Genomic DNA, 113,908 nt, shown 5'->3' on the forward strand with positions numbered 1-113,908 from the left:
ACATCTCCTGGTACCGCGCCGCATCCACATGCGCCTTCGCCACCATCTCGTCGCTCGGCGCGTAGATCTTCACATCACTCATATCGCCTCCTCCTCCTGCGTGTCTTACCGAAACGCCGCGACCCCTTGGCTGCGTTCCGCCGAATTCATGGGTAGGAAAAAGGCCGGGTGCAGACAGCCCCGACCTTCCGGCACTTCGCGGGTGCCAATTGCAGTATGCGCCGGGGCTCAGATCGCGAGATATTCGTGACGCAGCTCCTCGTTCTCGAGGACCTCGGCGGCGGAGCCGTCATAAACGATGGAGCCGGTGTCGAGGATGATCGCCCGGTCGGCCAGTTGCAACGCGCGGACCGCGTTCTGCTCCACAAGGATCGTGGTCATGCCCTGCTCCTTGACGTGGCGGAGCGTCTTCTCGATCTCGTCGACGATCACCGGGGCGAGACCCTCGTAGGGCTCGTCCAAAAGCAGCACCTTGATGTCGCGCGCAAGCGCCCGGGCAATGGAAAGCATCTGCTGCTCGCCGCCCGACAGGGTCACGCCCTCCTGCTTGCGGCGCTCGCCGAGGCGCGGGAAGAGCTCGTAGAGCCGCTCCAGCGACCAGCCGATCGGCGGCTGGATCTGCGCCAGCTCCAGGTTCTCCTCGACGGTGAGGCCAGGGATGATGCGCCGGTCCTCGGGCACGAGCCCCAGCCCCGCCACCGCCGCCTCGTGCGAGGCCATCCGGTGCAGCGGCTGATGGTCGAGCCAGATCTCGCCCTTGTGAACCTGCGGACTGCCGAGCCGCGCGATCGAGCGCAGCGTCGTCGTCTTGCCCGCGCCGTTGCGGCCGAGAAGGGCCAGGATCTCGCCTTCGTGCACGTTGAAGGAGATTCCCTGCACGATGTAGCTCTCGCCGTAATAGGCGTGCATGTCCCAGACCGAGAGGAAGGCCGGAGCCGTCTCCGCCTGGTTGGCGTTCTTGGAAAAATCGGGACGGACGTTCATGGGTCGGCTCTCCTTTACGCCGCTTCGCCGAGATAGGCTTCCTTCACCTTCGGATGGCCCTTGATGTTCTCGGGCGTGTCCTCGACGAGGGGCGTGCCCTGCGCGAGAACGGTGATCCGGTCGGCGAGGGAGAAGACGACATGCATATCGTGCTCGATGATGCACATGGTGATGTCGCGCTTTTCCTTGATCTCTTTCAGAAGGTCGATCGTGTTGTTGGTGTCCGCCCGGGCCATGCCGGCGGTCGGCTCATCGAGCAAGAGGAGCTTGGGACGCTGGATCAGGCACATTGCCATCTCGAGCCGCCGCTTGTCGCCGCGCGACATCGAGGAGCCGAGCATGTCCTGCTTGTCGAGCAGCTTGACCTCGGTCAGCATGGTCTCCGCCTCGCCGCGAAGGTCCTTTTCATCCTCGACGGACTCATAGGCATGCATGCGGAAGGAGCCGTCGCGCTTGGCCAGGAGCGGGATCATCATGTTTTCCATGACCGTGAGATCGCCGAAGATCTCAGGCGTCTGGAACACGCGGGAGATGCCCATCTGATTGATCTCGTAGGGCTTGCGTCCCAGCACCGACTGACCTGCGAACATCACTGAGCCGGTATCGGGCATCAGCTTGCCGACAAGACAATTGAGGAGCGTGGACTTGCCGGCGCCGTTTGGCCCGATGATCGCATGAACCGTGTTCTCCTTGACCGAGAGGTTCACGTCTCCAAGCGCCTGCAGGCCGCCGAAGCGCTTGTTCACGTCCTTGACTTCAAGAATTCCCATGACGCGCTCTCCTTATTCGGCGGGGGTTCGTTGCTTGGCGGTGTCTTCCTTGCCGGTCCGCTTGCGGCGGAAGGCGTTCCGGATACGGTCGCCGCCTTCGAGAAGCCCGCCGGGCAGGAAGATCACGACGGCCATGAACATGAGCCCCAGCGTGAGGTGCCAGCCCTTGCCGACGAAGGGATAGATCATCGCGACTACGGCATCCTCGAGCCCGTCGGGCAGGAAGGCGAACCAGGTGTGCAGGATCTGATCGTTGATCTTGGAGACGATGTTTTCCATGTACTTGATCATGCCGGCGCCGAGGACCGGTCCGATCAGCGTGCCCGCCCCGCCGAGGATCGTCATCAGCACGACCTCGCCCGAGGCGGTCCAGAACATCCGCTCCGGGCCGACCTGGGTGTCCATCGCGACCATGAGGCCGCCGGCAAGACCGGCATACATGCCAGAGATCACGAAGGCCGCCAGCGTGTAGGGGCGCGCGTTGAGACCGGTGTAATACATGCGGTTCTGGTTCGACTTCACCGCCCGCAGCATCATGCCGAACGGCGAGCGGAAGATGCGGATCGCCATGTAGAAGGCCAGGATCATCGCCATGGCGCAGACGTAGTAGCCGACGTTCAGCGTGAATTCCCAGCCGCCCATGCGGATGATCGAGCTCTGGCTCATCTCGAGGCCGAAGAGGCTGGCGCGGCCGATCTCTCCGGGTTCGAGATTCGCCAGGAGCGGAGTGTCGGTGGGCTTGATCTGCAGGCCGGTCTCGCCGCCGGTGATCGGCGTCAGCACCGAATAGGCCAGCGCGTAGGACATCTGCGCGAAAGCCAGCGTCAGGATCGAGAAGTAGATGCCCGAGCGGCGGAGCGAGATGTAGCCCACCATCACCGCGAAGAGCGCGGCGAAGACGATCGCCATGAAGATGCCCGGCAGGATGTTCAGCGTCAGCAGCTTCATCATCCAGATCGTGGCATAGGATCCGACGCCGAGGAAGGCCGCGTGACCGAAAGAGAGATACCCGGTCAGGCCGAACAGGATGTTGAAGCCGATGGCGAAGATCCCGAAGATCACGAAACGCTGCATCAGGTCGGGATAGCCCGCGTTGAACTGCGCCATGGCGCTGTCGACAGGGAAGGGGTTCAGAAGGACCGGCGCCATGACTGTCAGCACCGTCACGAGAAGCAGGAGGCCAGCGTCCTTTTTGCGAAGACCGAGCATAGGATTATTCCTCCATGACGCCCTTGCGGCCCATGAGGCCACGCGGACGGGTCAGCAGAATGATGATGGCGACGAGGTAGATGATGATCTGGTTGATGCCCGGAATGGCGTCGACCATGAACGGCATCGAGGCGAAGCTCTCGAGGATTCCCAGAAGGAAGCCCGCGAAGACCGCGCCGGGCAGGCTGCCCATGCCGCCGACCACCACGACAACGAAACTGAGGACTAGGAAGTCCATGCCCATGTGGTAGTTCGGCGCGACGATCGGCGCGTACATCACGCCGGCCACGCCTGCGACGCAGGCCGCCAGTGCGAACATCAGCGTGAAGCGCTTGTCGATATCGATGCCGAGAAGGCCCACCGTTTCGCGGTCGGCCATGCCGGCCCGCACCACCATCCCGAAGGTCGTGAATTGCAGGAAGGCGAAGACCGCGCCGATCACGAGCGCCGCGAAGGCAAAATAGACGAGGCGCCAATAGGGATACATGATCGTCAAGGGATCGAAGCCGAGAAGGACGCCGAAGTCGAAGCTGCCGGTGAACGCATCGGGCGCCGGTGTCTGGATCGGGTTCGCGCCGTAGAAATACTTGACGATCTCCTGCAGCACGATGGCGAGGCCGAAGGTCACGAGGATCTGGTCCGCATGGGGGCGCTTGTAGAAGTGCCGGATGAGACCGTGCTCCATCAGGTATCCCACCAGCATCATGATCGGTATGGCGAAGAAGATCGCGAGCGGCACCGACCAGTCGATGATCCCCGCGCCTATGGCTTCGCCGAACCAGGATTCCACGTAAGGTGTCTCGATCTTCATCGGATTGCCGAGGAAGTCGGTGCGGGTGGGGTCTTCGGTGACGGAGCTGAGCGTCAGGATGCGCTGCAACGTCACCGCGCAGAACGCGCCGATCATGAACAGCGCGCCGTGGGCGAAGTTCACAACGCCCAGCGTGCCGAAGATCAGGGTCAGGCCGAGGGCGATCAGCGCATAGGCGGATCCCTTGTCGAGCCCGTTGAGAATTTGAACGATTACCTGGTCCATGGCGAGTGCGACCTTCTTTGGAAAGCGGGGGCTTCAGCGGCAGGCGCCTCGGCGTGCCGGACGGGCCGGAGGGGCGGGGCCGGATGTCCGGGGCGGCCCTTGGAGCCGCCCCGCCGCGAGACGCTTATGCGCCGTTGTTGCAGGAACCGAGCGAGCCGCCCGCGAATTGCGGGTGATCGGGCTCGTAGGTGACCTGGTCGGTCGGCGTGACCTCGACGATCTCCACGAGATCGAACTCGTTCTCGGGATTTTCCTTACCACGCACGACCACGACGTCCTTGAAGCACTGGTGGTCTTCGGCACGGTAAAGCGTCGGGCCGTTGCCCAAACCGTCGAACTCGAAGCCTTCGAGGGCCTCGACCACGGCGCAGGGCTGGAACGAGCCGGCGCGCGCGACCGCATCCGCATAGAGCAGCGTCTGCACGTAGCAGGTATGCGCCGCCTGGCTCGGCGGGAAGCCGTATTTCTCACCGAAGGACTGAACGAAGGCGTTCGTGCCGATGTAGCGCTCACCGAGCTGGTTCTCGAGTTTCCAGTCCCAGTTCTGCGAGCCGAGGATGCCGGCGATGTTCTCGCCCGCACCGCGTGCCATCAGCTCGGAATAGAGCGGCACGACGATCTCGAACTGCTTGCCATTGGCTTCCGCCTCGCGCAGCCCGAACTGAACGGCGTTGGTCAGCGAGTTGACCATGTTGCCGCCGTAGTGGTTGAGCACGAGCACGTCTGCGCCCGAGTTCAGGACCGGCGCGATATAGGACGAGAAGTCGGTCTGGGTGAGCGGGGTCTTGACCGAGTTAACGGTCTCCCAGCCAAGCGCCTCGGTCGAGGACACCATCGCCTCCTCGGTCGTGTAGCCCCAGTTGTAGTCGGCGGTCAGGTGATAGGCTTTGCGGTCAGCGCCATATTGATCGATGAGGATCGGCGCGAGTGCGGCACCCGACATGTACGAGTTGAAGAAGTGACGGAAACCGTTGGCTTTCCGGTCCTTGCCCGTCGTGTCGTTGGAGTGGGTCAGGCCGGCCATGAAGATGATGCCCGCCTCCTGGCAGAGCGCCTGCACAGCCACGGCCACGCCGGAGGACGAACCGCCGGAGACCATGATCGCGCCGTCCTTCTCGATCATCGAGCGGGCGGAGGCACGAGCCGCGTCGGACTTGGTCTGGGTGTCGCCGGTCACGAACTCGACGCGCTTGCCGAGGATGCCGGTGCCCTCGAGCGCCTGGCTCGAGAAGGTCTGCAGCATGCCGCCGTCGCCTTCGCCGTTCAGGTGCTCGACGGCGAGTTCGAATGCGCGCAGCTCGTCGGCGCCCTCATCGGCGTAAGGCCCCGATTGCGGCACGTTGAAGCCGAGCGTCACCGTGTCGCCCGTGGGCGCGTTGGTGAAGCCGCTGTCCTGTGCGCGCAGATATGTCGGCAGCGATAGACCGGCGGCCGCGCCGGCGCTGGTCTTGATCAGGCCGCGACGTGTCAGATTGAATCTGGACATCAATTCCTCCCTTTATGGTTCGTTCAGGCCGGCACTCCTCCTGCCGGACGCGCAAAGGTACCCTTGCGTGCAAACGCAGTATGGGGGGGGATCGGAAAAGTGTTCAACAAATCCTTTTGCTGCAACGCTTTATTTGTGAATTAATCAACTAGATGGTGCTTCGATCTGTAAATTGATTTATGTTGCGCGGCAGAAAGGCGTTGGCTTGGCAGGATAATTCGCGATGGCACGAGACACGTTGACGGGCAGCCGCATCCGCGAGAGGCGCATTATCGCGGGCATGAAACAGGCCGAGCTCGCCAAGGCGTCGGGTATCTCGCCATCCTATCTCAACCTGATCGAGCATAATCGCCGCAGAATCGGCGGAAAGCTTCTTCTAGAGATTGCGCGCATCCTCGAAGTCGAGCCCGCGCTCCTGAGCGAAGGCGCGGAGGCGACGCTGATACAGACCTTGCGCGAGGCTGCGACGGGGGTCTCCGGCTCCGGGGCGGAGCTTGATCGCGTGGACGAATTCGCCGGCCGCTTTCCGGGCTGGGCCGGGCTTCTGGCGGCAATGCAGCGGCGGATCGCGGCGCTCGAGCAGGCGGTAGACACGTTGTCGGACCGCGTCACGCATGACCCTCAACTCGCCGCCTCCCTGCACGAAATGCTGAGCCGGGTGACGGCGATCCGCTCCGCGGCGTCGATCCTCGCCGAACCCGGTGAGATTTCTCCCGAATGGCAGGGACGCTTTCACCGGAATATCTACGAGGATAGCGGCCAGCTTGCCGAGACCTCGCGCGGGCTTGTCGCTTATCTCGAAGCGGCCGACGCGCATTCGGCCGCCCAGGCGACCGCGCCCCAGGAGGAACTCGACAAGGTGCTGGAGGCGGAAAACTACGCCTTTCCGGCGCTCGACCTCGGCCATGCGAGCCCCGAAGAGATGGCGGATCGGCTCGGCGGGGATATCTCGGCCACCGCGCGAACCATGCTGACTGAATATCTTTTGCGTTACGCCGAGGATGCCGCCGCTTTGCCGATGCGCGATCTCGCGCCCGTTTTGTCCGAAACGGGTCCGGACCCTGTCTCGGTGGCTGCCGCGCTCGGTCAGCCCGTGGCGCGCACGATGCGCCGGATCGCGGCGCTCGGGACGGAGGCGAGCAGCGGGCTCGGTCTTGCGATCTGCGATGCTTCGGGGGTGCTGACCTGCCGACAGCCGGTCCCGGTCTTCCCCTTGCCGCGGTTCGGCTCGGGCTGTCCGCTCTGGCCGCTCTATGCCGCGCTGACCCGTCCCGGAGAGCCGATCTCCGCGCGGATCGTGCAGCCGGGGCGGCCGCCGCACCCGGTGCGGGCCTTCGCCATCGCCGAACCGATCGAGCCGCCGCGCCTCGACCGGCCGGCTCTCTGCGAGGCGACGATGCTCATCGTGCCGGGGCGCGACGACGATGGCGGTCCGGCGCTCGAGGTGGGTGTCAACTGCCGGATCTGTCCGCGCGAGGCGTGTCCGGGCAGACGCGAGCCCAGCATTCTCGGGCATGATGTGTCTGCGGCGTTTTGACAGGCGGCCTGCGCTTCTTCATACAGTACGAGCCGCCAGAGAATTCGATGCGGGGTTCCGGTGCAACGGGGGAGGGGAGGCCGCCTTGCATGTCCAAACGACTTCTGCTGATCGAAGATGAGCCCAACATCATCGAGGCGATCAGTTTTATCCTGTCGCGCGATGGCTGGCACGTGGCCTCGCACTCGTCGGGCACCACTGCGATGGAGCGGCTGCGTGCCGAGCCGCCGGATGTGGTGATCCTCGATGTCATGCTGCCGGGCCGCAGCGGCTACGAGGTGCTTCGCGACATTCGCGACGACCCGTCGCTCGCAAAGATCCCCGTGCTCATGCTGACCGCGCGCGGCCAGACCAAGGATCGCGAATTGGCCGAACGGGCCGGCGCGAATCTGTTCATGACCAAGCCGTTCTCCAATACCGAGGTTCTGGAGGCCGTGCGTGCCCTGGTGCCCGCGACATGAGCGAGCCGCGCGAGACGCATAGCGGGCCGCCGGTCTACTTTCTCGAGAGGCAGACCTACCGGCGGCGGCGGCTCGAGGATGCGGCGCGGCTCCTGCCCGTGATCGGGGCCTTTGCCTGGCTGGTGCCGCTCCTCTGGCCGCGTCAGGGCCCGGAGGCGCCGGGCATGGGCAATGCATTGATCTACATCTTCGGCGTATGGATCGTGCTGGCTCTCATCGGCGCGATCCTGTCGCAGCGGCTTGGCCGGCGCGAGCCGCCCGAGCCGGTCCGGAGCGCGGAGGAATGATCTCCTTCAACGGGCTCGTCGTGATCTGCCTGGCCTATGTCGCCATGCTCTTCGCGGTGGCCTTCACCGCCGACCGCTTCGCGCGGAAGGGGCACAGCCGGTGGCTGCGCTCTCCTATCGTCTATACCCTGTCGCTGTCGATCTATGCGACGGCCTGGACGTTCTACGGCGCGGTCGGCTCCGCGGCGCGAAGCGGGCTCGAATACATCACGATCTATCTCGGACCGAGCCTCGTGATGTTCGGCTGGTGGTGGCTATTGCGGAAACTCGTCCGCATCGGCCGCTCGCAACGCATCACCTCCGTGGCGGACCTCATCTCCTCGCGCTTCGGCAAGTCGAACCTTCTGGCGGTGCTCGTCACGATCCTGTCGGTCATCGCAGCGACGCCTTACATTGCTCTCCAGCTGCAATCCGTGACGGTCTCCTTCGAAGTCTTCGCCAATGGCGGCGGCACCGATACCGGCGAGGTTGTCGGGCGAAATACCGCCTTCTGGGTCGCGATCGGTCTGGCGATCTTCACCGTCATCTTCGGCACGCGGAACCTCGATGCCAACGAGCGCCACCACGGTGTCGTCATGGCCATCGCGGTTGAGGCGGTGGTCAAGCTGACCGCGCTTCTGGCCGTGGGCATCTTCGTCGTCTGGGGGCTTGCCGGCGGGGTGTCGCAGACGCTCGAGGTCATCGAGGCCAGCGAGCTCGGCCAGTGGCAAGTGCATGGCGGGCGCTGGGCGGGGCTCATCTTCATCTCGGGCGCGGCCTTTCTTTGCCTGCCGCGCATGTTCCAGGTTCTGGTGGTCGAAGCCGCGGACGAGGATCACCTTCGCACGGCGAGCTGGGCCTTTCCGGCCTACCTGATGGCGATGTCGATCTTCGTCGTGCCGATCGCGGCGGTCGGCCTTGCGGTTCTGCCGTCCGACGCCAATCCCGACCTCTTCGTGCTGACGCTGCCCTTGTCGCAAGGGGCCGAGGGCGTTGCGGTCCTGTCGTTCCTCGGCGGCTTCTCCTCGGCGACCTCGATGGTGATCGTGGCGGCGATCGCGCTTTCGACGATGGTGTCGAACCATATCGTCATGCCGATCTGGCTGCGGCTCGCGGGCGGGCGCGCTACGATCTCGGGCGATGTGCGTAACGTGGTGCTGACGGCGCGCCGGGTATCCATCGTCTCCATCGTGCTGCTTGGCTACATGTACTACGCGGTCTCTGGGGGCGGCTCGGCGCTCGCGGCGATCGGACTTATTTCCTTCGTCGGGGTTGTGCAGGTTCTGCCATCCATGATCGGTGGCATCTTCTGGCGCGGCGCGACCCGCACGGGCGCTGTCGCGGGGTTGGTGATCGGCTCCGTGATCTGGCTCTACACGTTCTTCCTGCCCTCCATCGGGATCGAGGTCTTCTCGGAGCGGACGCTGGCCGAAGGACCGTGGGGCCTTGGATGGCTGCGCCCGCAAGCGCTCTTTGGCATCGCGGGGCTTGATCCGTTTTTGCATGCGCTTCTGTGGTCGCTGGCGCTCAACGCGCTGGCATTCTTCGGCGGCTCGGTCCTGAGCTTCCCCACTCCGGTGGAGCGGCTGCAAGGCGCGCAGTTCGTCAACATCTTCCAGCATTCGGGCGGGCCGCGCAGCTGGTCGTCGGGCGTCGCTCAGACCGAGGATCTGCTCATCATGGCGCAGCGGATTCTCGGGCCGGGAGAGGCAATCGCGCTCTTCCGGCGCGAGGCGGAGCGGCAGGGCGTCCGCGGCGATCTGCCGGAGCCGCGCCCAGACTTCCTCGAAACGCTGGAGCGTGAGCTCGCAGGCTCGGTCGGTGCGGCCACCGCCCATGCGATGGTCGGACAGATCGTGGGCGGCACCTCCGTCTCCGTGCAGGATCTCATCGCGGTCGCCGACGAGTCGGCGCAGCTCATGGAATATTCCGCCCGTCTCGAAGCGCAATCGGCGGAGCTGTCCAGCACCGCGCGGCAGCTTCGCGAGGCCAATGACAAGCTCACGCGCCTCTCGGTGCAGAAGGACGCTTTTCTCAGCCAGATCAGCCATGAGCTTCGGACGCCGATGTCGTCGATCCGCGCCTTCTCGGAAATCCTGCGCGATTCGGGCGGGCTTTCTGCCGAAGAGCAGTCGAAATTCGCCTCTATCATCCATGATGAGACGATCCGCCTGACCCGGCTTCTCGACGATATCCTCGACTTGTCGGTGATGGAGAACGGGCGCGTCTCGTTGAACATGCGAGAGGGTCGGCTCTGCGATGTGCTCGACCGCGCGGTCGCGGCCGGATCGGTCGGAGAGAGCGACGAGGTCTCGCTCGAGGTGCGGCGCGACCGCTCGACGGAGGACATTGTCCTCTACACCGATCTCGACCGGCTTTCGCAGGTGTTCATCAACATCATCTCGAACGCGCGGAAATATTGCGAGGCCGCCAAACCGCGCCTGACCATTCGTGTTCGGGAACAGAACCGGGCGCTCGCCATCGACTTCATCGACAACGGACAGGGCATTCCGCGCGACTCCCGTGATGTGATCTTCGAGAAATTCGCCCGGATCTCGGACCAGCGTGCCGGGGGTGCAGGGCTCGGGCTCGCGATCTGCCGGCAGGTGATGGAGCGACTGGGCGGCACGATCACCTACCTGCCAGGACAAGGTGGCGCGGGCTTCCGCGTTCTCTTGCCCCGCAAGGCGGCGCTCGCGGCGGAATAGTCTGCGCCTCAACGGAATGGTAACCATCGCCTTTCATACCCGTTCGCGAGGTGCGGGCCCCGGGGAACGGAATGAACGCGCAGAATGCGGCGAACAGCGATGTACTCAGACGCAAGGTAGAGGCCGGACGCCGCGCCGCCGCCTCTGCAGGCATGCCGCCTGAAAAGGCGCTGGCGCGCGCCTTTGCCCGCGCGGCCGAGACGCAATGGAACCTCGCGCTCGTCTGCAGGGACGTGCGGAAGGTGCGGCTTGATCAGGCCGGGGCGGAAGAACTTATGGAGGAGGGCGGGCTCATTCTCGGGATGGACGGGCCCGAGGGCGAGCTTGGTTTCGCATTGTTCGACCGCGCCCTTGTCGCGGGCCTGACGGAGATTCAGACGTTCGGGATCGTCACGCCCCAATCGCCCGAAGAGCGGGCCTTTACCGATACCGACGCGGCCATGACGGCGGCGCTTCTCGACCCCGCCATGATGCGGATGGAAGCAATGCTGGAAGGGCAGAAGATGGGTGCGGCGCTGCGCGGATTTCGATACGCCGCGCGGATCGAGACGGCGCGCATCGCGGGCACGCTTCTCGATGCGGAGAGCTACGTGGTGCTGCGCGCGCAGGTGGAACTGGCCGGCGGGCGACGCATCGGCCGGCTCGCACTCATTCTTCCTGAAGCCGCGAATGGCGCGGCGGCGGCAGCGCCGGATCTGGCTATGAAAGGGCCTCTCGGGGCGCACGCGCATCTGCTGCACGCGCCGCTCGAGGCGGTGCTCTGCCGGTTGAATATCTCGCTTGCGTCTCTTCAGAGCCTCAAACCCGGCGATACCCTGCCACTGCCGGTCACGGCGCTTGGCGCGGCGGAGCTGCGTAGTCCGGGCGGGGCGCTGGTGGCACGCGGGAGTCTTGGCCGTCTCAATGGTCAACGCGCCTTTCGGGTCGGCGGATCGGACGAGCCGGGGAACCGCGCATCCGCTGAGGCGCCAGTGGCCAGCCAGCCGGGGCGTGTCGAAGATACCGACCTTCCTACGCCGGGAGATCCGGGTCGCGCCGATCCTCTCGCGGAGTTACCGCCTCTGGATTTCGGAGCGGCGATGGCGGAATTGCCGAACCTATCGTGAGACGTGGCGCGCGTCAGCGCTGGGCGGCGAGCGCTTCGAGCGTCGGGGCGAGCCCGCCGAGATCGTATCCGGCCTCGGCAGCGCGGGACAGGATGTCGCCGACCGGCTCTTGGCCTGCGCGGGACAGGGCCCAGACCACCGTGCAGCGCGTGCCCGAGGCGCAATAGGCCAAGACTTTCTCGCCGCCATCTTCCACGAGGGTCGATTGCCGCGCAACGTTCTCGGGCGTCATCGTCTGATGCGTCAGCGGCAGCACCTCGAAGTCGACACCCGCCGCCTTGGCCGCCTCGGCGATAGACGCCGCCTGGTGCGACGGCGGCACTTCGGCGTCTGGGCGATTGCAGATCACGCGGGTGAAGCCAGCCTCCGCGATGCCCGGCAAGTCCTCCGGATCGATCTGCGGAGAGACGAAATAGCGGTCGGTGATGCGTCTTGCGTCCATGTCCCGGCCTTACTCCGCAGGAACGGCGCTGTCCAGACGGCGCGACAGGGCAGGGGCCGCGCCCATGCCTACCAGCATCGCCGCCGCGAAGATCCACACCCCCGGATCGCCATAGCCCAACGAGGCGATAACCGGCCCGGGGCAGAGCCCGACAAGACCCCAGCCCATCCCGAAAAGGACCGACCCGATCACGAGCTTGCGCCCGACTTCGGCTTTGGGCGGGACGGGAAAGCTGCCGCCCGCAAGCGGGGCCGCTCGGCGCGCGCTGACCTGCCAGGCGATGGCCATCGGGATCATCGCACCGCCCATCACGAAGGCAAGGGTCGGATCCCAGTCGCCGAAGACATCGAGCCACCCTTGGACTTTCGCCGTGTCCGTCATGCCCGAAAGGTAAAGACCGCCGCCGAACAGCGCGCCTGCGAGGAAAGCCAGAGCGTTACGCATCACACGACCCCCAGAACGTGCCGGAACAGCGTGATCGTCAGACCACCTGCCAGGATGTAGAAACAGGTCGCCACGATCCCGCGCAGCGACAGCCGCGAGATCCCGCAGACGCCGTGCCCCGAGGTGCAGCCGTTTGCGATCCGCGTGCCGATCCCGACGAGAAGCCCGCCGGCGATCAGCAGAACCAGGTTCCCTGTCAGGTGATTGTCCACAGGCCCGAGCGTCAGGACCAAAAGCAGCGGCAGCAGCGCTGTCCCGGCGAGGAACGCGATCCGCTCTCCGGCATTGCCACGGCCCGTGCCGTCGACAAGCCCTCCGATCAGGCCGGATGCGCCCATGATCCGTCCGTTTCCAAGCAGGAACACCGCCCCGCCCGTGCCGATCAGCAGCCCGCCGATCAGTCCCATGATCCAGTCTGTTGGCATGTCGCCCTCGCTCTGCCCGTTTCGGAAAGACACATGCGTATTTTCGAATGTATTGCAAGGGGGACTCGCTGCGACCTGCTGTCCGGTGCGCTGCTTGCAGGGGGCGGGGGCTTTCCGCCATATTGTGGATAAGTCCTGCTTCAGACAGGATTTCAGGCCCTTGCGCGAGGAACGACCTCGGCGCTGTCAAAGGAAGTCGTCATGGCGGACCTCGTCGAGCGCAGCCAACGCGAAGACGTCGCGATCCTGCAGATCGCGCATCCTCCGGTCAACGCGTTGACGGGGCCGGTTCGCCTTGCCCTCGCAGCGGCGCTCGATGCCGCGATCGCCGATCCCGCCGTGGCGAAGATCGTGATCGCGGGGCGCGGACAGATGTTCTGCGGCGGCATGGACCTGACGGAAATCGAGGGCAAGGATGCCGGCCTGCCTCTAGCCGGTCTCGCGGCGCGGATCGAGGACAGCCCCAAGCCAGTCATCGCCGCCCTCCACGGGTTGGTTCTGGCTGGAGGGGCAGAGATCGCGCTCGCCGCCCATCATCGCGTTGCCCATGCCGAGGCACGGCTCGCCTTCCCGGAAATCCAGCTCGGTCTCGTGCCGCGTGGCGGCGCGACCCAGCGTCTGCCGCGTCTCGTCGGGGCAGGCCCGGCGCTCGAACTGCTCCTGTCGGGGCGGCCGGTATCCTTTTCCGATCCGCGTCTGCGCGGCGTCGCGGACCGGATCGTCGACGGCGATCTGCCGCGCGCGGCCTTGGTTCTCGCGAGCGAGCTTGGCGATACCCCGCAGCCGCGCGCGACCGCCGCCATGACCCAAGGCTTCCGAGATCCCATGGCCTACCAGGCCGCCATCGCAAAGGCCCGGAGCGAGACCCGCGCGGGGCCTGACCCGGCCGCGGAGGAGATCATCGCCTGTGTCGAGGCGGCGCAGCTCTTGCCCTTCGAGGCCGGGATCGCGCGCGAGGGCGACGCCTTTGCCGAGCTGGCCGCCTCCGATCGCTCGCGCGCGCTTCGGCATCTCTACAATGCCGAGCGCCGTGTCGGCCGCCTGACGCCCGAGGAACGCGCTCAGCCCGCCGAGATCGACCGCGTCGCGGTTCTGGGCGGCGGCCCGCTTGCCACGCAGCTCGTCGTCGCACTCCTGGAGCGCAACATCGGGGTCAACTGGGGGACGCGCGATCCGGGCATGCTCCGCGATGGGATGGGGGAGGTCACGCGTCTCATGCGCGCGGCCAAGGAACGGCTGCGCCTCGACGAGGCGACGCTGACACAAAGGCTCGACAAGCTCGATCTCGGTGAGAGCAGGGCGATGGCGCAGGGCGTGGACATCGCGCTCATCGCCGCGCGCGGGCAGGGCGCGATCGAGCTCCCGGACGGCGTGCCGCGCGTCAAGGTCTTTCCCGACGCCGTCGACGGGCTCGGTATACGCTTCGGCGCGCCGCTCTCGACCTCGCCGCTTGCGGAGATCCTCACCGGACCGGCCGCCGGACCCGGCGATGTCGCCCGCGCTGCCGCGCTTCTGCGCCGTATGGGAAAACGGTTCCTGCGTGCGAGCTCGACCGGGCCGAGCGTCGGTGGCCGGATCATGGCGGCGCTGCACCGCGCAGCCGATGCGCTCGTCGATATGGGAGAGGATCCGTTCGACATCGATGCCGCGGTCCGCGACTGGGGCTGGCCACGCCCGCCATTCGAGCTGCGCGACGTGCGCGGTCTTGCCGAATTCGCGGGTGCCGAGCGCGGCGATGGCGCGCGCAACTGGTCGGCGGCGTTGGTCCAGTCGGGCCGGACCGGGCGCAATTGCGGGCGCGGCTTCTACCTTCATGGCACAAGCGGGCCGCGGCCCGACGCCGCCGTCACCGCGCTCATCGACGATCACAGGCCCCGCGCCGATCCGCCGCGCGATGCCGAGAAGCTTCGTGTGCTGCTGCTGGCGGCACTCGCCAACGAGGGCGCACGGATGCTGCAAGAGGGCATGGTCGCGCGTCCCGAGGCGATCGATGTCGCGCTGGTTCTCGGACAGGCTTTCCCGCGCGCCCTCGGAGGTCCGATGCAGGCCGCCGATACGGCGGGCCTTTTCCGGCTGAAGCAGGCGCTGGATGCGGTCGACTATCCTGACCGCGCTTTCTGGACACCTGATCCCCTTTGGGCGGATCTGGTCAAGAACGGCCGGCGTTTCGCAGATCTGAACGGCTGAGCCGCGGCGGCAGGACGTCGCGTCATCCACCTCGTGCCGCTGCGTCCGGACGCTTGCATGGGCGCGGAAAGCCAAACACACTTTGCACCGGGAGAATTGGGAGGACGACCATGACCTTTGCATCCTTTGCGGATCGCGATGCGATAGAAAACGAGATGCCGTGGGCAGACCGGGATCTGCCGGAGACGCTGTACGGACTTCTGTCGCGCACCGCGGGGAAGTTCCCGGATCGTCCGGCGGTCAGCTACCAGATCTTTTCGGGCCCGACCGACAAGGCGGAAACCGTCAGCTGGCGCGAGCTTCGCGAGAAGACGGCGCAATCGGCGAACCTCTTCCGCTCGCTCGGTGTCGGCGAGAACGATGTCGTCGCCTACATTCTGCCCAATGCGAACGAGACGATCTATGCGCTGCTCGGCGGTGCGGTGGCCGGGATCGTCAACCCGATCAATCCCTTGCTCGAGCCCGAGCAGATCGCCGCGATCCTCCGCGAGACGGGCGCCAAGGTCGTCGTCACACTGAAGCCCTTCCCCAAGACCGATGTCGCCCAGAAGGTGCACGAAGCGGTGCGCCATGCGCCCAAGGTCTCCACGGTGCTCGAGGTCGACCTGAACCGCTACCTCACGCCGCCCAAGAGCTGGATCGTCCCGCTCGTGCGCCCGAAACTGGCGGGCAAGACCCATGCGGATGTCAAAAGCTTCACCAAGGAGATGGCCAAGCAATCGACTGAGCTGACCTTCAAGGACAGCGATGGCGACCGCGTGGCGGCCTATTTCCACACCGGCGGCACGACCGGCATGCCGAAAGTCGCGCAGCACCTTTATTCGGGCATGATCTATAACGGCTGGCTCGGGCACCGGCTCCTCTTCACCGAGGAGGACAACATCATCTGCCCGCTGCCCTTGTTCCACGTTTTCGCCTGTCACGTGATCCTTATGGCGGCGGTGGCCTCGGGCGCGCATGTGGTCTTCCCGACGCCGCAGGGCTATCGCGGCGAAGGCGTCTTCGACAATTTCTGGAAGCTGGTGGAGCGCTGGAAGATCTCCTTCGTCATCACCGTTCCGACCGCCGTCTCAGCACTGATGCAGCGCAAGGTCGATGCGGATGTCTCCACCGTGAAAACCGCCTTCTCGGGCTCGGCGCCGATGCCGCTGGAATTGTTCAAGCGGTTCGAAGCGGCCTCCGGCGTGACCGTCGTCGAAGGCTACGGGTTGACCGAGGCGACCTGCCTCGTCTCCTGCAATCCGCCCGACGGCGAGAAGAAGGTCGGCTCGATCGGCATTCCCTTCCCCTATACGGAAGTGAAGATCGTCAAGCAGACCGGCGACGGGCCGGCGCAATGCGCCACCGACGAGATCGGCGAGATCTGCATCTCCAGCCCCGGCGTCTATGCCGGCTCGACCTATACCGAGGAAGACAAGAACCGCGATCTCTTCCACGAGGGCCGATACCTGCGTACCGGCGATCTCGGCCGGATCGACGCGGACGGCTATCTCTGGATCACCGGCCGTGCCAAGGATCTCATCATTCGCGGCGGCCACAATATCGACCCCGCCGATATCGAGGAGGCGCTGCTCACCCATCCCGCCGTGGCGTTCGCCGGCGCGATCGGTCAGCCCGACGCGCATTCGGGCGAGGTGCCTTGCGCCTATGTCGAACTCGTCGATGGCGGCGAGGTAACCGAGGACGCGCTCATCGAGCATTGCAAGACGCATGTGCATGAACGCGCCGCGCAGCCGAAATATCTCGGCATCCTCGACGAGCTGCCGAAAACGGCGGTCGGCAAGGTCTTCAAGCCCGACCTGCGAAAGCGTGCGATCTCCCGGGTCTACAACGCCGCGCTCGAGGAGAAGGGCGTGCCGGCGCGCGTGACATCGGTGATCGACGACAAGAAGCGCGGCCTCGTCGCGCAGGTTACCGCCAACGGCGCGTCCGAGGCGGATGTGAATGGCGCGCTCGCAGCCTTCACGCGCCCCTGGGAATGGACCGAGGAAGCCAGCGTCGCCGCAGAGTGATCGCTCCGTCTTTTGGGTTGGCGGAAATACCGCGGGAGCGCGAGGGCAGAGCCCTCGCCGCCGCGCCCCTCTGAGGGGCGCGGCGCTTTTTTACATCACGATGACGTTGCGCCGCGCCGCGCCGCTGCGCGTGTCGGCGATCGCCTCGTTGATCTGACCGAGCTCCCACCGGCCCGAGATCAGCTCCTCGAGCTTCAGCCGTCCCTGCGCCCAGAGATCCGCCATCCAGGGGATGTCCCGCGCGATCACCACGTCTCCCATCTTGGAGCCGAGGAAACTTTGCCCGGTATACGCGGTCTTGAACGGCTCGTAGCTGGCGCTCTGGCCCACATGCGGCAAGCCCAGCATGACGATCCGCCCGCCCCAGCCGAGATATCTCGGCGCGGCCTCGTAAGCGGCGGCGGCTCCGACCGCGACGGCGACGAGGTCGGCACCCTTGCCGAGCGTGCGCATCGCCTCGCGCCAGGGCTTGCCGCCCGAGGCGAGCACCCCGTCCGTCGCGCCGAATTCCCGGGCGATCTCGAGCTTTTCCTCGTTCATGTCGACCGCCACGATCCGCCGGGCGCCTGCGAGCCGCGCGCCCTGGATCGCGTTGAGGCCGACGCCGCCCGCGCCGATCACCACGACGTCCTCGCCGGGGCGAAGCGCGCCTGCATTGACCACGCCGCCGACCCCGGTGATGACCCCGCAGCCCAGAAGCGCCGCGACCTCCCCGGGCATCGCCTCGGGCACCGCCACGCATTGGTTGCGCTGGATCACCACCTGGCTTGCAAAGGCGCCGCAATCCATCTCGGCAGAGACAGGCGTGCCGTCGGCGCGCGCCAGCGGGGTCGGATGCACGGGTCGCGACTGGCACAGCGTCGGCTTGCCGCCCGTACACGTGGCGCAGGCGCCGCAGGACCGGATCAGAGTCATCACCACGCGCTGCCCGATCTCGAGATCCGCAACGCCCGACCCGAGCGCCGTCACGCGGCCGGCCGCTTCGTGGCCCAGCACCAGCGGCACCTTGCCGCCGAACCCGCCATCGGCATAGGCGATGTCCGAATGGCAGACCGCGACGGCCTTCACCTCGACAGCGATTTCGCCTGAGCGGGGCTCCACGATCTTCAGCGTTTCGATCTGCATCGGCTGGCCGAATTCGGTCAGTACGGCGGCGGTGATGGCACTCATGCGAGGCTCCTTGATGGTTTTCCCACGCCGCCCGGTCCGAGCATCAGCGCAAGCGCAATGCCGAGGAGGCCGACGGAGAGCAGAAACGGCGCACCGGCAAAGCCGTCTTCGCCTCGGGTGAACCAGAAAAACGTGGTCGTCATTACGGGCGGCGACAGGATCGCCGCCATCGCGCCGGTCGCGCTGAAGAGACCCTGCAGCGCGCCTTGTTCGTCATCCGGGACCACGCGGGCGACAAGACCCTGGATCGCCGGGCTCGTGACCGCGGCAAAGCCCGCAAGCGGCACGAGGATCAGCACCAGCGTGCCCGATTGCAGGAAGGCCAGAAGGATGAAGACGAGCGAATTCATCGTGAGGCCATAGATCACCGTGCCGCGCTCGCCGAGATGGCGCAGGAAGACCCGGATGAGACCGCCCTGCATGATCGCGGCGGTGATGCCGAATATGCCGAGTGAAAAGCCGATCAAGCCGGGGTCCCAGCCGAAGCGGGCGACCCCGTAATAGGACCAGATCGAGGGATAGACGAAGAATGCCATCTGCAGGAGGAAGAACACCGCCAGCGCCCGCGACGTTCCGGGTATGCGCCGCAACGCACGGAACGCGCCAAGCGGGTCGAGGCGGCGCACATCCACGGGGCGGCGGCGCTCCTCGGTGACGGTCTCGGGCAGGGCGAGATAGCCGATCAGGAGGTTCAGCGCGGCAAGCGCGGCGGCAGCGAAGAAAGGTGCGCGGGTGCCAAATTCGCCCAGGAGACCGCCCAGAAGCGGGCCGATCACGAAGCCGATGCCGAAACCCGCGCCGATCAGTCCGAAATTCTGCGCCTTCTCTTCGGGACGCGAGAGGTCGGACATCGCCGCCGAGGCGACCGCCTGCGTCGCCGCCGTGATCCCGGCGACGATGCGGCCAAGAAGCAGAAGCCAGATCGTGCCCGCAAAGCCCATGACCACGTAGTCGACCGCCATCCCGCCGAGCGCGCCGAAAAGAACCGGGCGCCGCCCGAAGCGGTCCGATAGCGCGCCGAGCGCCGGCGCGCAGAGGAACTGCATCAACGCGAAGGCGGTCGCCAGGAGCCCGCCCCAGAGCGCCGCGTTGCCAATATCGCTCCCGGTGATCTCGCGCAGAAGGTCCGGCATCACCGGCATGATGAGCCCGATGCCCATCGCGTCGATCACCACGGTCGAGACCAGAAAGAGCTTGGCCGCGCGCATCGCGGCTCAGGCCTGCATCCGGACGGCGCGCGCGAAGTCGCGGGCTTCGGCCGGGGCCGTGCCCAGAAGACGCGGTGGAGCAAAGTCGACGGGTGCAATCCTCGGGTGCCGCTCGGCGGCCAGCGCGATGAGATCGGTGCCGGTCTCGGCGCTTTCGCGGGCGAGCGCTTTCATTGCATTTTGCGCCTCGGGGCGCGGCATCTCGCGGGCGAGCGCGAAGGACAGCGCTTCGGCGGCAAGCGCACCGCTCATGTTGCGCGCCATCGCCTCGGGACGGGGGGCGAGGCCGTCCAGAAGCGGCGCGCATGTCTCTATCGCGGCGGCGCCGGTCAGGCAGAGTTGCGGCAGCACCATCCATTCGGTGAACCAGGTCGCGCCGTCGCGCTGGTGGCGGTGACGCGCGGCCTGCATCAGCGTCGTCTGAAGCCCCGCGCCGTGATGGGCCAGCATCGACAGGACCGAGGGTGCGACCGGGTTCTGCTTCTGCGGCATGGTCGAGGAGGCGCCCGCTTCCCCGAGCGTGACCTCGGCGACCTCGGTCGCGGCGAGCGCGGTCAGATCCTCGCCGATCTTGCCCATTGCCGTCACGAGCCGCGCGACCCAGCCGGCAATCTTCGTCACGGGGGCGCGGTCGGTGTGCCAGCTCCGCTTGGGGTCAACGAGGCCGAGCGCCTCGGAAAGCTCGGCCCGGAGGGCCTCCGGATCGGGCCCCAGCATCGAGGCCGTGCCCGCCGCCCCCGAGAGCGACACGCAGAGGCGGTCGCGCAAGCCGGCCGTCTCGGCGCGCAGGTCCAGAAGCGGCCAGCCCCAGCTCGCGACAACCGCTCCGAAGCTCGTCGGCGTTGCCTGCTGACCGTAGGTGCGCGCGGCCATCGGAAGCTCTGCATGGGCCTCGGCCAGATCGGCAAGCCGCGTCAGAACGCGGTCGAGACCGGCCTCGTAATGGCTCAGCACCTGCCGCAGCCGCAGCATCAGACCGGTGTCCATGATGTCCTGCGACGTCGCGCCCCAATGGATATATTGCGCGTGTTCGGGCGCCTGCATCAGATCGCGGAAGGCCGCGACGAGGGCCGGGACCGGTACGCCGTTCGCGCCCGTCGCCTCCGCGAGGCCGCCAGGATCGACCTGCAGCTCCAGTGACGCGCGGTGGATCGCCTTGGCGCTGATCTCGGGGATGATCCCTGCCGCGCCCTCCGCCTTTGCCAGAGCACCGAGCACGATCAGCATGGCGCGGATCTCGGCGCTATCGGTGAAAAGCCGCGCGACTTCCCCGGTGGGGACGAGCTTGCCGTAGAGCTGGCTGCCGAACAGGGTCGCGCTCATGCCGCCGCGATCCTGTCCAGATGACGGGCGAGCCCCTCGGGCTCCGAGAAGAAGGGCGAATGGGATGTGTTCATGCGGATGACGTCCTCGGGCGGGAAATCGGCGGCCATCTCCTCCTGGAATTCTGGCGGAATGGCGCTGTCCTGTTGGCAAAGGATGTAGGAGCGCGGCACCGAGCGATAGCGTTCCCCCAGCGTCACTTTCGTCGCTTGCGGCAGGATCGCCTGAGGGCAGAGATTCTCGAGCGCGAAGTCCACGGCCTCGTCAGGGCAGTCATGATAGAAAACCTCCCGCGCGTGCTCCGGGATCACCGAGAAGGTCACGCCATCCTCAGCCTTGGCAATTGCCTTCATGATCGGCTGGCGGGGAGCGCGCAGGCGCATGTCCACGAGCGAATGATCGTCCCAGGGCACGTAGGCGCAGAGATAGACGAGCCGCTCGATGTTCGTCGGATCAAGGTCGGCAGCGCGGCTGATCGGGTAGCCGCCCATCGAGTGGCCGACAACGAAGGAGGGCCGGTCGAGCGCGGTGTGGATCGCGGCGGCGTAGCCGTCGAGCGTGACATCTTCGGGCGCGGTCGGGTCTATCCCGTGCGAGGGCAGATCGATGGCCGTGGCGCTATGACCCATCGCGGCAAGCGCGGGAATGACATCGCGCCAGCACCAGGCCCCATGGCAGGAGCCGTGAACGAGCAGGAAATGCGCCATCTCAGCCCCGGACCTCGTGCAGGAATTCCGACAGGATGGCGGCGTATTCCTCGGGCTTTTCGACGCAAGGCAAATGACCCGCACCGCGGATCAGCTTGAACTTGGAGCCCGCGATCAGATCCACCGTCTCTCGCACGAGATCGGGCGGTGTGGAGCCGTCCTCGGAGCCCGCGATCCCGAGCGCGGGCAGCGTGATCGCCGCGGTCGTCGTGTAGAAATCCGTGCCCGCGATGGCTGCCGAACAGCCGACATACCCGTCCTGCGGCTGGCGGACGAGCATGTTGCGCCAGGCCAGAAAGGGCGGCGTCTGCCGGAAGGTCTCAGAGAACCAGCGCTGCATCGTGGCATCGGCGAGCGCCTCGATGCCTCCCGCCTCGACGCCCGCGATCCGCTCGTCCCACATCTCGCGCGTGCCGATCTTCGCGCCGGTATTGGACAGCACGATCCCGCGCAGTAGCTCGGGCCGTTTCGCAGCGAGGCCTTGCGCGATGAGGCCGCCGATGGAGAGACCGACGAAGATCACGCCGGTGCGTTCCAGGTGGTCGATCAGCATTTCCGCGTCCCGCACCAGCGTGCCCATCGGGTAAGGCGGCTTGGTGCATTGCGACAGGCCGTGTCCGCGCTTGTCATAGCGGATGTAGCGAAAACCTGCAGGCAGGAGCGGCAGAACCTGATCCCAGAGCCTCAGGTCGGTGCCGAGCGAATTGCCGAAGACGACCGGCACGCCGCCTGGATCGCCGTCTTCGCGGTAATGCAGCCGGATGCCGTCGAGCTCTGCGATCTTCATTTGCCCCTCCCAAGGCCGTTTGCCCGGAGCCTAGCGCGGCGCGCGCCGAATGGGAACGCCCCGGCCGCAGCCAAGTGCGACCTCTTGCCATTGATTTGGCTCGGACATTGTGGGCGGATGGCGGTCTTGGTAGTTCAGGACAGCTTCAGGCCGAGGAGGAGCCCATGCCCGTCATCACCGAGATCGAGGATCTGCGCCGCATCTACCGCCGGCGCGTCCCCAAGATGTTCTACGACTATACCGAGTCGGGCAGCTGGAGCGAGCAGACCTTTCGCGAGAACTCCTCGGATTTCGACGATCTCTACTTCCGCCAGCGCGTGGCCGTGGACATGGCGGATCGGTCGCTGAACTCGCAGATGATCGGGCAGGATGTCTCCATGCCGGTCGCGCTCGCGCCTGTCGGGCTGACGGGGATGCAGCATTGGGACGGAGAGATCAAAGCGGCCAAGGCGGCCGAAAAATTCGGTGTGCCCTACAGCCTTTCGACCATGTCGATCTGCTCCATCGAGGATGTGGCGGCCAACACCTCGAAGCCGTTCTGGATGCAGGTCTACACGCTCAAGGACGACGATTTCATGCAGCGGCTCTTCGATCGCGCGAAGGAGGCCAAGTGTTCGGCTGCGATCATCACCGTCGATCTGCAGCTTCTGGGCCAGCGGCACCGCGATTTGAAGAACGGGCTCTCCGCGCCGCCGAAACTCACACCGAAATCGGTCGCCAACATGATGACGAAGGTGCAGTGGGGCATGGGAATGCTGTCCACGAAGCGACGCTTCTTCGGCAATATCGTCGGCCATGCGAAGGGCGTCTCCGACCCATCCTCGCTTTCGACCTGGACGGCGCAGGCCTTCGATCAGTCGCTCGACTGGGACCGGATCCGCGAGTTCCGCAAGATGTGGGACGGCCCGCTCATCATCAAGGGGATCATGGATCCGCGCGATGCGCGGAAGGCGCTGAACGTCGGCGCGGATGCCATCGTCGTGTCGAACCACGGCGGGCGGCAGCTCGACGGGGCGCTTTCGGCGATCCGCGCGCTCGAGCCCATCGTGGAGGCGGTGGGCGACAAGATCGAGGTGCATTTTGACAGTGGCATCCGGTCGGGTCAGGACGTGCTGAAGGCGCTCGCCCTCGGGGCGAAGGGCACCTATATCGGTCGCGCCTATGTCTACGGCCTGGGCGCGATGGGGCAGGAGGGCGTGACCCGCTCGCTTCAGGTGATCGAAAAGGAACTCGACATGTCGATGGCGCTCTGCGGGCACCGCGACATCAAGGGCGTGGACCGCGACATCCTGATGGTGCCCAAGGGCTTCAGCGACGGATGGGATCAGGAGCCGCCCGCCGCATGACCGGAAGGAGCACGAGCGGGATCGCAAGGATCAGAAGCGCCAGCGCGCTGAAAGAGACTTGCAGCCCGTAGGCTTGCGCCAGGAACCCCATGAGCGGCGGGCCCGCAAAGAACCCGGCATAGCCGACGACCGACAGGCGCGAGACCATGAGTGCCCGGTCGCGCGCCCGGATGCGCCGCCCTGCCCAGGCGAAAACGGTCGGCACGATAAGCGACAGGCCAAGCCCCATCGCGGTGAAGCCGACATAAGAGAGCGCAAGGCTCGGCGCGTTCGCAGCGAGAGCCGCACCCAGGGCCGCGAGAATGGCGGCGGCGCGAATGAGGACAGCCTCGCGGACAAAGCGCGTCGCCGCCTGCCCGAAGAGCCGCCCGATCCCCATCGTCAACCCGAGAAGCGCGGGGCCGAGCGCGCCCGCAGCCGCACCTGCGCCGTGGCTGCGCTCAAGATGCAGGGCGGACCAGCCTTCGGTGCCTTGCTCGGCCAGGAACGCAAGGCAGATGATCGCGCCGCCCGTGAGGATGAGGGGCAGGGGCAGCGCACTTTCATTGCCGGTCTCGCCGGTGTCTTCAGCCGGTGCGGGCGCCGGCTGACGCGTGACATAGATCGCGGCAAGAAGGGTCAGCACCGCGACGGTGGCGAAGATCGCGAAGGGCTCGGCCCCGGCCTGCCGCGCGATCCCTGCCGCAATGGCCGCGCAGGCATAGATCAGCGAATAGCTCGCATGGGCCAGGTTCATCAGCGAGCGGTCCGCATCGGCCTCGAGCGCGCTGACCCGTGCATTCATCGCGACATCCAGAAGCCCGTAGCCCGCGCAGGCCGCGACCATCGCCGCGGTGAAGGCGAGCGGCGAGCCCGCAAGCCCCGGCAATAGCGCGCCGAGGGCGGCGATCCCGGTGATGACGCCAAGCGCCTTCGCGCCGAGACGCCGCTCCAGCACCGGCGCAAGCCACATCGCCGCGACCGCGCCCAGCGTCGCACAAAGCAGCGCCAGCCCCAGACCGGCATCCGTCAGCCCGGCCGTCGCCTTGACGTCCGGAACGGAGGCCGCGAAGGAGCCCCAGAACAGGCCGAGCGCCATGAACGATGCCGCGGGCGCGCGGGCGATGCGAAGATCGGCGAGAAATCCCATGACGCCGACCAATCATGGCCGCGGAGAAAAGGCCAGATGCCGACGTGCGCGTATTTCCACGCTGCCCGCGCGGCTTTGCCCTTGTCAAAGCGGGGTATCCCTTGTAACGGCCACGCTTCATGCGGGGATACAGCCTTGGAGGATCCCCGTTCACACTTTGGAGTATGAGAGACATGGCTGGAGAAATTCCTGATCTTCACGCCCAGGAACGGACGGGGACAGGCAAGGGCGCCGCTCGTCAGGCACGCCGCGATGGCATGGTTCCGGGTATCGTTTTTGGTGGCGACGTCGATCCGCTGCCGATCCAGATCAAGTTCAACGATCTGCTGAAGCGCCTGCACAAGGGCCGGTTCAAGTCGACGCTGTTCAACCTCAAGGTTGACGGCCACGACGATGTCCGGGTCATCTGCCGCGATGTTCAGCGCGATGTCGTGAAGGATCTGCCGACCCATTTCGACCTGATGCGTCTGCGCCGCACGTCGAAGATCAACATCTTCATTCCCGTCGAATTCGTCGGTGAGGAAGACTCCCCCGGCCTTGATCGTGGCGGCGTTCTGACCGTGATCCGCCCCGAGATCGAACTGATCGTGACCGCGGGCGATATCCCTGAGAAGGTCACCGTCGATCTGTCGAAGCTCGACATCGGCGAAGGCGTGTCCATCTCGGACGTGACGCTGCCCGCCGGCGCGAAGCCGACCATCGACCGCGATTTCGCGATCTGCTCGATCTCCGCACCCTCGGCCCTGGCCTCTGCGGAAGACGAGATGGACGGCGACGAGGTCGAAGAGACCGAGGTCATCGAGCAGAACGCCGAGACCGTCGAAGGCGAGAAGGAACACGCCGAAGAGTGATCTTTGGCTCGTGTCGCAAAGCGGCCTCGCCTTCGGGCGGGGCCGTTTTCGTCTGCGGGTTTGTAAGGTGCGCGAGGCTGGTCTATCTCTCGAACGATAGAAAGTGCGAAGGAGCCGCGGCATGAAACTCTTCGTCGGTCTTGGAAATCCCGGCCGCGACTATGCGGGTCACCGGCACAATATCGGGTTCATGGCGCTCGATGCGATCGCTGCCGATCACGGGCTCGGCCCGTGGAAACAGAAGTTCCAGGGCGAGGCCGCGGAGGGGCGTCTCGGCAGCGAGAAAGTGCTTCTGCTAAAGCCCGGAACCTACATGAACAGATCCGGTCAAGCCGTTGGTGAAGCTTTGCGTTTCTACAAGCTCGAGCCTGCCGACGTGATCGTCTTCCACGATGAGCTCGACCTCGCGCCGGGCAAGCTCAAGGTCAAGGATGGCGGCGGGCATGCGGGCCATAACGGGCTGCGCTCGATCCACGGGCATATCGGTGAGGCCTACCGCCGCGTGCGCCTCGGTATCGGGCATCCTGGCCACAAGGACTTGGTCTCGCATTACGTGCTGCACGATTTCGCCAAGGCCGATCAGGACTGGCTCGACGACATGATGCGCGGGATCGCCGACGGCGCGCCGGCACTGGCCGAAGGCGACAAGGCCGCGTTCATGAACAAGGTTGCGCTGCGTCTTAATCCACCTCGCAGTGGCGGGGGCAGCGAGGGAACCAATGCTAAACCCGCGCCGGAACCAGCAAAGACCGAACGGTCCGAGCCGGAACAAGCCGCCGAGGACGACCGTTCGCCGCTACAGAAGCTAGTGGACAGATTCCGCTGATCGAAGGGAGCCCGCGAGATGCAGAAAGATCCTGAAATCAATGTGCTCGGAGAAGATCTTCAACCGTGCTCGAACGATCCCTTGACCGGGTTCTTCCGGGATGGCTCGTGCAATACATGCGCCGAGGACCGGGGCAGCCACACGGTCTGCGCGGTGATGACCGACGAATTCCTGGCGTTCTCCAAATATGTCGGCAACGACCTCTCGACGCCCCGCCCGGAGTTTCACTTCCCCGGTCTCAAGCCGGGCGACAAGTGGTGCCTCTGCGCCAGCCGCTTCCTGCAGGCCCATCAGGAGGGCTGCGCGCCCAAGGTTTCGCTCGCCGCGACGCATCAAAAGGCGCTTGAGATCGTGCCGATGGATGTTCTGGAACTATGCAAAATCGAACATCATTGAGCTGGGATATGCCTGTCCGGGGTGTCTGGATTGCTATTTTCGATCAATTTTGGCGTAGGTGATACCGCCGCGACACCGGGAAGCCCATCGCCCATCAACTCATCGATAAAGAGCGACATGAGCTGACTTCGCCCTGACACCTGGGCCTTGCGATAGATGGCGTTCGTCTGTGACTTGATCGTGCCTTCCGACGCGCCACGCAGCGCCGCCATCTCGGCGGTCGTGAGGCCCTTGATCGAGAACAGAGCGACATCCCTCTCCGCAGGCGTCAGCTTCCATTCATCGAAGCGCTCTTCGAGCACCTTGTGAAAAGCGCCCGAGGCAAGACGCAGGTTCGCCTCAGCCGCGGCGCGGGCTTTTTGACTTCGATACAGCAGGATAGCCGTGACGCAGACCCCCGCCAAAAGTCCGAGAGCAGCGGCAACCTCGATCAGTTCGTACAGCGCCCAGGCGATCGGTTGCTGGCTGAAGCCAAAGACCGAGCCGAGGAGTTCCCACTGGAAAAAGATCGCCGTGACGAGCTGAAAGCCCAAAAGTAGGGCGAGGGATATGCGCGTACGCAGCCGCATCAGCGCGTCGGCTGTCCCGGACGGTCAGTCGTCGTCATCGTCATCATCATCGTCATCGTCCCGGTCGTCATCCCGGTCGTCCCGATCATCGTCCCGGTCGTCATCGCGGTCATCCCGATCATCGTCCCGGTCATCCCGATCATCGTCCCGGTCGTCGTCGCGATCGTCATCGCGATCGTCATCGTCGTCATCACGGTCGATATAGTCGCGCAGGATCACGCCGTTTGACGGATTGAGGATGATTTCTCGTGTCCCGGCAGGACCTTCCGCAACGATCCTAAGCCGTCCGAGCCAGGTTTCGTTGACTCTGAAGCGGCGGTAGCCCTGACGTCTGAGCTGATCGATCACCTGGTCGCGTGCGGTTTGGGCGCGGGTAAGGCTCGGAAAGAGCACCATCGCCCCTGCGGATAGCAGAAAGCTACGACGGCGCATCATGGCCGTCCATTGCCCCGACGCCGTAGCGTCGAGGCCGCATGTGGACGCAACGCGTCAGTCGTCGTCATCGCGGTCGTCATCCCTGTCATCGCGGTCATCGTCCCGATCATCGCGGTCATCGTCCCGGTCGTCGTCCCGGTCATCATCCCTGTCGTCGTCCCGATCATCTCTGTCATCGTCCCGATCATCGTCGCGGTCGTCTCTGTCGTCATCGCGGTCATCATCCCGGTCGTCGCTATCATCATACCGGTCATCGTCGTCGTCATCATAATCGTCATCGTCGTCGTAGCGCCCGTCGACGAAGTCGTCATCCTCGATGTCTATGCTGACGCCTTGCGAGATCCGTTCGCCCGCTGCGCTTTCGGTCTCCTGCTTGAGGATCTGGCCGGTCGCGCTGTCATAGACAACTTCAAGCTTCGTGTCGCCACGCACGGCCTCGGCCTTGATCTGGCTGGGGCCGGTCTTGATCTCGATGGCGGTGAAGCCCTGCGATTGCAGGTCTGCAATGATCTGGTCGGTCGCGGATTGCGCCTGCGCGGACGCGACGCTCAGCGCGAGCGCGCCCACGGTTCCGAGCAAGATGGTGCGAATGGTCATGGCAAGTCTCCTTTTTTCGATTGCGAGACCCGGTGGGCCTCGCCTCGATCAAGGAAGGGATCTTGGCCATTCCGCCATTCAACCGGGGTTTATGGCAAGCGGCATAATCCCCGGTTCTATGCGTATAAACCCAAGTTTATGAGATATCGCGGCCCAGAGCCTTGGCGACGGTGAAGATATCCTTGTCGCCCCGTCCGCACATGTTCATGCAGATGATGTGATCTTCCGGCAGGTCAGGCGCGATCTTGGTGACATGGGCCAGCGCGTGGCTCGGCTCGAGCGCGGGAATGATGCCTTCGGTCTCACAGCAGAGCTGGAACGCCTCCAGCGCCTCCTTGTCGGTGATCGAGACATATTGCGCACGCCCGACATCGTGCAGCCAGGAATGCTCGGGCCCGATGCCGGGATAGTCGAGCCCGGCCGAGATCGAGAAGCCCTCGAGGATCTGCCCGTCATCGTCCTGGAGCAGATAGGTGCGATTACCGTGCAGGACGCCCGGACGGCCGCCTGTGAGGGAGGCGCAATGCTCCATCTTCGCGTTCACGCCCTTGCCGCCGGCCTCGACGCCGATGATCGCGACCTCCTTGTCGTCGAGGAACGGATAGAAGAGGCCCATTGCGTTCGAGCCGCCGCCGATGGCCGCGATGATCGTATCCGGCAGACGTCCTTCGGCCTCGTGCATCTGCTCGCGCACTTCCTTGCCGATGATCGATTGGAAGTCGCGCACCATCGCCGGGTAGGGGTGCGGGCCCGCCACGGTGCCGATGCAATAGAACGTATCGCGCACATTGGTCACCCAATCCCGCAGCGCGTCGTTCATCGCGTCCTTGAGCGTGCCGCGCCCGGATGTGACGGGGACGACTTCCGCGCCCAATAGCTTCATACGGAAGACGTTGGGCTGCTGACGCTCCACGTCATGCGCGCCCATATAGACGACGCATTTCAGCCCGAACTTGGCGCAGACGGTCGCGGTGGCCACGCCGTGCTGGCCCGCGCCCGTCTCGGCGATGATGCGGGACTTGCCCATGCGGCGGGCGAGGATGATCTGGCCGAGCACGTTGTTGATCTTGTGCGCGCCGGTATGGTTCAGCTCGTCGCGCTTCATGTAGACCTTGGCGCCGCCCAGCCGCTCGGTCAGCCGTTCGGCGAAGTAGAGCGGGGAGGGGCGGCCGACATAATGCTTCCAGAGAAAGTCCATCTCGTCCCAGAAGCTCTGGTCGGTCTTGGCGTGCTCGTATTGCTCCTCGAGTTCGAGGATCAGCGGCATCAGCGTCTCGGAGACGAAACGCCCGCCGAAATCGCCGAAACGGCCCTTCTCGTCGGGGCCGGTCATGAAGGAATTGACCAGTTCGTTCATCTTGCGGCTCCTCTTGGCGCGGGGTCTGACCGCATGTCCTAAAAGACCGCCGCGCGCGATACCAGCGGAATCAGTGCAGTTTCAGCTTCGGACGCAGCACCTTGTTGACGCGTCCGGCCGCAATCATGAACGTGCCCTGCAGCCAGCCATGCACGGCCAGAAGGTGCATCCGGTAGAGGGAATTGTAGGCGAACCGCGCGATCCGGCCCTCGACCGCCATCGAGCCGCCCATCAGGTTGCCCATAAGCGATCCGATCGTGTCGAAGCGGCTCAGGTTCACCAGCGCTCCGTGGTCCTGATAGACGAAATCCCTGGGGGCTTGGCCGTCCATCAGCCGCCCGAGATTGTGGAAGGTGCAGGTCGCCATCTGGTGCGCGGCTTGCGCGCGAGGCGGAACCGGCCCGTCGCGGCCGGGCAATTCGCAATGCGCGCAATCGCCGATCGCGAAGATTCTTTCGTCGGTCGTTGTCTGCAGGGTGGGGCGCACAACGATGCGGTCGATCTTGTCGAGCTCGAGATCGCTCATCTCCGCGACGCCATGATCGCCGCGCACGCCGGCGGCCCAAAGGATCATGTCGGCATGGATCGTCTCGTCGTCCTTCACGTGGACATGGCCCGCCTCGATACTGGACACCATCGCGCCTGTCTCGACCCGAATGCCGAGCGCGCGCAGCTCCTTGAGCGCGGTGTCAGAGAGATCCTCGCGCAGCGCGGGCAGGATGCGCGGACCCGCCTCGAGAAGCGTCACGTTCAGGGCGGCCTCGTCGAAAACCTCAAGACCGTAGTCACGCAGACCCTTTGCGGCGTTGAAAAGCTCCGCTGCGAGTTCCACACCCGTCGCGCCGCCGCCGACGATGCAGATATCGAGCTGTGCCTCTTCGCCCCGATGGCGACGTTCGTTCACGCGCAGGCAGGCATTGAGGAGCCGCTTGCGGAAATCGTCGGCCTGCCGGCGATGTTCGAGAAAGAGCGCGTGTTCGCGCACGCCTGGGATGCCGAAATCGTTCGACACGCCGCCGAAGGCGAGAACGAGGTAGTCGTAGCGGATCTCGTGACGGTCGATGATAACCTCGCCATCCTCGTCGAGAAGCGGTGCCGTGATGATCTTCTGCCGCTCGCGGTCGATCCGTTCGAGCGCGCCGTTGAAGAAGCGATAACCCCAGCGCGCAGCGTGCCCGCCATAGCCGACCTCGTCCATGTTGGGATCGAGCGAGCCTGCCGCGACCTCGTGCAGGAGCGGCTTCCAGACATGGGTGCGGTCGCGGTCGACAAGGATGATGTCGTGCTTCTCGCGTCCGTATTTCGCACCGAGCTTGCGGACGAGTTCGAGCCCCGCCGCGCCGCCTCCGACGACGACGATCTGCGTCTTGCGTTCTGACATATCGGTTCCGGTTCGTTGCGTTGAACTCGGATCACAATGTCGGGCGGAACGCGCGCGAGGCAAGCTTTCGCGGCGGGCCGGCGGCCCGGAGCGCGGCTCTCAAGCCCTGTGGGCGCCGTCCGACAGCGTCTTCACGAAGGCCAGCACATCCTCGACCTTCCGGCCCGAGGCCAGCTCGCCCACGATCGCCGAGCCAACGACGCAGCCATCGGCGATGCCCGCGATGCTTTCAGCGCTCTCGGGCGTGCGGATGCCGAAGCCGACGATGACCGGCAGATCGGTCTGCGACTTGATCCGCTTGACCTCGGGCGCGACCTCCTGCGCCTCGGCGGCCGCCGCGCCGGTGATGCCGGTGATCGAGACGTAATACACGAAGCCGGACGTGTTCTCGAGCACCTTGGGCAGGCGCTTGTCGTCGGTCGTGGGGGTGGCGAGCCGTATGAAGTTCAGCCCGGCTTTCTGCGCGGGGATGCAGAGCTCGTCATCTTCCTCGGGGGGCAGATCGACGATGATGAGCCCGTCGATCCCGGCTTCCTTGGCTTCGTTGAGGAACCGGGAGACGCCGCGCGAATAGATCGGGTTGTAATAGCCCATGAGCACGATCGGCGTCTCGGCGTCGTCCTTGCGGAACTCGCGCACCATATCCAGCGTCTTGTCGAGCGTCATGCCGCCCGCGAGCGCGCGCTGCCCGGCTTCCTGGATGGTCGGTCCGTCCGCCATCGGGTCGGTGAAGGGCAGGCCCAGCTCGATCACGTCGACGCCTGCGCCCGGCAGGCCCTTCATCAGCTCCAGCGAGGTTTCAACCGAGGGATCGCCTGCCATGATATAGGCGACGAAGGCCTTCTTGCCGTCATCCTTCAGCGCGCTGAACTTGGCGTCGATCCGTGTCATCCTACACCTTCCCCTGATATGTTCCGGCGTGAAGTGCCGGAAGGCATCGAGAAAATCAATGGCCCGCGTTCCGGGCCTTGCACGGCAAGAGCTCAAGAAGAGCGTGACAGAGGAGAGAGCGGATGCGGATCGTCTTTACCGGAGGCAGCGGCAAGGCCGGGCGGCATGTGCTGCCCTTTCTCAGGGACCAGGGGCACGAGATCCTCAATCTCGATCGGGTGCCCCTCGGAGCCGAGGGCATCAACGATCTCGATGTCGATCTGACCGACAGTGGGCAGGTCTGGAACGCGATGACGCAAATCTTCGATCTGTCCGAGCTCGACGGCACCGCGCCAGGCCGTCCGGACGCGGTTGTGCATTTCGCCGCCGTGCCCCGGATCGGGCTGACTGCAGATAACGTGACCTTCGAGAACAACGTGATCTCGACCTACAACGTGATCGAAGCCGCCGTGAAGCTCGGCATTCCGAAGATCCTCTTCGCCTCGTCCGAGACGACCTACGGCATCTGCTTCGCGCAAGGCGAGGTGCTGCCGGACTACGTGCCGGTGGACGAGGATCATCCGACCATGCCGCATGACAGCTACGCGATGGCCAAGGTCGCGAACGAGGTCACGGCACGCAGCTTCCAGGTGCGCTCGGGGCTCGACATCTACGGCCTCAGGATCAACAACGTGATCGAGCCGCATGAATACGCGGAGCTTTTCCCCGCCTTCGTGAAGAACCCCGATCTGCGCCGCCGGAATATCTTTGCCTATATCGACGCGCGCGATCTGGGGCTGATGGTCGAACGCTGCTTGCAGACGGACGGTCTTGGCTACGAGGTCTTCAATGTCGCGAACCCCGACACCTCGGTCGATCTGCCTTCGGCAAAGGTCGCCGAGCGCTTCTATCCGGGCGTCGAGATGCGCGGCGAGATGGGCGAATACGAGACGTTCTACTCGATCGAGAAGGCGCGCCGACTTCTGGGCTTCGAGCCGCCGGAGCGGTGGCGGGACGAAATCGGCACGTCTTGACCTTGGTCAAGGCGCGTCTTTGCGCGGCGCGGTAGCGTTCCTCGACTGACGGAGGGACGATCATGAACGACCAGACGCCGCTTGCCGGATCCGCCACCGAAATCGCGCCGGCCGTGCCCGACCCGGTGCGCGGCTTCGAGACCGGGACATACCCGTATCAGGTGCGGCTCTCGCGCCGAAGCTACGAGCGCGAGAAAGCGCGGCTCCAGGCCGAACTTCTCAAGGTGCAGCTTTGGGCGCAGGAAACCGGGCAGAAATTCGTGCTGCTCTTCGAAGGTCGCGACGCGGCCGGGAAGGGCGGCACGATCAAGCGCTTCACAGAGCATCTCAATCCGCGCGGCGCGCGCGTCGTCGCGCTCAACAAGCCGACCGAAGAGGAGCGCGGGCAATGGTATTTCCAGCGATATGTCGAGCATCTGCCGACCTCGGGCGAGATCGTCCTCTACGACCGCTCCTGGTACAACCGCGCCGGTGTCGAGCGGGTGATGGGCTTCTGCGCGCCGAACGAATATCTCGAATTCATGCGTCAGACACCCGAGCTGGAGCGAATGCTCGTGCGCTCGGGGATACGGCTCTACAAGTACTGGTTTTCGGTCACGCAGGATGAACAGAAGACCCGGTTCGCAAGCCGCGCCACCGATCCTCTGAAGCAATGGAAGCTCTCGCCCATCGACAAGGCGAGTCTCGACCGCTGGTCCGACTACACCGAGGCGAAGGAAGCGATGTTCTTCTACACCGATACCGCAGATGCGCCTTGGACGGTCATTAAGTCCGACGACAAGAAGCGTGCGCGGCTCGACTGCATGCGCCATTTCCTGTCGACGCTCGATTATCCGGGCAAGGACCGCCGTGTTGCAAAGGCGCCGGATCCGCTGATCGTCGGTCATGCGGGCCATGTGATCCATCGGGCCGACCATATCCTGGGGGCGGCGCTACATCCCGACACCCGCAAGGGTGACGCTTAGTCCGTGCAATAACGCCCCTGCCGTGATGCGGGGGCTGCGCCTCTTGCCTGCCTGAACGGAGCGGCCTAGAGCGGGGTCATGGCATCGGCTCCGCTCTCATATCCCCAGCATCTGCGCGCGGTGATCGTGCTTGGCCTGCCGCTTGTCGGAGGGCATCTGGCGCAGTTTGCCATCGGGCTCACCGACACGGTCATGGTCGGCTGGTACGGGGTGGCGGAACTCGCGGCGCTGACGCTCGCTCATACGGTCTTCATGGTCTTCTTCCTCTTCGGCTCGGGCTTTGCCTTTGCCGTGATGCCGATGGTGGCGAGCTACGCCGCACAGGGCGATGAGACGCGCATCCGCCGGGTGACCCGGATGGGGCTCTGGCTCTCCATCGGCTTTTTCGCGCTGTCGATGCCTGTCTTCTGGTTCTCCGGCCCGATCTTGCGCGCGCTTGGGCAGGATGCGGAGCTTGCGAGAATGGCGCAGACCTATCTCAGGATCGCGGGGCTCGGCCTGCTGCCCGCGCTTGGGGTGATGGTGCTCAAGAGCTATCTCGCCGCGCTGGAGGAGACGCGGGCGGTCTTCCTGCTGACGGCGCTCGCGGCGCTTCTGAACGTGCCGTTCAACTACGTGCTGATCTTCGGCAATTTCGGCTTTCAGGAGCTTGGCATCGCGGGCGCGGCCATCGCGTCGGTGCTGACCCATTGCGTGGCGCTCGCGGGGGCGATGGTCTTCTCGGACCGCAAGCTGCCGCAGCATGACCTTTTCGGCCGGTTCTGGGTTTCCGATCCCGAAAGCCTGCGCGAGGTCTTCCGCCTCGGGTGGCCCATCGGCGTGACGAACCTCTCCGAGGTCGGCCTGTTCGCGGTCTCCTCGATCTTCATGGGCTGGCTCGGCACGGTGCCTCTCGCGGCGCACGGCATCGCGCTGCAACTGGCGACCGCCGCCTTCATGATCCATCTGGGTCTGTCGAACGCGGCCACGGTGCGCGCGGGCAATGCGTTCGGCGCGGGCGATCCGTTGCGGCTCGCGCGCGGGGCCGTGGCGGCGCTGGGCCTGTCAGCGGCGGTCTCGCTCGTTGCGATGGTGGTGATGGTGGCAGCACCCGAGCCCTTGATCTCGCTCTTTCTCGACCCCGCGGAACCCGACCGGGCGGCGATCATCGTGGCGGGTACCGGGCTACTCATCACCGCGGCGCTGTTTCAGCTTGTCGACGGGGCTCAGGTCATCACGCTCGGCCTGTTGCGGGGCGTGCAGGACACGCGCGTTCCGATGTGGATGGCGGCGGTCGCCTATTGGGCGCTCGGCCTCCCGGCGGCCTGGATCGGCGGGTTTGTCCTGGGCTGGGGCGGCGTCGGCGTCTGGCTTGGTCTCGTGACGGGGCTCGGCGCGGCGGCGATCATGCTTCTCTTCCGGTTCTGGGCACGGGCATTGCCGACCTTCGAGGCGACCGGGCAAAGCCTTGCGCCCGCGCCCGCATCTCACTAGACACCGCGCTCGTAATCCAAGGACGGGAACAGGTCTCACATGGGCTTTCGCATGGGTATCGTCGGTCTGCCGAATGTCGGTAAATCGACCCTTTTCAACGCGCTGACGCGGACCGCTTCGGCACAGGCGGAGAATTTTCCCTTCTGCACGATCGAGCCGAATGTCGGTGAGGTCGCCGTGCCCGATCCGCGTCTCTACGCGCTCGCGGACATCGCCAAGTCCAAGCAGATCATTCCGACGCGCATGACCTTCGTGGACATTGCGGGGCTCGTGAAGGGCGCGTCCAAGGGCGAGGGCCTCGGCAACCAGTTCCTAGCCAATATCCGCGAGGTGGACGCCATCGCCCATGTGCTGCGTTGCTTCGAGGACGGGGACGTGGTGCATGTCGATGGCCGGGTCGACCCGGTCTCCGACGCGGAGACCATCGAGACCGAGCTCATCATCTCGGACATGGAAAGCCTCGAGAAGCGGCTCCAGAACATCGTCCGCAAGGTGCGCGGCGGCGACAAGGAGGCGATCCAGCAGGAGCGCCTCATGAAGATGGCGCTCGAAGCGCTGAACGAGGGCAAGCCGGCCCGCGTCGTCGAGGTCGCCGAAGATGATCTCAAGGCCTGGCGGATGCTCCAGCTTCTGACCTCGAAGCCCGTGCTCTACGTCTGCAACGTCGCCGAGGACGAAGCGGCGACCGGCAACGCCCATTCCGAGGCCGTGGCGAAAATGGCCGCCGAGCAGGGCAACGCGCATGTGGTCATCTCCGCCCGGATCGAGGAGGAGATCAGCCAGCTCGACGCCGAGGAAGCCGAGATGTTCCTTTCCGAGATGGGGCTCGACGAGGCCGGGCTCGATCGGCTCATCAAGGCGGGCTACAACCTTCTGAAGCTCGAGACCTATTTCACCGTCGGTCCGAAAGAGGCGCGCGCCTGGACGATTCCCGTGGGCACCTCCGCGCCAAAAGCCGCGGGCGTCATTCACGGTGATTTCGAGAAGGGCTTCATCCGCGCCGAGACCATCGCTTACGACGATTTCGTCGGCCTCGGAGGGGAGCAGGCGGCCAAGGATGCCGGCAAGATGCGTGCCGAAGGCAAGGGCTACGTCGTCAAGGATGGCGACGTGATGCATTTCCTGTTCAACAATTAAGGTTGGTCCGGGGCGCTATCGCCCCGGCAGCCACAGCGCCAGATCCGGGAACAGGATCAGAAGCACGACCAGCAGCAGCGAGCATCCGATAAAGGGGAATGCCGCCGTGTAGATGTCGCGCATGGTCGTGCCCGCAGGCGCCACGCCTTTCATTACGAAGAGCAGAAGTCCGAACGGCGGCGTCGTGAAGCTGATCTCGAGCGCCAGCAACATCACCAGCGCGAACCAGACCGGCTCGAAACCGAGGGTCTGCGCCAGCGGGAAGAAGATCGGAACGGTCAGCAGCATGATGGAGATCTGCTCCATGAACATGCCCAGAAGCAGCAGCACGCCGAACATCACCAGAAGCATGACGAGCGGCGCGAGATCGAACCCCGTTGCCCAGTCGATCAGCCCGCTCGATGCGCCCGAGAAAGCCAGAAGCTGGCTGAACGTCGCGGAGCCGAAGACGATCAGGTAGGCCATCAGTGTCACCTTCAGCGCGCCGACGATAGAGGCCTTGAGGGTGCTCCAGGTCAGCCCGCGATAGAGGATCGCGAGGATCAGGACGCCAAGCGCGCCGAAGGCCGCCGCTTCGGACGGGGTGAACAGCCCGCCGATCATGCCCGCGACGGTCAGCACCATCACGGCGATCATCGGCACCACGTCGCGCAGGAGCAGCCAGGCTTTCTCTCCCGCCGACATGGGGGGCACGTCGTAGGCGGGCGCGGCCTCGGGGTCGATCTTCACCTGCAGCCAGATCGTCGCGATATAGAGACCCGCGAGAATGAGGCCCGGAATGACGCCCGCGATCAGGAGCGCGCCCACGTCGATCCGTGCGAGCGTCGCCAGAAGCACGGCCAGCGCCGAGGGCGGGATGATGATCGCAAGGCCTCCGGTGCCAAGGATCGGTCCGATGGACATGTGCTTCTTGTAGCCGCGCGCATTCATCTCGGGCACCATCAGCGCGCCGAGAAGTGCCGTCGATCCCATCGACGAGCCCGACAGCGTCGAAAACCCCGTCCCGCCGATCACCGTGACATAGGAGAGCCGCCCGGGCACCCGGCCGAGCAGCTTGTCGATGGCCGTGAACATCCGGCTGCCAAGGCCGGTGAAGAAGAAAAGCTCTCCCATCAGAAGAAAGAGCGGGATCGGCACGAGCGCGAAGCTCGTCAACGCGCCGAAGCCATTGTTGAGAAGCTGGGTAATGCCTGCCGGGCCGCCCATGAAGATCCAGGCACCGACGATGTTCGCGGCCAGGAAGGCAAGCGCCACGGGCATTCCGAGCGCCATGAGAAACATGATCGCGCCCAGCAGGACGCCGAGTGCTCCGTACCATTCCATCACTCGTGCAACCCCGCCTCGCCGGAATGCATCAGCTCCGGCCCGAAAACGAAGCGCGCGAATTCCACCGCCATCAGCGTAAAGCTGATCGGAAAGGCGATGGTCAGGATCCATTTCGGGGTGAAATAGGCGCGCACGTCGTAGTCGCCGCGCTCGATATTGGTCAGGAACAACTCGCCGCCTTTCCAGGCCAGGATGACCGACACGATCACGCAGAGCGCCGCGACGAAGCGGCTCATGACGGCCTGTCCGCGCTCGGGCAGGGTGGCGGTCAGAAGCTCGATATGCACATGCCCCTTCTCCCGCACGAGCCAGGGCGCGCCGAGCATCGTCATGTAGAGAAGGGCGTATTCGGAGGAGGTAAAGAGCCAGGCGAAAGGCTGGATGCCGAGATTCCGCATCGTGACCGAGACCACGACGGAGATCATGAGCCAGAGCAGCATCGCGCCCGCGATCACCGCCATCAGCGTGAGAAATCCGTCATAGATGCGCCTGACGCTCTGCATGTCGCTTGCCTGCTCGGAGATAGGGAAGGGCGGCGCGGCGTCCGCACCGCCCCCGGGTGCCATTACTGCGGATCGGCGCTTTCATCGTAGAAGAGCTCGATCAGGCGGTCGTAATTCTCGGTGCCGCCTTGCTCTTCCATGAGACCGCGCATCCGCTCCCAGGTTTTCTCGCGCGCGGCGGCAAGGTAGTCGGCCGCGGCCTGCCCTTCGAGCGTGACGACCTGCATGCCGTCTTCCTCGAGCGCTGCGAAATCCTCGTCGCGCTTTTCCTCTAGCGCGGCCGCAGAGCTTGCCTCGTGCTCGATCGCGACGTCCTGCAGGATCGTCTGCGCCTCTTTGGAAAGACCCTCCCAGCTGTCCTGGTTCACGATCACGCCAAGGTCGGTCGAGAAGAAGCAAGGCTCGATCCGATAGTTCAGGAACTCGTTCCATTTGAGGTCGATGAGGCCGATCTGCGTCCAGCCGGTTGCGTCCACGACGCCGCGCTCGAGCGCGGAATAGACATCGGTCGTCGGCAGATCGATCACCTGCGCGCCAAGATATTCGGTGAAGAAGGCGTTGTAGACGGCGTTGCCGCGCAGCTTGAGGCCCGAGACGTCGAGATTGCCGTTCTCGTCAAGCTCCGGCTCATTCCGTGTCCAGAGGTTGTAGCAAACGCCGCTGTCGAACCAGCCGAGATATTTCACGCCCATCTTTTCCTGGTGGATCTGGTCGATGAGCTCGATCCCGCCATTCTCGCGGGTCTCGACGGCGGTGAGGTTGGACGCGACGAGCGCATCCTTCTCTGGCAGGGCGCCCGCGTAGAAGGAGCCGGGTGTATAGACCATGTCCACCACGCCGTTGCGCACGGCGTCGGGCTGCTGGAACATGCCGATGGCCTCGGGGCCGCCGCGCACTTCGATCTGGATCACGCCTTCGCCGCGCGCGTTCACCTTGTCGACGAATTCGAGGAAGCTCTGCGTGTAGATCAGCGTCTCGGGGAAAGCATGAACCGCTGTCAGCGTGTCTTGCGCCTGCGCCGTTCCTGCGAGGGCGAGGAGGCTCGCGAAGGCGCCTCCGTAGGTCGTCATCTTCATCTTCTCTCTCCTTGTCATGCGCCATGCGTGTTCCGCACGGTCGTTCACCTTGGTTTTCCCGTGTCGCCCGGCGGGTTCAGCCCGCCGTGGCCTGCTCGTCATCCTGTTCGGCCCAGACCCAGGGGGCGTTTGCGTGTCGCGCATCGCGGAAGGCCGCGATTTCATCCAGATGCGCGCGAGTGAGGTCGATATCGTCCCATCCGTTCGTGAGCTTGTGCCGCCAGACATCCGGCAGGCGGAACTCGTGGCTTTGCCCCGCAATCGTCAGCGTCGCGGTTTCGAGGTCGATCCTGGCCTCCGCCGCGTTCGCGCCCAGCTCGTCCATCAGCGCCTCTGCGTCCGGCAGCGCCGCGGGCAAGAGCCCGTTATTCACCGCGTTGCCCGCGAAGATGTCGGCAAAGCTCGGTGCGATGACCGCCCGGATGCCGGCATCGACCAGCGCATAGACCGCGGCTTCCCGCGAGGAGCCGCAGCCGAAATTCGCGCCCGCAATCAGCACGCTCGCGCCCCTGTGCCTGTCCAGCGGGAAGCCGTCGTCGCCTTCGCGCAGATCGGCAAAGAGGTATTGCCCGTAGCCGTCCGCCCGGCTCGCCGACATGAAGCGGGCGGGGATGATCTGGTCGGTATCGACATCTCGCCGGGGCAGGGCGACGGCACGGCCTTCATGTACGCTCCATCCCGCCATCAGGCTTTTGCCTCCATCAGCTCGCGCGCGTCGGTCAGCCGGCCCGTGACGGCCGCGGCGGCGACCATGACGGGCGACATCAGATGCGTGCGCGCGCCCTTCCCCTGGCGTCCCCGGAAGTTGCGGTTGGTCGAGGAGGCGCAGCGCTTGCCCGGTGCGACGATATCGCCATTCATGCCGACGCACATCGAGCAGCCCGCGCCGACCCATTCGAGTCCGGCCTCGGTGAAGACCCGGTCGAGCCCTTCGGCCTCTGCCGCGGCGCGGACCAGCATCGAGCCCGGAGAGACGACGCCCGGCACCCGCGCACGGCGTCCGCGCAGGATGGTGGCGGCGGCGCGCAGATCCTCGATCCGCGCATTGGTGCAGGAGCCAAGAAAGACCTGATCGATGGCCACGTCCTGAAGCGGCTGGCCTGCTGTCAGGCCCATGTAGTCGAGGGCGGAGCGGGCCGCCTCGGCCTTGCCGCCGGGCAGCGCGTCCGGATCGGGTACCGTCCCCGTGATCGGTGCGGCTTGCTCGGGAGTCGTGCCCCATGTGACGGTCGGAGCGATCCTCGCGGCGTCGATCGTCACCTCCTTGTCGAAGGTGGCATCGGGATCGCTTGGCAGCGCGCGCCACGCCGCGACCGCGCGATCCCACGCCGCGCCTTTCGGGGCGAAGGGTCGCCCTTTCACGTAGGCCAGCGTTGTGTCGTCGGGGGCGACCATGCCGAACCGCGCGCCGCCTTCGATGGAGAGATTGCAGAGGGTCATCCGCCCTTCCATCGACAGAGCTTCGATCGCGTCGCCCGCATATTCGACCGCATGTCCCGTCGCCCCGGAGGTGCCAAGCTCTGCGATCCAGTGCAGCGCGATGTCCTTGGCGCTCACCCCTGCGCCGAGCGCTCCTTTCACGAGGATTCGCATGGATTTCGGCTTTTGCGCGCGCACCGTCTGTGTCGCCAGCACGTGGGCCACTTCCGTCGCGCCGATCCCGAAGGCGAGCGCGCCGAACGCGCCGTGCGTCGAGGTGTGGCTGTCGCCGCAATTGATCGAGAGGCCCGGCAGGGTCAGCCCCTGTTCTGGTCCGAGCACATGCACGATACCCTGGCGGGGGTCGTTCAGGCCGAAGAGCCGAATTCCATGCCGCGACGTATTCGTCTCGAGCCGCTCCAGCATCTTGGCAATGGCGGGATCCTCGATCCTGTCGCGCCGCCGGGTCGGAGCGTAGTGATCGGCGACGCCGAAGGTGAGGCCCGGTTCGGCGACATCCAGCCCGCGTTCGGCGAGCTTTGCGAAGGCATGGTGCGAGCCTTCGTGGACGAGATGCCTGTCCACCCAGAGAAGCGAGGTTCCGTCGGGATCGCGGCGGACCTCGTGCGCGTCCCAGAGCTTGTCCAGAAGCGTGCGGCTCATGGGCTTTCCTCGGGCGTCGTGTCGCCGACCACCGGCTCCCAGTGACGCGCGCCGCCTGTTCCGACGCGGGTCAGCGACATTTCCAGCTTGAAACGATCGGGCCGATAGAGCGCGGAGAGGTATTCGACCGCTCGATCTCCTTCGTCCCGAACGATGCGCCTGAGGGCCATCAGGGCGGTGCCGGTCGACACGTCCAGCGCCTCGGCCACGTCCGGGGAGGCGAGGGTAGCGCTGACTTCCTGGTGCGCGGAGGTGATCGTCACGCCGGAGCGTTCGAGAAGCTGATACAGAGGCGTGCTCGCGAGATCGGCTTCGGAATAATGCCGTGCGATATCCTCGGGCACATGGGTCGTCAGGTGCGAGAAAGGCTCTCCGTCTGCGAGGCGCACACGAACCGCCGTCTGGACCCTGGCAGTCTCCGGCAGCGCCATCGCCTTTGCGACAGGGGCCGGGGGCACCTCATATGAGAAGGACAGGAGCCGCGCCGAGTGACGGCCCAATTCGACGATCTGCGGGATCAGGGAGGCGACATCCGCGGCCATCGTCCGGGTCTGGGCCCCTTCGACGATACGCGTGCCGTGACCGGCGCGTCGTTCGATCAGGCCGTTCGCCTCGAGCGCATCGAGCGCGCGGCGAATGGTGACGCGGCTGACGTCGAATTCTTCTGCGAGGCGGTTCTCGCCGGGCAGGCGGTCGCCGGGCGCGCGGAAGCCGGACAGGATGTCGTCGCGCAGAAGCAGATAGACCCTGCGGGCCTTTCCCCCTTCCGGCAGACTTGTCCGCACATGTTCGCGCATGGACCACCCCTTTCGAGATCTGACGCTACAGGCCGCGCGTTGAAATGCAAGATAATTGTACTTTCTAAACCGTAAAATCTGTATTACCAAAGATACAGGTTGCTAAGAGCTGGGCGGAGATGTCGTGCCGATCATCGAAGTGCATCTGCTGGAGGGCTATGATGACGCGGCCCGGACCCGCATGGGCGAGGCGCTGACCGACGCGGTCCGGCTCGTGGTGCCCGCGGAGCCCGACGCGGTCACGGTAATGATCCACGAGCGCAAGCCGACGCAGTACATGCGCGGCCGTCGCCATCGCCAAGGCGCGGCAGCGCTGCCCGATCCGGCCTCGGTCGTGCGAGCCTATCTCGATGCGATGGAGGCGCGCGACCTCGCGGCGGCGCAGGCGTGTCTGGCCGATGGGTTCACGATGACCTTTCCCGGTGCCGCCCCGATGCACCGGCTGCAAGAGCTCATCGACTGGGCGAAGCCGCGCTACCGGTTCGTCCGCAAAAGCTACGAAGGCATGGACACCTGCGCCACGCCCGGCCCGGCAATCGTTTATGCGCGCGGCACGCTGTCGGGCGAATGGCCGGACGGCACGCCCTTCGAGGGCATCCGCTTCATCGACAGGTTCGAAGTCGCGGGCGGCCTCATCGTCCGGCAGGACGTCTGGAACGACATTGCGGAGGTGCGCCCATGAGCGAGATCGACCCGATTACCCTGGCTGTCCTTGCCGGCCGGATGGAGCAGATCGCGGATGAGATGGACGCAACGCTCTTCCGTTCGGCCTTCAATCCGATCATCGCCGAGGCGCACGATGCGAGCCACGGGCTCTACCACGCGGAGACCGGCGACACGCTCGTGCAGGGAAAGTCGGGTCTGCCGATCTTCGTGGGCGTGATGTCCTTCGCCGTGCGCGCGGTGATCGACAAGGTGCGCGAGCGTGGTGAGACACCGCAGCCGGGCGACATCTGGATCTTCAACGATGCCCATCTCGGCGGCACGCATCTGAATGACATGCGCCTCGTGACGCCCTGTTTCCGCGACGGCGCGCTCTTCTGCTGGCTCGCCTCGGTCGGCCATTGGCACGATCTCGGCGGCGGTGCGCCGGGCAATTACAATCCGGCGGCAAAGGATGTCTTCCAGGAAGCCTTCGTTCTGCCGCCCGTGAAGCTCGCCCGCGCGGGCGAGATCGACCAGGGCGTGATCGACATCATCCTTCGCAACACGCGCCTGCCGCAATCGGCGGAAGGGGATCTCAACGGACAGCTCGGCGCGCTCGATCTTGGGCAGAAACGGATGGCGGCCCTGTTCGACGAATACGGGGCGGAAACGGTCGGTGCGGCGCTCGATGCGCTGAGCGGACGGGCCGAGACGCTGATGCGCGCCGAACTCGAGGCGCTGCCGGACGGGCGTTGGGAGGCCGAGGATTTCCTCGACAATGACGGCATCACCGATGTCGACCTTCCGATCCGCGTCGCGCTCGAGATCCGGGGCGACACGGCGGTGCTGGATTTCGAGGGCACCGCGCCGCGTTGCGCTGGGCCGGTGAACATCGCCCTGCCGACCGCCGTCGCGACCGCCTATGTCGTGATCAAGCACATCTTTCCGATGCTGCCCGCCAATGCCGGCGTGATGCGGCCCATCGAGGTAAAGATCCCGGAGGGCTCGCTCCTGGCAGCGGAGTTCCCCGCGCCGGTGGGCGGCTACACCGAGACGATCCTGCGGATGATCGACGTCATCTTCGCCGCCGCCGCGCAGGCCGCGCCCGGCATGGTGGTCGCGAATGCCTACGGGACGATCAACGCGCTTTCCATCGCGGGGCGCAAGTCTGACGGCAGCCCCTGGGTGATGTTCTCCTTCTATGGCGGCGGGCATGGGGGCTCCTCCACCTCGGACGGGCTCAGCCACGGAAGCGCACCGATCTCGACCGCGACGATCCCGCCGATGGAGATCCTCGAAGCCGCGTACCCGGTGATGTTCCGCAGCTGGGCGCTGAGGCCCGGATCGGGCGGCGCGGGCGCGCATCGCGGCGGCATGGGCGCGATCTACGAGATCGAGGTGCTGGAGGAGAACGGAGCCGAGGTGTTCCTCTTCGGCGAGCGCGGCAAGCACGCCCCCAAAGGCGTGAACGGCGGCGGTGAAGGCGCGCGGAACGTGTTCTCTTATGAAACCGGCGAGGGATGGGCCCGTCCGCCGATGGTCTCCAAGATGCGGGGCATCACGCTGGCTCAAGGGCAGGCGGTGCGGCTCGAGACGCCGGGCGGGGGCGGCTACGGCGCACCCGGGGACCGAGCCCGCGAGGCTATCGCACGGGACGTCTCGCGCGGATTGGTCTCGCAGAACGACGCGGCCCGCGACTACGGCTGGCAGGAGACGCGCTCATGAGCGGCAAGCGGATGATCGGCGTCGATGTCGGCGGCACCTTCACGGATGTCTTCTTTCTCGACGAAGCGGCGGGCACGGCGCGCGTCGCAAAGGTGCCGACGACGCGTCCCGACCAGTCTGGTGGCTTCCTGGCCGGCATCCGCGCAGAGGCCGAGGATCTTTCTGGGATCTCGGCGGTCATTCACGGCACGACGGCCGGCACCAACGCGCTTCTGGAACGCAAGGGCGCGCGGATCGGGATCATCACGACCGAGGGTCTGCGCGACGTTCTGGAGATGCGCCGGCGCGACCGGCCCCGGACCTGGGGGCTGCGCGGTGATTTCGAGCCGGTCGTGCCGCGGGATCTGCGCCTCGAGGTGCCGGAGCGCACGCTCGCGGACGGTACGATCCGAACGCCCGTCGATCTCGGCGCGGTCAGGGCGGCGGGACAGGCGCTCCTCGGTGCCGGCTGCGAGGCGGTCGCGGTCCTGTTCGCCAACGCCTATGCCAACCCCGAGAACGAGGCCCAAGCCGTCGCGGCCCTGCGAGAGATGTGGCCGAACGCGCATGTCTCCGCCTCCTCCGAGATCCTGCCCGAGATCCGCGAGTTCGAGCGGTTCTCGACCACCGCGCTCAATGCCTACCTCCAGCCTGAGGTCTCGGGCTACCTGAACCGGCTCGACGCGGCGCTGCGCGACGGCGGCTTCGGGTCGGAATTCATGATCGTGCAGTCGAATGGCGGGGTGATGGCCGTGGAGACGGCCTGCCGTCTGCCTGTGCGTACGGCGCTCTCGGGCCCCGCGGCCGGCGTGATCGCCGCGGCCTATATCGCGGGCGAGGCGGGATACCCGGATGTTATCACCGGCGATATGGGCGGAACGAGCTTCGATGTCTCGCTGGTCTCGGGCGGGCAGTCGATGCTGAGCCCCCAGACCTCCATCGATTTCGGAATGGTCGTCAGAACGCCGATGATCGAGATCACCACGATCGGCGCCGGCGGCGGCTCGATCGCCTGGGTCGACAAGGGCGGTCTTCTGAATATCGGCCCCGAGAGCGCGGGGTCGACACCGGGGCCGGTGGCTTATGGGCAGGGAAACGACCGCCCAACGGTGACGGATGCCAACGTGGTGCTGGGCCGGATCGACGCGGAGAACCCGATCGGCGGCAAGCTCGACCGGCTCGACGTGGCGGCGGCCGAGGCTGCTATAGACGCCCATGTCGGAGCCAAGCTCGGACTGTCGGTCACCGAAGCTGCCGAGGCGATCCTGCGTGTCGCCAACAGCCGCATGGCCGGAGCGATCCGGCTGGTTTCCATCGAGCGCGGCTTTGATCCCAAACGCTTCGCCTTCATGCCCTTCGGCGGGGGCGGCGCGCTGCATACCGGCGCGATGCTGGCCGAGGTCGGGATCGGGCGGGCCATCGTGCCGCGCTATCCGGGCGTCACCTCGGCGATGGGCTGCGTGATCGCGGATATGCGGCAGGATTTCGTGCAGACGATCAACGCTGCGGTCAATGCGCTGGATACAGGCGCGCTGGGCCGGTTCATGCAAGAGCATGTGGATGCAGGGCTTGCCATGCTCGACGCCACCGAGACGCGGTTCGAGGCGCGCGAAACAGTATTCGAGCTCGACATGGCCTATGTCGGCCAGACCCACACGGTCTCCGTTCCGATCCCGGTCACGGTCGAAAGCGGCCGCGTGACGCCGCCGACGCGTGACGCGGTGCGCGAGGCGTTCGATGCGGCCTATCACGCGGCATATGGACGGCTTCTGAAGACCGGCACGCGGCGAGTGATGAACCTGCGCTCGGCGGTGATCGGCAAGCGTCCCAAATTCGATCTCTCGACGCTCGCGCCGAAAGGCGGCAGCGTAGAGGCCGCGCGGAAAGGCACAAGGCGGGTGCATTTCGGAAGCGAGTGGCACGACACCGCGATCTACGACCGCCTGGCCTTGCCGGTTGGTGCGGTGATCGACGGCCCGGCGATCCTGGAACAGGCGGATACGACCGTCCTCGTGGAGCCCGACCTCAGGGCCGAGGTCGATCCTTATGGCAATACCCTCATTACGCGGAGCTCCGATCATGGCTGAGACATTCGATCCCCGGCGCACGGCGCTGCTGACCATCGATCTGCAGAACGACTTCCTGCACCCTGAAGGCGCCTATGGCCGCGCGGGGCAGGGCGCTGAAAGTATCAAGGCTTTGCCAGAGCGTATCGCTCCGTTGCGCGACGCGATGCGTGCGGCGGGCGGCACCTATATCTCGGCGCAATTCACCCTGGTGCCCGGCCCGGGCGGCGAGCCCTTGATCGCGCCGCATCTGAAGAAGCTGCGCCCCTTCCTCGGCAAGGGTGATTTCGCGCCGGGTGCGTTCGGGCACGACCTTGTCGAGACGCTCGCGCCCGCCGATTACACGGTCGAGAAAGTCGCCTATTCCGCTTTCTACCAGACGCGGCTCGAATTCATCCTTCGCAAGCTCGGCATCGATACGCTGGTCATCGGCGGGATCGTGACGAATGGTGGCGTCGCCTCCACCGTGCGGGATGCACACCTGCGCGACATCGACACGGTTCTTCTGTCGGACGGCAGCGCGGCCTTCAAACCGGAGGTGCACGAGGCGACACTCACGTCGCTTGGCTCGCTAGGCACGCAGATGACCTGCGCCGAGGCGATCGCGGTCGCAGAGGAGGCGGCCAGATGAGCCTGCGCGCACGGCTCGCGGCCGATCCGATCCTCGTCGCGCCGGGGGTCTATGACGGGCTGACCGCCGCGCTCGCCGCCGAGGCAGGGTTCGAGGCGTTGTATCTGTCGGGCGCGGCCGTGGCTTATACGCGGCTCGGACGACCGGATATCGGGCTGACCTCCGCGACGGAAATGGCGGACACGATGGCGCTCATCGCGGATCGCGTCGGCCTCCCGGTCATCGTCGATGCCGATACCGGCTTCGGCAACGCGCTCAACGCGCAGCGCACGATGCGGATGTACGAACGTGCAGGCGCGGCGGCGCTTCAGGTCGAGGATCAAAGCTATCCCAAGCGCTGCGGGCACCTTTCGGACAAGTCATTGATCCCGAAGGCCGAGATGGCCGGAAAGATCGCGGCGATGGCCGATACGCGCGCCAGTGACGAAACGCTCATCATCGCGCGTACCGACGCGATCGCGGTCGAGGGGGTCGAAGCCGCGTTCGAGCGGGCGGAGGCGTATCTCGCCGCCGGGGCGGACTCGCTCTTCATCGAAGCGCCGCGCTCGGGCGACGAGCTGACGCGTGTCGCAAAGACCTTCGGTGCGCGTATCCCGCTTCTTGCCAACATGGTCGAAGGGGGCGCGACACCGATTTCCTCGGCGTCCGATCTCGAGGCGATGGGCTTTTCCATCGTGATCTTCCCGGGCGGCATCGTCCGCGCGCTCGCCAAGACCGCGCAGGACTATTACGCGAGCCTCGCCGCGCATGGCTCGAACCGCCCATTCGGGGAGCGGATGTTCGACTTCGGCGGGCTCAACGACGTGATCGGCACCGAGGCGATGCTGCGCGAAGGGCAGCGCTGGGAAGGCGGCGATGGCTGACATCGCCCCCGTGCCCGAGGCGTTCGACTTCGAGGTCGAGACGCTGATCGTCGGCGGCGGTGCCTGCGGCATGATCGCCGCGCTCGCGGCCGCCGAGGCGGGGCAGGAGGTTCTGGTCATCGAAGCCGATCCGGTGCCGCAAGGCTCGACCTCCCTGTCGGCGGGACTGATACCGGCGGCGGGAACGCGGTTTCAGCGAGAGGCTGGAATCGAGGACGATGCCGCGCGGTTCGCAGCCGACATCCAGCGCAAAGCCAAGGGCGAGAACGACGAGGCGCTCGTCGGCGCCTTGGCGGAGGGCTCCGCTCCGGCGATCGAGTGGCTGGCCGACCGCTTCGATCTGCGGTTCTCGGTAGTGACGGATTTCGACTATCCGGGCCATTCGCGCCGCCGGATGCACGGTTTGCCCTCGCGGGCCGGGCGCGAGCTGATCGACCGGCTGCGCGCCACGGTGGAGGCGGAGGGGATCGACGTGGTCTGCGATCGCCGCGCCATCACGATCTTTCACGAAGGCCGACGCATCGCAGGACTTGCGATGGAACGCCCCGACGGGGGCCGGGAAACGGTCGGCTGCCGGAAGCTGATCCTTGCCTGTAACGGGTTTGGCGGCAACCGTGAGATGGTCGCCGCGCACATGCCCGCCATCGGCGATGCGCTCTGGTTCGGGCATGACGGCAATCGCGGCGAGGCCGTGATCTGGGGCGAGGCGCTCGGCGCGGCGACCCGGCATCTCGGAGCCTATCAGGGTCACGGCAATGTCGCGCATCCGCACGGAATCCTCATCACCTGGGCAGTGATTGGCGAAGGCGGCGTGCAGGTCAACCGGGAGGGACGGCGCTTCTGGAACGAGGCGCAGGGCTATTCGGAGGCGGCACGGGCCGTATTGGCCCAGCCGAACGGCGAAGCATTTACCATTTTCGATGAGCGGATCGCGGCAATCGCGCGGCAGTTCGAGGATTTTCGCAATGCCGAGGCACAGGGTGCTGTGAAATCCGCAGGTAGCCTTTCAGAGCTTGCCGCGATTCTCGATCTGCCTGAGGAAGCGATCGAGACCGAACTCGCCGGTATTCCCGAGACGGGTGAGGACGCGTTCGGGCGCACGTGGTCCGGTCAACGGCTCACGGCTCCATTCTGCGGTGTGCGCGTGACGGGCGCGCTGTTCCATACGCAAGGCGGGCTCGCGACAGATGGCGCGGGGCGCGTGCTGGCCGAAGACGGCAGCGTATTCCCGAACCTCTTTGCAGCCGGCGGCGCGGCTTGCGGCGTCTCGGGCTCGGGCGACAGCGGATACCTTTCGGGCAACGGGCTTCTGGCCGCGGTGGTGCTCGGTCGCGCGGCGGGGCAGGCACCGACCTGAGCGCGGGTAGGAGGTCCGGGCGAGCAAATAGCTATCGCGACAAGCATCGCCAAGCTTCTCGATTTCGTGCGCGCATCACTCCGCCGGCTGCGCTGCGCCGCTCTCCGTCGTGTCGCTCTCCTTCTGCCGGTCTGACTGAAGAAGATCATAGAGAACCGGCGTCAGGAACAACGTCAGCGCAGAGGCGACGGCGAAGCCGCCGATGATGACGATACCGATGGAGAACCGGCTCTCCGCCCCCGCCCCCGACGAGAAGACGAGCGGCACCGCGCCCAGGACCGTGGACAGCACGGTCATGAGGATCGGGCGCAGGCGCACGGCGGAGGCTTCGATCACCGCGTCGCGCACGGATCGGCCTTGTTCCCGCAGCTGATTGGCGAACTCGACGATCAGGATGCCGTTCTTGGCCATGAGGCCGATCAGCATGATCATCCCGACCTGGCTGTAGATGTTTATTGCTTCGCCAAGCACGAAGAGTGTCGTCAGTGCCCCGGCGACCGCGAGCGGCACGGACAGCAGAATGATGACCGGCTGCACGAAGCTCTCGAACTGGGCCGAGAGAACGAGGAAGACCACCAGCAAAGCCAGCGCGAAGGTGACGAGGACGCCGCCCGAGGTTTCCTGGAATTGCTCGGCCTGACCGGAGAAGGCGATGGACATCTGCGACGGAAGTTCGTCGGCCATTGCCTCGACCTTCGAGACAGCCGCGCCAAGATCGACGCCCTCCGCGAGCGAGGCACTGATTTCCACCGAAGGCTGGCGGTTGAAGCGGTTGAAGGCCGCCACCGAGGCACGGCGTTCAAGCTCCACGAGGCCGTCGAGAGGCACGAGGTCGCCCGCAGCGGTGCGGATGTTGAGCCCGCGCAGGTTGTCGGTTGTCGCGCGCAGCTCTTCGGGCGCTTGCAGGATGACGGGGTATTGCCTGTCCTGCTGGATGTACTCGGTCACGTCCGCTGAGGCGAAAAAGGTCCGCACCGAATCCGAGATGGTGCGCGCGTCGACCCCGATGGAGCGGGCCAGTTCGCGGTTCACGCGGATGTCGAACCCGGGCGTGTTGACCTCGTAGGCCCGGCGCACGCCGACGATGTCGCCATCCTCGCGCATCGCCTGTTCCAGCTGCGCGGAATATTCCGCCGCCTGCTCGAAGCTCGGTGCGGTCACGATGACTTCGAGGCCCGAGCCGGATCCGGCGCTAAGCCCGGAGGGCGCGAAAGAGCGGACGCTGGCCAGGGTGATCTCGCCGAACTTCGGGCGAAGTTCGTTGACGACGTCGCGCGGCCCCATGTCGCGCTCGCCCCACGGGGCCATCGTCGCGACGACGAAAGCCCGGCCCGTCTCGCCGTATTGGCCGACGATCGAGATCGAATCCTCGACAATGCCCTCCTCGCGATAGGGAGCGATCAGATCCTCCACCTGTCGCACCGCCTCGTCGGTCAATCCGAGCGCGGAGCCTGCGGGAGCCGAGATGCTCACGAAGAAGATGCCACGATCCTCTTCCGGCGTAAGCTGCGAGGGAAGGTTTTGATAGAGCGTCCAGGACGCGCCGGTCATCACCGCGGCAATGCCGATGATGAGGAGTGGCGCGCGGATCGCGCGGGTCAGAAGACTTTTGTACCCGTTCGAAAGGCGCGTGTTCGCCGAGTGGACGATCCGGGCGAAGCGGCTCTTGTTCATCCCCGGTTTCAGAACGCGCGCCGCGATCACCGGACACAGTGAGAGCGCCACGAAAGATGACACCGCCACCGCGATGGCGAGGGTGATCCCAAACTCGGAGAAAAGCTTGCCGATTTCGCCCTGCAGGAAAGACAGAGGCACGAAAACGGCGATCAGCGTGGCGGAGGTCGAGACGACCGCGAAGAAGACCTGGTTCGCACCCTCCCGCGCCGCCTCTCCGGGCGGATCGCCTTCCTCGACGCGGCGCTCGATATTCTCGAGCACGACGATGGCGTCGTCGACGACGAGCCCGATGGCGAGGATGAGCGCGAAGAGGGTCAGGATGTTGATCGAGAACCCGGCGATGGCGATGCCCGCGCAAGCGCCCAAAAGCGCGATCGGGATGGTTACGGCCGGCACGATGGTCGCGCGGATGGAGGTCAGGAAGACGTAGATCACAGCGACCACGACACCGACCGCGATGGCGAGCGTCGAGAGCACCTGCCGGATCGAGTTGTTGATGAAATCCGCATCGTCGCTCGAGATCTCGAGCGACGTGCCGTTCGGAAGGTCGGGCTGGATGGCCTCGACCTCTGCGTTGATCGCCTGCGAGATCGAGAGCGTGTTGGCCGAGGATTGCCGCAGAACGCCGAGGCCGATGGCCGTCTCGCCATTCGCGCGGAAGTAGGAATCGTCGCTCTCCGTGCCGATCTCGACGCGGGCCACGTCGCCGAGCCGGGTCTGGAAGCCCTCCGTCTCGCGTACGATGAGATCCTCGAAATCCTCGACGCTCGCGAGGCGCGTCTGAGTGCGGAGAAGATAGGTCCGCGAGGCGCTTTCGATCTGCCCCGCAGGCAATTCGAGATTGTTGTTCCGAAGGGCCTCGCTGATCTCGTTCACGGTGATGCCGCGCGCAGCCATGCCGTTGGGATCGAGCCAGACGCGCATCGCGTAAGGGCGATCGCCGTAGATGTTGACGGCAGCGACGCCCGACAATGTCTCCAGCCGGTCGGTGATGAAGCGGTCCGCGTAATCGGTCAGCTCCGTCGCATCCATCCGGTCCGATGTCATCGTCATCCAGATGATCGGATCGCCCTGGCTGTCATTCTTCTCGATCTCGGGTTCGTTGGCCTCTTCGGGCAGATCGCCGGACACCGCTTGCACAGCCGCCCGAACATCCGATGCCGCCTGGTCGATGTCGCGGCCTTGCCGGAAGGTGATGACCGTGCGCGAGCCGCCGAGTTCCGCGTTGGTGGAGATCCGGTCGATCCCCGCGACCGTCGAGATCGCGCCTTCGACGACCGAGGTGATCTCGGAATCGACAACGCCGGGGCTCGCGCCCGTATATTGCACGCTGACCGTGACCTGCGCGGTGGACGTGTCCGGCAATTCGCGGACCGGCATCCGCGTCAGGCCCGCGATGCCCAGCACGATGATGAGGATCGACATCACCGTGGCGAGCACGGGACGGCGCAGGCAGAGATCGGGCAGCGTCATTCGAGCGCCTCCTCGGGTACGTCCTCCGAGATGGTCACCGAGGCCCCGTCGCGCAGGTTGCCCCAACCGGCCACCACGACCTGATCGTTTTCCTCGATGCCGTCGGTCACTTCGGTGAGTGAACCGACCGAGCCTCCGAGCGAGATATCGGTGCGCGTTGCGGTGCTGTCCGCGACGGTGAAGACGTATGTGGACGATCCCTCGCTGATGATCGCATCGTCGGGCAAGGCGAGACCCTCGTAGGTGTCGAAAACGAGCCGGGTCTCGGCGAACATGCCACCCACGAGCCGGCGGTCAGTATTCGTAATCTCGGCGCGCACATCGAAGCTGCGCGAGCCGGGCTGAACAGTGCTGTCGCGCACCACGACCTCGCCCTCAAAGACGGAATCGGGATAGGCGGGAACCGTCGCCTCGATCATCTGGCCCGGCGCGACACGCTCGAAGTACCGTTCGGGAAGAGATATATCGACCTGAACGACCGACAGGTCCGAAAGCCGCGCGACGACCGACGAGGTCGACAGGTATGCGCCCTCATCCACATCCATGAGGCCGAGCGTTCCCGAGAACGGCGCGGTGATACGGCGATCCTCGAGCGCGGCACGGGCCGACATGAGCTCGCCCTCGGCGCGGGCGAACGTGGCGCGCGCCTGTTCGAGCTGCCGTTCGGCGGCGGTATTGGCTTCTGCCAGCTCCTCGACGCGGGCGAGGTTTTGACTGGCCTCGTCGAAGGTTGCCTCGGCGCTGCTGACCGCGGCCTGTTGGGCGCGATCATCGAGTTGCAGAACCAGTTCCCCTTCCTGAAGCTGCGCGCCCGAGCCGGCGGCGACTTCCGTCACGCGTCCCGCGGCAGCTGGGGTCAGTTCGACGTCACGCAGCGGCATGATCGTGCCAACCGCAGAGACCGCCGTTTCAAGCTCGCGCCGCTCGGGCTGCGCGACGCCGACCGGTGTCGCGCTCTGGCCGCCTTGCTGAGAGGACTGGCTGGCGGAGCTCTGCGAGGACAGGAAATATTCCGTTCCGAAGATACCCGCCGCCGCGCATAGGCCTGCCACGCACAAACCTCCGATTATCTTGAACAGCCGTTTCACGATCCGGCCTCCTTGATTTGTTCAGGCGGAAATCCGCCGCGTTGATCGTGTAAGGTGAGGCGAGGGCGTGTCCGATCAAACGATTGGCCTTGATCTGGCGTAAACGTGAGGAGGCCGCCCGGAGAAGGAACTTTTTCGCGCCTTGCGGTATTGCACCTCCCCGCGCGCCCGATTTCTCTCGTGGTGACTATGAAACAGACGCACGACATCCGAACGTCCGAGCTTCGTGTCGCTGGATGGAATATCCATCGCGGTCGCGGTCAGGATCGCGTGGTCGACGCGGAACGAACCTTGCGTGTCTTGTGCGACGAGGTCTGCGCGCAATGCCCGGACGTTCTCGTGCTGGAGGAAGCCGATGAAGAGGCGCGGCCGCATCGCGGCATTCTCGACATGGCCCGGCTGGAACAGGAAACGGGCCTTCGGAGCGTGCACACCTTGCCTGTGCGGCGCTGGAGCGGGGAAAGTCACGGGTTTCTAGGTGTGATTGTCCTGATGGCCCCGGATTTCGAGGTCGAAGGGGTGACGCTTCTCGATCTGCCGGGGCAGTGTCATCGCGGCGCGGTGATCGTCGATGCAAGGCGCGGCGGCGTGGCGCTGCGCCTTGTCGGAACGCATCTGTCGCTGTCCCAGCCGTTGCGGATCGTTCAGATGCGAACGCTTGGGCAGCATCTCGCGCGCCGGCAGAGCCGGCCTCTCATTGTGTGCGGGGATCTGAATGAGTGGCGGCCCTGGGGCGGGATGGCGTTTTCGCATACGGTATTGGGGCTTTCGCTCCGCGGACCTGCCGTCCGGACTTTTCCGGTCGGCTGGCCGGTCCTGCCGCTTGATCGAATTCTTGCGGGCGAGGGTGCACGCGTGGCGGACGCGCGGGCGCTCGACGGGCCCGGCATTCGCATCGCCTCCGATCACCGCCCCCTGCTGGGACAGGTCGTCATCGGCGGCTGACGGCCGGAGCGGCTTTTCATGCACAATCACGCAGACTTGCGCGGCGAAGGTGGCAGCTGGCACGCATCCCGCTTGACGCAAGTACTGATGCACTAATTCATGCCAACATGGTCGACGTTCATCAGACTGTTACACAAGACCCGAGGCCGCTTCGCGCACCGAGCGGACCGGGTGCCGCGTTCATCGCCACCGCGCTTCTTGGCGCGGGCGGCGTCGCTGCGGTGTCAAGCTTCGTTCTGGACTCGGGTTCCGCCGCGTCGGGCGCGGCCGTTCTGGCCTATCTCCTCGCGGCCGCGATCGTCTTTCGCGCATTGATGCGGAGTTATCCTCACTCGCAACTCGGAATCTGCAACTTCGTGACGCTCGTCCGTCTGGTGCTCGTTGCCGCGCTGGTTTCGGTCGTCCTCGCGGGGGGCGCGATCTCTTGGACGCTGTTTGCCACCGCCTGCGTCGCGCTGGCGCTCGACGGCGTGGATGGCTGGGCCGCACGGCGTCAGGGCCTGAGTTCAGCTTTCGGCGCCCGGTTCGACATGGAGGTCGATTCCGCGCTGGGGCTGGTGCTCGCGTTCAACGCGGCGATGACCGGTCCTGCTGCGGCGATCATCCTCGGCCTTCCAAGATATGCCTTCCTCATCGCAGGCTATTTCTACCCTTGGCTGATGCGCAATCTGCCTGACCGGTTCAGCCGCAAAGCCGTCTGCGTTCTTCAACTCGGCGCGCTCATCGCGTTGCAGGCTCCGATCCTGCCGGATGTGCTTGCCGCGCCGCTGGTCGGCTTTGCGCTCTTGGCGCTGGCACTGTCCTTCGGTCGCGACATCATTTGGCTTTGGCGGACGCAACGGTGAGCGGACGGATTTTGCGCGCGGGGCTCGCGGCGCTCCTCATTCACCTTGCGCTGATCCTGCCGAGCCATCCTGCCGGGCTGAGCTGGGTCGCGCTGTTGCGCGCGCCGCTCGAACTTCCGGTCATCCTGGCGGCGCTCCTCTTCGTTCCGCCCGGTCGGGCAGCATGGGCTCTGCGCGGTGCGATCGTTCTCGCCTCGACGCTGCTTGTGCTCCTCAAGATCGGCAATATCGCAATGGTTTCAGCCTTGGGGCGCGGCTTCAATCTCGTCGCGGACTTCCCGCTGATTGAAGCGGGGTTCCGGCTCTTGGTTGGAGCGATCGGTCCCATTCTCGCGACACTCAGCGCATTTGGAGCGTTCGTCGCCATGATCCTCGCCGCGATGGGTCTTTGGTGGGCAAGCGGGGTCTGGTCCCGGATCAAGGCGAAACGCCCCGTGACGCTTGGCGCGGCCTGCCTGTCGATTGTCGGCGCGGCTCTGATCGTGGCGGATGCCGGTCAAGCACTCGGCAGGTGGAGCCTTCCGTGGCAGATGCCCGGCTCCTCCACGCGGAACGCGGAATTCGCGGTCAAGCAGACGGAACTCGCGAGCCGCACGATCCGCGAATTGCGCGGGTTTGCGCGGCTGGCCGCCGAGGATGCTTTCGCCGACCGGCACGGACTTCTGGATGCCATCGACCGTGACGTCTTGATCGTTTTCGTCGAAAGCTACGGCCGGGCGAGTTTCGACACCGAACTCTATGCCGCAACGCATGTTCCCACGCTTCGGGCCGCGCAGGAGACGCTCGGGCAAGAAGGGCTGGCGATGCGTTCAGGCTGGCTCGAGGCGCCGACGCGTGGCGGGCAGAGCTGGCTTTCGCATGCGACCTTCGCCAACGGTTTGCGCGTCGCCGACCAGATCAGCTACCGTGCGATGCTGGCGAGCCCGCGCGAGACGCTCTTTCACATCGCCGGGCGGTCGGGATTCCACACCGCCGCCGTTATGCCGCAGATCACGCTCGATTGGCCCGAATCCTCGCGCATGGGCTTCGAGACCGTGCTGGCCTCGTCCGATCTTGGCTATAAGGGTCTGCCCTTCAACTGGGTGACGATGCCCGACCAGTATACGTACTCCGCGCTCGACCGGATGCTGCGGAACGATACGTCCGACCGTCCGGTCTTCGCACAGTTTGCGACCGGCACATCCCATGCGCCCTGGGTGCCGATCCCGGATCTCATCGGCTGGGACGAGGTCGGGGACGGACAGGTTTTCAACGAGATGGCCTTGTCCGGCGATACGCCGAAAGAGGTCTGGCTCGACCGGGACCGCGTGCGCGATCAGTACCGCAAGGCAATCGACTACGCGCTGCGTGTCACCTTCGACTATGCCGCCCTCCATGCCGATGATCCGCCGCTGATCCTCGTGATCGGGGACCATCAGGCGGCGGGGTTTGTCGCGCTCGACGAAAGCTACGACGTGCCGATGCACGTCGTCGGCCCGCCGGAGCTTGTCGCGCGGATTGAGAGCTGGGGCTTTTCGGATGGCCTCGTTCCCGATGCCGCGTTGCCCGTACGGCCGATGGGCGAGATGCGTAATCTGATCCTCGAAGCCTTCACCAACGGTGCGGATGCGGGGACGGGCTCATGAGGCGCGTGACCGAAAAGATGCCGTCTTGGCTGCCGCGCGCGATGCAGATCGCGATAGGCGGCGCGCTGCTGGTGCTTCTTTGGCAATCTGCCGATGGGCGCGCGGCACTGGAAAGCCTTGCCGGGGCTGATCCGGTCTGGCTGATCGCCGCTTTCGCCGCGCTCTCGGTTCAAACCATCCTGTCGGCCTTGCGCTGGCGCCTGACCGCCGCGCAACTGGGGATACGGCTGGGACGGCTGCATGCGCTTGGCGAATATTACATGGCGCAGCTTGTGAACCAGTCGCTGCCGGGCGGCATGATCGGCGATGCCGGCCGGGCAGTGCGCGCGCGAGGACAGGCCGGACTTTGGGCGTCGGGCCAGGCGGTGATCTTCGAACGGCTCGCCGGGCAGGTCGCGATGGTCTTCTTTCTGGCGCTGGGCGTTCTGGCAACGCTTGCCGTTCCGGGCGGTCTCGACTGGCCGGCATGGCTCCTCTGGCCGACGCTGACGGCGTTGGCGCTCGCCTTGCTTTCGCCGCTGGCGCTTTTGGGCGCGCGTCGGTTGCCCGGCTCGGCGGGGCAGGGCGCGCGCGTTTTCGCCGGCTCGGTGCACCGGGCGCTGCTGGACCGCGACATCCTGCCGGCCCAGATCGGCCTCAGTCTGGGAACGGCGCTATTCAATCTCGCCGGCTTCGCCTTTGCGGCGAAGGCGGTCGGTATCACGCTCGGCCTCGGAGCGGTCGCGGCACTGGTGCCGCTGATCCTTCTGTCGATGCTGATCCCGCTGTCCGTGAGCGGCTGGGGCGTTCGCGAAGGCACGGCCGCGGTGCTTCTGCCGCTTGCGGGCGTAGCGACAAGCGCCGCGCTCGCCGCCTCCGTCGCCTTTGGTCTTGTTTTCATCGCGACCGCGTTGCCGGGTCTCGCCGTGCTGTGGCTCAGCCCCTCGCGGACCGGCCAAAAGCCCGCCGAGGCAGAGACAGGACCAAGGGACGCAGCTTCGGGTCTTGCCAGACGCGGCTCCCGGCCTAGGCTCGGACCACCAACGGAGAGAGTATCATGACCTCATTTCCTCTGACACGAAGACGTCTTCTCGGCACCGGTGCGGCTGCACTCGGGGCAGCATCCGTCTTCGCACCCTCGCGCCTCTGGGCGCAATCGGCGGTGAGCCTGCAACTGTCCTGGCTGCATTCGGTGCAGTTCGGCGGCAGTTACATCGCGCAGAACCGGGGATTCTGGTCGGATAACGGGCTCGAGGTCTCGCTCCTGCCGGGAGGCCCCAACGCACCGGTGGAGCCGCCGGTCGTTTCGGGCACGGCGCTCGTCGGGATTTCGGCGGCGGACTACACCGCAGCCGCCGTCGAGGAGGGCGCGCCCTTCAAGATCCTCGGCGTCGCGATGCAGAAGAATCCGTTCGTCGTCGCCTCGCTCCCCGAGAATCCCGTGAACGAGCCGGCCGATCTCGTCGGCAAGCGGATCGGCATGGCGCTGGCCAATACCCCGATCCTCGAGGCGCTCTGCACGCTCAACGACGTCGACATCAACGATATCGAGATCGTGCCGACGCAATATTCCGCCCAGCCGCTTCTGGCGGGAGAGGTCGACTGCCTTCTGTGCTGGGAGACCGATCTGCCTGTCGCGATGGCTGTAGAGGGCGTCGAGAGCATCACCATGCTGCTCGCCGATTACGGATATGCCGTGCACTCGCAGACCTACATCGCGACAGAGGACAGCCTTGCCAATCGCCGCGAAGAGCTGGTCGCGCTCATGCGTGGCGAGGTGATGGCCTGGGACGCCTACCGCGCCGATACCGACGCGGCGGCCGAGCTGACCCTCGAGATGTATCCCGATGCCGGGCTCGATATCGAAGCGCAGCGGATGCAGGCCGAACGGCAGGTGCCGCTCATGTTCTCGGAGCTTACGGAAGCCAACGGCTTCGGCTGGTGGACCGACGAGACCGTGGCCGCGAATATCGAGACGCTGGCGCTTTTGGGACGTGACGTGTCACCCGATCTCTGGGATCGCTCCATTCTCGAAGAGGTTCATGGCTCCTGAGACGCCGCCACCCCGCATTGCCTGCGAGGGTGTGACGAAGATCTTCGCAGGCGGCACGGAAGCCGTGCGCGACGTGAATCTGACTTTTGAGCCGGGTCGCACGACCGCGCTTGTCGGGCCGTCGGGCTGCGGGAAGTCGACGCTTCTGCGCCTGATCGCGGGGCTTGAGACGCCAACCTCGGGCCGGATCGACATCGCGGGTGCGCCGCCATCCGAGACCTTGCGCCATGCCGGGCTCTCCGTGGCCTTCCAGGATCCTTCGCTGCTTCCGTGGCGTAGCGTGCGCGGCAATATCGAGCTGGCGCTCCAGCTCGCGCGTCAGAAAGCGGCGGATCGCGAGGTCGAGGACCTCATCGATCTCGTGGGCCTTGGCGGGTTTGCCGAGGCGCGTCCGGCAGCGCTCTCCGGTGGTATGCGCCAACGCGCGGCGATCGCGCGGGCCCTGGCGACGCGGCCGGGTCTTCTGCTCCTCGACGAGCCCTTCGGCGCGGTGGACGAGCTGACCCGGCAGCAGCTTGCGCGCGATCTGCCGAAGCTCTGGGAGGCGCGGGGCACGACCACCCTCCTCGTCACCCATTCGGTGAGTGAGGCGGTGCTGTTATCGGACCGGGTGATCGTGCTCACGCCGCGACCTGCCGAGATCGTTGCCGACATCGCCATCGACCTGCCGCGCCCGCGCGATCCCGACGGGCTGCGTGCCCCCGACGCGGCGGCGCTGATCGACCGGGTCGTCGCGGCCCTCAGCGAAGGGATGGCGCTGCCGGACCGGGGCATCGCGGCGCAATGAGCATGGCGGCAAGCTGGACGGGCACGAGCCTTTGGCGGATACAGGCGAGCCGCGCGCGCGCTTTGCCGGGGCTTGTCGTCCTCTTGATCGGTTGGGAACTTGCCGCCCGGCTTTTGACCGACGCTTTCGTTCTCGCGGGGCCGACCGAGGTTCTGGCCTATCTCGTCGAGGATCGCGCGCTCATGGCCCGCGCGCTTGGCGAGACGCTGACCAATGCCGCGTTCGGGTTTGTCATCGGCAATGTCGCGGCAATCGCGCTCGCCGCCGTCGCGCTCGCCTGGCCGCGCGCGGAACGGGTGGTAACCGGCCTTGCCCTGCTAGTCTTCTGCCTGCCGCTCGTCGCCACCGGCCCCATCCTGCGTGTGCTCTACGGGCCGGGCGCGGGGCCGCAGGTCACGCTCGCCGCGCTTGCGGTCTATTACACGACGCTGATCCCGCTTCTCGTCGGATTGCGGGCCGCGCCGTCAAGTTGGTTCGATCTCGTCCGCAGTTACGGGCGCGGGCGGTTCGCGACGCTGGTGCATGTGCGCGCGATGGCGTCCTTGCCCTACTTTTTCGCCGGTCTGCAGATCGCCGCCCCGGCCGCCTTCCTCGGTGCGATGGTGGGGGAATTCACGGGCGCCGAGCGGGGCATGGGCGTGCTGACCGTCCAGGCGATCCGCGCGCTCGACGTGGAGATGACCTGGGGACTTGCCACCGTCGCGACGGCGGTATCGATCCTCGCCTATATCGCGATCGGAGCGCTTGGACGGCGGGTTCTACTCGACGCGCCGCCGGTGATCCTGGCGGCCCCGGCAGGCGCGAGCCGTGGCCGTCTTGCCGCTTGGGTCGATGCGGGTCTCGTCACGCTCATTGCCGTTGGTGCATGGTGGCTTGCGCTCTTGGCCTTCGGGCTCAACCCGTTCTTCGCCAAGGGGCCGGGCGATGTCTTTGCCGCGCTCGTCCTCGACGATGACGCGGCGGAGACACGCGCGGCGCTTGCCGCCGCGCTGGGCGAGACCGCGCTGTTCCTCATCCCGGGATACCTCGCGGGTCTCCTGGCCGGGGCGGGCCTCGCGGTTCTTCTGATCCTCGTGCCGATGATCGCAAGCTCCGCCATGCCGCTGGCGATCGCGCTCCGCTCCGTGCCCATCGTCACCACCGCGCCGCTTGTCGTGCTGCTTCTCGGACGGGGCGCGGTCGGGACCATCGTTCTGGTCGCAGTTATGGTCTTTTTTCCCACTTTCGTTGCCTCGCTGCATGGGCTGAGACAAGCGCCGGGGCAGATCATGGACGTGTTCGACAGCTATGCGGCGGGGCCGGTGACGCGGCTTTTGCGGGTGCGTATCCCGGCCATGCTGCCGGCCTTCTTCGCCGCCGCGCGCATGGCGGTCCCTGCGTCGGTCCTTGCCGTGACCGTGGTCGAATGGCTTGCCACGGGCAACGGGATCGGCTCGCTCATGGCGATCTCGGCCTCGCTGTCGGATTACGACATGCTCTGGTCTTCGGTGGTGCTGGTCTCTGTCCTGTCCGCGCTCGGATATGCCGCTGTCGGTGCGGTGGAGCGGCGGATCCTCGGGACCTACGCGCCGGAGCAACTGGCATGAGCGCACCCGCAGCTTTTGCCATTCCGGGCGATATCACCACGCTGACGGGCGGCTACATCTACGAGCGCCGCCTTCTCGAGGGATTGCGCGCGCTCGGCCGCGACGTCACGCATATCGAGCTCGGCGCATCCTTCCCCGATCCGAGCGCGCAGGACATGGATGACGCGATCACGCAGCTATGCGGCCTGTCGTCCGAATGCCCGCTGATCCTCGACGGACTTGTCTACGGCTCCATCGCGACGGAGGGGTTGGCGCGGGTGCGCGCGCCGATTGTCGGGATGATCCATCATCCGCTCGCTCATGAGAGCGGGCTCGAGCCGGTGCGGCGGGATCATCTTTTCCAAACCGAGCGGGACAACCTCGCGCTGGCGGCGCATGTGCTCGTCCCGAGCCCTCATACGAAGCGCATCCTGATCGAGGAATATGCCGTCCCGCCCGAGCGCATCACCATCGCGCGGCCCGGGACCGAGCCGCCGAGGCACCCCGCTGCACCCGTCTTTCCGCCACAGATCCTGTCGGTGGGCATCCAGCATGCGCGCAAGGGGCACGACATCCTGCTGCGGGCGCTGGCCGAGGTGACGGATCTCGACTGGCAGGCCATGATCGTGGGCGGCGCGCATGATCCGGCCCATGCCAAATACCTCGCGCAGCTTCACCGAGATATGGGCCTCGATGGACGCGTGCGCCTTGCCGGACGGGTGGAGCAGGAGCCTTTGTCCCGGCTCTATGCTCAGGCGTCGATCTTCGCGCTCGCCACACGGTATGAAGGCTACGGCATCGTCTTCGACGAGGCGCTGGCCCATGGCCTGCCCATTGTCAGCTGCGACACGGGGGCAGTGCCGGACACCGTGCCTTCCGAGGCAGGACGCCTCGTGCCGCCCGACAATCCCGAAGCATTCGCCACGGCGCTGCGCGCGCTTCTCACCGATGCGGCCGAATGCGAGGCTCGTGCCGCCGCCGCCCGACGGTACGGCGCTGCACTGCCCGACTGGACCGAGACCTGCCGGATCGCGTCACGCGTTCTCGACGGTCTGGCACCCTAGGCCGCGCCGTAGCCGCCCGCTGTGGGGGTCACGACGACCACCGCATCTCCTTCCGATACTTCGGTCTGATCGGCGGCGCGCAGCGTCTCGACGCGGCCATCCGCGCAGTGGATCTCCGTCCGCCCCACGCGTCCCGGCTGGCCGCCCGCGATTCCCTGCGGCGGGCGCTCTCGGTGAGACGACAGGATGGCGAGCTCCATATCCTCGAGGAACCGGATGCGACGCGTCGTGCCGTCGCCCGCATTGAACTCTCCCTTGCCGCCCGAGCCTTCGTCGATCCGGAATTCTTCAAGCAGAACGGGGTAGCGCAGCTCGAGAATCTCGGGATCGGTCAGACGCGAATTGGTCATGTGGACATGCACACCGCTCGTCCCGTGAAAGCCGGTGCCGTCGTTGCGCCGACCCGCCGGGCTGCCCGAACAGAGCGTCTCGTAATATTGGTGCCGGTCATTGCCGAAGGTGAGGTTGTTCATCGTGCCTTCGGAGTTGGACATCGCGCCAAGCGCACCGAAGAGCGCGTTGGTGACATGCTGGCTCGTCTCCACGTTGCCCGCGACGACCGCGGCGGGGTAGGCGGGGGAGAGCATGCAGCCCTCGGGGATCACGATCTTCACCGGCCGCAGGCAGCCCGCATTCATCGGGATGGGGCTCTCGACCATCACCCGGAAGACGTAGAGTACCGCCGCCCGTGTGACCGGCTCGGGCGCGTTGAAGTTGTTCTTTCTCGCCTCGGACGTGCCGGTGAAATCGACTGTCGCCTCGCCCTTGTCGCGATCGACGCTGATCTTCACGCGGATCACCTGGCCGGTATCGGTGGGGTATTCGTATTCCCCGTCCGACAGACGCCCGATCACGCGGGCGACTTCCGCCGCGGCGTTGTCCTGGACGTGACCCATATAGGCCTCGACCACGTCGAGCCCGAACTGGTCGATCATCGCGCGCAGCTCTGCCGCGCCACGGGCATTGGCCGCGACCTGCGCCTTGAGATCGGCGACGTTCTGATCGGGGTTGCGCGCGGGGTAGGCGTGGGAGGTCAGCACCTCCCGGATCTCCGCATCGCGGAAGCGCCCGGCTTCCACGAGTCGGAAATTGTCGATCAAGACGCCTTCCTCGTCGACGCTGGTCGCCAGCGGCGTCATCGAGCCGGGCGCGACACCGCCGACATCGGCGTGGTGCCCGCGCGAGGCGACCCAGAACTGGATGTGCTCCCCGGCCTCGTCGAAGACCGGTGTGACGACAGTGATGTCCGGGAGGTGCGTGCCGCCGTTATAGGGCGCGTTGAGCGCGAAAACGTCGCCCGGCCGCACCTTGCCTTCGTTGAGGCGAATGACCGTCTCGACCGAGCGGTCCATCGAGCCCAGATGCACCGGCATGTGCGGCGCATTGGCGACGAGCGCCCCCGAGGCGTCGAAGACCGCGCAGGAAAAGTCGAGCCGTTCCTTGATGTTGACCGATCGCGAGGTCTTTTGCAGCGCGACGCCCATCTGTTCGGCGATGTTCATGAAGAGGTTGTTGAAGACCTCGAGCAACACCGGATCGGCCTCGGTGCCGATGGCGTCCGCGCGATTGGCTTTCTCGCGGCGTGTCATCATCACGTGGTCGCGCGCGGTCACCTCGGCACGCCAGCCGGGCTCCACGACGATGGTCTGGTTCGGCTCGATGATGAGGGCAGGGCCATCGACATGCCGGCCTGGCGTGAGGGCTTCGCGGCGGACGACGCGGGCATCGTGGGTGGTGCCGCCCGAATAGACTGGAACCTCGGTTTCGGATTCCGCTTCGCCGGGGTCCGGAGTGTCCGATGGTTCGGGATCGGCGGCGGGCTCTGCGGCCTGGCCTTCGATCTCAGCGGCCTCGACCACGAGCGTCGCATCGGGGTCGGTGAAGCCGAACTCGGCCTCGTGCGCGGCCTCGAACGCCTGGCGCGCGCGGGTCATGTCGCCATCCCAGGCAATCGGGATCGCCGTATCCGTGCCAGCGTAGCGCAGATGCAGGCGCGGCGTCAGGGTAAGCCCCTCGTCCGGCACGCCCTGCTGGGCAAGCTCGTTCCTGACTTCCCGCTCGAGCCCGCCAAGCGTGTCGGCGATCCGGGCGGCCGCGTCTTCGCCAAGATCGACCTCGAGCGCGCGTTGGCGCTGTTCGGTGACGCGTGCGAGGCCAATTCCGTAGGCGGACAGGAGCCCCGAGAGCGGATGCACCAGAACCTTCGTCATTCCAAGCGCATCGGCCACCAGACAGGCATGTTGCCCGCCGGCGCCGCCGAAGGCGTTGAGCAGATAGCGCGTCACGTCGTAGCCGCGCTGGACCGAGATCTTCTTGATCGCGTTGGCCATGTTCTCGACGGCGATGCGCAGGAAGCCTTCGGCGACCTCTTCGCTGGACTTGCCCTCGGCCTCCGCGATCTCTGCGAATTTCGCGGCGACGGCGTCGCGGTCGAGCGTCTGGTCCTGCCCCTCGCCGAAAATCGCGGGGAAGAAGTCGGGATTGAGCTTGCCGAGCATGACGTTCGCATCCGTGACGGTCAGCGGACCGCCGCGGCGGTAGCAGGCGGGCCCCGGATCTGCGCCCGCGCTGTCGGGGCCGACGCGGAAGCGGCCCGGATCGGCATGAAGAATGGATCCGCCGCCCGCCGCGACGGTATGGACGCGCAGCATCGGCGCGCGCATTCGGACGCCCGCGACCTGCGTCTCGAAGGTGCGTTCGAACGAGCCGTCGAAATGCGCGACATCGGTTGACGTGCCGCCCATATCGAACCCGATCACCCGCTCCTCGCCCGCGATCTGCCCGGTGCGCGCCATGCCGACGACGCCGCCCGCCGGGCCGGACAGGATCGCATCGCGTCCCTTGAAGCGGTCGGCAGCGGTCAATCCGCCCGAGGACATCATGAATTGAAGGGTCGGGCCGTCCTCGTCAGGCGGTGTCGCGCCGAGCGCGTTCGCCACCTGCTCCACGTAGCGTGACAGGATCGGGGTGAGGTAGGCGTCGACGACAGTCGTGTCGCCGCGTCCCACCAGCTTGATGAGCGGGGAAACTTCGTGGCTGACCGAGACCTGGCCCATGCCGGCCTCGCGCGCGGCCTCGGCGAGCTGCTCTTCGTGCTGAGGTGCGGTCCAGGCATGCATCAGCGCGATGGCCACCGCGTCGATACCGTCGGCCTTGGCAGCCGCGAGCGCGTCTTTTGCGCCATCGAGATCGAGTTCCGTCTCGACCGTACCGTCCGCGCGCACGCGCTCCTCGACCTCGACAACGCGGTCGTAGAGCATCTCGGGCAATACGATCTCTTTCGCGAAGATGTCGGGCCGGTCCTGGTAGGCGATGCGGAGCGCGTCGCGAAAGCCCTTGGTGATGAGAAGGAGCGTCCGGTCGCCTTTACGCTCCAGAAGGGCGTTGGTCGCAACGGTCGTGCCCATGCGGACGGTGCCAACACGCTCAGGAGGGATCTGGCCCGGGGCCACGTCGAGGAAGCGCCGAATCCCTTCGATCGCGGCATCCTCGTAGGCCTCTGGGTTCTCGGACAGCAGCTTCAGCGCGGAAAGCTCTCCCGAGGGCGCGCGCCCGATCACATCGGTGAAGGTGCCACCCCGGTCGATCCAGAAATCCCATCTGTTTGCTGCATCCGACGGCATGGCCGATCCCTCTCATCTCCAGTTCAGTGACAAATCGTTGACAAATTATCACTGTCTGGTCAACCTCGACATATCCGGATCCAGGTGCGGCGATCCGGCCGCTCGAACAAAGCCGTGCCGAGACAACAGGGATGATACACATGACCAGCACACTTCTGAGAAGCGTTTCGGCCGCGGTGCTCTCCGCCGGCCTCGCGCTGCCCGCTTTCGCCGCCGAATGGGATATGCCGACGCCCTATGGCGACAGCGTGTTCCATACGCAGAACATCATGCAATTCGCCGAAGATGTGTCCTCGGCTACCGATGGCGGTGTCGAGATCACCGTGCATTCTGCTGGCTCGCTCTTCGCGCATCCCGAGATCAAGGATTCGGTGCGCCGGGGCCTCGCGCCCATCGGCGAGGTGCTGATGTCGCGTCTCGCGAACGAAGATCCGGTCTTCGGCGTCGATTCGATCCCGTTCCTTGCCTCGAGCTACGATGAGGGCCGCGCACTCTGGGAAGCTTCGCGATCCGCCGTCGAAGAAAAACTGGCCGAGCAGGGTCTGACGCTGCTCTTCGCGGTGCCGTGGCCGGGACAGAGCCTTTACACGCAGGAACCCGTGGAAAGCGCTGCCGATCTCGAAGGGGCATCCTTCCGTGCCTACAACGCCGCAACCGAGCGGCTCGCCCAGCTCATGGGCGCGGTGCCGACGCAGATCGAAACGGGTGACATTCCGACCGCTTTTGCGACGGGTCGTGTCGATGCGATGATCACCTCGCCCTCGACCGGAGTGTCGAGCCAGGCGTGGGATTTCACCTCACATTATACCGACACGCAGGCTTGGCTGCCCAAGAACATGGTCATGGTGAACACCGAGGCCTTCGAGGGGCTGCCTGAAGAGCAGCAGACCGCCATCATGGAGGCCGCCGAGGCCGCCAAGACCCGCGGCTGGGAAATGTCCGAAGCCGAGACCGAGAGCGGGATCGCGACCCTCGAGGAGAATGGCATGACGATCTCGCAGCCCTCCGAGACGCTGTCGAACGAGATGTCGGAAATCGGCGAGACCATGACGCAAGAATGGCTCGAAGAGGCCGGCGACGCGGGTCAGGCCGTGATCGACGCCTACCGGAACTCGGGCAGCTGAGCCTGCCCCAGGCGGGGCCCGCGCGGCCCCGCCACCCACTTTCCAACTCAGATCCCGGAGTGCGCCGATGCGCCGTTTTCTCGACCGTCTCTACGATGCCGGCCTCTGGCTGAGTGCGATCACTTTCGGGCTCATCGCCGTGCTCGTCGCCTTGCAGATCGCGGGCCGCCTGCTTGATCGCGCGGCGCGGGCGCTCTCGCTGTCCCCGCCGGGACTGACGATCCCCTCGCTTGCCGAATTCGGCGCGTTCTTCTTCGCCGCCGCGGTATTCCTCGGCCTCGCGGGCACGCTTCAGGCGGGGGGCCATGTGCGCGTCAAGCTTGTCACGCAAGCGCTGCCCGAGCGCGTGGCGCGCTGGCTTGGCGTGCTCGTGGCCCTCGCGGCCGCGGCGCTGGCGGTTTTCGCCACCTGGTCGAGCGCGCTGCAGGCCCTCGACAGCTACCAATTCGATTCCGTCAGCTACGGCGTCATCCCGATCCCGCTCGCCATACCGCAAGGCGTCATGACGCTGGGCCTGGCGCTCTTCGCGGTTGCGCTGGTCGATGCGGCGGTGACCCTGGCACGCGGCGGCACGCCCGGCCATCTCGCGGCGGAAGCCGCCACCGAGGAGGGCAACTGATGGAGATCGCGACCCTTGCTCCGCTTCTCGTGGTCGTCCTGTTCGGTGCGCTGGCGCTTGGCCTCTGGGTCGGCTTCGCTCTGATCGCGGTCGGCATGGTCGCGATGTATGCCGCGGCTCCTGCGCCGCCCGAGCTCGTCTTCGCCACCAAGGTCTGGGGCGGCATGTCGGTCTGGGACCTGACCGCGCTGCCGATGTTCATCTGGATGGGGGAAGTGCTGGTCCGCTCTCGCCTCTCCTCGGACATGTTCTCGGGCCTCGCGCCATTCACCGCGCGGCTGCCGGGGCGGCTTTTGCACGTGAACGTCCTCGGCTGCGCGCTTTTCGCAGCCGTGTCGGGCTCATCGGCGGCAACGACGGCGACGATAGGCCGGATGTCCCTGCCGGAGCTGAAATCGCGCGGCTACGACGACCGCATGGCGATCGGCACGCTGGCCGGGTCGGGCACGTTCGGCTTTCTCATTCCGCCCTCGATTATCCTCATCGTCTATGGCGCGGCGACCGAGCAATCCATTGCGCGGCTGTTTCTGGCGGGCGTGATACCGGGGCTGATGCTAGCGATGCTGTTCGGCGGCTACATCATGCTCTGGTCGCTCATGCATCGAGACCGGATGCCGGAGGCTGAGCCTCGGGTGAGCCGCGGCGAAGCGATGTCGGCAGCGGCGCGGCTTCTGCCGGTCGTCGGTCTGATCGTCACCGTGATCGGCTCGATCTACCTTGGCATCGCGAGCCCGACAGAGGCGGCCGTGATCGGGGTGATCGGCGCGCTGGTGCTGGCGCAGATGACGGGTGCGCTCGGCCTCGCGGGCCTCTTCGACTCGTTGCGCGCCGCCACCGTCACGACCTGCATGATCGCGTTTATCCTCGCGGGCGCGTCGTTCCTGACCGTGGCAATGGGCTATACCGGCATTCCGCGCGATCTTGCGCGGCTCATCGGCGAGATGGGCCTCTCGCCCTATGCGCTTCTGGCTATGCTGACTGTGTTCTTCATCATCATGGGCATGTTCCTCGATGGGATCTCCATCGTCGTCCTGACCGTCTCGATCATCCTGCCGATGGTCACGGCGGCGGGTATCGATCCGATCTGGTTCGGCATTTTCCTCGTCCTCGTGGTGGAGATGAGCCAGATCACGCCGCCCGTCGGCTTCAACCTCTTCGTGATCCAGACCATCACCGGGCGTGACATGTTCACCGTCGCGCGCTATGCCGCACCGTTCTTCGGGCTTCTGGTCCTGGCGGTCGCGATCCTGTCGGTTTTCCCCGAGCTCGCGCTCTGGCTTCCCGGAACGATGTTGTCGCGATGAGTGATCGGCCCGAAAAAACCGGCATCGGCCCGGTCGTCAGCTCCGCGCACCTGGCCGCGTCGGGGCTGCCGGAGCTCTCGGAGGTCGAATACGCCCTCACGATGGCCAACAACGCGTTCCACCGCTGGATCGTGCGCTGCATGGATGCGGCAGGGGCGCCGGGGATGGCCCCGCTCGAGGTGTTGATCCTGCATCTCGTCAACCATCGTGACCGGCCGAAGACCCTGGGGGATATCCGGCTCGTCCTGCATGTCGAGGACGCGCATCTGGTCAGCTACGCCGTGCGCAAGCTGACCGAGGCCGGGTTCGTCACGACCGCGCGCAAGGGCAAGGAAAAATCCGTTACTATCACGGAGGCGGGGGCGGCGCTTTGCACGCGGTACGCCAAGGTCCGCGAGGGGCTCTTGATCGAGCTTGCGCGGGAGATGGGCTTTCCGCCGGAAGACATGTCTCGGCTTGCGGCGCTTCTGCGCGCGATTTCAGGCAGCTACGATCATGCCGCGCGGGCGGCCACCACGTTGTGAGGATGCTCCTTTTCTGCGCGCGGCATGCAAGGTGGCTGTTGGTCTCTGGACTTCTCGTCGGGATCGCGCTGCCGGGGCTTGCCCGCGCCGCCGAGCCACTGATCGTTCCGCTTCTGGGTGTGCTACTTTGCCTTGCCGTTCTGCGCGAAGGGCCTCGCGCGCTTCTGCCGGGTGCGGGCACGGGGCGGCGGGCCGTGCTTCTGACGCTCGCGCTGCAGGCCGCGCCGCCGCTGGTCGCGGGCGCTTTGCTTTGGGCGCTGGGCGGTCTCGAGACGCCGCTCGGCGTGGCGCTGGTCCTGGTGCTCGCGGCCTCGCCGATCACGGGCGCGCCGGGTCTTGCGGTGATGTCTGGTGCGGATGCGGGGCTGGCGCTGCGGCTTCTGACGCTTGGAACGGCCCTCTTGCCGCTGACGGCCGCGCCGGTTTTCGCGCTGTTACCGAGCTTTCCCGGACCTGTCGCCGTCGCGGCCGGGGCGCTGCGGCTTCTGGTGGTGATCGCGGCCGCCGTTGCGCTCGCCGTCCTCTTGCGCCGCGTGTTCCCGCGCCTGCGCGCGCCTCATCACCGGACGGCGTTCGACGGCGCGATGGCCTTGGCGATGGCAGTCATCGTCGTGGCGCTCATGTCGGCGCTGCTTCCCGCGGCGCGCGAGACGCCCGGAGTGCTGATCGCCAGCCTGACCGCCGCGCTCGCGATCTACGCGGTCCAGGTCCGCATCGCGTGGAGCTGTGCGCGTCGGTCGGGGCTGACCGCCGAGAAATCCCGCGCCATCGCGATTGCCGGGGGCAATCGCAACCTCGCGCTCTTCCTTGCGGCGGTGCCCGCGGAGACCACGCTTCCGCTGATGGTGTTCATCGGGTGCTACCAGATCCCGATGTACCTGACCCCACTCGCGCTGCCGTGGCTGACAGACGGCCGCGCCGCGCGCGCCTGAACCGGGGTGACGACCGCATGTTCGGTAGTGTTGGCGATCAATGCATCGTTTCGTGCGGCCGCAAATTCGCGATTATTAAGCCGCCATCGAGTTGCGCTTTTTGTTTTCGCAGCGCTAGACTTGCTGAAGAGCGAGGCATCGCACCTCGCCAAGCGATCACGACGCACGTGTTCGAAAACCATCTGGGAGAAAGATCCATGTCGAAATCAATCATTTGCGCCGCATTCGCCGTGTCCACTGCGCTCGGAGCCTCGGGCGCGATGGCGCAGGAAGAGACGTTCATCTCGATCGGGACGGGCGGCGTGACCGGCGTGTATTACCCGACCGGTGGCGCGATCTGCCGGCTGGTGAACCGCAACCGCGCCGAGCATGGCATCCGCTGCGGCGTCGAATCCACGGGCGGTTCGGTCTACAACATCAACGCGATCCGTTCGGGCGAGCTGGAATTCGGCGTCGCGCAGTCGGACTGGCAGTTCCATGCCTATAACGGCTCCTCGCAGTTCGAAGAGCAGGGCGCGATGGAGAACCTGCGCGCGGTGTTCTCGGTCCATCCCGAGCCCTTCACCGTCGTGGCGCGTGCCGATGCCGGGATCACCTCGTTCGAGGATCTGCAGGGCAAGCGCGTGAATGTCGGCAACCCCGGCTCCGGCCAGCGGGGCACGATGGAAGTGCTGATGGAAGAGATGGGCTGGTCGATGGACGATTTCGCCGTCGCCTCCGAACTGCAGGCGGCAGAGCAGTCCCAAGCGCTTTGCGACAACAACATCGACGCGATGGTCTACACGGTCGGCCACCCGTCCGGCTCCATCCAGGAAGCGACGACGGCCTGCGACTCGGTCCTCGTGAACGTCAACAACGACGCGACCGCAGCGCTGATCGAAGAGAATCCCTATTACCGTCAGGCCACCATTCCGGGCGGCATGTATCGCGGCACCGACGAGGACGTCACGACCTTCGGTGTTGGCGCGACCTTCGTCACCTCGTCGGATGTCTCCGAGGATGTCGTCTACGAGGTCGTGAAGGCGGTCTTCGAGAATATCGACCAGTTCAAGGGTCTGCATCCGGCTTTCGCCAATCTCGACCCTGCCGAGATGGCCAATGACGGTCTGTCGGCACCGCTGCATGCTGGCGCGGAGCGGTATTTCCAGGAAGCCGGCCTGATGGAATGATCCCGGCGCGCGCCGCCTAGGGCGCGCACTGCACAAGATCCCGGGCCGTATGTTCGGCCCGGGATATTCTCGCAAAACCGGCCCGTGCGATGGCTGGATGCGCCTTCGGGACAGGGAAACGCAAATGGCCGACAAGGATCAGGGCGGAAACCGCCAGTTCAGCGACGAAGAGCTTCAGGATCTCGTCGCCAGCTCAGACAGCGGGGCGCGCGCGCCGACCAACCGGAACGTGGCGTTGCTGATTTCCGGTCTGGCGCTGGCCTGGTCTCTGTTCCAGCTCTGGATCGCGCAGCCGATGCTTTGGTTCGCGCAATATGCCCCGGTCTTCAATTCGTCCGAGACGCGGCCCATCCACCTGACCTTCGCCATCGTGCTTGCCTTCCTGGCCTATCCCGCCTTCAAGTCCTCGCCGCGCGGGCACATCCCCTTGGCAGACTGGCTGCTCGCCGGGATCGGCGGCTTCTGCGCCTTCTACATCTTCCTCTTCTCGGACCATCTGGCGACCACAGCGCGGTCGGGTCTGCCAACGACCACGCAGGTCGTGATCGGTGCGACCGGCCTTCTGGTGCTTCTCGAAGCCTCGCGCCGGGCGCTGGGGCCGGCTCTGACGATCGTGGGGTCGCTGTTCCTGCTCTACGCCTATATGGGCACGGGCTGGCTGATCCCGGATCTCATCGAGCATGAGGGCCTCAGCTTCACCGCGCTCATCAACGCGCAATGGCTTGATACGGCCGGTGTCTTCGGTATCCCGCTCGGGGTCTCCACGGCATTCGTGTTCCTGTTCGTGCTGTTCGGCTCGCTCCTCGATAAGGCGGGCGCGGGCAATTATTTCATCAAGCTTGCCTTTGCCGGGCTCGGGCATCTGCGCGGCGGGCCCGCCAAGGCGGCGGTCGTCGGATCGGCGATGACGGGTCTCATCTCGGGCTCCTCCATCGCCAACGTCGTGACGACGGGCACGTTCACCATTCCGCTGATGAAGCGGGTCGGTTTCACCAATGAACAAGCCGGTTCGGTCGAGGTCGCCTCGTCGGTCAACGGGCAGATCATGCCGCCCGTCATGGGGGCCGCGGCCTTCCTGATGGTGGAGTTCATCGGCATTTCCTATGTCGAGGTCATCAAGCACGCCTTCATCCCGGCGGTGATCTCCTACATCGCGCTGATTTACATCGTACATCTCGAGGCGTTGAAGAAGGACATGCCGGCCCTCGGAGAGGCGAAGTCCTTTGTCGGGATGCTGGTCAAGTTCTTCGTGGGCTTCGCCATCGCGGGCGTCGCCTTCACCGCGCTTATCTATATCGTGGGCGGGCTGCGTTCGGTCCTGCCGGGGCTGACCGGGCCGATCATGATGACCGTGCTCGGCCTGGTCTACCTGGGTCTCGTCGCCATCGCCGCGCGGCAGCCCGATCTCAAGGAGGACGATCCCAACGATCCCGAGATCAAGCTGCCCACGGTGGGCGAGGTCTACGCGACCGGTCTGCACTACGTGCTGCCGATCATCGTGCTCGTCTGGTTCCTTATGGTGGAGCGGCAGAGCCCCGCGAAATCGGCCTTCTACGCGACCTCGCTCATGCTCGCGATCATCGTGACGCAGCGGCCGCTGAAGGCGATGTTCCGGGGGCAGGGGGGCGAGCTTGCCGCCCAGTTCAAGGCCGGGCTCGGCGATCTTCGCGAGGGTCTGATCGCGGGCGCGCGCAACATGATCGGCATCGGCGTCGCCACGGCGGCGGCGGGCATCATCGTCGCCACGGTCACGAAAACGCCGATCGGCACCGAGCTTGCGGCGCTTGTCGAACAGCTCTCGGGAGGGGTGCTCATCATCATGCTGGTGCTGGTCGGTCTGTTCTCTCTGATCCTCGGGATGGGGCTGCCGACGACGGCGAACTACATCGTCGTCTCCTCGCTGATGGCGTCGGTCGTCGTCTCGCTCGGCGCGCAGGAGGGGTTGATCGTGCCGCTGATCGCAGCGCACCTCTTCGTCTTCTATTTCGGGATCATGGCGGACGTGACGCCTCCTGTGGGCCTTGCGTCCTTTGCCGCGGCGGCGGTGTCGGGAGGGGATCCGATACGAACGGGTTTCACGGCGTTCTTCTATTCCCTCAGGACCGTCGCGCTGCCATTTCTCTTCATCTTCAATCCGACGCTCATCCTCTACGGAGTCGATCTGGGGACGTGGCAGGGGATCTTCCAGGCGGTCTTCGTCTTCGTGATCGCGACCTTCGCAATGCTGCTTTTCGCGGCGGCGACGCAGGGCTACTTCCTTGCGCGCAGCCGGATCTACGAAAGCGCGGCGCTCCTGCTCGTGGCCTTCACGCTCTTTGTCCCCAATGTCTGGCTGGACATGGTGCAGAGCCCGTTCCGCGAAATCCCGCCCGCGCAGTTCGAGGAGGTGCTCGGCGAGGTCGAGGAGGGCACGCGGATGCGGCTGCGCGTCGAGGGCCCCGACTTCAACACGGGTGACACCGCAGAAACGACGCTCGTGATGAACGCCGAAGGCGCGAGCGCGCAGGAACGGATCCAAAATTCCGGTCTGCTCCTTTTCCCCGAAGGCGACAGCGTCCGGCTCGACGAGCCGATGTTCGGCACTGCGACGGCAGAGAAACTGTCGAGCTTCGACTTCTACGCCGAAGATCCGGTGCGACTGGCCCAGGTGCAGATCCCGCGCGACCGCATCCCGGCGCAGGTGTTCTACATCCCGGCGCTTCTGCTTTTGGGTCTCGTGATCCTGATGCAGCGCCGCCGCCAGACCAAGCCGGCTTTCTGAGGAGCGCGCCCATGTCCCAATCCGTTCTTCTGCCCATCGACCTATCCACCGAAGCCAGTTGGGCCCGCGCCTTGCCAGCCGCGCTGCATCTGGGCGGGCCGGACATGGTTCTGCATGTCCTGACGGTGATCCCCGATTTCGGTATGTCCGTGGTCGGCGGCTTCTTCGACGCCGAGTTCGAAAAGCGCGCCCTGCACGAGGTCGGCGAGAAACTCACGCTGTGGGTGAACACGAACATCCCGCCCGAGATCGAGGTGCATCCGCATGTCACGCATGGTCGGGTCTACGACGAGATCCTGCGCGCCTCCGAGCGGCTCGACGTGAGCGATATCGTCATGGCCGCGCAGACGCCGGATGTCGCCGATTACCTTCTCGGGCCGAACACCGCCCGGGTCGTGCGGCACGCGAAACGGTCGGTCTACGTGGTCAGGGGAAGCTGAGCATGGCCGGTCATGTCTTCGGGCGGTCTTCCGCGGCGATGCCGACGGCTGTCTCGGGCGAAGGGTGCTACATCCGGGATGCCGAGGGACGGAGCTATCTCGACGGATCGGGCGGCGCGGCCGTGTCCTGCCTTGGACATTCCGACCCGGATGTGCGTGCGGCGATCCATGACCAACTCGACCGGATCGCCTTCGCGCATACCGGCTTCTTCACCTCCGAGGCGGCCGAGGGACTTGCCGATCTGCTGATCGCCAACGCGCCCGAGGGGGTCGAAAAGGTCTACCTTCTGTCCGGCGGGTCAGAGGCGGTCGAAGCCGCGATCAAGCTTGCGCGCCAGTATTTTCTGGAAACGGGAGAGCCAGAGCGTCACCGCGTGATCGCGCGAAGGCAAAGCTATCACGGCAATACGCTTGGCGCGCTGGCAGCAGGCGGCAATGCCTGGAGGCGCGAGAAATACGCGCCGCTTTTGGTCGAGACCTCGCATATCGCGCCTTGCTACGAATACCGTTTGCGCGAGGACGGCGAGAGCGCCGAGGACTATGGCTTGCGCGCCGCCAACGAGCTTGAGGACGAGATCGCGCGGCTCGGCCCGGAGACGGTCATGGCCTTCATCGCGGAGCCAGTCGTGGGTGCGACGGCGGGCGCGGTGCCCGCCGTGCGGGGCTATTTCAAGCGCATCCGCGAGATCTGCGACCGCCACGGCATCCTGCTGATCCTCGACGAGGTCATGTGCGGGATGGGGCGCACGGGCACGCTCTTTGCCTGCGAACAGGACGGGATCTCGCCCGATATCGTGACCGTCGCGAAGGGACTCGGGGCCGGTTACATGCCCATCGGTGCAATGCTTTGCTCGGGCCGGATCTTCGGTGCCATCGAGGGCGGCTCGGGCAGCTTTCAGCATGGGCATACCTATCATGGGCACCCGCTGGCGGCGGCGGCCGGGCACGCAGTTCTTTCCGCGATCCTTGGGCGGGAGCTCTTGCCTCAGGTCAGGCAGCGGGGCGAGGCGTTGACGGATCGGTTGCAAGCCACCTTCGGCCAGCACCCGCATGTCGGCGACATCAGGGGGCGGGGCCTCTTTCGGGGGATCGAGCTTGTCGCGGATCGCGGTACGAAAGCGCCCTTCGACCCTGAGCTGAAGCTTCACGCCAAGGTCAAGAAAGCCGCGCTCGCCGAAGGGCTGATCTGCTATCCCGCGGGCGGCACGATCGACGGCAAGCATGGCGATCACATTCTGCTCGCCCCGCCTTTTATCATCTCAGAAGACCAGATCGGCGAGTTGACCGACAAGCTGTCGCGCGCGATCGACGCGGCGCTCGCCGCCTAGGAGCGCCGCTTCTTGCAATAAAGCTCCAGCCGGTGCGCGACGATGTCGTAGCCATATTCCGCCGCGATCCGGCGTTGCAGGCACTCGATCTCGTCCGAGACGAACTCCATGACTTCGCCGCTTTCCACGTCGATCAGATGATCGTGGTGCGGCCGCGTGGCAAGCTCGAACCGGGTCACGCCGCCGTCGAACATGTGGCGATGCAAAAGCCCCTTGTCGGCCAGCGCGCCGAGGGTGCGGTAGGCGGTCGCCTGGCTCACGCTTGCGTCCTTGTCGCGCGCTCGGACGAGAACCTGCTCGGCATCCGGGTGATCTTCGGCCTCGAAGAGCACGCGCACGATGGCTTGCCGCTGGCGCGTCACCCGGAGCCCGGCTTCGCGGAGGACCGCGTCGCCCTCACTGCTGTAGAAATCACCTGCCATGCCCGGACCATGACCCAAGCTGCGATCCGGCTCAAGATTTTATGCGAACGGTTCGCAATTAATTTGACTTTGCGAACCATTTGCATCAACTGAGAGGCAATCGGATTTTTGGATTTCTGAAAGGTGCAACATGCGTAGGACGCTGCTCTTATCCGCTCTCGCTCTGGGGCTTGCCCAAGCGGCTGCCGCACAGGAGCGGCTCAAGGTGGCGACGACGTTCACGGTGCTGGCGGACATGGCCCGGAACGTCGCGGGCGATGCGGCGGAGGTCGTGTCGGTCACGAAGCCCGGTGCGGAAATCCACGGCTACGAGCCGACGCCGCAGGATATCGTGCGGGCCTCCGATGCGGATCTTTTGCTGTGGAACGGCCTCAACCTCGAGCTCTGGTTCGAGCAATTCCTACGCAATCTCGGCGATGTGCCGTCCGTGACCTTGTCCGAAGGCATCGACCCCATTCCGATTGCCAGCGGATCGTATGAGGGTCAGTCCAATCCGCATGCCTGGATGGGGCTCGAAAACGCGATGGTCTATATCGACAACATCCGCGACGCGCTGTCGGAGCAGGATCCAGACAACGCCGAGGACTATGCCGCCAACGCCGACGCATACAAGGCGGAGCTGCGGGACCGGATAGGGCCCTTGCGCGACGCGCTTGCCGATCTGCCGGAGGACGACCGCTGGCTCGTCACCTGCGAGGGCGCGTTCAGCTACCTCGCACGGGATTTCGGCCTGCGGGAGCTTTATCTCTGGCCGATGAACGCCGACCAGGTCGGCACGCCGCAGCAGGTCCGGGCCGTGATCGACGGTGTCCGAGAGAACGATATTCCGGTCGTCTTTTGCGAGAGCACCGTCAGCACACGGCCTGCGGAGCAGGTGGCGCGCGAGACGGGCGCGGAGTTCGGGGGCGTCCTCTACGTGGACTCGCTCTCCGAGGCGGACGGTCCCGTGCCGACCTATCTCGACCTTCTGGAAGTGACGTCGCGCACGATCGTGGACGGGCTGACCGGGGCATCGGAATGAGGCAGTCGCCGGAGCGCTCTGGCAATCTAGATCGATGCCGGAAAGGCGAGCTTTGATGCGAGACGCGACCGAGATCGAAACGACGACCGCCGCGCAGCCAGAAGAGGGGCTGCGCGTGTCGGGTGCGACCGTCACCTATCGGAACGGCCATACCGCGCTCCGCGATGCGAGCTTCGACATCCCGCGCGGCACCATCGCGGCGCTTGTCGGCGTGAACGGTGCGGGCAAATCTACGCTCTTCAAGGCGATCATGGGCTTCGTGCCTGCCTCGGCAGGCGAGATCAGCGTGCTGGGCCGGAATGTGCGCGAGGCTTTGAAACGCAACCTCGTCGCATATGTCCCGCAGGCAGAAGAGGTGGATTGGAGCTTTCCGGTCCTCGTCGAGGATGTCGTGATGATGGGCCGCTACGGGCATATGGGCTTCCTGCGCCGCCCGCGTGCTGCCGACCGACAGGCGGTGGACGACGCGCTTGCTCGCGTGAACCTGACAGACCTGCGCCATCGCCAGATCGGGGAGCTGTCTGGCGGCCAGCGCAAACGTGTCTTCCTGGCGCGTGCGCTGGCACAGGAAGGCCAGGTGATCCTCCTCGACGAGCCGTTCACCGGGGTCGATGTGAAGACCGAGGAGCAGATCGTCGCGCTCCTGCGGGATCTTCGGGACGAGGGCCGGGTGATGCTGGTCTCGACGCACAATCTCGGCTCTGTCCCGGAATTCTGCGACCGCACTGTCTTGGTGAAGGGCACGGTCCTCGCCTACGGGCTGACCGAGGATGTCTTCACGCACGAGAACCTCGAGGCCGCGTTCGGCGGTGTGTTGCGCCACTTCACACTCGGCGGCGATACGCTGCATGACGACGAGGACGCGCGCAGCGTCAGCATCTTCACCGACGACGAACGTCCGCTCGTGCAATACGGCGAGCGCACGCACACGGCGGAGCCGCGAGAATGATCGCGACCCTCGCCGAGCCGTTTTCCTACGGGTACATGACCAACGCGATGTGGGTCTCGGCGCTCGTTGGCGCGGTCTGCGCTTTCCTGTCCTCCTTCCTGATGCTGAAAGGCTGGTCGCTGATCGGCGACGCGCTGTCCCATTCGGTCGTGCCGGGAGTTACCGGGGCTTACATGCTGGGGCTTCCTTTTGCGCTCGGCGCATTCATCGCAGGCGGTCTTGCGGCAAGCGCGATGCTGTTTCTCTCGGATCGCTCGGGCCTCAAGGTCGATGTCATCATCGGGCTGATCTTCACCTCCTTTTTCGGGCTCGGCCTCTTCATGGTGTCGATCAACCCGGTCTCGGTTTCGGTGCAGACCATCACGATGGGCAATATCCTCGCCATCACGCCGTCGGACACGGTGCAGTTGGCGCTTATCGGGATCGTCACGCTGGCGATCCTTCTGGCCAAGTGGAAAGACCTGCTCGTGACCTTCTTCGACGAGACGCATGCCCGGACGATCGGGCTGCCGACCCGCGCGCTCAAGGTCGTGTTCTTCGCGCTTCTCGCCGCATCGGTCGTCGCGGCGATGCAGACGGTCGGTGCGTTCCTCGTCATCGCGCTCGTGGTCACGCCGGGGGCCACCGCTTACCTACTCTGCGACCGCTTTCCGCGGCTCATCGCGACCTCGGTCGCGATCGGCACGGTGACAAGCTTTCTCGGGGCCTATGCCAGTTATTTCCTCGACGGCGCGACGGGCGGCATCATCGTCGTCCTGCAGACGCTCATCTTCCTGACCGCGTTCGTCTTCGCGCCGAAACATGGCCGGCTCGCGGCGCGGGCGAAGGCGCGCGCGGCCCTGCGGGAGGTGGAGGCATGATCGACGAGCTTCTGCTGCCTTTGCAATTTCCATTCATGCAGAACGCGTTCCTGATCGGGGCGCTCGTTGCAGTGCCGACGGCCCTTCTGTCCTGTTTCCTCGTGCTCAAGGGCTGGGCACTGATGGGCGATGCGGTCAGCCACGCTATCCTGCCGGGCATCGTGCTGGCCTACATGATCGGCTTGCCGCTCATCCTCGGTGCCTTCGTCGCGGGCATGATCTGCGCGCTGGCGACCGGGTATCTCTCGGGGAACAGCCGGGTGAAGGAAGACACGGTGATGGGCGTGGTCTTCTCGGGCATGTTCGGGCTCGGGATCGTGCTGTACGTCGCTGTCGACACGAACATGCATCTCGATCACATCCTGTTCGGCAACATGCTCGGGGTGGAGCCCTCGGAGCTCTGGACCGCTGCGATCATCTCGGCAATCGTCTCGGCCGCGCTTCTCTTGCGCTGGAAGGATCTCGTCCTGCACGCCTTCGATCCGGCGCAGGCGCGCGCCTCGGGCCTGCCGGTCGATTTTCTGCATTACGGGCTTTTGGCTGCCTTGTCCTTGACCATTGTTGCAACGCTCTCGGCGGCGGGGCTCATTCTTGCGATCGGCCTTTTGATCGCACCGGGCGCCATCGCGTTCCTTCTGGTGCGGACCTTCCGGGTCATGCTGGCCGTGGCCGTCATCGTCAACGTTTTCTCAATGCTCGCGGGCGCTTATGCGAGCTTCTTTCTTGATAGCGCGCCTGCGCCCACGGTCGTTCTGATCCTGACGGTCTTCTTCATTCTTGCGTTCGTCTATCGCCAAATCGCCACACGGCGGATAACCGGTGCGGCGTAAGGCTCAAGGAGAGGCGTGACGCGTTTCGCCCGAATGGTGTTAACGTCGGCGCGACTCGCGAGTGGTTAATGCAGGGGGATGCGCGATGAGCTGGACACGCTACGCGGTATATTGGGCACCCGAGGGGCACCTGGGCGAACTGGGGGCGTCGTGGCTGGGCTGGGACATCCACAATTCCCGCAGGATCGCCACGCCCGAGATCGAAGCGCCGAAAGCGCGGCGCTACGGTTTTCACGCAACGCTTAAGCCCCCCTTCACGCTTGCCGAAGGGCGCAGCGAGGCGGCGTTGTCGCAGGCGCTGGCCGACATCGCCGCCGGTGCAGAGCCGCAGTTGCTCGGCCGATTGGAGCTGCGGCAGATGGGCAAGATCTGGGTCATGGCGCCAAGCGACACCTCCGGCATTTCGGAGATCGCGGGACGGCTCGTGCGGGAGCTCGATGCCTTCCGCGCGCCGCCCGATGAGGTGGAATTGGCGCGGCGGCGTGGCCGGGGCCTGACGGCGGTGCAGGAAGAGAACCTGAAAACCTGGGGGTATCCCTATGTGCTGTCGGAATTCCATCCGCATCTGACGCTCAGCGATGCGCGGGTGCCCGAGGATGTCGAGGCACAGGCCCGGTCCTTTTTCGCCCCGGTTCTCGACCGGCCGATGGTGATGCAGGACGTGACGCTGATGGGCGAGGATGCCCTCGGGCGGTTTCATGCGATCGAAAGCTTCACGCTTTCTCGGGCACGGATGTCCAAAGCCTGCTGACGCTATCGCTCTCGTGAGCAGGCTGTTCTTGCCAGGGGCTGGGCAGGAACAATATAAGAACATATGGCCAAGCGAACTCTCTCTGAAAAGCTCGCGATCCTGTCGGATGCGGCGAAATACGATGCCTCCTGCGCCTCGTCGGGCGGGGAGCGGCGGGATTCCCGCGACGGCAAGGGGCTTGGCTCTTCGGGGGGCTCGGGCATCTGCCACGCTTATGCGCCGGATGGCCGCTGCATCAGCCTTCTGAAGATCCTGATGACGAACTTCTGCATTTACGATTGCGCCTATTGCATCAACCGCGCCTCGAGCCGGGTGGAGCGGGCGCGTTTCTCGGTCGAGGAGGTCGTGCACCTGACGGTGGAGTTCTATCGCCGCAACTATATCGAAGGGTTGTTCCTGTCCTCGGGCATCATCCGCTCACCGGACGATACGATGGCCGACATGGTGCGGATCGCCAGGAAGCTGCGGCAAGAGGAAGGCTTTCGCGGCTACATTCACCTCAAGACCATTCCCGACGCGAGCCAGGAGCTGATCGACGAGGCGGGCAAATATGCCGACCGGTTGTCGATCAATATCGAGATGCCGACGGAGACGTCGCTGAAAGAACTGGCGCCAGAAAAGAACGCGGTGGGTATCCGCAAGTCGATGGCCGATGTTCGCCTGAGGCGAGAGGAGAGCCGCACCGGCAAAAGCTGGCGAGGCAAACGGCCCGCGCGGTTTGCGCCTGCCGGGCAATCGACGCAGGTGATCGTCGGGGCGGATACGGCCAATGACCGGACGATTCTCACGCAAAGCTCCGATCTGTATGCGAGCTACGGGCTGAGCCGCGTCTATTACTCGGCCTTCTCGCCGATCCCGGACCCCGCGCGCGCGCTGCCGTTGAAGCCCGCGCCTCTCAAGCGTGAGCATCGGCTTTATCAGGCCGACTGGCTTTTGCGCTTCTACGATTTCGGGGTCGAGGAGATTGGCGGCACGAGCGGCATGCTCGATCTCGATGTCGATCCCAAGACGGCCTGGGCGCTGGAGCATCGGGAGTTCTTTCCGGTCGATGTGAACCGCGCGCCGCGCGAGGCATTGCTGCGCGTGCCAGGCTTCGGGACGAAGACTGTAGGCCGGCTTCTCGCGGCGCGTCGGCGTGGGCTGGTGCGCTATGAACATCTCAAGGCGATGGGCGCGGTCATGAAGAACGCGCAGCCCTTCATCGTGGCAGGCGGGTGGAGCCCGCGCGGTATGCTCGAAACCGAACATCTGCGGGCGAGGTTCGCGCCGCCACCCGAGCAGATGGCACTCTTCTGATGCGGGAGGTGGTGCTGCCGCGCGTGGGCACGGTGGCCGCCTGGCGGCGCGAGGCGCGTGCGCTCGCGCAGGACGGCGTGCCCGCAGAGGCGGTGCTCTGGTCGCGCGGGGAGGGCGCGCAGGATCTGTTCGCCGGGGCCAGGCCGGTGGCTGCGCCGCGCGAGGCTCGCCGCCTGTCCTTGCCGAAAGCCGCGATCCAGACCATCGAGACCGCGCTCTGCCATTCCGATCCCGAACGTTTCGCGCGCGCCTACCGGCTGATCCTGCGGCTTTCGGCCCGCGAGGTGATGTGGGGCGACCGCGCGGATCGCGATGTTCGCACGCTACTGGAACAAGCCAAGGCCGTCGGCCGCGACATCCACAAGATGCATGCTTTCGTGCGGTTCCGCGAGGTCGAGGGCGAAGGCGAGCGACGCGCCTTCGCGGCATGGTTCGAGCACGATCACCCCTGCCTCGAGCGCGGCGCGCCGTTCTTCGCCAAACGCTTCGGCGACATGGATTGGGTCATCGCCACCCCGGATCTGACGGCACGGTTCACGGACGGCACGCTTCGTTTCGAGGAGACGAAGGCGCCCGAACGTCCGCCTGAAGACGCGACCGAGGAGCTTTGGCGGACCTATTACGCCTCCATCTTCAATCCCGCGCGGGTCATGGTGAAGGCGATGTGCGCCGAGATGCCGCGGAAGTACTGGAAGAACCTGCCCGAGGCAGAACTGATTCCCTCGCTCATCGACGGGGCGGAGGCGCGGGTGCGCGCAATGGCCGAAGCACAGCCCGCGATGGTGCCGGACCGCCGCGCGCTGGCCTTGCGCGATCACGCCGCGCGGGTGCTTGCGAAACCCGGCGCGGATGGGCCGGTCGCGGCGCTGGCCGCAGATCTGCAGGGTTGCACGCGCTGCGATCTCTGCCGCCATGCGACGCAGGTCGTACCGGGCGAGGGGCCGAAAGAGGCCGCGCTGATGATTGTCGGAGAGCAGCCGGGCGACCACGAGGATCTCAAGGGGCGCCCCTTCGTCGGGCCGGCAGGGCAGGTCTTCGACCGCGCCGCTGCCTTGGCGGGCGTTGAACGGAGCGCGGCTTTCGTGACCAACGCCGTGAAACACTTCAAGTTTTTGGCGCGCGGCCGTCGCCGAATTCACCAGCGCCCCGATGCCGGCGAGGTGGAAGCGTGCCGTTGGTGGCTCGATCTCGAGCGCGAATTGGTGAAGCCCCGCGTCATCCTCGCGATGGGGGCAACGGCGGCGGAGGCGCTGACGGGCTCGGGCAAGCACATTGCGCGCCGGCGCGGGCGGGCTGAGCTGCTCGAGGATGGGACCGAGATGCTCCTGACTTGGCATCCGTCCTATATCCTGCGCCTTCAGGACAAGGCGGCGCAGGCGCGCGCCGAGGCGGAGCTGGTGTCCGACCTTGCGCTCGCCCGGTCGCTCTCCGAGGCGGGGCGGTAGCGCGTTTGGTTCTATCTCTGGAGGCGGCAAACCGCGCCCGGATGTGCCCAAAAGCCTCTCACCCCGTTTAGGGCTGGCCTTTTCGCCGTTCCGGCGATACCCCGCCCGCGACCCAAGACATCGAGAAAGATTCCCTCATGGACCTGCGCAACGTCGCAATCATCGCTCACGTGGACCACGGCAAAACGACGCTGGTGGACGAATTGCTGAAGCAATCGGGCGCGTTCCGCGAAAACCAGCAGGTGGCCGAGCGGGCGATGGATTCCAACGACCTCGAACGCGAGCGGGGGATCACCATTCTCGCCAAGGCGACCTCGGTCGAGTGGAAGAGCACGCGGATCAACATCGTCGACACGCCGGGCCACGCCGATTTCGGCGGCGAGGTGGAGCGTATCCTGTCGATGGTGGACGGTGTCGTTCTGCTCGTGGACGCCGCTGAGGGGCCGATGCCCCAGACGAAGTTCGTGACCTCGAAAGCGCTCGCGCTTGGCCTGCGCCCCATCGTTGTTCTGAACAAGGTCGACAAACCGGATGCCGAGCCCGACCGCGCGCTCGACGAATGCTTCGATCTTTTCGCCAATCTCGGCGCGGACGAGGATCAGCTCGACTTTCCGCATATGTACGCCTCTGGCCGCTCCGGCTGGGCCGATCACGAGCTTGACGGCCCGCGCAAGGATCTCTCGGCGCTCTTCAAGCTGATCGTCGATCACGTGCCCGCGCCGAAGCAGGTGAAGCGCGAAGACGAAGACTTCCGAATGCTCGCAACAACGCTCTCCTCTGACCCGTTCCTCGGCCGCATCCTCACGGGCCGGGTCGAGTCCGGCAAGCTCAAGGTCGGCGCGACGGTGCAGGCGCTCAGCCGCATCGGTCAGAAGATCGAACAATTCCGCGTCAGCCGCATCCAGGCCTTTCGGGGTCTCGCCTATCAGGACATCGAGGAAGCGCGCGCGGGTGACATCGTCACGCTCGCAGGGATGCAGAAGGCGACCGTCGCGGACACGATCTGCGCGCTCGCCGTCGAGGAGCCGCTCGACGCCCAGCCGATCGACCCGCCGACGATCACCGTAACGTTCGGGATCAACGACAGCCCGCTTGCGGGCCGTGACGGCAAGAAGGTTCAGTCGCGCGTGATCCGAGACCGGCTGATGAAGGAGGGCGAGTCCAACATCGCCATCAAGATCGCCGAGACGCCGAGCGGCGATGCCTTCGAGGTCTCGGGCCGGGGCGAGTTGCAGATGGGCGTTCTGATCGAGAACATGCGCCGCGAGGGCTTCGAGCTGTCCATCGCGCGCCCGCAGGTCATCATGCGCGACGGCGAGACCGGCCGCGAGGAGCCGATCGAGGAAGTCACCATCGATGTCGATGACGATTATTCCGGCGCCGTGATCGAGAAGCTGACCGGCGTGCGGAAGGGTGAGCTCGTCGAGATGAAACCCGCTGGCACCGGCAAGACGCGTATCATCGCGCACGTTCCGGCGCGGGGCCTCATCGGCTACCAGGGCGAGTTCCTGACGGATACCCGCGGCACCGGCGTGATGAATCGCGTCTTCCACGGCTGGGCCCCCTACAAGGGCAAGATCGAGGGGCGGCGCGCAGGCGTGCTGATCTCGATGGAATCGGGCGAATCCGTCGCCTTCGCGCTCTGGAATCTCGAAGAGCGCGGCCGGATGTTCATAGGCCCCCAGGCGAAAGTCTACGAGGGCATGATCATCGGCGAGCACAGCCGCGAGAACGACCTTGAGGTCAATCCGCTCAAGGGCAAGAAGCTGACCAACGTGCGCGCCTCCGGCACGGATGACGCTGTGCGCCTGACACCGCCGACGATCATGTCGCTGGAAGAGGCCATCGCCTATATCAACGACGACGAACTCGTCGAGGTCACACCGAACGCGATCCGTCTGCGTAAGCGCTATCTTGATCCGCATGAGCGCAAGCGGATGTCCAAAGCCTCGTGAGCGAGCTGAAGCGCTCTCCGGGCCTGAAGGGCCATGTCACCGGCGCCGATCTCGGCGTCGGCGTGACGGTGCTTTTCGTGACATCCGACACAGTGGGCAGCGGGCCGAAGCTGCACTGGCACCCCTATGACGAGCTTTTCGTGATCCGGCGGGGCCGGGCGCGGTTCTTCGTCGGGGACGAGGTGATCGAAGGCGGCCCCGGCGACGTCATCCGGGGGCCCGCTGAAGTGCCGCACAAGTTCGAGGTGCTCGAGGTTCCGTACGAGGCGCAAGACCTCCATCTTGCGCCCGAATGGATCCAGACGGACCTCGAATAGACCGTTACTCGGTCGTCTCGACGATCAGAAGATCCCGCTCCGACGCGCCGGTCGCATGGCTCAGGGCCTCCTGGTAAGCGTCTGAGCGGTAGCAGGCCTCCGCATCCTCGACCGACGGGAAGCGCGCGACGACGTGGCGCTCGCGCTCGTTTCCGGTCGCGGTCTTGTTTCCTTCAAGCACGACATAGCGGCCGCCGCGGGCGACGAATTCGCCGCCATGCGCGGCAATCGCCGGCCCGGCGAGCTTGGCATACTCGCCATAGGCGTCCGCGTCGGTGACATGGACGTGGGCGATCCAAAGTGCGGGCATGTTATCCTCCGATCACGGCTTCCGCCGCCTTGATGGCTTCTTCCGCGTTCTCGGCCGAGGCTGCGCCGCCTTGCGCCATGTCCGGGCGGCCACCGCCGCCCTTGCCGCCGAGCGCCTCGACCGCGGCTTTCACGATATCGACCGCAGAGACCTTGTCCGTCAGATCGTCGGTGACCCCCGCCGCGACGGCGGCCTTGCCGTCCGCCTCGGCGACCAGAAGGATCACACCAGAGCCGATACGGCGTTTGTGCTCATCGAGAAGCGGGCGCAAATCCTTGCCCGAGACGCCGGTGAGCGTCTGCGCGAGGAAGGGTGTGCCTCCGATATCCTTGGGCTCCGCGCCGCCGGCATCGCCACCGCCCATCGCGATCTCGCGCTTGAGCTGCGCGACCTCGTTCTGCAGCGCGCGGCGCTCATCCATCAGCGCGCGGACGCGTCCGGGCAGGTCGGCGGGAGACGTCTTCAGATCGAGCGCGAGGTTCGCGACGAGGTGATCCTGGCCGCGCAGATAGTCGAGCGCCGCCTGGCCCGTCAGCGCCTCGATACGGCGCACACCGGAGGAGGATGCACTGTCGCCAAGCGTCACGAAAAGCCCGATCTCGCCGGTACGGGTCACATGAGTGCCGCCGCACAGCTCGATGGAATAGGTCGTCCCGTCCGTACCTTTGCCGGAGCCCGGCTGCTGGCCCATCGAGACGACGCGCACTTCGTCACCGTATTTCTCGCCGAAGAGCGCCTGTGCGCCCATCGCGCGGGCATCGTCCGGCGTCATGATCCGGGTCTCGACCGCCGCGTTTTGGCGGATGTAGTGGTTGACCTCGCGTTCGATGGTCTCGATCTCGGTCAGCGACAGACCCTTGGCGTGGCTGAAGTCGAAGCGCAGGCGGTCGGGTGCATTGAGCGAGCCCCGCTGCGCGACGTGATCGCCGAGTGTCCGCCGCAGCGCCTCGTTGAGAAGGTGCGTGGCGGAGTGGTTGGCGCGGATCTTGCGGCGGCGGTCATGGTCGACCTCGAGCCGCGCGGCCTCGCCCTTCGTGATCGTGCCGTCCGTCACCTCGCCGAAATGTATGAAGACGCCCGCCACTTTGCGCGTGTCGGTGATCTTCGCGCGGCCCTGATCGGTCGCGATCTCGCCGGTATCGCCAACTTGGCCGCCAGCCTCCGCGTAGAAGGGGGTCTGGTTGAGCACGAATTGTACCGTCGCGCCCTTCGCGGCGGATCCGGTCGCGGCACCATCCTCGACGATGTCGAGCACGATCGCTTCGGCGGTTTCGGTGTCGTAGCCGAGGAAGTCGGTCGCCCCATGCGTGTCGGCCAGATCGTACCAGATCGCAGCATCGGCGGCTTCCCCCGAGCCCGACCATGCGGCGCGCGCCTTGGCCTTCTGCTCGGCCATTGCCGCGTCGAAGCCTTCGGTATCGACCGTGCGATCCTTTTCGCGAAGCGCATCCTGCGTGAGGTCGAGCGGAAAGCCGTAGGTGTCGTAGAGCTTGAACGCCGCCTCGCCGGGCAACTCCGCGCCTTCGGGCAGCTTGCCGAGCTCGTCGTCGAGCAGCTTGAGACCGCGATCCAGCGTCTGCTGGAACCGCGTCTCCTCGAGCTTGAGCGTCTCCTCGATCAGCGCCTGCGCGCGGGGAAGCTCGGGATAGGCCGCGCCCATCTGGCGCACGAGCGCGGGCACGAGCCGGTGCATCAGCGGATCCTTCGCGCCCAGAAGATGCGCGTGGCGCATCGCGCGGCGCATGATCCGCCGCAGGACATAGCCCCGCCCATCATTCGACGGCATGACGCCGTCCGCGATCAGGAAGGAGGTGGAGCGCAAATGGTCCGCGATCACCCTGTGATGCACATTGCCGGGCCCATCGGGATCGGTCGATGTGGCCTCGGCGGATGCCACGATCAGGCTCCGCATCAGGTCGGTGTCGTAATTGTCGTGTTTGCCCTGCAAGAGCGCGCCGATCCGCTCGAGCCCCATGCCGGTGTCGATCGACTGCATGTCGAGCTCGCGCATCGAGCCATCCTCGAAGAGCTCGTTCTGCATGAAGACGATGTTCCAGATCTCGATGAATCGGTCGCCATCCTCTTCGGGCGATCCCGGCGGGCCGCCCCAGATGTGATCGCCATGATCGTAGAAGATCTCGGTGCAGGGCCCGCAGGGGCCGGTGGAGCCCATCTGCCAGAAATTGTCCGAGGTCGCGATGCGGATGATCCGGTCTTCGGGGATGCCGACCTTCTTCCAGATCGCGGCGGCGTCGTCATCGGTGTGATAGACGGTCGCCAGAAGCCGGGTCGGATCGATGCCGAATTCGCGGGTGATGAGCTCGTAGGCGAAGGGGATCGCCTCTGGCTTGAAATAGTCGCCGAAGGAGAAATTACCGAGCATCTCGAAGAAGGTGTGGTGCCGGGCGGTGTAGCCCACATTGTCGAGATCGTTGTGCTTGCCGCCGGCGCGCACGCATTTCTGCGAGGTGGTGGCGCGGGTATAGTCGCGGTGTTCGAGCCCGGTGAAGAGGTTCTTGAACTGCACCATGCCGGAATTTGCGAACATGAGCGTGGGGTCGTTCCGAGGCACGAGCGGGGAGGAGGGCACGACCTCGTGTCCCTGCTTCTCGAAATAGCCGAGGAAGGTGGAGCGGATGTCGTTGAGGCTGGGCATTCTCGGCTCTTGTCTGTCCGTGGATCTGATCGAGCGGAGGTGTAGCGCCGGGCGCGCCGGGTGTCCACGGGCGGCAGAAGGGGCAGGGCGCAAATGCGAACGCCCCGGCCACTCGGGCCGGGGCGATGACGGGTTTATCAGGGCGTGGAAGCTGCGCGCCGGGGCTTAGCCCTCGACCACGTCGTCCTGTTCTTCTTGGCCCATGTCGAATTCGAGCCCGTGCGCCGCGCGGATCTTGTCCTCGATCTCGAGCGCGACGGCGGTGTTCTCCTTGAGGAAGGTCTTGGCGTTCTCGCGGCCCTGACCGATGCGCTCATCCCCGTAGGAATACCAGGCGCCCGATTTCTCCACCACGCCGGCTTTGACGCCGAGGTCGATCAGCTCTCCGGTCTTGGAGATGCCCTCGCCATACATGATGTCGAACTCGACCTGCTTGAAAGGCGGGGCGACCTTGTTCTTCACGACCTTCACGCGGGTGGCGTTGCCGACGACCTCGTCGCGATCCTTGACCGCGCCGATGCGGCGGATGTCGAGCCGGACGGAAGAGTAGAACTTCAGCGCATTGCCGCCTGTCGTCGTCTCGGGCGAGCCGAACATGACGCCGATCTTCATCCGGATCTGGTTGATGAAGACGACCATGCAGTTGGAGCGGCTGATCGAGCCGGTGAGCTTACGCATCGCCTGCGACATCAGGCGGGCCTGCACACCGACGCTTGAATCGCCCATGTCGCCTTCGAGCTCGGCCTTGGGCGTCAGCGCCGCGACCGAATCGACCACGACCATGTTCACCGCGCCCGACCGCACCAGCGTGTCGGTGATCTCGAGCGCCTGCTCGCCGGTGTCGGGCTGGGAGATCAGAAGCTCGTCCAGGTCGACGCCCAGTTTCTTGGCATATTGGGGGTCGAGCGCGTGTTCGGCGTCGACGAAGGCGCAGACGCCGCCCTTTTTCTGCTGCTCGGCCACGCAATGCAGCGTGAGCGTCGTCTTGCCCGAGGATTCGGGGCCGTAAATCTCAACGATGCGGCCCATCGGCAGCCCGCCGATCCCGAGCGCGATGTCGAGCCCGAGCGAGCCGGTCGAGGTCGCCTCGATATCCCGCATCGCGTTGTCGCCGCCCATCTTCATGATGGAGCCCTTGCCGAACTGCCGTTCGATCTGCGCCAGAGCCGAATCCAACGCCTTCTGCTTGTCTGCCGTACGCTTGCTGTCCATGGAGAGTAGGTCTGCCATCTGCTTGCCTTTCCGTCCTTATTCCATACCGCAAAGCACGCGGCAATGACTGCGTCGTTCACCTCTTGTTCTCGTGATGTATGAGGGCAAAAGGGGAACATTTCAAGAGAAATCAACCAAGCGATCTTTGCGCGAGGAGCGTAAACAAGTAGTTACGAAGCGCGAGGCAGAGAGGGGCGGGCATGCTGGTATTCTGGAAGGCGCGGCTGGTGATGCTGGCGGTGCCGAAGACGGGCACATCGGCTTACGCCAAGGCACTCGCGCCGCATGCGGGTATGGTGGTGAATGACCCGCCGGAGCTGAAGCACGCGCCGGTCTATCGTTTCAACCGCTTCTTCCGCCCGATGTTCGAGAAAATGGGCGCCGAGGAGATGGATGTGATGGCCGTCATCCGCGAGCCGATTTCCTGGCTCGGCTCATGGTACAGGTATCGCCAGCGGCCGTTTCTCGACGGCAAGCGGGTCTCCACGAAGGATCTGTCCTTCGACGCCTTCGTCGACGCCTATTGCCGGGGCGATCGTCCGCCTTTCGCCAATATCGGCGACCAGTCGAAATTCGTCGAACCCCGGCCGAACGGCACGGAGGTTACGCATTTCTTCCGCTACGAGGATCAGGGGCGGATCGTGTCCTTCCTGGAGGAGCGGCTCGGCGTCGAGATCGACCTGCCGCGAGAGAACGTCTCGCCCCGCCGCGATCTGACTCTCAGCCCAGAGATCGAGGCAAAGCTCCGCCGCAAATGTGCTGCCGAGTTTGCGCTCTGGGAAGGGATCGGCTCGGAATGAGCCTCGTCTAGACCGCGACCAGCCGGATGAGCCAGGCCACGATGCCGAGCGTGGTGATCGAAGCCGCCCAGATCACGACGAACCAGGCAAGCTTGACCTTGGTCGGGCGCGGGTCGTGAGCCATCAATGATACCCTGCATTCTCGTCGATTTTTCCGCGGAACACCCAATAGGCATAGGCGGTGTAGATCAGGATGATCGGGATCAGGAGTCCCGCGCCAATCAAGGCGAACAGGAGGCTCGAATCCGGCGCGGCGGCCGCGTCGATCGTCAAGGAGGGCGGCACGATATGGGGGTAGAAGCTGATCCCGATACCGATAAAGCATACGATGAAGAGCGCGTTGGCCATGAAGAAGGGCTGATAATCCTTGTTCTTGGCCAAGCCCGAGAACAGGAAGTAACTTATGAGGATCAGGAAGACCGGGACGAGATAGCTCCAGAACGCTGCCGGCAGGGTGAACCAGCGCTCGTAATAGACCGGGTCCTGAAACGGGGTCAGCGTCGAGACGACGCCGATCAGGGCAAGCGTCGCGACACCGAGCGGCCCTGCGAGCTTGCGATTGCGCTCCTGTAGCGGACCTTCGGTCTTCATGTTGATCCATGTCGCGCCCAACAGCGCGTAACCGACGACCAGCGCCGCGCCGCAAAAGAGCGAGAACAAGGTCAGCCAATCGAACCAGCCCCCCGCATAGGAGCGCTGCTCGATCTCGATCCCTTGGACCAGCGCGCCAAGCGCGATCCCCTGGCAGAAGGTCGCGACGAGCGATCCGCCGAAGAAAGCGGCCGACCAGAAGCCTTTCCAGCGCTTGGTCTTCCAGCGGTACTCGAAGGCCACGCCGCGAAAGACGAGGGCAAGCAGCATCAAGGTGATCGGCATGTAGAGGGCCGGCATCACGACGGCATAGGCAAGCGGGAAGACGGCGAATAGCCCGCCGCCGCCGAGGATCAGCCAGGTCTCGTTGCCGTCCCAGACGGGCGCGACCGAGTTCATCATGATGTCCCGTTCCTTCTCGGACTTGGCGAGAGGGAACAGGATCCCGATGCCCAGATCGAAGCCGTCGAGAATCACATAGACGAGCACCGCGAAGGCGATGAGGCCAGCCCAGATGAAGGCGAGATCGAAGAATTCCATGTGCCGCCTCCTTTACTCGCCCGGGACCCAGGCATCGGGCTTGAGCTGGTTGGCCGGGGTGATGCCCGCGGTCCGGATCGGACCGTCGTCGATCTCTGGCGCGGTGTCCTTCACCTCCTTGCTCATCAAGCGGAGCAGGTAGAACGTGCCCGCCCCGAAGACGAAGAAATAGACCACGATGAACGCGATGAGCGATGTGGCCACCGCGGGGGCCTCGACCGGCGAGAGGCTGTCCGAGGTCCGCATGAGGCCGTAGACGGTGTAGGGCTGACGTCCGACTTCCGTCGTGATCCAGCCTGCCAGCACCGCGACAAAGCCCGAAGGCGCCATCACCGTCATCACCCGTTGTAGAGCCCGGTCATCGTAGAGCTTGCCCCGGTACCGGCTGAGAAGGCTCCAGAGCCCGACGCCGAGCATAAGGAAGCCGATGCCGACCATGACGCGGAAGGAATAGAAGACGATCGCGACCGGCGGCTCCTGATCGTCTGGAATCGTGTCGAGCCCGTCCATCGGCGCGCCCCATTCGTGCTTCAGCACGAGCGAGGAGAGCTGCGGGATCTCGATCGAGTAGTCGATCCTTTTCTCTTCCGCGTTGACGATCCCGAAGAGGATCAGCGGCGCGCCGTCTGGATGGCTGTCGTAATGACCTTCCATCGCCATGACCTTCTGCGGTTGGTGCTCAAGCGTGTTCAGGCCGTGGAAATCGCCCGCGACGATCTGAATCGGGGTCACGCAGACCGCCATCCACATCGCCATCGAGAACATCTTGCGCGCCTCGGGGTCGGTCTTCTCGCGCAGAAGATGCAGCGCGCCCGTACCGCCGACGACGAAAGCCGTGGTCAGGTAGGCGGCGAGAACCATGTGCGTCAGCCGGTAGGGGAAGGAGGGATTGAAGACGATCTCGAGCCAGCTTTCAGGCACGAATTGCCCGTTCTCGGCGATCGAGAAGCCGGCGGGTGTCTGCATCCACGAATTCACAGAGAGGATCCAGGTGGCCGACATCAACGTGCCGAAGGCGACCATGAGCGTTGCGAAGAAATGCAGCTTCTCGCCCACCTTCTCGCGTCCAAAGAGCATGATCCCGAGAAAACCCGCCTCGAGAAAGAAAGCCGACAGCACCTCGTAGGCCATGAGCGGGCCCAGGATCGGGCCGGTCCGGTCAGAGAAGACCGACCAGTTGGTGCCGAACTGGTAGGACATCACGATGCCCGAGACGACGCCCATGCCGAAGGCAACCGCGAAGATCTTTTTCCAGTAGTTGAAGAGGTTGATATAGACCGGGTTTCGCTTCCAGAGCCAAAGCCCGTTCAGGACGGCGAGAAAGCTCGCAAGGCCGATAGAGAAAGCCGGGAAGATGATGTGAAACGAGACGGTAAAGGCGAACTGGATCCGCGCCAAAGTCTCTGCGCTGAAGCTTTCGAGCATATGTTCTTCCCGTTTCGTAGCACTTATAGGTCAGAACTAGGCAGGTGATCGGTCAAGGAAAGCGCGGTGCGCCAGCTTTGCGGTGCGACATCTTGCAATCCAAGGTGGTGCCAAGACCTCTGAGATGCGGCATCTTGCGTTTCAAGCGCGCCTGTCAGCTTTGCCCGGATGCGGAACGGAGCGGCTTTCCGGTGCTGCGCGATTGGCCGCGGAATTCCGCGATACGCGTGCCGTCCGCCTCGCGCGAAACCGTGACGTCGTAGAGCCCCGAGCGTCCTGGGCGGGCGATCTCGCGCGCCTTAGCGATCAGCCGGTCGCCAAGCTTGCCGGGCGCGAGGTAGGTAATGCTGTTCGATTGGGCGACGGTCACGACATCATAGGTGTTGCAGGCAAAGGCGAAGGCGCTGTCGGCCAGTGTGAAGATAAAGCCGCCATGCGCGATCCCGTGCCCGTTCACCATCTCGGGCCGGATCGTCATCGCAAGCCTCGCTTGGCCCGGCGCGACGTCGAGAAGCTCCATGCCGAGGCCCCGGCTCGCGTGATCCTCGGCCCACATCGCCTCGGCGCAGGCCCATGCCAGAATATTTGCATCGCTGTTCGGCATGATCGCCTCCCCAAGCCGGTCAAACCCGGCGAGGGAAGGCTACAGGAGCTAGGGTCCGGGCCTCAATGCCCGTTCGTCTCAGCTTTCCGGCGCGTTCGGGAAAAAGAGCTGCTGCCCGTTGACGGCGTAGTCACCGATCGCCGTCTGGCCTTCTTCGGACAGGAGCCAGTCGGCAAAGCTCTGCGCGGCCTCGGCATTCACGCTCGGGCAATGATCGGGGCTCACGGGGATCACGCCGTACTGATTGAAGAGATCCTCGTCGCCCTCGACCGCGATCTCGTAATCCTGCTTGTTCTCGAAGCTGATCCAGGTCGCGCGGTCGGTCATCACGTAGGCGCCCATGCCGATCCCGGCATTCAACGTGGCGCCCATGCCGGAGCCCGTTTCGCGGTACCATTCGCCCGACCCGGTGGACGGATCGACGCCGCTTGCCTCCCAGAGCGACAATTCCTTCTTGTGGGTGCCGCTGTCATCGCCGCGCGAGGCGAACAGGCTTCCGCTCTCGGCGATCTGGGACAGGGCCGCCTCGACATCGCTCATGCCGCCCACGCCGGCCTGATCGCCGTCCGGGCCGACGATGACGAAATCGTTGTACATCAGGTCGGTGCGGCTTGTGCCGTAGCCGGCTTCGACGAAGGCTTCCTCGGCGGGCTTGGCGTGCACGAGCAGGAGATCGCCATCGCAATTCTCCGCATTGGTGATGGCCTGGCCCGTGCCGACGGCCACGACGTTGACCTCGATGCCGGTCTCTTCCTCGAAGATCGGCAGGAGGTGATCGTAAAGGCCCGAATTCGCCGTCGATGTCGTGGATTGCACGATTATCGACTGCTCCTGCGCGTGCAGGGCGCTGGCCGCGACAATCGCCGCGAAGGAGACACAGAGAGTGCGCTGGAACATGTGAGAGCTTCCTTTCCTGGTTGAAAATCAGACGACGATGCGACCGCTTATGAAAGCGCGCGCAGCGTCGGTTGCGGGTCCGTCGAAAAACGCGTCCGCTTGTGTCTGTTCGAGAACGCGCCCCTGGTGGAGGAACACGACCTCGTCGGCCAGCCGCCGCGCCTGGCCGATATCGTGCGTCACGAAGACGATCCGCATGCCGGCATCGCGCGACTCGCGGACGATTTCCTCGATGGCGAGGGTTGATGCGGGATCGAGGCTCGCGGTCGGCTCGTCGAGGAACAGCACCTCCGGGTCGGTCGCGAGCGCACGGGCGAGGGCGAGGCGCTGCGCCTCGCCGCCGGAAAGTCGTCGCGCGGGCTGACGCGCCTTGTGGGCAAGGCCGACATGGGTCAGGAGCGCATCGCGCCGCGCCGGATCGCCGCCCCGGTTCTTCAGCACGAAATCGAGGTTCGCCGCGACGGACCGTCTGAGGAGGACCGGTGTCTGGAACACGAGCGCCTGCCGCTGCGTCACGCTCTCCGCCGGTGCGCCGCCCCAGGTCACCTCGCCCGTATCGGGGCGGATCAAACCATGCAACATCTTGAGAAGGAGGCTTTTTCCGGCGCCGTTCGGGCCGATCACCGTGGTGATGCCGTCGCCCGAGAGCGTCAGGTTCAGCCCGTCGATCGCGGCCGTCCCGCCAAGGGTCAGCCGCACATCGGCGGCGCGCAGCGGGAATAGCGGTGCGCGGCTTGAGGTCTCGTGGGCACTTGCCCGGACGGCGAAAGGGAAGGCAGCGTCAGACATAGGCGTGCCGTGCGGCGCTCATCCGCACGCCCTGAACCGCGGCATTCACGCCGAGCGCGATCACCAGAAGCACGATGCCGAGCGCCAGGGCGAGCGACAATGCGCCCTTCGATGTCTCGAGCGCGATGGCAGTGGTCATCACGCGCGTGAGGTGGTCGATATTGCCGCCGACGATGATGACTGCGCCGACCTCGGCGACCGCACGGCCGAACCCGGCAAGACCCACCGTCAGCAGCGCGTAGCGGGCATCCCAGATCAGCGCCTGCATCGCTTGCCAGCGTCCGAGACACAGGGAGCGGAACTGCTCGGCATATTCGGAATGCATGTCCTCGAGCACCTGGCGTGACAGAGCCGCGACGATGGGAGCGATCAGGATCGTCTGCGCGATGATCATCGCGGTCGGGGTGTAGAGAAGGCCGAGAAAGCCCAAGGGACCAGAGCGCGACAGGTGGAGGTAGACGATCAGCCCCACGACGACCGGCGGCAGGCCCATCAGCGCATTCATCACGACGAGCACCGCGCCCCGTCCCGGAAAGCGGCTGATGGCGACGAGCGCGCCCAGCGGCAGACCGATCAGGCAGGCAAGAAAGGTCGCGCTGAGGCTGACCTGCAACGAGAGCGCGACGATCTCCAGAAGATCGGCATCTCCGCTCAGAACGAGCTGCAGCGCGAGCCACGTTGCCTCTGTCATGTTCTGCATAATTTCCGGCCCCACGGAATCTATGCAGCGACGCTATGTGCGAAGAGGCCTGCCGTCAAGCAGCGGCCCTGTCTTTGGGTTGGGGCAAATACCGCGGAGAGCGCGAGAGGCAGCGCCTCTCGCCGCCGCCCTCAGGCGGCGGCTTCGCGGGCTTCCCGATCGGCTTTCGGGAACATGAGCGAATAGAAGACCGGCGCCGCGATCAACGTCAGGATCGACGCAAATCCGAGCCCTCCCATGATCGTCACGGCCATCGACGCGAAGAACGCATCCCACAGCAGCGGGATCATCCCGAGGATCGTCGTCACCGCTGCCAGCACGACGGGCCGCAGACGCGAGGTGGAGGCGCGCACGATGGCGTCCCTGAAGGCGACGCCCTCGGCGCGGGTGAGGTCGATCTCCTCGACCAGCACGATGCCGTTCTTGATCAGCATCCCCGACAGCGACAGCAGACCCAGGAGCGCGGTGAAGCTGAACGGCAGCCCGGTGCCAAGAAGGCCGATCGCCACGCCGTTCACCGCCATAGGCACGAGCAGCCAGACGATCAGCGGTTGGCGCAGTCGCCCGAAGAGCAGGATCGAGATCACCACCATGATGATGAGCGACAGGGGAAGCTGCTTTCCGAGGCTCTCCTGCGCTTCGGTCGAGCTTTCGTATTCGCCGCCCCATTCCATCGTATAGCCGTCCGGCAGTTCCATCGCCTCGATATCGGCGCGGAGCGTGTTGAACACGGCAGAGGCGTTCATGTCTGCCGGAATGCCCGCTTCGACGGTGATCGTCGATACGCGGTCACGGCGCTGGATCAGGGTGTCCTCGATGCCGAAATCGAACCCGTTGATGATCTGCTCCACGGGAATGAACGCCTGCGCGGCATCGGAATAGACGACTTGGTCGATCAGGTGCGCTGCGCCCGGCTGGGTCGCGCCGGGCATCCGAACGAGGATCGGGATGAGCCGGTCATTCTCGCGATAGACCCCGGCGCGCGCACCGTCCGTCGCGGTCAAGAGCGCGTTGGCCAGATCCTCGCGGGCGACGCCCGCGGTCTGCGCGCGCTCATCGGCATAATCGGGCTTGAGGACAAGCTCGCGCTCGCGCCAATCGGTCCGCAGATCCTGCACGTCGTCCGTCGCGGCCTGCATCCGGTCGGCCGCTTCCTTGGCGAGCGCGCGAAGGACATCGGCGTCCGAGCCCGAAAACCGCACCGCGATCGGAGAACCGCCGCCCGGCCCGAAGGCCAGACGTTCGGTGCGAAACTCGCCTTCTGGCAGCTGCGTGCGCCCGAAGCGCTCCAGATCGTCCCGAAGGGGCGGGATGTCCTCCAGCGTTTCGGTGCGGATCACCAGATGCCCGTAGGTCGGAAGTGCTTCCTCGGGCGAGTAGGTGAGCATGAAGCGCGTGGCGCCGCCGCCGACGAAGGTCGCCACCGAGACGATCTCGTCGCGCTCCGAAAGCCAGTCCTCCACGAGCGCCATATCCTCGGCGGTGGCATTGATGCTGGCACCCTGGGGCAGCTTGTAATGGACGTAGAAGATCGGCGTGTTGCTGTCCGGGAAGAATTGCTGCTTCACCTGGCCGAAGCCCCAATAGCAGACCACCGTCAGGGCGAGCAGCGCCGCGATCACGAGCCAGCGCACGCGCAGCGCGCCGCGCAGGACCGCGCCGTAAGCCCGGAACACCGGCCCGCCATAAGGATCACCTGCCTCACCCGATCCCTGGCGGAAGACGTAATGCGCCAGAAGCGGCGTCGCGGTAATCGCGAGCACCCAGGACAACAGAAGGGAGATGCCGATGACGGCAAATAGCGAGAAGAGGAACTCGCCCGTCGCATCGGGCGAGAGGCCGATCCCCGCGAAGGCCATGATGCCGATCACCGTCGCGCCAAGAAGGGGGATCTGGGTCTTGCCCGCGACGTCCTCCGCCGCCTCGCGTGAAGATTTGCCCTGGTCCATGTCGCCTTGCATCCCCTCGGCGACGACGATGGCGTTATCCACCAGCATCCCCATCGCGATGATGAGCGCGCCGAGCGAGATCCGTTGCATCTGCAGATCGCCGAGCGCCATGAAAAAGAGCGTGCCGACGACGGTCAGAAGCAATGTCGATCCAACCACCACGGCAGATCGCCAGCCCATGAAGACCGCGAGCACCAGCACCACGATGCCGACGGACATGGCAAGGTTGATGAGGAAGCTCGTCGAGGCCTCATCGACCACGACATGCTGCTGGTAGATCGGATGCAGCTCGACGCCGAGAGGGATGTCCGGCTGCAACGCGTCGAGCTGGGCATCGACGGCGCGCCCCACGTCGACGATGTTCTCGCCCTGCCGGCCGGAGACGCCAAGCGTGAAAGCTTCCTCTCCATCGAAGCGAATGATCGTCGACGGATCTGCGACGCGCTCGCGGTAGACGCGCGCGAAATCCGTGATCTCGATCACCTCGCCCTGAACGCCGATCGTGAGGCCTCGGATGTCATCCACCGTGCCCGAGCCTTCTGGCGCGTCGATACGGATTTCCTGGCCCGACTGGCTGACCGAGCCGGCATCCGACACCGCGTTCGAATTGGAGATGGCCTGCGCGATGGCGCCGGGAGAGATGCCCAGGTTCTTGATGAGAGCCTTGTCGGGCTCCACGAAGATGCGCTCTTCGGGCAGCCCCGCCAGCGCGACATCGGCAACGCCCTCGACCGTCAGCAGCTCGCGCCTGAGATATTCGCCAAGCTCGTGTATCTCGGCATCGGAAAATCCGGGCGCGGTCACCGCGTAGAAGATGCCGTAGACATCTCCGAAACTGTCGTTGACCTGACTCGGACCCGCGCCCGAGGGCAACTGGTTCTGTGCGTCAGAGACCTCCTTTCGCAGCTTGTCCCAGATCTGCGGCAATTCCGAGCCGTCATAGGTCGACTGGATCTGCACCGTGATCCGGCTTGTGCCCGGCTTGTTGGAAGAGGTGATGTAGTCGATCTCGGACATCTGCTGGATGGCCGATTCCAGAGGTTCGCTGACCTCTGTCGCGACCTGATCGGCCGATGCGCCGGGATATTGCGTGAAGACCACCGCCGACTTGATCGTGAAGGCCGGATCCTCGAGCCGGCCCATCGTGGCAAAGCCCCAGAGGCCGCCCAGAATGCAGCCGATCATCAGCATCCATGTCAGAAGTGAGCGGTCGATAGCTCCGCGAGCGATGGACATGGACCTCACTCCCCGACAGCGGTGAAGCGGCGGACGGTCTGGCCGTCCTCGATCATTGACGCCCCGGCCACGACGATCTCGGTGCCGGGCTCGGGCCCGTCGGTCATCACGACCGTGCCGTCATCGGCGATCTCGATCTCGACCGTAACTTGCCGAACCTGACCTCGGTTTTCGTCCTCCTCGGAAGGGGTGAACACCATGACGGTCGGAGTTCGATCGGGCGTGTAGACGAGCGCGGTCTCGGGAATGGAGATCTGGCTCTGATCGCCCATCGCGGCCCGCGCCGTCACGGTCACAGAAGAGCCGGGCAGGACGTAATCGCCCGGATCCTCGGTGAAGGCGAGGGTGGTGCGGTAGGTCTGGCCCACCTCGGCGGTCTCGGCCTCGAATTCGCGCGGTGCGAGCGTGAAGCGCTGATCGCGGCCGGGCAGAGTGGCGGTGAATTCCACGTCGGAGCGATCCTGCGCGCGGCGGAACAGGATCTCCGGCACGTCGATGTTCACACGGATCTCGGACATATCCGAGACGCGCAGCACGGCCTGTCCGGCCGAGACTGTCGAGAAGAGCCCCGCCACGCGGCGCACCACCAGCGCGTCATAAGGCGCCTCGAGCGTGGCATCGTCGAGCCGCTCTTGCGCGTTCTCGAGCTCGATCCGCGCAAGGTCGCGCTGCGTGCGAGCATCCTCGATCTGCACCTCCGAGACGGTCGCGCTGGAGAGGTTCTCGAGGCGCTGCAGGTCGCGCTCGGCCTTGTTGAGCTGCACCTCGGCTTGCCGGACGCTGCGCTCGAACGGATCGAGATCGAGCTCGGCCAGAAGCGTTCCGGCCGGATAGGTCGTGCCTTCGCTGACCGGCAACTCGGCGATCTGACCGCCGACCTGGAAAGCGAGGTCCACCGTTTCCTTCGCCGCGACCCGCCCGAAGAATTCGCGTTCAAGCGCCACGTCGCCCGTCGTGAGCGTCATCATCTTGGCGGGCCGGATCGCGCGCGGTTCGGCGCCTGTCTCCTCGGACTGTGCCAGGGCGAGGCCGGGGGCGAGCATCAAGGCGAGAGCAAGAAGGGCGGGTCGGGCGGATACGAGGTGTGTCATGCGGTTGTCCGTTCGTGAGCGCCGGCCATGTCGGGCCAGCCGCGAAAGATAAGGGTAGTGAAGGCCCGTGCCATCGCTTCGGGCGGAAGCGGATCGGCCGAGCCGATCCAGTGGCGCACGACAGAGACGAAGGCGCCGGTGTAGAAACGCGCGGCGATGCGGCGCATCAAAGGATCGGAGGAATAGGGGTTCTCCGGCGTTGCGCCGATCAGCTTCTCGACAAGCTCGGCGAAACGGTCTTCGGGGGCAAGCCCGGGCACTCCGTCAAGAAGCGCGCGCAGGCGCGGATCGTCCCGAGGCAGGTCGCGAAAGACACGCTCGAACTTCCGTCGGTGCAGCTCCTGCAAATCGGCCTCGTCCGCGGGCGCGCACCTGATTTCAGCGTTGCGTCGCTCGATCTCGGCCAGAAGGGCATCGAGATAAGCTTCCAGCATGTCGGGAAGCCCGACGAAATGACCGTAGAAGGTCTGCCGCGTCGTGCCGGCGCGCCGCGAAAGCTCCTCGACCGAGATTTCGGCGAGCGGCTTCTCTGCAAGGAGCGTACGCAAGGCGGCTTCGAGGCGCAGTCGGGTGCGGTGTCGTCGGGGATCCATAAGCCATGACTTTGCCTTTTTTTGACAGACGTCAAGAAAAGGGTCACTCAGAACAACGCACAGTCGCTGTGCGCTCGGCCGGATCGCGTCAGGGGATGGTGAGGAGATCTTTGAGCCACTCGGACATCGCTGCTTTTTTACTCTAGAATTGGAGCAAGTCATCGACTTCATGCACCATGCCCGGCACTTCGGGGCGGTGTTGCGCCTGTTACAAAAGGGCTGAAAAGCGTGATGGCGGAGACGAAGGGATTCGAACCCTCGAGACGGTTTCCCGCCTACTCCCTTAGCAGGGGAGCGCCTTCGACCACTCGGCCACGTCTCCGCCGACGCGTATAGCGGTCCAAGCGTTGGATTTACAAGGCAAAACTTCAATCTTTGGAGGACTGGCCCCGGACCCTGCCAAGCCCTTGAAATAGCGCGGAAAGGAAAGGGTGGGTGAGCGAAAACGGAGTGGATCTTGTCGGATATCGTCGCGGCCCACGTGCTTTCGGGCGAGGGACGCGTTTTTCCGTCGCCGGGTCGTGCGACGTCCTGAGAGATCGGTCACCCTTTACCGTCAGCGCGAGGCGCGCGCAGCCTCGCGGGCGGCACGAACCTCCATGCGGGGATACCAATCGTAACGAGTGTCTTCCGGGGGCGGGGCCCAGAAAAGCGTCCCGCCGCCGCGCCAGGGGTCCAGCAACACACCGTCGTCGAGCTCTGCGCCGCGGGCGCTGATGACCGCCGAATGATGGATGACCCGGAAGCCTTCGGGCGGTGAGGTCGCCCAATGCATCTCCAACGTCTCGAAGCGCTCTTGCCGCAGACGCGTGATCATCGCTTCGGCCCAATCGTTGCAGAGCCCCTTGTCGCGCAGACCGTGCAGCACTTTCGCGTTATGGACGAGCGGCGGGTCCGTCACCTGCCAGTCGGCGGCGAGTTGCAATGCGTAGGAGGAGGCGATCTCGGCCGCACGCGCCGCTTCGGCAGGGTCGACATCGGGTCCAAGCGCCGCGATCTCGGCCGCCAGGGCACGGGTATCGGCAGGTTCTGTCGTCGGCGTGCCCGCGCAGGCGGTGAGTGCCAGAAGACCGGCAAGCCCAAGAATCCCTGTCAGAAATCGTCGCATCGACCGTTCCTTGTCGCAATCCCGCGTCCGGGAACTGGTGCCTGCATGGCACGGCTTTGTCGAGCCGATATACGCCGGATGCGGTTTGAGGCGATGCGTCACGGAAGTCCGACGGTGCGTCGATCGGCCAATTGCAAATCGTATTTGAAAACATGAATATGTCGCCGTAACTCGAAAGGGCCGAAGATGAACACCCCCGCTGCCGAGACAACCTGGATCGACCGTTTTGACGGGTTGCGGCGTCTGCCTCCCGATCTGCGCCAGACGCTCGCCTCGGGCAGTGCCATCGTGACCCTGCCGAGCGGAGCCGCGGTTTTCGGGCCGGGCCAGTCAGCGGACAACCTTTTGCTTTTGCTCGAAGGAACGGTGCGTGTCTCGCAAGCCTCGGAGACGGGCCGCGAGGTGTTTCTTTACCGCGTTCATGCCGGCGAGAGCTGCGTTCTGACGACGGCCTGCATGCTGGCCTTCGAGGATTACGCCGCCGATGGCGTCGCCGAGACCGATGTGACCGCCGTCGCTATTCCGCGCGCGACCTTCGACGATCTCGTGGCACGCTCGCCGGTCTTTCGCGAGTTCGTCTTCACCGCCTATTCGCGGCGGATCACCGATCTTTTCGCGCTGATCGACGACATCGTCTTCCAGCGGATGGATGTGCGCCTCGCCGCGCGGCTTCTGGAGCTTGCCGACGCGCAAGGCGCGATCCACGCCACGCACCAGGTTCTCGCAACCGAGCTGGGCACTGCACGGGAGGTGATCTCGCGCACTCTGGGTGAATTTCATCGTCGCGGCTGGATCGAGCAGGCGAGGGGCAAGGTGCAGCTTCGGGACAGATCAGGGCTGAGCCGGCTCGCCCGCTCCGACCATGCCTCCGTGTCGGGTCTGTGACGAAGTCACCGTCGCGCGGACGCGTTCCGTGCAATCAGGGGTCATGGTGAGTCCAAGGAGACCAAGATGACCAAGAACATGGGCACTTTCGACCGGGCCGCGCGTATCGTCGTGGCGCTTATTCTTCTCTACGTTGCGTTCGGCACGTCCTTCGCGGCGACCGGCCTCCTGCATTGGCTCGCGATCGGCGTCGCGGCCGTATTCGTGCTGACGACGCTTGTCGGGAATTGTCCGCTCTACAGCCTCGTCGGCATCAAGACCTGCCGCGATTGCTAAGCGCGCGAAAGAATGGAGAACGATATGAAGGACCAGACCGACACCCTGCTGCACCCCGAGGTGACCGGCTTTTTCGATCCGGCGACGAACACGATTTCCTATGTCGTGAAGGATCCCGGCTCGAATGCCTGCGCCATCGTCGATTCCGTTATGGATATCGACTACGCAGCGGGCCGGATCAGCTATGACCATGCCGACGAGATCATCGCCTTTGTGCGGCAGAACGATCTGTCGGTCGACTGGCTGATCGAGACGCATGTTCACGCCGATCACCTGTCTGCCGCGCCCTATATCCAGGCGCAGCTCGGCGGCAAACTCGGGATCGGGGCAAAGATCACGGTCGTGCAAGACACCTTCGGCAAAGTCTTCAATGAAGGCACGGAGTTCCAGCGCGACGGCTCGCAATTCGACCGGCTCTTCGAGGATGGAGACACCTACGATGTCGGCGGGATGACCTGCCGCGCGATCCACACGCCCGGCCATACGCCAGCCTGCATGACCCACGTGATGGGCGATGCCGCCTTTGTCGGGGATACGCTTTTCATGCCCGATGGAGGCTCGGCACGGGCGGACTTTCCGGGTGGCGATGCGGGCGAGCTTTTCGATTCGATCCAGAAGGTTCTGGCCCTGCCGGACGAGACGCGGCTCTTCATGTGTCACGATTACGGGCCGGGCGGTCGCGAGATCCTGTGGGAGACGAGTGTCGCCGAGGAGAAGGCGCACAACATCCATGTCGGCGGCGGCAAGACGAAAGAGGAGTTCGTCAAATTCCGCACCGAACGGGATGCAGGGCTCGAGATGCCGAAGCTCATCATCCCGTCGCTGCAGGTCAACATGCGTGCCGGCGAGCTGCCGCCCGCAGATGCGGACGGCAAGCGTTTCCTGAAGGTGCCGATCAACACGCTTTGATGCGGGTTCTTTGAGCTATGTATGGCGGGTGGGCTTCGGTCCGCCCGCCCAATAAACTGAATTGAGGGGGCGGAATGCGCCTGTCGAGATACCTGCCGATCCTGGATTGGGGCCGCCGCTACGATCGCGATGCGCTGTCGAACGATATGATCGCGGCGGTGATCGTCACGATCATGCTGATCCCGCAATCGCTGGCCTATGCGCTTCTGGCGGGATTGCCGCCCGAAGCAGGGATCTATGCGTCGATTGCCCCAATCCTGCTTTACGCGCTTTTCGGCACGTCGAACGCGCTGGCGGTGGGGCCTGTCGCGGTCGTCTCTTTGCTGACGGCGTCGGCGGTGGGGCAGGTGGCCGAGGCAGGCACTGCAGGATACGTCGCAGCGGCATTGACGCTCGCGCTTCTCTCGGGCGGGTTCCTGCTTCTCATGGGCGTGTTCAAGCTTGGCTTTTTCGCCAACTTCCTGAGCCATCCGGTGATCGCGGGCTTCATCACCGCGTCGGGCATCCTGATCGCGACGAGCCAGGTCAGGCACATTCTCGGGATTGAAGGGCAAGGGCATACGTTGCCGGAAATGCTGGGATCGCTCTGGGCCAATCTCGGCGACACGCATCTGGCGACGCTCGTCATCGGCGTGGCGGCGACGGGCTTTCTTTTCTGGGTGCGGCGCGGTCTGAAACCAGCGTTGCGGGGCCTCGGCGTGCCGAACCGAGCTGCTGACATAGCGACCAAGGCCGGCCCTGTTCTTGCGGTGGTGGCGACGACCTTCGCGGTCTGGGCGCTCGGTCTCGCGGATCGCGGTGTCGCCATCGTCGGGGCAGTGCCGCAAAGCCTGCCGCCCCTGACCATGCCCGACCTCTCGCCCGCGCTGCTGCGCGACCTCGCCGTGCCGGCTATCCTGATCTCGATCATCGGCTTTGTGGAATCCGTGTCGGTCGCGCAGACGCTCGCGGCCAAGCGCCGGCAGCGCATCCAGCCCGACCAAGAGCTGATCGGCCTCGGCGCGGCGAACATCGGCGCGGCCTTTACCGGCGGCTATCCGGTGACGGGTGGTTTCGCGCGCTCTGTCGTGAATTTCGACGCTGGCGCGGCGACCCCCGCCGCGGGCGCCTTCACCGCAATTGGCCTCGCCATCGCCGCGCTTGCCCTCACGCCCCTCGTGTTCTTCCTCCCGAAAGCGACGCTTGCGGCAACGATCATCGTCGCGGTGCTCAGCCTTGTCGATCTATCGATTCTCCGACGCACTTGGGCTTATTCGCCCCGCGATTTCGCCGCCGTCGCCACGACCATCGTGCTGACGCTCGGGCTTGGGGTGGAGATCGGGGTCGCCTCGGGCGTTCTGCTGTCCATCGCGCTTCACCTCTACAACACCGCGAAGCCGCACGTCGCCGAGGTGGGCCGGGTGCCCGGCACCCAGCATTTCCGCAACATCAACCGCCACAACGTCGAGACCGATGCCCGCGTCGTCACGCTGCGTATCGACGAGAGCCTTTATTTCGTGAACGCCCGTTTTCTCGAAGACCTGATCCAGGACCGGGTTGTGGCCGATGAGAGCGTCCGCGACGTGATTTTGATGTTCTCGGCGGTGAACACCGTGGATTACTCGGCGCTCGAAAGCCTAGAGGCGATCAACGAGACGCTGATGGCGCTCGGAATCGGCTTGCACCTCTCCGAGGTGAAGGGGCCGGTCATGGATCGTTTGAAAGCCACGCACTTCCTTGCGGAGTTGAACGGCGAGGTGTTCCTGTCGCAGCACGATGCCTGGGACGCGCTGACCCGCCGGCAGCCACCGCGCGCAGCCCAATAGCCCTATTGCGCGCACAACCGGCGGCGGTTAAACCGCCGCCACGGTGCCGGCATAGCTCAGCTGGTAGAGCAACTGATTTGTAATCAGTGGGTCGGGGGTTCGAGTCCCTCTGCCGGCACCAGGACTCGCTTTTGCCGAAAATCCAAGGTTGCCTTGTCGCGCTCTGACGGAGCGCCGATTGCTCACGCCGAGATAACCAGATTGTTTTATTGGCAGCCCTGAAAATCGGTTTATCGTTTGCTCAATTGGTAACGGAGCTGGGTTCGGACCGATGACACGATCAGCAGATCGAAGCTGGATTGCGCGTTCCGATGGTACGGGCTTGCGGCTCGACCGACGCCGTTCGGACGGAATTCTGACCTTCGAAGATGTCGCGCTGTGCAAACATGAAGGCGCGGCGATGGCCTTTGACCCGCTTCAGGGCGGATGGGTTCCAGCCGGTGTCGAGGACGATCTTCACGTCGCAAAACCCGTTCTGCAAAACGACATCCGTGCCGGGAGCAAGCCGAGTGTCGCGGATCGTCTGCAACTCCGAAGCTGGTCGCAAACCGATCTACCCCGCTACCGGGAGCTTCTTGACGATCCGCTGATCTGGGAGAACATGACCGAACCCTACCCGGACCCGCTCACGGAAGAGATGGCATCGGCTCTGATCGAGGTCTCGAACAGCAGCAATCATCATAGGGTGTTCGCGCTTCTGAAGGACGGGACACCCGTCGGGCAACTCAGAGTGCTCTTCGAGGTCGACCCAGATGATCCGCAGACCGCCGAAATCAGCTACTGGATCGGCCGGGACTACTGGAAGCAGGGTTTGGCCAGCGTCGCGGTGCCCTCGTTCGCGGCGCGGTGCCTGAAGGATCATCCCGGCCTCACATCCCTGATTGCCCGTGCGAAGGACGAAAATACGGCGTCCTTGCGTGTTCTGGGCAAGGCGGGCTTCGTGATCGAGCGGCCGGATCAAAGGCCGGGCTGGACGCTTCTGCGGAAGGTGCGAGACGACAGTTGAGACGCGCCCGCGTCCGATCGCCGTGGCGCATGGCGGTCGTCGCCCGATCTACAACTCTCGCAGATACGCCGCCGAGACATGGCCGGTCAGCCCCGGCGCGCGATCGAGCGCGACCTTGCACCAGCGCGTGCCGCCGGTCTGCTGGCAGCTGTCGACACGCAGGATCGTGCCGTTCGGAAGACCCGCATAGACATCGAAGCCGATGCCGGGACCGCCGCGCAGCTTCAGCATGTCGTCCTCTTCGACGCCGTAGACTTCGAACCTTTCCCGAAAATCGACGGCCTCGGCCACCGGGCCACCGCAGCCTGCCAGAACGCCGAATAGCAGCGTGAGCGGAAGTGCACCGCGCATGAGCTTCTCCTGTTATCTGCCTCAGGGGCAGGCTAGCCGGGAGCGGCGTCAAAGAAAACGCCGTCCGTGAGGGAAGCGTGTCAGTCGCGGGTCAGCCCCAGTTCGACAAGGGCGGCCCCGATCGTCTCGTTGGAAAACGGCTTCTGTACGATCACGCAATCAGGGTAGTCTTCGCGCAGACGCCCGTTTTCGCTGTAGCCGGTGGTCAGAACGAAGGGGATACCAAGCTCGGCCAGCCGTGCAGCCACCGGGATCGACTGCTCCTTGCCGAGATTGACGTCGAGCAACACGGTTTCGAAGCTTTCGCGATCGAGAAGATCGAGCGCCTGCTTCACGTTTCCGGCGACCTCGACCTCGGTCGCCCCGAAATCGGACAGGATGTCGCTCGCATCCATCGCGACAATCATCGAATCCTCGACGACAAGGGCGCGGCCGGAAAGGCCGGGCGCGGCGCTTTCGGTCGGTGCGCGGTGCGATTGCAGCGACACAACGCTGCCGGGATCGGTCAGATGACGTTCCGGGATCAGGAAACGCGCGACGACGCCAGTCTCCGGATAGTCGATCTCCGCCTCGCCGCCGAGTTCGAACGGGATCGAGCGCTCGATGATCGCTGAGCCGAAGCCGCGCCGTTCGGGTGGCTGCACGGCGGGACCGCCGCTTTCCTGCCAGTCGATCGTCAGGGCCCCCGAGGCCGAGCGCGCCAGCTTGACGTCGACAAGACCCGTCTTGCCAGACAGCGCGCCGTATTTCACCGAGTTGGTCACCATCTCGTGGACCACCAGCGCAAGGCCAGTATAGGCTTCCGATGCTAAGAGAACGTCCGGGCCGGCGATCCGCACCCGCTCGGACTGATCGCCGAGATAGGCTGCGAATTCGTGGCTCAGAAGCTCCGAGAGGGCGACTGGTGCCCAATCCTGCCGCGTCAGCTGGTCATGGGCCCGCGCAAGAGAGTGGATGCGCGCATCGAGGCTCTTGGCGAAGTCCGCAACGCTGAGATCGTCCTGGCTCGATTGCGAGACGAGGCCGCGCATCAGGTTCAGGATATTTCGAACGCGGTGGTTCAGTTCCGCGATCAGGAGCTCTTGGCGTTCGTGAGCGCGTTCGCGCTCCGCGGCGGTCTGATCGCTGAGCCGCAGGAATATCTCGAGCAGGAGGGTCCGCAGATGGTCGGCGGTGCGAAGATCGTCCGGGGTCCAGGCCGCCGATTGGCCATGCATCGTCTTCCGCCATGCCTCGAAGCTTTTTCGAGGCGTCAACCGAACGCCGTTCGGGCCGAGCGTCGCGGGTTTTTCGGGGTTTCCGGCCCAGCTGACCGTCCGCAGCACTTCGCGGCGGCAGAAAATCAGGTAGTCGCGGGGCGTGCGGGAGATCGGGATGGCCATGATCCCCGCGCAGCGCTGCGCGTAGTCTCGCGCGTCGGAGAAACTCGCGCCCAACTCGCGTGTCGCGAAGATCTGCGTGACGTCGGTCGTGTTGAGATAGCGCGCGAGCTCCTCAAGCTCTTCTTCGGAGGGCGTCATGCCCCAGGCATCGACGTTTCCGTCACTGATGAGTGCGACGCCGTCGTGGTCGATCACGTTCTCAAGCTCGTCAGAAAGCACCTTTAGGCTTTGCGACAGCTCGGTGCCGTTCGCCATCTTCATCAGGAGTTTGCTGTGCAAATCCTGCGTGCGCTTCTGCGCTTTGGTGCGGGCCTGCTCGGTCACGCGCACAAGCTCGTAGGAAAACAGATGCGCGAAAAGCTCTATCGTGGTGCGTGTCTCGAAAGAGACGTAGCGCGGCGTCCGGTTGTGGCAGGCGAACATGCCCCAGAGCTCACCATCCTTGATGATCGAGACCGACATCGACGCCTTAACGCCCATGTTCTTGAGATACTCGATATGGATCGGCGAGACAGCGCGCGTCACCGCGAGCGAAAGGTCGAGCGGCTCTCCCTCGGGCGAATGGTCGGGCACGATGGGGCTGCCTTCGTCCGCGACGTCTGCGATCAGCCGCAGCAGTGAGCGCTTGTAGAGCGCGCGGGCCTGTTTGGGGATGTCGGAGGCCGGGAAGCGCAGCCCGAGATAACTCGGGCCGGCATCCACCTTCGCCTCGGCGACCACCTCCCCCGAATGATCGGCGGCGAAGCGATAGACCATCACCGAGTCGAAGCCCGACAAGGCCTGAACCGCGCGCGCGGCTTCCTGGCACATGTTGTCGAAGCTGGCCGCGTCGCGCACCTGCTGGATCATCGGATAGGTCCGGGACAGAGCGTCGCCTTGCGGCCGTGTCTCGCTTGGCTCGAATTCGAAGATGAGATGCCGCCCGCTTTGGTGAACAGACACGTCGAAGGCTCGCTCGTGCAGCCGCAGCGCGAAGATCCGAGTGGAGACCGGCCCGGTCTCCAAGCCCCTCAACCGTCGGCGAATGAGCTGAAGCGCGTCGTCGTCCAGAAGCTCGGTGAGCGGCTGACCGAGCGCATCGCGCGCCGAAGTGCCAAGCACCTCGACAAGGTTCTCCGAGGCATGCTGCACGATCCAATCGGCCGACACGGCAACGAGCGCGCCATAGGATTGCACCCGCCCCAGAAGATGGATCGCCTCGCGGTCGCAATTGGTCAGGTCGACATTGTCGGAGCTGACGCGGGGGTCTGTCTGCGATTGGGCCATCACACGGCCTCCTTCATCGGGGCGAGGGACGCAGCATGTGCGGCCGTCGCGAAAACACTGAAACCGGCATTCGCATCACGCACGATGCGATGGAAGGCACGGCTATCGGGGTCGAGCCGATCGATTCGCGCTCGAAAGGCACGCCATTCGAGTGAGGGCGGCGTCGGCTCGAAGGCGCGTGGGCAGGGAAGACCCGCCTCCGCGAGCCGGCGTTTGATAACCTCGGCGCCAAGGCGCGACCCGAGTGCGAGATAGGCGGTCGCCTCGGCGCAGAGCGGGCGAGGACTTGTCACAGTTAATATGCGGCCTGCCGGGATCTCCGCCTCAAGCTCACGTGCAAATTCTTCAAGCAGATCACCCTCTTCGGGCAGCACAGGCCCCGAGCGCGCCCTCATCAAGGCGCATGCGGCAGCGTGTTGGGCGCTGAAGAACTCGGTCAAGTGCCGTGCGGGGGCCGCCATGAAGGCGGCGAAGGCGGTTTCGACTTCTGCGTGGGCTGCCGCGGTCGCATAACGCAAGTGAATGCTCGCAGGGAAGGTTTGCGAGCGCCCGCACTCAGCGAGGCGGCCAGATTGCATCAAGCGTGACGTCCTTCCGTGACAGGTCGTATGTCAGACCAAGAATACAGAACGATGTAACGTGAATATATCTTTTGACGCAATCAGGCTCTCAGCAAAGCCGACTTTACATTAACCGAGTTCTTGCAATCGGGCGAGCGCAGCCTTGATCGCGGCGATATCCTCTTCACGGGCAACAAGGTTGGTCTTGGTCTCCTCGACCACGTCCTCGGGAGCGCTTTCGGCGAATTTGGGATTGCCGAGACGTCCGCGCAGACCGCCAGCCTCTTTCTCGAGCTTGCCGAGCGCCTTCTCGAGACGCGCGATCTCCTCGGCGATATCGACAAGTCCCTCAAGCGGGAGGCCGAATGTCGATGTGCCGACGGGAATCGTGATCGTTCCGCGCGGGAAACTCTCGGTTTCCTCAAGGCTCTCGATCCGGGCAAGGCGTTTGATGAGGTCGGCGTTGCGGTCCCATGCGGCCTGCTCGTCCGGTCCGAAGCCGGTTACGAGCATCGGCGCATAGAGCCCGACCGGCACGCGCATCTGCGCGCGCGCGGACCGCGTGCCCTCGATCACCGCGATGACCCAGCGCATTTCCTGCTCAGCGGCGGTGTCGACAAGCGTCTCGGCGCGGTATTCCGGCCAGTCCGCGTGGACAAGCATGCCGTCACGCTTGGCTGACAGGTCCCAAAGTTCTTCGGTGACGAAGGGCATGAACGGATGCAGCAGCACCATGCATTGATCGAGCACCCAGCCCATCGTGGCGCGGGTCTCGGCGACGATCGCCTCGTCCTTGTCGAAAAGGGGCTTCGAGAATTCGACATACCAGTCGCAGACCACGCCCCAGACAAAACGGTAAAGCGCGTTCGCGGCATCGTCGAAGCGGTAGGCGGCGAGTGCCTCGTCCACGGTCTCGCGGATGCGGGCGGTCTCTCCGATGATCCAGCGGTTGACGGTCTCGGTCGCCTCGGGCGGGGTGGCCGTCGCGGTGCGATTCTCGAAGACGCCGTTCATCTCGGCGAAGCGGCAGGCATTCCAGAGCTTGGTGCCGAAATTGCGGTAGCCCGCGATCCGGTCCTTCGAGAGCTTCAGATCGCGCCCCATTGCCGCCATCGAAGACAGCGTGAAACGCACCGCGTCCGCGCCGTATTCCTCGATCAGGTCGAGCGGGTCGAGCACGTTGCCGAGCGATTTCGACATCTTCTTGCCCTTCTCGTCGCGCACCAGCGCATGGACATAGACAGTGTCGAAGGGGCGCTCGCCGACAACGGCGTATTGCATCATCATCATTCGGGCGACCCAGAAGAAAATGATGTCGAAGCCGGTGATCAGGACAGAAGTCGGGAAGTAGCGCTTCAGCTCTTCCGTTTCTTCGGGCCAGCCGAGCGTGCCGATCGGCCAGAGCCCCGAGGAGAACCAGGTGTCGAGCACGTCGGGATCGCGGAAGACCGGGATCGTCTTCGGGCCCTGCGCCTGCCGGATCGCGCCTTCGTCGGTCCAGTTGTCGAGATAGACACGGAAATGCTCCAGCGCGGCTTGCTCGTCCTGAAGCACTCGGAATTCGGCGTCATCGCCCCAAAGGACGCGCAGCTTCTCGAGCGCCTCGACCTCGGTCGCGGCGCAGACATGATGCCAGTCGGTTCCGCCGGCCGGATTCGGCGCATACCAGACCGGGATTTGGTGGCCCCACCAGAGCTGGCGCGAGATACACCAGGGCTCGATATTCTCGAGCCAGTGGAAATACACCTTCTTGTCACGCTCCGGCAGGATCTGGACCGTGCCGTCCCTCACCGCGTCGAGCGCCGGGCCAACCACGGCCTCGGCATCGACGAACCACTGGTCTGTGAGCATCGGCTCGATCACGACCTTCGAGCGGTCGCCGAAAGGCTGCATGATGAGCTTTTCCTCGACGAGCGGGACCAGCTCTTCGGCGCGGGCCTCGCCGCCTTCCTCGGGCGCGACGGGCTTGGCCGCTTTCTTGCCGAGGCGCGGATCGTGGCCGGGGACCATGACCGCGAGGCCTTCCTCGGTGATCTGATCGACAACGGCGCGTCGCGCCTCGAAGCGGTCCATCCCGCGCAGATCGTCGGGGACAAGGTTGACCGCGTCGGTTTCGGCCTCGTCCAGCGTCCGCTCGCCGCGCGCGACGGCCATGGCGATCTCGGCGGCCTCCGCGTAAGGGGCGCCATCCCCTCGCATCCGGGCGGACGTGTCCATCAGTCTGTAGCAGGGAATGCCGCCTCGCTTGGCGACCGCGTAGTCGTTGAAATCATGGGCGCCCGTAATCTTCACCGCGCCCGAGCCGAAATCGGGATCGGGATATTCGTCGGTGATGATGGGGATCAGGCGGCGATGCTCTTTCGGGCCGACCGGGATCTCGCAGAGCGCGCCGACGATGGTCGCATAGCGCTCATCCGAGGGGTGCACCGCGACCGCGCCGTCGCCGAGCATGGTCTCGGGGCGGGTCGTGGCGATGGAGATATAGTCGCGCTCTTCCTCGAAGAGCACGTTT

General features: G+C 65.3%; 101 protein-coding genes and 2 tRNA genes (1 of these 103 cut by a window edge). 54 read left to right on the forward strand and 49 right to left on the reverse strand.

The window, feature by feature from the left end; all coding sequences use genetic code 11:
• Positions 1–228 precede the first annotated feature (228 nt).
• The 5 genes from BM171_RS08360 to BM171_RS08380 form a co-directional block, all read right to left on the reverse strand.
• On the reverse strand, positions 229–984 hold the full coding sequence (locus BM171_RS08360) for an ABC transporter ATP-binding protein (RefSeq protein ID WP_093010564.1): 756 nt from the start codon (positions 982–984) through the stop codon (positions 229–231).
• Between the two features lie 14 nt (positions 985–998).
• Positions 999–1,754 (reverse strand): ABC transporter ATP-binding protein, encoded by a 756-nt coding sequence (locus BM171_RS08365; RefSeq protein WP_093010566.1) that lies wholly within the window; start codon positions 1,752–1,754, stop codon positions 999–1,001.
• A gap of 12 nt (positions 1,755–1,766) precedes the next feature.
• Complete coding sequence (locus BM171_RS08370) at positions 1,767–2,963, reverse strand: branched-chain amino acid ABC transporter permease (protein ID WP_093010568.1); 1,197 nt, start codon at positions 2,961–2,963, stop codon at positions 1,767–1,769.
• 4 nt (positions 2,964–2,967) lie between these two features.
• A complete protein-coding gene (locus BM171_RS08375) occupies positions 2,968–3,999 on the reverse strand; it encodes a branched-chain amino acid ABC transporter permease (protein ID WP_093010570.1) in 1,032 nt (343 codons plus the stop codon).
• Between the two features lie 124 nt (positions 4,000–4,123).
• The gene (locus BM171_RS08380) at positions 4,124–5,485 is read right to left on the reverse strand and encodes a substrate-binding protein (RefSeq protein ID WP_093010572.1); all 1,362 of its coding nucleotides are present in this window, start codon (positions 5,483–5,485) and stop codon (positions 4,124–4,126) included.
• 223 nt (positions 5,486–5,708) lie between these two features.
• On the opposite strand from BM171_RS08380, the gene BM171_RS08385 reads away from it, so the two are divergent.
• From BM171_RS08385 to BM171_RS08405, 5 genes are all read left to right on the forward strand, one after another.
• Positions 5,709–7,022 carry a helix-turn-helix transcriptional regulator gene (locus BM171_RS08385; protein ID WP_093010574.1) on the forward strand — a complete coding sequence of 438 codons (1,314 nt, stop codon included), beginning with the start codon at positions 5,709–5,711 and terminating at the stop codon, positions 7,020–7,022.
• An 89-nt stretch (positions 7,023–7,111) separates the two neighbouring features.
• The gene (locus tag BM171_RS08390; protein ID WP_093010576.1) at positions 7,112–7,483 is read left to right on the forward strand and encodes a response regulator transcription factor; all 372 of its coding nucleotides are present in this window, start codon (positions 7,112–7,114) and stop codon (positions 7,481–7,483) included.
• A complete protein-coding gene (locus BM171_RS08395; RefSeq protein WP_093010578.1) occupies positions 7,480–7,770 on the forward strand; it encodes a hypothetical protein in 291 nt (96 codons plus the stop codon). Before BM171_RS08390 ends, BM171_RS08395 begins: the two co-directional genes overlap by 4 nt.
• Complete coding sequence (locus BM171_RS08400) at positions 7,767–10,457, forward strand: ATP-binding protein (protein WP_093010580.1); 2,691 nt, start codon at positions 7,767–7,769, stop codon at positions 10,455–10,457. Before BM171_RS08395 ends, BM171_RS08400 begins: the two co-directional genes overlap by 4 nt.
• 71 nt (positions 10,458–10,528) lie before the next feature.
• Positions 10,529–11,563 carry a FliM/FliN family flagellar motor C-terminal domain-containing protein gene (locus BM171_RS08405; RefSeq protein ID WP_093010582.1) on the forward strand — a complete coding sequence of 345 codons (1,035 nt, stop codon included), beginning with the start codon at positions 10,529–10,531 and terminating at the stop codon, positions 11,561–11,563.
• 13 nt (positions 11,564–11,576) lie between these two features.
• On the opposite strand, the gene BM171_RS08410 is transcribed toward BM171_RS08405, so the two are convergent.
• From BM171_RS08410 to BM171_RS08420, 3 genes are read right to left on the reverse strand one after another with little or no spacing between them, the layout of a single operon-like run.
• On the reverse strand, positions 11,577–12,005 hold the full coding sequence (locus BM171_RS08410; protein ID WP_093010584.1) for a protein tyrosine phosphatase family protein: 429 nt from the start codon (positions 12,003–12,005) through the stop codon (positions 11,577–11,579).
• Between the two features lie 9 nt (positions 12,006–12,014).
• Complete coding sequence (locus BM171_RS08415; RefSeq protein WP_093010586.1) at positions 12,015–12,449, reverse strand: DUF6691 family protein; 435 nt, start codon at positions 12,447–12,449, stop codon at positions 12,015–12,017.
• Positions 12,449–12,874, reverse strand: coding sequence for a YeeE/YedE family protein (locus tag BM171_RS08420; RefSeq protein WP_093010588.1), 426 nt, complete (start codon positions 12,872–12,874; stop codon positions 12,449–12,451). The genes BM171_RS08415 and BM171_RS08420 overlap by 1 nt, the downstream gene beginning before the upstream one ends.
• A 201-nt stretch (positions 12,875–13,075) precedes the next feature.
• Between BM171_RS08420 and BM171_RS08425 the strand changes: the two genes are divergently transcribed.
• Together BM171_RS08425 and BM171_RS08430 are read left to right on the forward strand one after the other, a co-directional pair.
• Positions 13,076–15,061 carry an enoyl-CoA hydratase-related protein gene (locus BM171_RS08425; RefSeq protein WP_093010590.1) on the forward strand — a complete coding sequence of 662 codons (1,986 nt, stop codon included), beginning with the start codon at positions 13,076–13,078 and terminating at the stop codon, positions 15,059–15,061.
• Between the two features lie 110 nt (positions 15,062–15,171).
• Positions 15,172–17,073, forward strand: coding sequence for an acyl-CoA synthetase (locus tag BM171_RS08430; RefSeq protein WP_093010592.1), 1,902 nt, complete (start codon positions 15,172–15,174; stop codon positions 17,071–17,073).
• A gap of 90 nt (positions 17,074–17,163) precedes the next feature.
• Here BM171_RS08430 and BM171_RS08435 read toward each other — a convergent pair whose 3' ends face one another.
• Genes BM171_RS08435 through pcaD form a run of 5 tightly spaced genes read right to left on the reverse strand, consistent with a single transcriptional unit; the run spans position 17,164 to position 22,268 of the window.
• The gene (locus tag BM171_RS08435) at positions 17,164–18,243 is read right to left on the reverse strand and encodes an alcohol dehydrogenase catalytic domain-containing protein (RefSeq protein WP_093010594.1); all 1,080 of its coding nucleotides are present in this window, start codon (positions 18,241–18,243) and stop codon (positions 17,164–17,166) included.
• A complete protein-coding gene (locus BM171_RS08440; RefSeq protein ID WP_093010596.1) occupies positions 18,240–19,451 on the reverse strand; it encodes an MFS transporter in 1,212 nt (403 codons plus the stop codon). Before BM171_RS08440 ends, BM171_RS08435 begins: the two co-directional genes overlap by 4 nt.
• Positions 19,452–19,457: 6 nt before the next feature.
• Entirely contained in the window at positions 19,458–20,774 is a 1,317-nt protein-coding gene (locus BM171_RS08445; protein WP_093010598.1) for a lyase family protein, read from the reverse strand.
• Entirely contained in the window at positions 20,771–21,481 is a 711-nt protein-coding gene (locus BM171_RS08450) for an alpha/beta fold hydrolase (RefSeq protein WP_093010600.1), read from the reverse strand. Before BM171_RS08450 ends, BM171_RS08445 begins: the two co-directional genes overlap by 4 nt.
• 1 nt (position 21,482) lies before the next feature.
• A complete protein-coding gene (gene pcaD, locus BM171_RS08455) occupies positions 21,483–22,268 on the reverse strand; it encodes a 3-oxoadipate enol-lactonase (RefSeq protein ID WP_093010602.1) in 786 nt (261 codons plus the stop codon).
• Positions 22,269–22,432: 164 nt separating this feature from the next.
• Between pcaD and BM171_RS08460 the strand changes: the two genes are divergently transcribed.
• Positions 22,433–23,614 (forward strand): alpha-hydroxy acid oxidase, encoded by a 1,182-nt coding sequence (locus BM171_RS08460; RefSeq protein ID WP_093010604.1) that lies wholly within the window; start codon positions 22,433–22,435, stop codon positions 23,612–23,614.
• Here the strand turns inward: BM171_RS08460 and BM171_RS08465 are convergent.
• The gene (locus BM171_RS08465) at positions 23,577–24,743 is read right to left on the reverse strand and encodes an MFS transporter (protein WP_093010606.1); all 1,167 of its coding nucleotides are present in this window, start codon (positions 24,741–24,743) and stop codon (positions 23,577–23,579) included. The two genes, BM171_RS08460 and BM171_RS08465, sit on opposite strands and share 38 nt — an antisense overlap.
• Positions 24,744–24,916: 173 nt before the next feature.
• On the opposite strand from BM171_RS08465, the gene BM171_RS08470 reads away from it, so the two are divergent.
• The 3 genes from BM171_RS08470 to BM171_RS08480 all read left to right on the forward strand — a co-directional run bounded on the left by BM171_RS08470 (position 24,917) and on the right by BM171_RS08480 (position 26,816).
• Positions 24,917–25,594, forward strand: coding sequence for a 50S ribosomal protein L25/general stress protein Ctc (locus BM171_RS08470; RefSeq protein ID WP_093010609.1), 678 nt, complete (start codon positions 24,917–24,919; stop codon positions 25,592–25,594).
• A gap of 121 nt (positions 25,595–25,715) precedes the next feature.
• Positions 25,716–26,420, forward strand: coding sequence for an aminoacyl-tRNA hydrolase (pth, locus tag BM171_RS08475; protein ID WP_093010611.1), 705 nt, complete (start codon positions 25,716–25,718; stop codon positions 26,418–26,420).
• 18 nt (positions 26,421–26,438) lie between these two features.
• Positions 26,439–26,816 carry a DUF2237 family protein gene (locus BM171_RS08480; protein WP_093010613.1) on the forward strand — a complete coding sequence of 126 codons (378 nt, stop codon included), beginning with the start codon at positions 26,439–26,441 and terminating at the stop codon, positions 26,814–26,816.
• Here the strand turns inward: BM171_RS08480 and BM171_RS08485 are convergent.
• From BM171_RS08485 to trpA, 6 genes are all read right to left on the reverse strand, one after another.
• Positions 26,810–27,385, reverse strand: coding sequence for a helix-turn-helix transcriptional regulator (locus tag BM171_RS08485; protein WP_093010615.1), 576 nt, complete (start codon positions 27,383–27,385; stop codon positions 26,810–26,812). The genes BM171_RS08480 and BM171_RS08485 overlap by 7 nt on opposite strands.
• Before the next feature lie 24 nt (positions 27,386–27,409).
• A complete protein-coding gene (locus BM171_RS08490) occupies positions 27,410–27,817 on the reverse strand; it encodes a hypothetical protein (RefSeq protein WP_175497519.1) in 408 nt (135 codons plus the stop codon).
• Positions 27,818–27,874: 57 nt separating this feature from the next.
• Positions 27,875–28,417, reverse strand: a complete 543-nt coding sequence (locus BM171_RS08495; RefSeq protein ID WP_245760214.1) for a PepSY domain-containing protein — start codon at positions 28,415–28,417, stop codon at positions 27,875–27,877.
• Positions 28,418–28,553: 136 nt separating this feature from the next.
• The gene (gene trpB / locus BM171_RS08500; RefSeq protein ID WP_093010619.1) at positions 28,554–29,774 is read right to left on the reverse strand and encodes a tryptophan synthase subunit beta; all 1,221 of its coding nucleotides are present in this window, start codon (positions 29,772–29,774) and stop codon (positions 28,554–28,556) included.
• 70 nt (positions 29,775–29,844) lie between these two features.
• Positions 29,845–31,155: an NAD(P)/FAD-dependent oxidoreductase gene (locus BM171_RS08505; protein ID WP_093010621.1), complete on the reverse strand. Its 1,311-nt coding sequence runs from the start codon at positions 31,153–31,155 to the stop codon at positions 29,845–29,847.
• 99 nt (positions 31,156–31,254) lie between these two features.
• Positions 31,255–32,046 (reverse strand): tryptophan synthase subunit alpha, encoded by a 792-nt coding sequence (gene trpA, locus BM171_RS08510; protein ID WP_093010623.1) that lies wholly within the window; start codon positions 32,044–32,046, stop codon positions 31,255–31,257.
• 122 nt (positions 32,047–32,168) lie between these two features.
• Between trpA and BM171_RS08515 the strand changes: the two genes are divergently transcribed.
• From BM171_RS08515 to ychF, 4 genes are all read left to right on the forward strand, one after another.
• On the forward strand, positions 32,169–33,059 hold the full coding sequence (locus BM171_RS08515) for an NAD-dependent epimerase/dehydratase family protein (RefSeq protein ID WP_093010625.1): 891 nt from the start codon (positions 32,169–32,171) through the stop codon (positions 33,057–33,059).
• 62 nt (positions 33,060–33,121) lie between these two features.
• Positions 33,122–34,024, forward strand: coding sequence for a polyphosphate kinase 2 (gene ppk2 / locus BM171_RS08520; RefSeq protein WP_093010627.1), 903 nt, complete (start codon positions 33,122–33,124; stop codon positions 34,022–34,024).
• 78 nt (positions 34,025–34,102) lie between these two features.
• Complete coding sequence (locus BM171_RS08525) at positions 34,103–35,497, forward strand: MATE family efflux transporter (RefSeq protein ID WP_093010629.1); 1,395 nt, start codon at positions 34,103–34,105, stop codon at positions 35,495–35,497.
• A gap of 39 nt (positions 35,498–35,536) precedes the next feature.
• On the forward strand, positions 35,537–36,634 hold the full coding sequence (gene ychF / locus BM171_RS08530) for a redox-regulated ATPase YchF (protein ID WP_093010631.1): 1,098 nt from the start codon (positions 35,537–35,539) through the stop codon (positions 36,632–36,634).
• Positions 36,635–36,649: 15 nt separating this feature from the next.
• Here ychF and BM171_RS08535 read toward each other — a convergent pair whose 3' ends face one another.
• The 6 genes from BM171_RS08535 to BM171_RS08560 all read right to left on the reverse strand — a co-directional run bounded on the left by BM171_RS08535 (position 36,650) and on the right by BM171_RS08560 (position 42,418).
• A complete protein-coding gene (locus tag BM171_RS08535; protein WP_093010633.1) occupies positions 36,650–37,957 on the reverse strand; it encodes a TRAP transporter large permease in 1,308 nt (435 codons plus the stop codon).
• The gene (locus tag BM171_RS08540) at positions 37,957–38,463 is read right to left on the reverse strand and encodes a TRAP transporter small permease (RefSeq protein WP_093011069.1); all 507 of its coding nucleotides are present in this window, start codon (positions 38,461–38,463) and stop codon (positions 37,957–37,959) included. The genes BM171_RS08535 and BM171_RS08540 overlap by 1 nt, the downstream gene beginning before the upstream one ends.
• 62 nt (positions 38,464–38,525) lie before the next feature.
• Entirely contained in the window at positions 38,526–39,539 is a 1,014-nt protein-coding gene (dctP, locus tag BM171_RS08545) for a TRAP transporter substrate-binding protein DctP (RefSeq protein WP_093010635.1), read from the reverse strand.
• A 76-nt stretch (positions 39,540–39,615) separates the two neighbouring features.
• The gene (leuD, locus tag BM171_RS08550) at positions 39,616–40,224 is read right to left on the reverse strand and encodes a 3-isopropylmalate dehydratase small subunit (RefSeq protein ID WP_093010637.1); all 609 of its coding nucleotides are present in this window, start codon (positions 40,222–40,224) and stop codon (positions 39,616–39,618) included.
• Positions 40,224–41,621, reverse strand: a complete 1,398-nt coding sequence (gene leuC, locus BM171_RS08555) for a 3-isopropylmalate dehydratase large subunit (RefSeq protein WP_093010639.1) — start codon at positions 41,619–41,621, stop codon at positions 40,224–40,226. Before leuC ends, leuD begins: the two co-directional genes overlap by 1 nt.
• A complete protein-coding gene (locus BM171_RS08560; protein ID WP_093010641.1) occupies positions 41,618–42,418 on the reverse strand; it encodes a GntR family transcriptional regulator in 801 nt (266 codons plus the stop codon). Before BM171_RS08560 ends, leuC begins: the two co-directional genes overlap by 4 nt.
• A gap of 124 nt (positions 42,419–42,542) precedes the next feature.
• Here BM171_RS08560 and BM171_RS08565 point away from each other — a divergent pair, with 124 nt between their 5' ends.
• From BM171_RS08565 to BM171_RS08590, 6 genes are read left to right on the forward strand one after another with little or no spacing between them, the layout of a single operon-like run.
• A complete protein-coding gene (locus BM171_RS08565) occupies positions 42,543–43,100 on the forward strand; it encodes a nuclear transport factor 2 family protein (RefSeq protein WP_093010643.1) in 558 nt (185 codons plus the stop codon).
• Positions 43,097–44,788 carry a hydantoinase B/oxoprolinase family protein gene (locus BM171_RS08570; protein WP_093010645.1) on the forward strand — a complete coding sequence of 564 codons (1,692 nt, stop codon included), beginning with the start codon at positions 43,097–43,099 and terminating at the stop codon, positions 44,786–44,788. The genes BM171_RS08565 and BM171_RS08570 overlap by 4 nt, the downstream gene beginning before the upstream one ends.
• Positions 44,785–46,854, forward strand: a complete 2,070-nt coding sequence (locus BM171_RS08575) for a hydantoinase/oxoprolinase family protein (protein WP_093010647.1) — start codon at positions 44,785–44,787, stop codon at positions 46,852–46,854. The genes BM171_RS08570 and BM171_RS08575 overlap by 4 nt, the downstream gene beginning before the upstream one ends.
• Positions 46,847–47,464: a cysteine hydrolase family protein gene (locus BM171_RS08580; protein WP_093010649.1), complete on the forward strand. Its 618-nt coding sequence runs from the start codon at positions 46,847–46,849 to the stop codon at positions 47,462–47,464. The genes BM171_RS08575 and BM171_RS08580 overlap by 8 nt, the downstream gene beginning before the upstream one ends.
• Positions 47,461–48,327, forward strand: a complete 867-nt coding sequence (locus BM171_RS08585) for an isocitrate lyase/PEP mutase family protein (RefSeq protein ID WP_093010651.1) — start codon at positions 47,461–47,463, stop codon at positions 48,325–48,327. The genes BM171_RS08580 and BM171_RS08585 overlap by 4 nt, the downstream gene beginning before the upstream one ends.
• Positions 48,320–49,684, forward strand: coding sequence for an FAD-dependent oxidoreductase (locus BM171_RS08590; protein WP_093010653.1), 1,365 nt, complete (start codon positions 48,320–48,322; stop codon positions 49,682–49,684). The genes BM171_RS08585 and BM171_RS08590 overlap by 8 nt, the downstream gene beginning before the upstream one ends.
• A 75-nt stretch (positions 49,685–49,759) precedes the next feature.
• On the opposite strand, the gene BM171_RS08595 is transcribed toward BM171_RS08590, so the two are convergent.
• Both BM171_RS08595 and BM171_RS08600 read right to left on the reverse strand, forming a co-directional pair.
• A complete protein-coding gene (locus tag BM171_RS08595) occupies positions 49,760–52,834 on the reverse strand; it encodes an efflux RND transporter permease subunit (RefSeq protein ID WP_093010655.1) in 3,075 nt (1,024 codons plus the stop codon).
• Positions 52,831–53,886: an efflux RND transporter periplasmic adaptor subunit gene (locus tag BM171_RS08600; RefSeq protein ID WP_175497520.1), complete on the reverse strand. Its 1,056-nt coding sequence runs from the start codon at positions 53,884–53,886 to the stop codon at positions 52,831–52,833. Before BM171_RS08600 ends, BM171_RS08595 begins: the two co-directional genes overlap by 4 nt.
• A 225-nt stretch (positions 53,887–54,111) precedes the next feature.
• Between BM171_RS08600 and BM171_RS08605 the strand changes: the two genes are divergently transcribed.
• From BM171_RS08605 to BM171_RS08640, 8 genes are all read left to right on the forward strand, one after another.
• Complete coding sequence (locus tag BM171_RS08605; RefSeq protein ID WP_139218685.1) at positions 54,112–54,867, forward strand: endonuclease/exonuclease/phosphatase family protein; 756 nt, start codon at positions 54,112–54,114, stop codon at positions 54,865–54,867.
• Positions 54,868–54,974: 107 nt separating this feature from the next.
• Entirely contained in the window at positions 54,975–55,712 is a 738-nt protein-coding gene (locus BM171_RS08610; protein ID WP_093010659.1) for a CDP-alcohol phosphatidyltransferase family protein, read from the forward strand.
• The gene (locus BM171_RS08615) at positions 55,709–57,337 is read left to right on the forward strand and encodes a sulfatase-like hydrolase/transferase (RefSeq protein WP_245760215.1); all 1,629 of its coding nucleotides are present in this window, start codon (positions 55,709–55,711) and stop codon (positions 57,335–57,337) included. The genes BM171_RS08610 and BM171_RS08615 overlap by 4 nt, the downstream gene beginning before the upstream one ends.
• The gene (locus BM171_RS08620; protein WP_245760216.1) at positions 57,334–58,377 is read left to right on the forward strand and encodes a lysylphosphatidylglycerol synthase transmembrane domain-containing protein; all 1,044 of its coding nucleotides are present in this window, start codon (positions 57,334–57,336) and stop codon (positions 58,375–58,377) included. The genes BM171_RS08615 and BM171_RS08620 overlap by 4 nt, the downstream gene beginning before the upstream one ends.
• The gene (locus tag BM171_RS08625) at positions 58,374–59,369 is read left to right on the forward strand and encodes an ABC transporter substrate-binding protein (RefSeq protein WP_093010663.1); all 996 of its coding nucleotides are present in this window, start codon (positions 58,374–58,376) and stop codon (positions 59,367–59,369) included. Before BM171_RS08620 ends, BM171_RS08625 begins: the two co-directional genes overlap by 4 nt.
• Positions 59,359–60,156, forward strand: coding sequence for an ABC transporter ATP-binding protein (locus tag BM171_RS08630; RefSeq protein ID WP_093010665.1), 798 nt, complete (start codon positions 59,359–59,361; stop codon positions 60,154–60,156). Before BM171_RS08625 ends, BM171_RS08630 begins: the two co-directional genes overlap by 11 nt.
• Before the next feature lie 2 nt (positions 60,157–60,158).
• The gene (locus BM171_RS08635) at positions 60,159–61,742 is read left to right on the forward strand and encodes an ABC transporter permease (protein WP_093011078.1); all 1,584 of its coding nucleotides are present in this window, start codon (positions 60,159–60,161) and stop codon (positions 61,740–61,742) included.
• Positions 61,739–62,785 (forward strand): glycosyltransferase family 4 protein, encoded by a 1,047-nt coding sequence (locus BM171_RS08640; RefSeq protein ID WP_093010667.1) that lies wholly within the window; start codon positions 61,739–61,741, stop codon positions 62,783–62,785. Before BM171_RS08635 ends, BM171_RS08640 begins: the two co-directional genes overlap by 4 nt.
• Here BM171_RS08640 and BM171_RS08645 read toward each other — a convergent pair.
• On the reverse strand, positions 62,782–66,408 hold the full coding sequence (locus BM171_RS08645) for a hydantoinase B/oxoprolinase family protein (protein ID WP_093010669.1): 3,627 nt from the start codon (positions 66,406–66,408) through the stop codon (positions 62,782–62,784). The two genes, BM171_RS08640 and BM171_RS08645, sit on opposite strands and share 4 nt — an antisense overlap.
• A 140-nt stretch (positions 66,409–66,548) precedes the next feature.
• On the opposite strand from BM171_RS08645, the gene BM171_RS08650 reads away from it, so the two are divergent.
• From BM171_RS08650 to BM171_RS08690, 9 genes are all read left to right on the forward strand, one after another.
• Positions 66,549–67,532, forward strand: coding sequence for a TRAP transporter substrate-binding protein (locus BM171_RS08650; RefSeq protein WP_245760217.1), 984 nt, complete (start codon positions 66,549–66,551; stop codon positions 67,530–67,532).
• Between the two features lie 67 nt (positions 67,533–67,599).
• Positions 67,600–68,151 carry a TRAP transporter small permease gene (locus BM171_RS08655; RefSeq protein WP_093010671.1) on the forward strand — a complete coding sequence of 184 codons (552 nt, stop codon included), beginning with the start codon at positions 67,600–67,602 and terminating at the stop codon, positions 68,149–68,151.
• Positions 68,151–69,455: a TRAP transporter large permease gene (locus BM171_RS08660; RefSeq protein ID WP_093010673.1), complete on the forward strand. Its 1,305-nt coding sequence runs from the start codon at positions 68,151–68,153 to the stop codon at positions 69,453–69,455. Before BM171_RS08655 ends, BM171_RS08660 begins: the two co-directional genes overlap by 1 nt.
• The gene (locus BM171_RS08665; protein ID WP_093010675.1) at positions 69,452–69,979 is read left to right on the forward strand and encodes a winged helix DNA-binding protein; all 528 of its coding nucleotides are present in this window, start codon (positions 69,452–69,454) and stop codon (positions 69,977–69,979) included. The genes BM171_RS08660 and BM171_RS08665 overlap by 4 nt, the downstream gene beginning before the upstream one ends.
• Positions 69,980–70,017: 38 nt before the next feature.
• Positions 70,018–70,911: a hypothetical protein gene (locus BM171_RS08670; RefSeq protein ID WP_139218686.1), complete on the forward strand. Its 894-nt coding sequence runs from the start codon at positions 70,018–70,020 to the stop codon at positions 70,909–70,911.
• A gap of 197 nt (positions 70,912–71,108) precedes the next feature.
• Entirely contained in the window at positions 71,109–72,080 is a 972-nt protein-coding gene (locus tag BM171_RS08675) for a TAXI family TRAP transporter solute-binding subunit (protein ID WP_093010678.1), read from the forward strand.
• Between the two features lie 124 nt (positions 72,081–72,204).
• Entirely contained in the window at positions 72,205–74,841 is a 2,637-nt protein-coding gene (locus tag BM171_RS08680; protein ID WP_093010680.1) for a TRAP transporter permease, read from the forward strand.
• Between the two features lie 11 nt (positions 74,842–74,852).
• Complete coding sequence (locus BM171_RS08685; protein WP_093010682.1) at positions 74,853–75,281, forward strand: universal stress protein; 429 nt, start codon at positions 74,853–74,855, stop codon at positions 75,279–75,281.
• Between the two features lie 2 nt (positions 75,282–75,283).
• Positions 75,284–76,609 (forward strand): aspartate aminotransferase family protein, encoded by a 1,326-nt coding sequence (locus BM171_RS08690; RefSeq protein WP_093010684.1) that lies wholly within the window; start codon positions 75,284–75,286, stop codon positions 76,607–76,609.
• Here BM171_RS08690 and BM171_RS08695 read toward each other — a convergent pair.
• On the reverse strand, positions 76,606–77,031 hold the full coding sequence (locus BM171_RS08695) for a Fur family transcriptional regulator (protein ID WP_093010685.1): 426 nt from the start codon (positions 77,029–77,031) through the stop codon (positions 76,606–76,608). The two genes, BM171_RS08690 and BM171_RS08695, sit on opposite strands and share 4 nt — an antisense overlap.
• Positions 77,032–77,161: 130 nt before the next feature.
• On the opposite strand from BM171_RS08695, the gene BM171_RS08700 reads away from it, so the two are divergent.
• The 9 genes from BM171_RS08700 to BM171_RS08740 all read left to right on the forward strand — a co-directional run bounded on the left by BM171_RS08700 (position 77,162) and on the right by BM171_RS08740 (position 86,455).
• Positions 77,162–78,052, forward strand: a complete 891-nt coding sequence (locus BM171_RS08700) for a metal ABC transporter substrate-binding protein (RefSeq protein WP_093010687.1) — start codon at positions 77,162–77,164, stop codon at positions 78,050–78,052.
• Positions 78,053–78,107: 55 nt separating this feature from the next.
• Complete coding sequence (locus BM171_RS08705) at positions 78,108–79,001, forward strand: manganese/iron ABC transporter ATP-binding protein (protein WP_093010689.1); 894 nt, start codon at positions 78,108–78,110, stop codon at positions 78,999–79,001.
• Entirely contained in the window at positions 78,998–79,861 is an 864-nt protein-coding gene (locus BM171_RS08710; RefSeq protein WP_217646684.1) for a metal ABC transporter permease, read from the forward strand. Before BM171_RS08705 ends, BM171_RS08710 begins: the two co-directional genes overlap by 4 nt.
• Positions 79,858–80,691, forward strand: a complete 834-nt coding sequence (locus BM171_RS08715) for a metal ABC transporter permease (RefSeq protein WP_093010691.1) — start codon at positions 79,858–79,860, stop codon at positions 80,689–80,691. Before BM171_RS08710 ends, BM171_RS08715 begins: the two co-directional genes overlap by 4 nt.
• Positions 80,692–80,776: 85 nt before the next feature.
• The gene (locus BM171_RS08720) at positions 80,777–81,442 is read left to right on the forward strand and encodes a DUF1045 domain-containing protein (RefSeq protein ID WP_093010693.1); all 666 of its coding nucleotides are present in this window, start codon (positions 80,777–80,779) and stop codon (positions 81,440–81,442) included.
• Between the two features lie 63 nt (positions 81,443–81,505).
• A complete protein-coding gene (locus tag BM171_RS08725; protein ID WP_093010695.1) occupies positions 81,506–82,738 on the forward strand; it encodes a putative DNA modification/repair radical SAM protein in 1,233 nt (410 codons plus the stop codon).
• A complete protein-coding gene (locus tag BM171_RS08730) occupies positions 82,738–84,183 on the forward strand; it encodes a UdgX family uracil-DNA binding protein (RefSeq protein ID WP_093010697.1) in 1,446 nt (481 codons plus the stop codon). Before BM171_RS08725 ends, BM171_RS08730 begins: the two co-directional genes overlap by 1 nt.
• A gap of 137 nt (positions 84,184–84,320) precedes the next feature.
• Positions 84,321–86,138 carry a translational GTPase TypA gene (gene typA / locus BM171_RS08735; RefSeq protein ID WP_093010699.1) on the forward strand — a complete coding sequence of 606 codons (1,818 nt, stop codon included), beginning with the start codon at positions 84,321–84,323 and terminating at the stop codon, positions 86,136–86,138.
• A complete protein-coding gene (locus BM171_RS08740; protein WP_093010701.1) occupies positions 86,135–86,455 on the forward strand; it encodes a cupin domain-containing protein in 321 nt (106 codons plus the stop codon). Before typA ends, BM171_RS08740 begins: the two co-directional genes overlap by 4 nt.
• Positions 86,456–86,459: 4 nt before the next feature.
• On the opposite strand, the gene BM171_RS08745 is transcribed toward BM171_RS08740, so the two are convergent.
• The 3 genes from BM171_RS08745 to recA form a co-directional block, all read right to left on the reverse strand.
• The gene (locus tag BM171_RS08745; RefSeq protein ID WP_093010703.1) at positions 86,460–86,765 is read right to left on the reverse strand and encodes a DUF1330 domain-containing protein; all 306 of its coding nucleotides are present in this window, start codon (positions 86,763–86,765) and stop codon (positions 86,460–86,462) included.
• Position 86,766: 1 nt separating this feature from the next.
• Positions 86,767–89,421 carry an alanine--tRNA ligase gene (alaS, locus tag BM171_RS08750; RefSeq protein WP_093010705.1) on the reverse strand — a complete coding sequence of 885 codons (2,655 nt, stop codon included), beginning with the start codon at positions 89,419–89,421 and terminating at the stop codon, positions 86,767–86,769.
• Between the two features lie 165 nt (positions 89,422–89,586).
• Positions 89,587–90,651 (reverse strand): recombinase RecA, encoded by a 1,065-nt coding sequence (recA, locus tag BM171_RS08755; protein WP_093010707.1) that lies wholly within the window; start codon positions 90,649–90,651, stop codon positions 89,587–89,589.
• A 182-nt stretch (positions 90,652–90,833) separates the two neighbouring features.
• Between recA and BM171_RS08760 the strand changes: the two genes are divergently transcribed.
• Positions 90,834–91,433, forward strand: coding sequence for a gamma-glutamyl kinase (locus tag BM171_RS08760; RefSeq protein WP_093010709.1), 600 nt, complete (start codon positions 90,834–90,836; stop codon positions 91,431–91,433).
• Between the two features lie 7 nt (positions 91,434–91,440).
• Here the strand turns inward: BM171_RS08760 and BM171_RS08765 are convergent, their stop codons facing one another.
• The 12 genes from BM171_RS08765 to BM171_RS08820 all read right to left on the reverse strand — a co-directional run bounded on the left by BM171_RS08765 (position 91,441) and on the right by BM171_RS08820 (position 102,956).
• A complete protein-coding gene (locus BM171_RS08765) occupies positions 91,441–91,557 on the reverse strand; it encodes a DUF2474 family protein (RefSeq protein WP_093010711.1) in 117 nt (38 codons plus the stop codon).
• Complete coding sequence (gene cydB / locus BM171_RS08770; RefSeq protein ID WP_093010713.1) at positions 91,557–92,564, reverse strand: cytochrome d ubiquinol oxidase subunit II; 1,008 nt, start codon at positions 92,562–92,564, stop codon at positions 91,557–91,559. The genes BM171_RS08765 and cydB overlap by 1 nt, the downstream gene beginning before the upstream one ends.
• A gap of 12 nt (positions 92,565–92,576) precedes the next feature.
• On the reverse strand, positions 92,577–93,989 hold the full coding sequence (locus tag BM171_RS08775) for a cytochrome ubiquinol oxidase subunit I (protein ID WP_093010715.1): 1,413 nt from the start codon (positions 93,987–93,989) through the stop codon (positions 92,577–92,579).
• Positions 93,990–94,143: 154 nt separating this feature from the next.
• Positions 94,144–94,593: a hydroxyphenylacetyl-CoA thioesterase PaaI gene (paaI, locus tag BM171_RS08780; protein ID WP_093010717.1), complete on the reverse strand. Its 450-nt coding sequence runs from the start codon at positions 94,591–94,593 to the stop codon at positions 94,144–94,146.
• A gap of 78 nt (positions 94,594–94,671) precedes the next feature.
• Positions 94,672–95,490 (reverse strand): ABC transporter substrate-binding protein, encoded by an 819-nt coding sequence (locus tag BM171_RS08785; RefSeq protein WP_093010719.1) that lies wholly within the window; start codon positions 95,488–95,490, stop codon positions 94,672–94,674.
• A gap of 27 nt (positions 95,491–95,517) precedes the next feature.
• Entirely contained in the window at positions 95,518–96,279 is a 762-nt protein-coding gene (locus BM171_RS08790) for an ATP-binding cassette domain-containing protein (RefSeq protein ID WP_093010721.1), read from the reverse strand.
• Entirely contained in the window at positions 96,272–96,979 is a 708-nt protein-coding gene (locus tag BM171_RS08795) for an ABC transporter permease (protein ID WP_093010723.1), read from the reverse strand. The genes BM171_RS08790 and BM171_RS08795 overlap by 8 nt, the downstream gene beginning before the upstream one ends.
• A gap of 131 nt (positions 96,980–97,110) precedes the next feature.
• Positions 97,111–100,164, reverse strand: a complete 3,054-nt coding sequence (locus BM171_RS08800) for an efflux RND transporter permease subunit (RefSeq protein WP_093010725.1) — start codon at positions 100,162–100,164, stop codon at positions 97,111–97,113.
• Positions 100,165–100,169: 5 nt separating this feature from the next.
• A complete protein-coding gene (locus tag BM171_RS08805) occupies positions 100,170–101,255 on the reverse strand; it encodes an efflux RND transporter periplasmic adaptor subunit (RefSeq protein ID WP_093010727.1) in 1,086 nt (361 codons plus the stop codon).
• Positions 101,252–101,848 carry a TetR/AcrR family transcriptional regulator gene (locus tag BM171_RS08810; RefSeq protein ID WP_152462768.1) on the reverse strand — a complete coding sequence of 199 codons (597 nt, stop codon included), beginning with the start codon at positions 101,846–101,848 and terminating at the stop codon, positions 101,252–101,254. The genes BM171_RS08805 and BM171_RS08810 overlap by 4 nt, the downstream gene beginning before the upstream one ends.
• Positions 101,849–102,080: 232 nt before the next feature.
• Positions 102,081–102,170 (reverse strand) — tRNA-Ser (locus tag BM171_RS08815).
• 234 nt (positions 102,171–102,404) lie between these two features.
• Positions 102,405–102,956 carry a hypothetical protein gene (locus BM171_RS08820; protein WP_093010731.1) on the reverse strand — a complete coding sequence of 184 codons (552 nt, stop codon included), beginning with the start codon at positions 102,954–102,956 and terminating at the stop codon, positions 102,405–102,407.
• A gap of 186 nt (positions 102,957–103,142) precedes the next feature.
• Between BM171_RS08820 and BM171_RS08825 the strand changes: the two genes are divergently transcribed.
• From BM171_RS08825 to BM171_RS08850, 6 genes are all read left to right on the forward strand, one after another.
• Positions 103,143–103,841 (forward strand): Crp/Fnr family transcriptional regulator, encoded by a 699-nt coding sequence (locus BM171_RS08825; RefSeq protein ID WP_093010733.1) that lies wholly within the window; start codon positions 103,143–103,145, stop codon positions 103,839–103,841.
• 66 nt (positions 103,842–103,907) lie between these two features.
• Positions 103,908–104,117, forward strand: coding sequence for a YgaP family membrane protein (locus tag BM171_RS08830; RefSeq protein WP_093010735.1), 210 nt, complete (start codon positions 103,908–103,910; stop codon positions 104,115–104,117).
• A 24-nt stretch (positions 104,118–104,141) separates the two neighbouring features.
• Positions 104,142–105,026: an MBL fold metallo-hydrolase gene (locus tag BM171_RS08835; protein ID WP_093011087.1), complete on the forward strand. Its 885-nt coding sequence runs from the start codon at positions 104,142–104,144 to the stop codon at positions 105,024–105,026.
• Between the two features lie 74 nt (positions 105,027–105,100).
• A complete protein-coding gene (locus BM171_RS08840) occupies positions 105,101–106,831 on the forward strand; it encodes a SulP family inorganic anion transporter (RefSeq protein ID WP_093010737.1) in 1,731 nt (576 codons plus the stop codon).
• A gap of 45 nt (positions 106,832–106,876) precedes the next feature.
• Positions 106,877–106,952, forward strand: a tRNA-Thr gene (locus BM171_RS08845).
• 150 nt (positions 106,953–107,102) lie between these two features.
• Positions 107,103–107,837, forward strand: coding sequence for a GNAT family N-acetyltransferase (locus tag BM171_RS08850; RefSeq protein WP_093010739.1), 735 nt, complete (start codon positions 107,103–107,105; stop codon positions 107,835–107,837).
• A 48-nt stretch (positions 107,838–107,885) separates the two neighbouring features.
• Here BM171_RS08850 and BM171_RS08855 read toward each other — a convergent pair whose 3' ends face one another.
• From BM171_RS08855 to BM171_RS08870, 4 genes are all read right to left on the reverse strand, one after another.
• Complete coding sequence (locus tag BM171_RS08855; protein WP_093010741.1) at positions 107,886–108,188, reverse strand: SH3 domain-containing protein; 303 nt, start codon at positions 108,186–108,188, stop codon at positions 107,886–107,888.
• Between the two features lie 80 nt (positions 108,189–108,268).
• Positions 108,269–110,836 carry an HWE histidine kinase domain-containing protein gene (locus BM171_RS08860; RefSeq protein ID WP_093010743.1) on the reverse strand — a complete coding sequence of 856 codons (2,568 nt, stop codon included), beginning with the start codon at positions 110,834–110,836 and terminating at the stop codon, positions 108,269–108,271.
• Complete coding sequence (locus BM171_RS08865) at positions 110,836–111,354, reverse strand: heme oxygenase-like domain-containing protein (RefSeq protein WP_139218687.1); 519 nt, start codon at positions 111,352–111,354, stop codon at positions 110,836–110,838. Before BM171_RS08865 ends, BM171_RS08860 begins: the two co-directional genes overlap by 1 nt.
• A 171-nt stretch (positions 111,355–111,525) precedes the next feature.
• Positions 111,526–113,908, reverse strand: the 3' portion of a protein-coding gene (locus tag BM171_RS08870; RefSeq protein WP_093010747.1) for a valine--tRNA ligase. It continues 698 nt past the right edge of the window; the window shows 2,383 of its 3,081 coding nt (coding positions 699–3,081); its start codon lies off the right edge, out of view — the gene reads right to left on this strand; the stop codon is at positions 111,526–111,528.

This window comes from Roseivivax halotolerans (assembly GCF_900115815.1).
In the GTDB taxonomy this organism is placed as follows: domain Bacteria; phylum Pseudomonadota; class Alphaproteobacteria; order Rhodobacterales; family Rhodobacteraceae; genus Roseivivax; species Roseivivax halotolerans.

Bases quoted from the DNA above. Each gene is read 5' to 3' on its own strand.
- BM171_RS08360 (WP_093010564.1), bottom strand. From the start codon at position 984: ATGAACGTCCGTCCCGATTTTTCCAAGAACGCCAACCAGGCGGAGACG.
- BM171_RS08365 (WP_093010566.1), bottom strand. From the start codon at position 1,754: ATGGGAATTCTTGAAGTCAAGGACGTGAACAAGCGCTTCGGCGGCCTG.
- BM171_RS08370 (WP_093010568.1), bottom strand. From the start codon at position 2,963: ATGCTCGGTCTTCGCAAAAAGGACGCTGGCCTCCTGCTTCTCGTGACG.
- BM171_RS08375 (WP_093010570.1), bottom strand. From the start codon at position 3,999: ATGGACCAGGTAATCGTTCAAATTCTCAACGGGCTCGACAAGGGATCC.
- BM171_RS08380 (WP_093010572.1), bottom strand. From the start codon at position 5,485: ATGTCCAGATTCAATCTGACACGTCGCGGCCTGATCAAGACCAGCGCC.
- BM171_RS08385 (WP_093010574.1), top strand. From the start codon at position 5,709: ATGGCACGAGACACGTTGACGGGCAGCCGCATCCGCGAGAGGCGCATT.
- BM171_RS08390 (WP_093010576.1), top strand. From the start codon at position 7,112: ATGTCCAAACGACTTCTGCTGATCGAAGATGAGCCCAACATCATCGAG.
- BM171_RS08395 (WP_093010578.1), top strand. From the start codon at position 7,480: ATGAGCGAGCCGCGCGAGACGCATAGCGGGCCGCCGGTCTACTTTCTC.
- BM171_RS08400 (WP_093010580.1), top strand. From the start codon at position 7,767: ATGATCTCCTTCAACGGGCTCGTCGTGATCTGCCTGGCCTATGTCGCC.
- BM171_RS08405 (WP_093010582.1), top strand. From the start codon at position 10,529: ATGAACGCGCAGAATGCGGCGAACAGCGATGTACTCAGACGCAAGGTA.
- BM171_RS08410 (WP_093010584.1), bottom strand. From the start codon at position 12,005: ATGGACGCAAGACGCATCACCGACCGCTATTTCGTCTCTCCGCAGATC.
- BM171_RS08415 (WP_093010586.1), bottom strand. From the start codon at position 12,449: ATGCGTAACGCTCTGGCTTTCCTCGCAGGCGCGCTGTTCGGCGGCGGT.
- BM171_RS08420 (WP_093010588.1), bottom strand. From the start codon at position 12,874: ATGCCAACAGACTGGATCATGGGACTGATCGGCGGGCTGCTGATCGGC.
- BM171_RS08425 (WP_093010590.1), top strand. From the start codon at position 13,076: ATGGCGGACCTCGTCGAGCGCAGCCAACGCGAAGACGTCGCGATCCTG.
- BM171_RS08430 (WP_093010592.1), top strand. From the start codon at position 15,172: ATGACCTTTGCATCCTTTGCGGATCGCGATGCGATAGAAAACGAGATG.
- BM171_RS08435 (WP_093010594.1), bottom strand. From the start codon at position 18,243: ATGAGTGCCATCACCGCCGCCGTACTGACCGAATTCGGCCAGCCGATG.
- BM171_RS08440 (WP_093010596.1), bottom strand. From the start codon at position 19,451: ATGCGCGCGGCCAAGCTCTTTCTGGTCTCGACCGTGGTGATCGACGCG.
- BM171_RS08445 (WP_093010598.1), bottom strand. From the start codon at position 20,774: ATGAGCGCGACCCTGTTCGGCAGCCAGCTCTACGGCAAGCTCGTCCCC.
- BM171_RS08450 (WP_093010600.1), bottom strand. From the start codon at position 21,481: ATGGCGCATTTCCTGCTCGTTCACGGCTCCTGCCATGGGGCCTGGTGC.
- pcaD (WP_093010602.1), bottom strand. From the start codon at position 22,268: ATGAAGATCGCAGAGCTCGACGGCATCCGGCTGCATTACCGCGAAGAC.
- BM171_RS08460 (WP_093010604.1), top strand. From the start codon at position 22,433: ATGCCCGTCATCACCGAGATCGAGGATCTGCGCCGCATCTACCGCCGG.
- BM171_RS08465 (WP_093010606.1), bottom strand. From the start codon at position 24,743: ATGGGATTTCTCGCCGATCTTCGCATCGCCCGCGCGCCCGCGGCATCG.
- BM171_RS08470 (WP_093010609.1), top strand. From the start codon at position 24,917: ATGGCTGGAGAAATTCCTGATCTTCACGCCCAGGAACGGACGGGGACA.
- pth (WP_093010611.1), top strand. From the start codon at position 25,716: ATGAAACTCTTCGTCGGTCTTGGAAATCCCGGCCGCGACTATGCGGGT.
- BM171_RS08480 (WP_093010613.1), top strand. From the start codon at position 26,439: ATGCAGAAAGATCCTGAAATCAATGTGCTCGGAGAAGATCTTCAACCG.
- BM171_RS08485 (WP_093010615.1), bottom strand. From the start codon at position 27,385: ATGCGGCTGCGTACGCGCATATCCCTCGCCCTACTTTTGGGCTTTCAG.
- BM171_RS08490 (WP_175497519.1), bottom strand. From the start codon at position 27,817: ATGCGCCGTCGTAGCTTTCTGCTATCCGCAGGGGCGATGGTGCTCTTT.
- BM171_RS08495 (WP_245760214.1), bottom strand. From the start codon at position 28,417: ATGACCATTCGCACCATCTTGCTCGGAACCGTGGGCGCGCTCGCGCTG.
- trpB (WP_093010619.1), bottom strand. From the start codon at position 29,774: ATGAACGAACTGGTCAATTCCTTCATGACCGGCCCCGACGAGAAGGGC.
- BM171_RS08505 (WP_093010621.1), bottom strand. From the start codon at position 31,155: ATGTCAGAACGCAAGACGCAGATCGTCGTCGTCGGAGGCGGCGCGGCG.
- trpA (WP_093010623.1), bottom strand. From the start codon at position 32,046: ATGACACGGATCGACGCCAAGTTCAGCGCGCTGAAGGATGACGGCAAG.
- BM171_RS08515 (WP_093010625.1), top strand. From the start codon at position 32,169: ATGCGGATCGTCTTTACCGGAGGCAGCGGCAAGGCCGGGCGGCATGTG.
- ppk2 (WP_093010627.1), top strand. From the start codon at position 33,122: ATGAACGACCAGACGCCGCTTGCCGGATCCGCCACCGAAATCGCGCCG.
- BM171_RS08525 (WP_093010629.1), top strand. From the start codon at position 34,103: ATGGCATCGGCTCCGCTCTCATATCCCCAGCATCTGCGCGCGGTGATC.
- ychF (WP_093010631.1), top strand. From the start codon at position 35,537: ATGGGCTTTCGCATGGGTATCGTCGGTCTGCCGAATGTCGGTAAATCG.
- BM171_RS08535 (WP_093010633.1), bottom strand. From the start codon at position 37,957: ATGGAATGGTACGGAGCACTCGGCGTCCTGCTGGGCGCGATCATGTTT.
- BM171_RS08540 (WP_093011069.1), bottom strand. From the start codon at position 38,463: ATGCAGAGCGTCAGGCGCATCTATGACGGATTTCTCACGCTGATGGCG.
- dctP (WP_093010635.1), bottom strand. From the start codon at position 39,539: ATGAAGATGACGACCTACGGAGGCGCCTTCGCGAGCCTCCTCGCCCTC.
- leuD (WP_093010637.1), bottom strand. From the start codon at position 40,224: ATGGCGGGATGGAGCGTACATGAAGGCCGTGCCGTCGCCCTGCCCCGG.
- leuC (WP_093010639.1), bottom strand. From the start codon at position 41,621: ATGAGCCGCACGCTTCTGGACAAGCTCTGGGACGCGCACGAGGTCCGC.
- BM171_RS08560 (WP_093010641.1), bottom strand. From the start codon at position 42,418: ATGCGCGAACATGTGCGGACAAGTCTGCCGGAAGGGGGAAAGGCCCGC.
- BM171_RS08570 (WP_093010645.1), top strand. From the start codon at position 43,097: ATGAGCGAGATCGACCCGATTACCCTGGCTGTCCTTGCCGGCCGGATG.
- BM171_RS08575 (WP_093010647.1), top strand. From the start codon at position 44,785: ATGAGCGGCAAGCGGATGATCGGCGTCGATGTCGGCGGCACCTTCACG.
- BM171_RS08580 (WP_093010649.1), top strand. From the start codon at position 46,847: ATGGCTGAGACATTCGATCCCCGGCGCACGGCGCTGCTGACCATCGAT.
- BM171_RS08585 (WP_093010651.1), top strand. From the start codon at position 47,461: ATGAGCCTGCGCGCACGGCTCGCGGCCGATCCGATCCTCGTCGCGCCG.
- BM171_RS08590 (WP_093010653.1), top strand. From the start codon at position 48,320: ATGGCTGACATCGCCCCCGTGCCCGAGGCGTTCGACTTCGAGGTCGAG.
- BM171_RS08595 (WP_093010655.1), bottom strand. From the start codon at position 52,834: ATGACGCTGCCCGATCTCTGCCTGCGCCGTCCCGTGCTCGCCACGGTG.
- BM171_RS08605 (WP_139218685.1), top strand. From the start codon at position 54,112: ATGAAACAGACGCACGACATCCGAACGTCCGAGCTTCGTGTCGCTGGA.
- BM171_RS08610 (WP_093010659.1), top strand. From the start codon at position 54,975: ATGGTCGACGTTCATCAGACTGTTACACAAGACCCGAGGCCGCTTCGC.
- BM171_RS08620 (WP_245760216.1), top strand. From the start codon at position 57,334: ATGAGGCGCGTGACCGAAAAGATGCCGTCTTGGCTGCCGCGCGCGATG.
- BM171_RS08625 (WP_093010663.1), top strand. From the start codon at position 58,374: ATGACCTCATTTCCTCTGACACGAAGACGTCTTCTCGGCACCGGTGCG.
- BM171_RS08630 (WP_093010665.1), top strand. From the start codon at position 59,359: ATGGCTCCTGAGACGCCGCCACCCCGCATTGCCTGCGAGGGTGTGACG.
- BM171_RS08635 (WP_093011078.1), top strand. From the start codon at position 60,159: ATGGCGGCAAGCTGGACGGGCACGAGCCTTTGGCGGATACAGGCGAGC.
- BM171_RS08640 (WP_093010667.1), top strand. From the start codon at position 61,739: ATGAGCGCACCCGCAGCTTTTGCCATTCCGGGCGATATCACCACGCTG.
- BM171_RS08645 (WP_093010669.1), bottom strand. From the start codon at position 66,408: ATGCCGTCGGATGCAGCAAACAGATGGGATTTCTGGATCGACCGGGGT.
- BM171_RS08650 (WP_245760217.1), top strand. From the start codon at position 66,549: ATGACCAGCACACTTCTGAGAAGCGTTTCGGCCGCGGTGCTCTCCGCC.
- BM171_RS08655 (WP_093010671.1), top strand. From the start codon at position 67,600: ATGCGCCGTTTTCTCGACCGTCTCTACGATGCCGGCCTCTGGCTGAGT.
- BM171_RS08660 (WP_093010673.1), top strand. From the start codon at position 68,151: ATGGAGATCGCGACCCTTGCTCCGCTTCTCGTGGTCGTCCTGTTCGGT.
- BM171_RS08665 (WP_093010675.1), top strand. From the start codon at position 69,452: ATGAGTGATCGGCCCGAAAAAACCGGCATCGGCCCGGTCGTCAGCTCC.
- BM171_RS08675 (WP_093010678.1), top strand. From the start codon at position 71,109: ATGTCGAAATCAATCATTTGCGCCGCATTCGCCGTGTCCACTGCGCTC.
- BM171_RS08680 (WP_093010680.1), top strand. From the start codon at position 72,205: ATGGCCGACAAGGATCAGGGCGGAAACCGCCAGTTCAGCGACGAAGAG.
- BM171_RS08685 (WP_093010682.1), top strand. From the start codon at position 74,853: ATGTCCCAATCCGTTCTTCTGCCCATCGACCTATCCACCGAAGCCAGT.
- BM171_RS08690 (WP_093010684.1), top strand. From the start codon at position 75,284: ATGGCCGGTCATGTCTTCGGGCGGTCTTCCGCGGCGATGCCGACGGCT.
- BM171_RS08695 (WP_093010685.1), bottom strand. From the start codon at position 77,031: ATGGCAGGTGATTTCTACAGCAGTGAGGGCGACGCGGTCCTCCGCGAA.
- BM171_RS08700 (WP_093010687.1), top strand. From the start codon at position 77,162: ATGCGTAGGACGCTGCTCTTATCCGCTCTCGCTCTGGGGCTTGCCCAA.
- BM171_RS08705 (WP_093010689.1), top strand. From the start codon at position 78,108: ATGCGAGACGCGACCGAGATCGAAACGACGACCGCCGCGCAGCCAGAA.
- BM171_RS08710 (WP_217646684.1), top strand. From the start codon at position 78,998: ATGATCGCGACCCTCGCCGAGCCGTTTTCCTACGGGTACATGACCAAC.
- BM171_RS08715 (WP_093010691.1), top strand. From the start codon at position 79,858: ATGATCGACGAGCTTCTGCTGCCTTTGCAATTTCCATTCATGCAGAAC.
- BM171_RS08720 (WP_093010693.1), top strand. From the start codon at position 80,777: ATGAGCTGGACACGCTACGCGGTATATTGGGCACCCGAGGGGCACCTG.
- BM171_RS08725 (WP_093010695.1), top strand. From the start codon at position 81,506: ATGGCCAAGCGAACTCTCTCTGAAAAGCTCGCGATCCTGTCGGATGCG.
- BM171_RS08730 (WP_093010697.1), top strand. From the start codon at position 82,738: ATGCGGGAGGTGGTGCTGCCGCGCGTGGGCACGGTGGCCGCCTGGCGG.
- typA (WP_093010699.1), top strand. From the start codon at position 84,321: ATGGACCTGCGCAACGTCGCAATCATCGCTCACGTGGACCACGGCAAA.
- BM171_RS08745 (WP_093010703.1), bottom strand. From the start codon at position 86,765: ATGCCCGCACTTTGGATCGCCCACGTCCATGTCACCGACGCGGACGCC.
- alaS (WP_093010705.1), bottom strand. From the start codon at position 89,421: ATGCCCAGCCTCAACGACATCCGCTCCACCTTCCTCGGCTATTTCGAG.
- recA (WP_093010707.1), bottom strand. From the start codon at position 90,651: ATGGCAGACCTACTCTCCATGGACAGCAAGCGTACGGCAGACAAGCAG.
- BM171_RS08760 (WP_093010709.1), top strand. From the start codon at position 90,834: ATGCTGGTATTCTGGAAGGCGCGGCTGGTGATGCTGGCGGTGCCGAAG.
- BM171_RS08765 (WP_093010711.1), bottom strand. From the start codon at position 91,557: ATGGCTCACGACCCGCGCCCGACCAAGGTCAAGCTTGCCTGGTTCGTC.
- cydB (WP_093010713.1), bottom strand. From the start codon at position 92,564: ATGGAATTCTTCGATCTCGCCTTCATCTGGGCTGGCCTCATCGCCTTC.
- BM171_RS08775 (WP_093010715.1), bottom strand. From the start codon at position 93,989: ATGCTCGAAAGCTTCAGCGCAGAGACTTTGGCGCGGATCCAGTTCGCC.
- paaI (WP_093010717.1), bottom strand. From the start codon at position 94,593: ATGCCGAACAGCGATGCAAATATTCTGGCATGGGCCTGCGCCGAGGCG.
- BM171_RS08785 (WP_093010719.1), bottom strand. From the start codon at position 95,490: ATGTTCCAGCGCACTCTCTGTGTCTCCTTCGCGGCGATTGTCGCGGCC.
- BM171_RS08790 (WP_093010721.1), bottom strand. From the start codon at position 96,279: ATGTCTGACGCTGCCTTCCCTTTCGCCGTCCGGGCAAGTGCCCACGAG.
- BM171_RS08795 (WP_093010723.1), bottom strand. From the start codon at position 96,979: ATGCAGAACATGACAGAGGCAACGTGGCTCGCGCTGCAGCTCGTTCTG.
- BM171_RS08800 (WP_093010725.1), bottom strand. From the start codon at position 100,164: ATGTCCATCGCTCGCGGAGCTATCGACCGCTCACTTCTGACATGGATG.
- BM171_RS08805 (WP_093010727.1), bottom strand. From the start codon at position 101,255: ATGACACACCTCGTATCCGCCCGACCCGCCCTTCTTGCTCTCGCCTTG.
- BM171_RS08810 (WP_152462768.1), bottom strand. From the start codon at position 101,848: ATGGATCCCCGACGACACCGCACCCGACTGCGCCTCGAAGCCGCCTTG.
- BM171_RS08820 (WP_093010731.1), bottom strand. From the start codon at position 102,956: ATGCGACGATTTCTGACAGGGATTCTTGGGCTTGCCGGTCTTCTGGCA.
- BM171_RS08825 (WP_093010733.1), top strand. From the start codon at position 103,143: ATGAACACCCCCGCTGCCGAGACAACCTGGATCGACCGTTTTGACGGG.
- BM171_RS08830 (WP_093010735.1), top strand. From the start codon at position 103,908: ATGACCAAGAACATGGGCACTTTCGACCGGGCCGCGCGTATCGTCGTG.
- BM171_RS08835 (WP_093011087.1), top strand. From the start codon at position 104,142: ATGAAGGACCAGACCGACACCCTGCTGCACCCCGAGGTGACCGGCTTT.
- BM171_RS08840 (WP_093010737.1), top strand. From the start codon at position 105,101: ATGCGCCTGTCGAGATACCTGCCGATCCTGGATTGGGGCCGCCGCTAC.
- BM171_RS08850 (WP_093010739.1), top strand. From the start codon at position 107,103: ATGACACGATCAGCAGATCGAAGCTGGATTGCGCGTTCCGATGGTACG.
- BM171_RS08855 (WP_093010741.1), bottom strand. From the start codon at position 108,188: ATGCGCGGTGCACTTCCGCTCACGCTGCTATTCGGCGTTCTGGCAGGC.
- BM171_RS08860 (WP_093010743.1), bottom strand. From the start codon at position 110,836: ATGGCCCAATCGCAGACAGACCCCCGCGTCAGCTCCGACAATGTCGAC.